We start from the raw sequence: 113,680 nt of genomic DNA on the forward strand, positions 1-113,680 counted from the left end.
AGTCCACCGGCCTGATTGGAGAATCCCTGGACAATTTTGCCGATGCGGCGGTGTACGGGCTTGCCCTTTATGCGGTTGGACATAGCGTGAAAATGCAGGTACGTGCCGCGCATCTTGCTGGTGTACTGCAACTGATCTTGGCTGTGGGCGTGCTCGTAGAGGTGGTGAGACGCTTTGTATTCGGTAGTGAGCCTGAATCGCTGGTGATGATGGCTATCGCATTCGTCGCATTGATTGCCAATACCAGTTGTCTGCTGCTCATATCCAAACATCGGGAAGGCGGGGCGCACATGAAGGCAAGCTGGATATTCTCGGCCAACGACGTGGTGATCAACCTGGGGGTCATCACCGCCGGCGCCCTGGTCGCGTGGACCGGTTCCAATTATCCGGATCTGATTATCGGCACCATCGCGGGGGGCATTGTACTTAACGGTGCCAGACGCATTTTGGCGTTGAAGGGTTAAATAATGCTCATTATTGGCAAAAAGCTCTCGCCGTATGCCCTATTGTCCATATCGGGCCTGCTGGCAGCGTCTGATCAGGCTGTAAAGTGGCTGGTGCAGCAATCAATGGCCTATGGCGAGTATGTTTCGGTGACCCCGTTCTTTAACTGGGTGCACCTATGGAACACCGGTGCCGCATTCAGTCTTTTTGCGAATGGTGGAGGCTGGCAGCGCTACTTTTTTAGGGTATACGGATTTAATGGTTGATGGGGCACCTTCACCCCATCAATCATTAAATCCGTATACCCGAAATCACGCGACTCAAGACGGAATCACCATGCTCGTCAAAATCATTCCTGAACTCGGTCTCTTCGCGCTGATCATGGCGCTGGGCCTGGCGTTTATACAGGCGCTGGCTCCGTTAGCGGGTGTCACGCTCCGCCGCCCACTCTGGATGGCCTTCGCCGAGCCCATGGCATGGGGGCAGTTCGCCTTCTTGCTGGTGGCCTATGCCAGCCTGACCGCGAGCTTCCTGCTCGATGATTTCAGTGTGTCCTATGTGGCCAACAACTCCAACTCGATGCTGCCGTGGTATTACAAGCTCACGGCGGTGTGGGGGGGACACGAAGGCTCGGTGCTGCTATGGAGCCTGATCCTCAGCGGCTGGGGCTTCGCCGTCAGCCTGTTCTCGCGCAACCTGCCGCGTGACATGCTGGCCCGTGTCTTGGGGGTCATGGGCATGGTCAGCACCGGATTCTTGCTGTTCATCCTGATCACGTCGAGCCCTTTTGAACGTCTGCTGCCGGGAGTGCCTCAGGACGGCGCCGATCTCAACCCGCTGCTACAGGACGTCGGGCTGATCCTCCATCCCCCCATGCTCTATATGGGCTATGTGGGCTTCTCGGTAGCTTTCGCCTTTGCCATCGCTGCCTTGCTGGGAGGGCGGCTCGATGCCGCCTGGACACGCTGGGTGCGGCCCTGGACCAATATTGCTTGGGCCTTCCTCACCATGGGCATCGCGCTGGGTAGTTGGTGGGCCTACTACGAGCTGGGGTGGGGCGGCTGGTGGTTTTGGGACCCGGTGGAGAACGCCTCGTTCCTGCCCTGGCTGACCGGGACGGCGCTCATCCATTCGCTGGCGGTCACGGAAAAGCGTGGCACCTTCAAGAGCTGGACCGCCCTGCTGGCGATCTTTACCTTTTCGCTGTCGCTGCTGGGCACCTTCCTGGTGCGCTCCGGGGTGCTGACGTCGGTGCATGCCTTCGCCAATGACCCGTCACGGGGCATCTTCATTCTGGCACTGCTGGGGTTCACGGTGGGCGCTTCCTTGCTGATCTTTGCCCTGCGTGCGCCGCGGATGAGCGGCAATGTGGGCTTCGGTTGGTTGTCTCGAGATGCGCTGTTGCTGATCAACAATATCCTCTTGGTCGTCATGACCGTGACCGTTTTGCTGGGCACGGTCTACCCGCTGATTCTCGATGCCCTGGGGCTGGGCAAGATCAGCGTCGGCCCACCGTACTTTAATACGCTATTCGTGCCGCTGACCGTGCTGCTGTGCGCCTTCATGGGGCTAGGCCCCGTGGCGCGCTGGAAGCAGATGGCGGGGCGCGAGTTGATGCGCCGACTACTTTGGTCCGGCATCGCCGCGCTGATCACGGCGGCGGCGGTGCCGTTCCTCTACGGCGGAGAATGGAACGCCGCCGTGGCGCTGGGGCTGGTCATGGCCCTGTGGGTCGTGCTGGCGTTGATCCGTGACCTGTTCGACAAGACCCGCCATGCCTCCTCACCCCTGGCCGGCTTGCGCAAGCTGTCGCTGGCGCATTGGGGCATGGTAGTCGGCCATCTGGGCATGGCCATCACCATCGTGGGCGTGGCCATGGTGTCGAACTATGCCATCGAGCGTAACGTACGTCTTGCCGTGGGGGAGCGTGTCGAGATAGGCGGTTACAGCTTCACCATGACCGACCTGAGCGAGCGCCGCGGTCCCAATTTCCTGGCCGATACGGCAACCCTTGAGGTGACACGTGATGGCCAGCATGTCACCACCCTACGGCCCGAGAAGCGATTGTATATTGCCCGCGGTCAGCCCATGACCGACGTCGCCCTGCGCCCTGGGCTGCTGCAGGACATTTACGTGGCGCTGGGCGAAGACTTGGGTGACGGTGCCTGGGCCATGCGAATCCAGATCAAGCCGTTCGTACGCTGGCTCTGGCTGGGGGCGTTGTTGATGGCCACTGGCGGTCTGCTGGCGGTGGCGGACCGTCGCTATCGGCGTCAGCGCTCAGTGCCAGCTGACTCCACTCTCCTCCGTGAGGTCCATACATGAAACGGCGACTGTTACTGCTTTTCCCCTTGCTGGTTTTCCTGGGACTGGGTTTCTTTCTCTACCGAGGCTTGGCCATGGATCCCAGTGCCCGCAATTCGGCACTGCTAGCCCAGCAGTTTCCTGCCTTTTCCCTCTCGACACTGAAGGATCCTGGTGCCCGGGTCGATGAGTCGCTGTTGCACGGGCAGGTCACGCTGGTCAATGTCTGGGCCGAGTGGTGCCCGACCTGCAAGGAGGAAATGCCCCAGCTGCTGACACTCGCTGAGCGCGGCGTGCGCTTGGTCGGCATCAACTACAAGGACACCCGCGTCAAGGGGCGGGAGTTTCTCGACGAGTTCGGCGACCCGTTCGAAGTCAATATCTTCGATCCGGATGGCGATCTGGGGTTCGAGCTCGGCGTCTACGGTGTGCCGGAGACCTTCCTCGTCGATGCCGAGGGCATCATTCGCTATAAGCACACGGGCTATATCACTCCCGAGGATGTCGAACGTGTCGTGCAGGAGGTGGGCAAATGGCGTTGATGACCCGGGCCGGCCTGCTGTTGCTCTTGTTGATAACGTCGGTCCCTGTGCTGGCGGATTCGGCTATCGAGGTGCGTGACTTCGAGAGGCCAGTAATGGCCGAGCGCTATCGTGATCTTACTGCCTCATTGCGCTGCCCCAAATGCGATGCCCAGGCCATCGACAGCTCGGATTCCCCGGTGGCTGCCGACATGCGCGAACGCGTTGCAGATTTGTTACGCGAAGGGCGATCCGATAAAGAAATCCTCGATTACATGGTCGCACGCTTCGGCGAATTCGTGCTTTATAACCCGCGACTCGACGAGCGTACCTGGTTGCTATGGGGATTGCCGTTCGTGCTGGTGATGATCGGGGGGGTTATCGTGGCGGTCTTCGTCCGCAAACGAAAGCATGCCCAGGTTCGAGCGCTCAGCGCCGAGGAGCGCGAGTACCTCAATGCCCTGTTTAACCGCGAGGGGAGCGAATGAATCTGCTCTGGTTGGGCATCGCCCTGTTACTGTTGCCTGCCCTGTGGCTCGTGATCCTGCCGCTGAGACGGACCCGCCCGCTGCACGATGCTCAGCAGGCCTTCGAAACCAAGCAGCGCACCGATGCCCAGAACGTGGCGGTCTATCGTCAGCGCCTGGCCTCGCTGGAAACGGCCCATGCACGCGGCGAGCTCGACACCGCGCGAGTCGAGGAGGGTCGGCTGGAGCTCGAACGCAGCCTGCTCGAGGATACCCAGGTACGCCGACGCACACCGCTCAAATCCCCCCAGGCCGGACGGTTGTTGGTGCCGCTGGTGATGGTGGCGTTGGTGGTGGCCAGTCTGCTCTGGTATCAACGGGAAGGCGCCGAGGGCGATCTGGCACTGTATGCCGTGCATCAGGAGGTGCGCAACTCGCCTGACGGCTCGCTGGCGATGCTGATCGAGCGGCTCGAGGAGCAGGCCAAGCGACAGCCGGACAATCCCAAGGTGTGGATGTCGCTGTTTCCGCTGTACCGGGACAGCAATCGGGGACGTGATGCCATCGCCGCGCTTGAGCGCCTGATTGAGCTGGAGGGTCGACAGCCTTCCCTGCTGGCGCAATTGGCACAGATCCAATTCTTCGTCGCCAATCGCTCGATGACCGAGGAGGTCCAGGCACTGGTCGACGAGACCCTAGACAAGGATCCGCGTCAGCCGACGGTGCTCGGCATGCTGGGCATCCATGCCTTCGATCGCGCCCGCTATGAAGAGGCTATCGATTACTGGCGACGCGCGATCGCCGGCTTCGACGACCCCGGCTCGGCGGAAGCGCTGCGGGAGGGCATTGCCGTGGCACAACAGCGCCTGGACGCCTCGTCCGACCAGGTCGATGCCCATCAGGCCGCGCAGGACGGCGCGTCGCTCGCGGTCAGGGTCGGCCTCGCCGAAGCGCTCCGCGAGTGGGCCGCGCCGGGCGACACGGTGTTCGTCGTCGCCCGCGACGTGGCCGGCGAACTGCCGCCGCTGGCCATCGAGCGGGCCACGGTCGCCGACCTACCGCTCGAGGTGACACTCGACGACGACGATGCCATGGCGCCCCAAGCACGGCTCTCCCAGATTGCCGAGCTGCGCCTGACGGTGCGCGTCTCCGCATCGGACGAGGCCACCCCGCAGCCAGGCGACCTGATCGGCGAGGCGGGGCCGGTGACACTCGGCGAGGCCGACTCGCCGATCGACGTCACCATCGATCGCATCGTTGACTAGCCAGGCTGATCGTAAACGCAGTCTCGGCAACGCGACTTGGCTGTCAGAGCATTAAGGAAGAACCATGCTGCAATATCCGCAGATCGATCCCGTGGCCATCTCCCTGGGGCCCGTGCAGATTCACTGGTATGGCCTGATGTATGTGGTCGGGCTGGCCGCCGCCTGGTGGCTAGGGCGTCGTCGAGCCCATCGCCTGGGTTTGAGTCACGATGATATCGGCGATCTGATTTTTTACGCTGCCGTGGGGATCATCTTGGGTGGCCGCCTGGGCTATGCGCTGTTCTACGGGCTCGAGCAACTTCTTGCCAACCCCTTGTGGCTCTTCAGGGTCTGGGACGGGGGCATGAGCTTCCATGGCGGCCTTGCCGGTGTGCTCATCGCCGCCCTGCTGTTTGCCCGCAAGCATCGCCTGGCTTTTTTCCAGCTGACCGATTTCATCGCCCCGCTGGTGCCGATCGGCCTGGGCGCCGGGCGCCTCGGCAACTTCATCAATCACGAGTTACCGGGACGTATCAGTGACGTTCCCTGGGCCATGGTCTTCCCCCCCATGATGGGGCTGGGGCCGGAGCCGCGGCACCCTTCAGCGCTTTATGAGTTCGCCCTGGAAGGCGTGGTGCTGTTTGTCATGCTGTGGTGGCTGTCGCGCCGACCGCGCCAGCGGGGCCTCATCTCCGGGCTGTTCCTGGTGCTGTATGGCGCCTTCCGCTTCACCGTGGAGTTCGTGCGCCTGCCCGATCCTCACCTAGGGTTCGTCGCCTTCGGCTGGCTGACCATGGGGCAGCTGTTGACCCTGCCGATGCTCATCGCGGGGCTGGCCCTGGTTGTCTGGTCAATGCGTCAGCCAGTGGATAGGGGGAAAACGGCGGCGGCCTCATGAACACGGCCTTCACCTTTCTGCTGGTGCTGCTGTTCGTCGCCACACCGGTAGCGGCCCGTGGAGAGTTTCCCGCGGGCAGTGGCAAGAGCTCCCCCTTCGGTACCTCGGCTCAACGGGAATTCCTGGCGGCTAAAGAAGCCTTCCGGGCCAGCGCCTGGCGAGACGATAGGAGGCTCTACGTCGGTTTCGTCATTGCCGAGGACTATTACCTCCACCGCCATCGGTTTGCGATGGCCACACCCTGCAGGTGGATATCTACCGCCTGGAAGAGGAGGTCGACTGGCTGCTGGAAGTCGTCAATGAGGAGGGCACCTCCCATGTATGGGACGACCGCTTCGCTACTGACCAGGCTGCCCTGGACGCGGTGCATGAGGCGATCGACGAGGAAGGCATCGCTGCTTTTCTGGACTGATGCTGGTACCCGTAAGGGAGCAACAGTAGTCCGCGTCGGGCATGGGCTACCCTGAAAGCCACACCATCCGCTAGGTTAGCCTCCCCATGACACAGCCCTCACACCCTCCCAAAGACCCGCTCGCCCGTATCTTTGCCTACCGGGCCATCGACCTCCGTGACCGCTTCCCACAGCCCTTGGAGAGCTTCCGAGAGGCGCTTGAATGCCTGCAAAGCGACCGTTCCTACATGGCGGCTATGAGCGGGGAGATCATCGCCTACCTGCGCGGCGGTTACGCCCTGACCATTCCGGACGAGTTCTTCATCTGCCGTAGCGGTGAGATCGACGCCACTCTCGTGCCGCCTGAAGAGAATGACGCGGTGTGCGCGAAAGTTGAGGCGTGGCTGCGAGAAATGCTCACCCGACCCGATGTCGACACCACCAAGGCTGTTCCCGCGGAGGAGCGGCCTTACTCCCTCGATCAACTACTGGCACAGTGCGATCTTCAGGCTCCACCCCCTGATGAGTTACAAGCTTGGCAGGACACACCCGATGTTGGACGCGAAATTCTGGAGGCACCTACTGAGAGAGATATCTGGCAAGCCGCCGAGCGATTGTTTGAAAGTCGAGAAGGTGCCGAACGCTGGATGACGAGCCCAGAAATTGCTCTTGGAAGTCGCACTCCGGCAGATGTGATGGTGGAAGATTCTCAGCAAATTTACGACCTTATCATGCGACTGGAGTACGGGGTCTATACATGAATGAAAGACCGCTATCGACCCAAAGCGGACTTTCCGACAAAGTAAGCATCCGCGCTCGGTTGTGTTATGAAGCATGTACTATGATTGGCGTTATAGTACAAAATGATAATTAATTTTAAGGATCTTCAGTAGGTAAGAGAGGAGTTGGCAAACGGCATAATATTGTTGAGTGCGCGTTGAAGTGGAATATCGAGCCCGCGGTCTGATACCTGTAGAAATATTAGCAATAAATTAGCAATAAGGGGTTGGAATGTTACTGCCATTGTTCGATAAAAATTGTGATCTCGTTGCTTGGATAAAACCAAACGAGCATATTTTTGGAGCCAACATGGAGTGGGTGGCCTTTATATCAAATGGTCATGCTTGGTCATCGAGGTCTGGTAATTGGCTTGGCCCTGTCTCAGGGCTTCTGTGTAAGGATACATCCGGCAAGCCCGTCCTTTGGAATCCCAATGAAAGAGTCACCGGTACGGCAAAACCGGCTAAGCCCGCTAAAGCTGCAAAGGCTGCCAAGCCTGCAAAACCAGCTAAACCGGCCAAGCCAGCAAAACCAGCTAGGCCTGCGACTCCGGCGGGCGGTTGGTCCTCCGAAAGCTATTTTGCATGGTCTGGACAATAGCTCTAACAAAAAGCTCAGTTGCGACGCGAAAAGCGGCGCGCTTTAGCTTGGCGTTATATGGCACTGCCTGTTTGTCATTTTCTATCCAAATCGCTCGAGCGGAAGCCTCAGCAGACAATAAAAAGATCTAGTAATGGAAGAAAATCATTCAATGGCTTCGTCAACACATCAGACTTGAAGATCAAGGTGGCTATAGATTTTTCTACAATCTATAGTGAAAATAGGGGTGTTGGGCTTCATATGTGGGGGAACGGATGTTTTTGAGTGCGATCAGGATAAAAAATTACCGCAGACTGTCGGATGTGACAATCGATCTGGATAACGAAATTTCGATTTTTGTGGGTTCGAATAACAGCGGCAAGACATCTGTCGCACATGCGATGCATTTCTTCACCGGTGGTTCAAAAGACCGTTTTCGCTTTCATGATATCAGCGCATGTAGTTGGGGCGATATTAACGCTTTTGAAGCAGGGCAGGAAGGTGCTTCGCTTCCCGTCTTGTCAGTTGACTTTTGGTTTGAGGTCGATCAGTCAGACCTCCATCGTGTTATTGATCTGCTTCCTAACCTTGATTGGCAGGGATCGAAAGTCGGCGTTCGTATCGCGTTCGCACCGCAAAGCGAAGATGAAACTTTGGCTCGCTTCCGCGAACGGCATGCGCAGGCACAAGAAGCTGTTGAGGGTGCGGGGGCACCTGACGACGAAGAAAACTATGTTGCCCCGCCGCGATCGCTGCGCGAGTTTCTCGAAGAAAATATTCAGAAAGAATATGAATTCAAATACTTTGTCCTCGATGAATCTAAGTTCAATAATGATTTTGAGCCTAACGTAGACTACGAACCTCAAGAGCTGCTGCGTGACCAAGGTAGAACAGGGAGGGATATAGTCAACTCTCTGATTAAGATTGACTTTCTACACGCCCAGCGTCATCTGTCAGACAGCGAGGGAGGCAGCCGCTCGGAGGAACTTTCCCGACATCTTAGTCGCTATTACCAACGAAATCTGGAGCGCCGTGGTGAGGACCACAACGCGATCAGAGCACTCGCAGAATCCGAGGCCTTGCTGAACCAGCATCTTGAACAAGTGTTTACTGGTACTCTTCAGCGTCTCGGCCAACTTGGATATCCAGGGCTGGCCAATCCACGCCTGATTATTAAGTCGGCGCTTAATCCGGCTACAGTTATGAATAGCCAAGATGGCACCCATGTTCACTATGCCCTAAACGATGACGGGCTTACGCTTCCCGATAAATACAACGGCCTTGGCTTCAAGAACCTCATCTACATGGTCGTCGAACTTCTTGATCTCCATGCGCAATGGTTTGCAACGGAAGAAAAGCGTCCACCTCTTCATCTAGTGTTTGTCGAAGAACCAGAAGCCCATTTGCATGCCCAGTTGCAGCAAGTGTTCGTCAACAAGATCTTGGAGATTCTGGCGGAAGAAGGTGACGAGCCTGATGGATTCCACACACAGCTTGTTTTGACGACCCACTCGCCTCACATTCTCTACGAGCGCGGCTTTCAGCCTATTCGTTATTTCCGTCGCGAGGGCACGGGCATTGAGCAATCGTCCAAGGTCCTTAATCTGTCGGCATTCTATCGGGCGACGGGAAACCCTAGCCGAGATTTTCTGGAGCGGTATTTAAAGCTAATGCACTGCGATATATTTTTCGCTGACGCGGCCGTTCTCGTTGAAGGCAACGTCGAGCGGCTGGTCATGCCGCAGATGATAGAGAAAGCGGCACCGGGCCTACGGTCCTGTTACCTTAGCGTACTCGAAATCGGTGGCGCTTACGCACACTTGTTCCGCACGCTCATTGAATTCCTCGGTATCACAACGCTCGTCGTTACTGATTTAGACAGTGTGAGGGGACCGGTTGATGAGGATGATGGCGTCGAGCCGGTGGAAGAGGGCGATGCCGGTGAGGGCGAGGCTACTCCAGGCAGCACTTGCACGCCGGAAACTCTAGACGCGGTGACATCTAACCAAATGCTTGCGCAGTGGCTGCCCGGTAGAAACAGGATCGACGATCTTCTGGACGCTGATGCTGCGTCCAAGACAATAGCAGCAGATGAATTCGGATTGGGCGCTATCCGCGTCACCTATCCCTGCACCGTCAATCTCGAGCGCGACGGCGAACAGATAGAGCGAGCCGGTCGTACACTCGAAGTCGCCTTTGCATTCGATAATCTGGATTGGACGCAGGATGCCGCCAATCGGGAACTGAGACTCCGGGTACAAGCACCGAAAAATCTGGAAGATCTCGCGCAGAAGCTTCACAACAAAGTACATGGCTCAAACTACAAGAAAACCGACTTCGCGCTCGCACTGCTATCCAAGCACCCGGATAGTTGGAAGGTCCCTCGTTATATAGCCGAAGGCTTAACTTGGCTCGAAACCACCTTGGGCGTGACAGCGGAAGAACATGACCAACAAAAAGGTGGCGCCGTATGACAAACCGCATCGGAAAACCCAATACAGCAACCGACATGGCACTTCACGAGCGGCTTGCGGGTGACAGCAATCGGCATTTCGTGATGGTTGCGGGGGCCGGTTCGGGAAAGACAACATCGCTGGTTAAAGCCCTTGCTCAGATCGAGTGTACTCAAGGTCCTTCCCTCCGCCGAAAAGGGCAACAAGTCGCTTGTATAACCTATACCGAAGTGGCCGTAGATGAAATTCGCGGTGACGTCGGGAACGACGAACTATTCCACATCTCCACAATCCACAGCTTTCTCTGGACACTCATCAAGCCGTTTCAAAACAATCTCCAGGAATGGGTCAGTAACCGGTTGCAGGAGAAGATTGCCGAAGAGCAAGAGAAGATCGACAAACCGCGTACGAGAGAAGCCACGAAAATTCGTGCAGCAGAACTCATCGAGCGCTATAGGCGTCAGCTTACAGAGATCAGTTCTGTAAAAAGTTTCCGGTACGGGACTGGTAGCGACTATTCAAATGGTGTTCTAGGTCACAGCGATATCCTGAAGATAGGACCCGAGTTTATTGCAGGTCATGCACTGATGCAGGCCGTTTTGGCACGGCGCTTTCCGGTCATCTTTGTCGATGAAAGTCAGGACACTGATCCGGCTTTTGTGGATTCCCTTGTCCAAGTGGCACGTGCTTTTCCGTTAGGTTTTTGCCTTGGTTTCTTCGGCGATCCCGTGCAAAAGATTTACATGCAAGGTGCTGGTTCCATTCCGGCCGAAGAGGGATGGGAAACGCTGGAGAAGCCCGAGAATTTCAGATGCCCTAAAGCAGTGCTCCGCGTCATCAACCGAATCAGGGCAGAAGATGACCGGCTTGAGCAAACGCGAGGACGCCGCATTTCGGTGGGCGATGGAGATGTTTCCGTCGAAGGATCTGCCAGAGTATTGATACTACCTGCCGATGATCTGCGACACGAGCGGCTGCAGGAAGCACGTCGCTGGCTGTCCGACCAGGATGGTGATGATGGCTGGCTGAAGGAAGATGACGAGGAAGCGCTGCGGCTCCTAGTGTTGGTCCATCGGATGGCGTCAACCCGGCTAGGTTTTCCGAACCTCTATAGTGCCCTCAATGACAAATCTCCGGAAGAGCTCAGCACCGGCTTGATTGACGGAACGGCATGGGTAGTGCGTCCCCTCCTATCTTACATCTTGCCATTGGTCCTTGCGCGGCACGAAGGGCGGGAATTCGAGATCATGCGCCTGCTTCGGAAACATTGCCCTCGCTTACAGCCCGATGCTCTGGCCGCTGTTGACACTGCGGGACTGCTGAATGGTCTGCGAGAACAGCTCGGCGGGCTGGTGGCAATGTTAGAAGCCGATAGCGGCATGCGCATCGGTGATGTCATGCGATTAATTAGAGATAGCAATTTGGCAGCGCTCGATGAGCGTTACATTGAGCTGATCAATATCTACGCTGAATCACCTGAAACGGTTCCCGATCCGGCGACAGACAATGCTGCGCTTCGTTTCATGCAATGTGACGTTTCTGAGCTGTGGGGTTACCGTAAATATATCGAGAAGATGTCTCCCTTTTCAACTCAGCAAGGCATCAAGGGAGCCGAATTCGATAAGGTTATCGTTGTAGTTGACGATCAGGAGGGGCGAACAAATACGTTCTCCTACGGCAAGTATTTCGGCGTAACGGAACTTTCAGATACAGATTACGCGAACATTGCTTCCGGTAAAGACTCTGTCATCGATCGAACCCGGCGCTTATTCTATGTTTGCTGCTCGCGGGCACTGTCCGACCTTGCCGTAGTGGTATTTACCGATGACACAGCACGGATGCGTGACGTATTGCTCAAGAGGGAATTCTTTGATCCCGAATGCGTCCAAGTCTTAGACTAATTTCTATGGCAGAAAGTCAGCTTTCTATCTACCAACAGATCAGCTTTTCGAAAGCCTTCCCGGAGCAAATGATCATAGATTCAAGGGCCGCTTTTGGCCGAAAGCGGCCCTGCCAACCACATCTTTAGATGGGCAGGGCATGATCTTTAATCCTCTGTTCTGACCAGCCATCCTTCAACGGTGTCCGAACCGTATTCGTCTTTCCAGGCTTTTAGTGTTTTCTGGTTGCCGCCGCGTGTCTCTACGACTTCACCAGTATTAGGGTTTTTATAGATCTTCAGCTTGCGTTTGGCGCGACCCGTGCTCGTGGTGCTGGAGGGTCTGGCCGCTGTCTGTTGTGGGTCAAGCAGCTTGATGACATCTGCAGCCGACTTGTCAAATTCTCGCATGAGAGCTTCCAGCTTATCCTTGAACTGGAGCTCAGCCTTGAGGCGGTCGTCGTTCTTGAGCCTATCCAGCTCTTCCTGAAGCTGTTTTAGCTGCTGTTCCTTCTGCATGTAGGAAGCTAGTATGGACATGTGACCTTCTGTTCGGGTGGATAGCTACAACTATGGGGAATAGTCAAGAATAAATCAAGCCATAATGGTGTCCCTGTCAAGATCAGAAATGATTCGCCGAGACGACCCCGCTTCATGCGGCTTCTATGCTCGATGAGCCTGAATCACTGGAGTATGACGCGTTGCGATTAATGCAGGCATTGACTTACTGTCTCACTTTTTAGGTGTGAGAAGAGAGCGTATGGCAGTAAAGCTCAGCTGTAGAGCTCTGTGGCCGCAGGAAGAAGAGTGGCTGGGTCACAGGCCAGCACTGTGGCGATACGGTAAAGCTTCTCTACAGTGATGTTGACCTCCCCTCGTTCAATTCGGCCTACGTAGCTCCTATCTATGCCACTCAGCAGTGCTAAGTCATCCTGAGATAGACCGCGCGCCTTCCTGCGGTGTCGAATCCGCTCCCCTATTGCTTTCGCCAGATGGTCCATGGCCGCCTCAAAATCTCTTGAGGCGGCACTATCATGCGTTTGCGGACCGTCAGGCCACGGATTATAATCCGCATTTTACTCTTTTCCCCCGGACCTCCCATGAAGCCCAACACGTTCACCCTCGACAAACGGCTGTATGAGCTCCTTCAGGAGGAAGGGCTTGATCGGTTCACCACGCAGGACCTCCGGGATGCCTTCGCGTCCAGGCTGGAGGAGGGTTCGTTCCAGCTGAAGGATGTGCGGAGGTATGTGTATGAGCAGATACGCCGCATGCTGCGCGTGGGCTGGCTCGTGCTAGACGATGAGCGCAAGAGCCGCGGGCAGGTCTATCATCGTCTTCCCATGCCAGAAAAATTGCGGTTAAACTTAATTAGTAATGGCTTTGAGGCAAGCTTCACGCCCAGCAAGACCAAGAAGCGGACGTCCGCCGAGGCTACGCCTACCTCAGCCCCAAACCGTCCTGAGTCAGAGGTCTACCAGCGACTAGAAACGACGCTCAAGGAGGTCCGCCTGGATCTTCTCGCCTCAATGGGGGAGGCCGAGCGTTACAAGCAGCTGCTTAGCGACATGCCATACCTGCGAGCCCATGTGGAAAGTGAGTATCAAGAAGCGAAGGACCAAAGTTCTCGCCTGCTGGGCCACCTGCGTGCGGTGGAGAAGACGATTTCTGCATTGTCCTCGCCATGAAGTTGCCGCGACTCAGGCTGTGGCAGCAGCGCTGCATTGACGCGGCGCTGCATCACTTTGCTACCACACCACACTTTTTGTGTCAGGCAACTCCAGGCGCTGGCAAGACACGATTGGCAGCAGAACTTGCACGCTGTCTCTTTGAGAATAATCAGATAGATCTAGTTCTTTGCTTTGCGCCCTCATGCCAGGTTGTAGAAGGTTTTCGCCAAACCTTTTCAGAAGTACTGGATAAGCGGCTTGATGGCTTGGTCGGTGCCGTTGGGGGTGCTTATACCTACCAGGCTATGGATTATAGGGATGAGTCCTTCTGGCAGCTTCTCAATGACTTTCGTGCTTTTGTCGTGTTTGACGAAATACACCACTGTGCTGGACATGATCCTTTGCTAAGTAATGCCTGGGGTCAGAAAATCCTTCAGAGAGTTCAGGACCGCGCCGCCTACACATTGGCACTTTCGGGGACTCCATGGCGTTCTGATGACCTACCCATCGCACTAGCACGCTATTCATCACCAGAAGGTGAGTTGATCTGCGACTTTAGATACGGCCTACGAGAGTCCGTCAATGATAATGTGTGTCGCTCGCCGCGCATTGTGCTTCTTGACCATCAAGAGGTTAAGCTAACCGAAGAGATTAGGGACGAGAGCACTGCCAGGCTCTTTCCAAGCATTGCTGCATTGCTCGGAGATTCCCCAATCACCTACGAGGACCTCCTTCGCCATGATGATGTGGTGCATCAGATACTGGGGCTGGCTTGTGAGAGGTTAGATGAGGTGCGGCAACAAAAGCCGGATGCGGCAGGCTTGGTCGTGGCAACCGATATTGAGCATGCCCATCAGGTAGCTTTATCCTTAGAGGCCAGAGGAGAGGCTTGCCATGTTGTCACTAATAGGACTCCTGGCGCGCAGCAAGTGATCAACTTCTTTCGACACAGTGATTGCCGCTGGATTGTGGCAGTTGGTATGGTTAGCGAGGGAACGGATATTCCTCGACTTCAAGTATGCTGCTACCTCAGTCGAATTCGTACGGAGCTGCATTATCGCCAAGTGTTAGGGAGAGTCTTGAGGAGGAGTGGCGCGGAGGACGAAAATGCATGGTTGTTTATGTTGGCTGAGCCGGTTCTTAGACGCTTTGCCGAGCGTGTTGCACAAGATTTGCCGAACGATAATTTGGTTTTTAAGAAGGAGGAGATGACCTTCGTTAACAATGAAGATGCAAATTGGGTTGGAGGTGAAGGTGGTCACTTGAGTGGCGTGCTTGATGGAGTTGTGGCTGCTTTCGGAGAATGCGGTGAGTTAAGTAAAGATAAAGAGTTTTATTCTTCGGTTGAGCCGGTTTATCATTTGAGTTTCTCGGGGAAGTATCGCGAAGAGTTGTTGAGATTTCTTTAGGTTTTGAGGGCTTGTTTCTTGATTTTCTTTGAATAGCTTGCTTTTCTGGTGAGCAAGCTTTTTGGTTTTAAATTAATTTTTTCGGCTGTGTTTGTTGTTTGTTTGATCATTTTGATTGTGCTCTGCTATCCTTCGGTCAATATGGCGTAAAAGTGCGGGGCTCACATGATTCATCAGCAGGTTCACCAAGCCGCTACACCAAGGTTGCCACATGGCGTGCTTGGTGGTTGGCCTGAGGGGCGAAGGGGCTGGCCTGGAGGGCGAACCGAATCCGAGGAAATCCATGAGTCCCTATTTATCTTCGGCCCGGAGTCCTCGGGCAAGACCACCCTGACGCTCTCGGTGATCGCCCAGGCCCAGAAGCAGGGCAAGACCTGCGCCTTTATCGACGCCGAGCATGCCCTTGACCCCAGCTATGCCGAAAAGCTGGGCGTCAACCTGGATGATCTGCTGGTTTCCCAGCCCGATACCGGCGAGCAGGCCCTTGAAATCTGCGACATGCTGGTGCGCTCCGGTGGTGTCGACGTGATCATCATCGACTCGGTGGCGGCGCTGACCCCCCGCGCCGAGATCGAGGGCGAGATGGGCGACTCCCATGTCGGTCTGCAGGCGCGCCTGATGTCCCAGGCGCTGCGCAAGATCACCGGCAATATCAAGAACGCCAACTGCATGGTGGTGTTCATCAACCAGATCCGCATGAAGATCGGCGTGATGTTCGGTAGCCCCGAGACCACCACCGGCGGCAATGCGCTCAAGTTCTACTCCAGTGTGCGTCTGGATATCCGGCGTACCGGCTCGGTCAAGCAGGGCGACGAGGTGACCGGCAACGAGACCCGGGTCAAGGTGGTCAAGAACAAGGTGGCGCCCCCGTTCCGCCAGGCCGAGTTCCAGATCCTCTATGGCAAGGGGATCTACCATGCCGGAGAGGTGGTCGATCTCGGCGTGCAGTGCAAGCTGGTCGACAAGGCCGGTGCCTGGTACAGCTACCAGGGCAACAAGATTGGCCAGGGCAAGGCCAATGCCGCCCAGTTCCTCGAGGATAACCCGGCGGTGATGGAGGAGATCGAGAGCCAGATTCGTGCTCAGCTGCTTGCCACGGCAGAGCCCGCCAAGGAGGAGGGCGATGAGGTCGCCTTGCCGGCCGATGGCGATCAGGGCAGCGATCGGCTGTAAGCCATGTTCGAGCGCAGCGCTGGTGACTCCACGCCCCGAGACGATGCGCTCCGCCTGCTGGCTCGCCGCGAATACTCTCGCGCCGAGCTGGCAGAGCGGTTGGCGGCCAGGGGGCATGCGCCGGCAGACATCGACGAGTGTCTCGACGAACTTGCCGCGCAGGGGTTGCAGTCGGATACCCGTTTCGCCGAGAGCTTCCTGCGCTCGCGCCTCTTCCGTGGGCAGGGGCCCGTGAAGATCCGTCTGGAGATGGCGCGTCGAGGCCTCGACCCGGAGGAGGTGCGAGAGGCCTTCGCGGCGGGTGAGGTGGACTGGCAGGCCCTGGCCTGTGAGACGCTCTCGCGGCGCTTCCCCGGTCCCGGTGACTCCCCCCGGGAGCGCGCCCGCCGCGAGCGCTTTCTGGCGGGACGCGGCTTCGACTTCGACCAGGTGCGCCACGCCCTGGCACACGCCTGGAGCGCCGACCCTGACGATGCCTAGCTCAGGCTCGCTGTGCACCCGTTCCTTCGCCGCCGACGCGGCTGCCCCTTCAGTCCCTTGACGACTGCGCTATAATGACCCCCTTTGCGAACGCCCCGGGTGGCATCCCGTGGTAGTGCGATGTGCCCCGTTCAGGCTCGTCGCGGTGCCCGTCTCGAGCCAGCGTCGCCCGCCGGGTCCTCCCGTTCATCGCCACGGATACCCCATGAAAAGCGCAGACATCAGACAGGCCTTTCTGAGTTACTTCGAGGCGCACGGCCACAGCGTCGTGCCTTCCAGCTCTCTGGTTCCCGGCAACGACCCGACCCTGCTGTTCACCAATGCGGGCATGGTGCCCTTCAAGGACGTCTTCCTGGGTCGCGATCCGCGCCCCTATGTGCGCGCGACATCCTCCCAGCGCTGTGTGCGTGCCGGGGGCAAGCACAACGATCTCGATAACGTCGGCTATACCGCTCGCCATCACACCTTCTTCGAGATGCTGGGCAACTTCAGCTTCGGCGACTACTTCAAGCGCGATGCCATCCGCTTCGCCTGGGAGTTCCTGACCGAGACTCTGGGGCTGCCGAAGGAGAAGCTGTGGGTCACGGTGCACGTCAGCGATGACGAGGCCGAGCGCATCTGGAAGGAGGAGGTCGGCATCGACCCCGAGCGCTTCTCCAGGCTCGATGAGGACAACTTCTGGCAGATGGGCGACACCGGCCCCTGTGGGCCGAGCTCCGAGATCTTCTTCGATCACGGTCCCGAGGTGTGGGGTGGCCCTCCCGGTAGCCCCGAGGAGGATGGCGATCGCTATATCGAGATCTGGAACCTGGTGTTCATGCAGTTCGACCGCGATGCCGAGGGCAACATGCACCCGCTGCCCAAGCCCTCCATCGATACCGGCATGGGGCTGGAGCGCATCGCCGCGGTGATGCAGGGAGTGCACTCCAACTACGAGATCGACCTGTTCCAGAACCTGCTGGCGGCGGCGGCGCGACATACCGGGCATGCGGATACCCGCAACCCCTCGCTGCGGGTGATCGCCGATCATATCCGCTCCTGCGCCTTCCTGATCGCCGACGGCGTGCTGCCCTCCAACGAGGGGCGGGGCTATGTGCTGCGCCGTATCATTCGGCGCGCCATCCGCCACGGCCACAAACTGGGCGCCCAGGGCAACTTCTTCCACCGGCTGGTGGGGGCGCTGGATGCCGAGATGGGCGAGGCCTATCCCGAGCTGCGCGAGGCGCGCCCCCAGATCGAGCGGGTGCTGCTCAAGGAGGAGGAGCAGTTCGCCCGCACACTGGAGCATGGCATGGGCCTGCTCGAGGAGGCGCTGGCCGGCCTCGACGGCGAGGTGCTGCCCGGCGAGACGGTATTCAAGCTGTATGACACCTATGGCTTCCCCTTCGATCTAACCGCCGATGTCTGCCGCGAGCGTGGCGTGACCCTCGATGAGGTCGGTTTCGAACGTGCGCTTGCGGCCCAGCGCGAGCGTGCCCGAGCGGCCAGTCAGTTCGGCGCCGACTATGGCGGCACCCTGGAACTGGAGGGCGAGACCGCCTTTACCGGTTACGAGCGTCTCGAGGATCACGCCACCGTCAGCGCGCTGGCCGACCGCGAGGGCAATGCCCTGGAGCGGCTCACCCCGGAGCACAAGGCGGTGGTGGTGCTGGATCGTACCCCCTTCTATGGCGAGTCCGGTGGCCAGGTGGGCGATACCGGCTATCTGCATCTCGACGGCGGTGGTCGCTTCCTGGTGGAGGATACCCAGAAGCAGGGTGATCACCATCTGCACCACGGCGTGCTGCTCGAGGGCGTGCTGGCCCTAGGGGACAGGGTGCGCCCGGTGGTGGATGCCGGCCTGCGCACCGCCACGGTGCGTAACCACTCCGCCACCCACCTGATGCACAAGGCGCTGCGCATGGTGCTGGGCGATCATGTGGCCCAGAAGGGGTCGCTGGTCACCCCGGAGCGCCTGCGCTTCGATTTCAGCCATTTCGAGCCGATGACCGCCGACCAGCTTGCCGAGGTGGAGCGCCTGGTCAACGAGCAGGTCCTGGCCAATGCCCCGACCCGCGTCGAACAGATGACCCTTGACGAGGCCAAGGCCAGGGGAGCGGCGGCACTCTTCGAGGCCAAGTACGCCGACAGCGTACGGGTGCTGACCATCGGTGCCGACGACTTCTCCATCGAGCTGTGCGGCGGCACCCATGTGGCGCGCAGCGGCGATATCGGCTGCTTCCATATCGTCAGTGAGCAGGGCATCGCCTCCGGCGTGCGCCGCATCGAGGCGATCACCGGCGAAGGGGCACTGGCCTGGTTCCATGAGCAGGAGGCCCGGCTCAACCGCATCGGCGAACGGCTCAAGGCCAAGCCCGAGCAGGTCGAGGAGCGCGTGGCGTCACTGGTGGAGCGCAATCGCGGCCTGGAGAAGGAGCTCGAGCGGCTCAAGGCCAAGCTGGCCAGCGCCGCCGGCAGCGACCTGATTGCCGAGGCGAGCGAGGTGGCCGGGGTCAAGGTCCTGGCCAGGTCCCTCGAGGGCGTCTCCGGCAAGGAGCTGCGTGGAATGCTCGACCAGCTCAAGAACAAGCTCGGTTCCGGCATCATCGTGCTGGGAGTGGGCGATGAGGCCGCCGGCAAGGTGAGCCTGATCGCCGGGGTCACCGACGACCTCACCGGTCGCATCAAGGCCGGGGAGCTGGTCAATCACGTGGCCGGCCAGGTGGGCGGCAAGGGCGGTGGGCGAGCCGATATGGCCCAGGCGGGCGGCAGCGACGTCGCTGCCCTGCCGGGGGCCCTGGAGGATGTTCCCGCCTGGGTCGAAGAGCGCCTGAAATAGGATATGACAGGGCCGGTTGCCGTGAGGCGCCGGCCCTGTTTGCAAGGAGTCACCTTTCACTCACCCGGGCGCCCGCGCCCGACGCACGAGGGAAAATTGCAGATGGCACTATACGTACAGAAATTCGGCGGTACCTCGGTGGGCTCCGTGGAGCGCATCAAGGCCGTGGCCGAGAAGGTCAAAGGCTTCCGTGACAACGGCCACCAGGTCGTGGTGGTGGTGTCGGCGATGAGTGGCGAGACCAATCGCCTGATCGGCATGGCCAACGAGATCAATGACGAGCCCACTCCGCGAGAGATGGACATGCTGGTCTCCACCGGTGAGCAGGTCACCATCTCGCTGCTGGCCATGGCCCTGCACAAGCTGGGGGTGCCGGCGACCTCCTATACCGGTTCTCAGGTGGGCATCCAGACCGATAGCGCCCACACCAAGGCGCGGATCCAGCGCATCGAGACCGATGAGCTGCAGGCCGATCTGGATGATGGTCAGGTGGTCGTGGTAGCGGGCTTCCAGGGCGTCGACGAGGAGGGCAATATCACCACCCTCGGTCGCGGCGGCTCCGACACCACCGGTGTGGCCCTGGCCGCGGCGCTGAAGGCCGATGAGTGCCAGATCTATACCGATGTCGACGGTGTCTACACCACCGACCCCCGCGTCTGCAGCAAGGCCCAGCGCCTCGAGCGCATCACCGTCGAGGAGATGCTGGAGCTGGCCAGCCTCGGCTCCAAGGTGCTGCAGATTCGCGCCGTCGAATTCGCCGGCAAGTACAATGTTCCGCTGCGCGTGCTGTCCAGTTTCCAGGACGGCCCCGGCACCCTGATCGTTGCAGACTCCGACCAAGAAGAGGACTCCATGGAAGAACCGCTGATCTCCGGTATCGCCTTCACTGCCAGCGAGGCCAAGCTGACGCTGCTCAACACCCCGGACGTGCCGGGCGTGGCATCGCGCATCCTCGGGCCCATCGCCGGCGCCAATATCGAAGTCGACATGATCGTGCAGAACGTGGCCCCGGCCGGCGACTACACCGACTTCACCTTTACCGTGGCCAAGGGGGACTACAAGCAGACCCTCAAGATCCTCAACGAGCAGGTGCTGCCCGACCTGGGCGAGGGCGAGGTCAAGAGTGACGACAATATCGCCAAGGTCTCGCTGGTGGGCGTTGGCATGCGCTCCCATGCCGGTGTGGCCTCCAAGATGTTCCGCGTGCTTGCCGAGGAGAGCATCAATATCCGCATGGTCTCGACCTCCGAGATCAAGATCTCCGTGGTGATCGACGAGAAGCAGATGGAGCTCGCCGTCCGCGCCCTGCACAAGGCCTTCGGCCTCGACAAGGCCGATATCGAGAACGAGGAATAAGCCGACCCCCTCGGGGGGTAGATTACCTTCTACGCTGGTAGGGAGCCCCGCTGCATCTCGCGGTGGGGTTCCCTTCAACGGGGGCTTGGTGTTTCATGGGCCGCCGTGTTGGTCATGGAAGGCGTTCTGCCACATACTGAGACGGTGTGATGCCGTCGGCCAGCACCCCGTTGCCAGCCAGAGAACAAGTCTGAGAAGGAGATCAGCCATGCTCATCCTGACCCGCCGTGTCGGCGAGACCCTGATGATCGGTGATGACATCACCGTGACGGTGCTGGGCGTGAAGGGTAACCAGGTCCGTATCGGTGTGAATGCACCCAAGGATGTGGCAGTCCATCGCGAGGAGATCTACCAGCGCATTCAGCGTGAGAGGAGCGACGAGGAAGGCTCTGACCACGAGGTGTAGTGCGCAGGGGGCGGTTAATAAAAAAACCGCCGGGGTGCTGGACAAACTCCTTCGGAAACGGTAAGATATGCGCCGTGTCGTTAGGGAGAGGTGGCCGAGTGGCTGAAGGCGCTCCCCTGCTAAGGGAGTAAGGGGTTTATAGCCTCTTCGAGGGTTCGAATCCCTCCCTCTCCGCCATAACGATACCGTGAAGCATCAGCGCCCGTAGCTCAGCTGGATAGAGTACCTGACTACGAATCAGGTGGTCGGAGGTTCGAATCCTCCCGGGCGCGCCAGCTTTACACGCAGCAGGTGATGGCGGTCACCGTGACAACACCGCACTAAGCGCCCGTAGCTCAGCTGGATAGAGTACCTGACTACGAATCAGGTGGTCGGAGGTTCGAATCCTCCCGGGCGCGCCAGATACCGACCCGTCCTCTCGCAGGGCGGGTCTTCTGTTTTGTTTATGATGTTTTCTCGCTAGCCGGACCGGCCGTACCCACGATGGGCGCCGGCTCCGCGATCGTTTGAGGCGCCGTCGCCATTGCGACGTGCGCCTCTTTTTTTGCCTTCCTCAGCGTCTTTCTTTCCTGCAATAGTGCCTTTGTTTCCTCGGTTAATGCCTTTCTTTCCTGAGATAGTGTCTGTCTATCCTGCAGTGGCGTCAGCTTGCCCCGCCGCCGCGCCTGCCAGGCTTGGAGCAGGGTTGGCTGGCTCCGCACTGTCTGTCCGCAGTCCCTCGAGCAGTTCGTCGAGCAGGGTGAGTCGCTTGACTCGCTGAAAACGGCGAGCCGCCTCGGCGTCTGCCCGGCGCATATGATTGAGCCACTGCTTGATCAGCGAGGCCACGATGCGTTCGGGAAGGGTCTTGCGCTTGAGGGTCGCGAACTCGTGCAGGATCTCTGCGCGTGCCGCCCAGGGCGTGACTGCCAGCCGCTCACCGGTGAGGTGCCAGTGGCGAATGCGGGCCGCCAGCCAGGGATCGGCCAGGGCACCACGGCCTAGCATGACATGTCGACAGCCGGAGAGTGTGCGAGCCTTCCAGTAGTCCTCGAGAGCCCAGATATCACCGTTGGCGATCACCGGAATGGTGAGGTCGCGTCGTATGCGGCCGATCCACTCCCAGTGGGCCGGTGGGCGATAGCCCTCTTCGCGGGTGCGGCCGTGCACCACCAGGTGCCGGGCGCCACCGGCCTGGGCGGCGCGGCCACAGGCCAGCGCCAGACGGCGGTCGGCGAACCCCAGGCGAATCTTGGCGGTCACCGGGATGCGGTGGCCCACCGCCTCGTGGACGGCGGCAACCGCGGCATGCACTCGCCGCGGGTCGCGCAGCAGCGAGGCGCCGCCATCATGACGATTGACGAGCTTGGCCGGGCAGCCGAAGTTGAGATCGATGCCGATGGCGCCGAGGCGCAATGCCTGGGCGGCGTTGGCGGCCAGGGCCGCGGGGTCGGAGCCGAGCAGCTGCAGCTGGACCGGTACGCCCGAGGGGGTCGTCCTGGGGGAGTACTGCAGTTCGGGGCAGTGCTTGTAGAAGACCCGCGGGGGCAGGCGGGCATCGACCACGCGGACAAACTCGGTGACCACCCAGTCGAAGCCCGGCTGCCGGGTCAGCAGGGCTCGGGTATCGGCGTCGATGACGCCCTCCATGGGGGCCAGGCCGAGGCGCCCGGGAGTATCTTGTAGTAAATTAACAACGCTGACTTCCACCATGACCCCATTGCAATTTGTCGACAACCTGGCAGGTTATACCATTGCAGATTCTACGCAAGCCACCCAGCATGGCGTGACAGCGCCGGTGGTGGCGGACCATTCACAAGGGAGGCGCCCAATGCAGGATATGCAGCTTCTGGAGGAGGGACTGTCCCTCATGGCCCTGGGCATGGGCTTTGTTTTTGTTTTTCTTACCTTGCTAGTCATTGTGACCACCCTGATGTCGAAGTTTATCGGTCGCTTCTTCCCCGAGCCCGTGACGCCGGCGGTGCCGTCGACACGCGGCCGCGCAGCCTCACAGGCGAGTCAGGACGAGGATGTCATGGTGGCGATTTCCGCCGCGGTGCATCGCTATCGCCGCCGCCGTCGTCGCTGACCCCTCCATCTCCGGTTTCTTTCCTACCACCATCCACAACGCCAAGGTCACCCCATGACTGACAACGCTCGCCCGCTGGGCATTACCGATGTCGTCCTGCGCGACGCCCACCAGTCGCTGTTTGCTACCCGCATGCGCCTGGATGACATGCTTCCCATCGCCGAGAAGCTCGACCGTGTCGGCTTCTGGTCGCTGGAATCCTGGGGCGGTGCCACCTTCGACGCCTGTATCCGCTACCTCGGCGAGGATCCGTGGGAGCGGATACGGGCGTTGAAGGCCGCCATGCCCAATACTCCCCAGCAGATGCTGCTGCGTGGCCAGAACCTGCTTGGCTATCGCCATTACGCCGACGATGTGGTCGATCGCTTCGTCGAGCGCGCCAGGACCAACGGCGTCGATGTCTTCCGGGTCTTCGATGCCATGAACGACCCGCGCAACCTGGAGCGTGCCATTCAGGCGGTGCGCAAGGTCGAGGGTCACGCCCAGGGCACGCTCTCCTATACAGTGAGCCCGGTACACACCCTGGATGGCTGGGTGGAGCTCGGCAGGACCATCGCCGACATGGGTGCCGACTCACTCTGCATCAAGGACATGGCGGGACTGCTCAAGCCCTACGATGCCTATGAGCTGGTCTCCAGGCTCAAGAAGGCCGTGGACCTCCCCATCCACATGCAGTGTCATGCCACCACGGGCATGTCCACCGCGACCGCCATCAAGGCCGCCGAGGCGGGCATCGACAACGTCGATACCGCCATCTCCTCGATGTCCATGACCTACGGTCACAGCCCCACCGAATCCGTGGTGGCCATTCTCCAGGGCAGCGAGCGCGACACCGGCCTGGACCTCGAGCTGCTCGAGGAGATCGCCGCCTATTTCCGCGAGGTGCGCAAGAAGTACGCCGCCTTCGAGGGCTCGCTGAAGGGCATCGATTCACGCATCCTGATCGCCCAGGTGCCGGGCGGCATGCTCACCAACATGGAGGGCCAGCTCAAGGAGCAGGGGGCCGGCGACAAGCTCGACGACGTCCTCCAGGAGATACCGCGCGTGCGCGAGGACCTGGGCTTTATCCCGCTGGTGACGCCCACCTCCCAGATCGTCGGCACCCAGGCGGTGATGAACGTGATGATGGGGGGGCGCTACAAGTCGATCTCCAAGGAGGTCCAGGCGCTGCTCAAGGGCGAGTATGGTGCCGCCCCGGCGCCGTTCGACAAGGAGCTGCAGGCACGCGTGCTGGAAGGGGGCGAGCCGATCACCTGCCGTCCGGCCGACAACCTGAGTCCCGAGATGGACAGGCTGACCGCCGAGCTCAAGGAGAAGGCCAGGGCCGACGGCATCCGCCTGGCCGAAGGCGAGCGCGAGATCGACGACGTGCTGACCTATGCGCTCTTTCCCCAGATCGGCCTGAAGTTCCTCGCCAACCGCGATAACCCCGACGCCTTCGAGCCGGCCCCCCAGGCGCCAGGCAGTGAGAGCCCCGATGCCGGCGCCAAGCTGCCGGCCGCTTCACGGAAGGGCGGGGCAGAGCCCAAGGCGCCGGCCGCCGGTCCCGAGACCTACACCGTCAAGGTCAACGGCAAGGCCTACGTGGTCGAGGTCGCCGAAGGCGGCGAGGTCGGGGCCATTCAGGAGCAGGCCGCACCGGCTGCCGCCGCCCCTGCCGCGAGCGGCGAAGCGTCGCCCGGCGAAGCGTCGCCCGGCGAGACGATCAGTGCCCCCCTGGCCGGCAATATCTTCAAGGTCAACGTGCGTGAGGGTGACAGCGTCGCCGAAGGGGATGTGGTGATCATCCTCGAGGCGATGAAGATGGAGACCGAGGTGCGTGCCTCAAGCGCCGGCACCGTTTCCGCCGTCAAGGTCGGCGAGGGCGACAGCGTCGCCGTCGGTGACGTGCTGATCGAGCTCTAAGGGTCCTGTCATGGAGAAACTACTGACACTCTGGTACGGCTCGGGGGTCTATAACCTGACCCCGGGCCAGGCCGTGATGATTCTGGTCGGCATGTTGCTGCTCTATCTGGCCATCGCCAAGAAATTCGAGCCGCTGCTGCTGGTACCGATCGGCTTCGGTGGCATTCTGGCCAATATTCCCGAGGCGGGCCTGGCGCTGTCGGCGCTGGACCAGGCCATCGAGGTGGCCAAGCCGGCGGTGCTGGAGCGGATCGCCGGGGCCCTCGGGGTGGCCCTCGACCCTCAGGCCAGCGCCGAGGCGTGGCGCGAACTCCTCAAGGGGGTGGTCGAGGAGGAGGCCACGGCGGATGCGCTGCGCGCGGGACGCGATGTGGCGGCCAGTGTCGGCTACGGTGACGGCATGCTCTACAGCTTCTACAGGGTCGCCATCGCCTCCGGTATCGCTCCGCTGATCATCTTCATGGGCGTGGGGGCGATGACCGACTTCGGGCCGCTGCTGGCCAATCCGCGTACCCTGTTCCTGGGGGCGGCCGCGCAGTTCGGCATCTTCGCCACCCTGTTCGGGGCGGTGGGGCTCTCATCGCTGGGGGTGATGGACTTCTCGCTCAACCAGGCCGCCGCCATCGGCATCATCGGTGGCGCCGACGGCCCCACCTCGATCTATGTGTCGAGCGTGCTGGCCCCGGAGCTGCTGGGGGCGATCGCCGTGGCGGCCTACGCCTACATGGCACTGGTGCCGCTGATCCAGCCACCGATCATGCGGCTGCTGACCAGCCAGAAGGAGCGCGAGATCACCATGACCCAGCTGCGGCCGGTGTCGAAGCGCGAGAAGATCGCCTTCCCCATCGCCATCCTGCTGCTGGTCGCCTTCTTCCTGCCCGATGCGGCGCCGCTGCTGGGGATGTTCTGCTTCGGTAACCTGATGCGCGAGTGCGGGGTGGTGGAGCGCCTCTCCGATACGGCACAGAATGCCCTGATCAATATCGTCACCATCATCCTGGGCCTCTCGGTGGGCTCCAAGCTGATGGCCGACAGCTTCCTGGCCGTGGAGACCCTCGGGATCCTGGCCCTGGGCATCGTGGCCTTCGGAATCGGCACCTGCGCCGGCGTGCTGATGGCCAAGCTGCTAAACGCGGTCAGTCGTGTTCCGATCAACCCGCTGATCGGCTCGGCGGGTGTCTCGGCGGTGCCGATGGCGGCCCGGGTCTCCAACAAGGTGGGGCTCGAGGCGAACCCGCACAACTTCCTGCTGATGCATGCCATGGGGCCCAATGTGGCCGGTGTCATCGGCTCGGCGGTGGCCGCGGGGGTGATGATCAAGTACCTCGGCTGATGATGGCATCGGCCATGCGAGTGAAAGGCGCCTGCGGGCGCCTTTCTTTTTTCTCGAATGCCTTCCCGAACACCTGCCCGACTGTTTTTTCGAGCTCGGGTCAATCGTCGGCGAGAATCTCGAGGTTACCTCGCAGCCGCGAGGACAGCGGGCTCAAGTCGACGTCGACATCACTCGGCCAGCCGACGGTCAGCCAGACACCGTCGGCGGCGTAATCGGCCTCTTCCACCGGAATATTGCGCTCGGCTAGCCAGCCACGCGCCTCGGCTTCGCCCGAGAAGTCGACCCGGAGCCTCAGGGGTGTACGCTCGACCACTTCGCGACGGGGCAGTGCCTCCAGTGCCTGGGAGACCGCCTGGGCGTAGGCTCGGGCCAGTCCGCCGGTGCCTAGCTTGGTGCCGCCGAAGTAGCGGATGACCACGCAGCCCACCTGGCCCAGCCCGGAGCCCTCGAGTACCTGAAACATGGGGCGCCCGGCGGTTCCGCCGGGTTCGCCATCATCGGAGAAGCCAATGGCCGCCTGCTCTCCGGGAGGTCCGGCGATAAAGGCGGTGCAGTGGTGGCTGGCGCCGGGGTGGCGCTCGCGCGCCAGTGCAAGCAGCGCCTCGAAGTCGGCGATGGTCGGGGCATGGCTGAGCCAGGTGATAAAGCGGCTCCTCTCCACCTCCAGTTCGCTCTCCTGCCATTCGCCGCGGGGCAGATCGGGTGCCGGGTAACGCATCAGGCGGCCAGCTCGCCCTGACGTACCACGCCCATCACCATCCCCAGCACCTGGATATCGCTGTTCTTCAGGAAGATGGGGGCCATCTGCCGGTTGGCGGGTTGCAGGCGCACGCCGGACTTTTCGATATAGAGCTTCTTCAGGGTGACCTCCTGATCATTGATCATTACCACCGCGGTCTCGCCATTCTCGGCACTCTCGCACTGTTCGATAATGATGACATCCCCGTCGAAGATATTGCACTCCACCATGGAGTCTCCGCGTACGCGCAGGGCGTAGGTATTGCGACGTACCATGCGACGAGGAACGCGAATATGGCTGACGCTGGGGCAGGCCTCGATGGGCATCCCCGCCGCGACGCTACCCAGCAGGGGGATGTCGACCATTGCCTGGCTCTCGTCCTGGGAGTCACCGGGAAGGGGGCAAGGCGACCACGCCTCGGCGAGGCGCCGGTTGGGGCGACGTATCATGTACCGCGTGCTGGCCTCGAACATGGTATATCTCCTGTTGAAACATACAGTGCCTAGGGAGCATAGCAGGGACGCTGAATCTGGCAAGGTGGGGGTTCGACGATGCGCTTGATGCACGTCAACTGCGACCGGCTGCCGCGGTGCCCCTCTCTGGCAGGAAATGGGCTTTACGTGTAGAGTCTCGGGCCAAACTACCCATCCACCGGAGTGTGTCTTGACCCTGCGCCTGCAAGCTAGTGACCTGGCCTGTGAACGGGATGACCGGTGGCTGTTCGAGGGTCTCGACCTCGATATTCGAGGGGGCGAGATCGTGCGCGTGGAGGGCCCCAACGGCAGCGGCAAGACCACCCTGCTCAAGATCCTCTCCGGGCAGCTCGCCGACTACCAGGGAGAGCTATTCTGGAACGAGCGTCCGATGCGCCAGGCGCGACAGGCCTTTCTCGAGAACCTGCTCTACCTGGGGCATGCCCCGGGCGTGAAGGCGGCCCTGACGCCGCTCGAGAACCTCGCCTGGTACCAGGCGCTGGCCGGTGAGCCGGTTCAGGAGGCGGCACGACTGGCGGCCCTGGAAGCGGTGGGGCTGGCCGGCTTCGAGGATCTACCCGCCGGCCAGCTCTCCGCCGGGCAACAGCGCCGGGTGGCGCTGGCCCGGCTGGAGCTGACGCCGCGGCCGCTCTGGGTACTCGATGAACCCTTTACCGCCATCGACCGAGAAGGCGTTGCGGCGCTCGAGGCTCGTCTCGTGGCACATACCCGCTCGGGCGGGTGTGTGCTGGTGACCACCCATCATGAGCTCAAGGCGTCGCAGCAGCTGCGGCATATTCGTCTCGGCCGGGGAGGACAGGATGCCGAGCATTGACACGCGTATGAGCGAGGGTCGGCAGGGCAGCGACGGGGAACCTCGCGGCGGTCTGCTGGTCGCAGTCTGGGCGACACTCAAGCGCGACCTGACCCTGCTGATGCGCCGGCGCAGCGAGGTGCTCAACCCACTGGTGTTCTTCGCCCTGGTGATCACCCTGTTCCCGATCGGCATCTCGCCGGACCCGGAGCTGCTGTCGACCATCGCCCCCGGGCTGCTGTGGGTGGCGGCGCTGCTGGCGGCACTGCTGTCTCTGGATAGCCTGTTTCGCAGCGACTATGAAGATGGCTCCCTCGAGCAGCTGCTGCTGACCCCGCAACCGCTGGCCATGCTGGGGCTCGCCAAGGTGGCGGTACACTGGCTGCTGACCGGCCTGCCCCTGGCACTGATGGCGCCGCTGCTGGGCATCATGCTGGCACTGCCGTCGGGGAGCTACCTGACCCTGGCATTTTCCCTGGCCCTGGGCACCGCCAGCCTGAGCCTGATCGGAGCCATCGGCGCGGCACTCACTGTCGGGCTGTCACGCGGTGGGGTGCTGCTGTCGTTGCTGGTGCTGCCACTCTATATCCCGGTGCTGATCTTCGGCGCCGGGGCCGTGCAGGCGGCGATCATGGGGGATGGCGCCGCGGCGCACCTGGCGATCCTCGGGGCCCTGCTGGCCCTGTCACTGATGCTGGCCCCTTGGGCGATCGCGGCCTCGCTGCGCATCAGCATCAACGGTTGAATGTTCAAGCGAGAGGCGCAATGGGCAAGATCTGGTCCTTTATTCACAAGCTTGGTTCGCCCAAATGGTTCTACGGTATCAGCGCACGCCTGATGCCGTGGTTCTGGACCGCCGCCGTGGTGCTGATCCTGGCGGGCAGCGTCTGGGGACTGGCCTTCGCTCCGCAGGACTATCAGCAGGGCAACAGCTTCCGCATCATCTACGTACACGTGCCGGCGGCCTTCCTGGCCCAGTCGATCTTCGTCAGCATGGCGGTGGCGGGGCTGATCTTCATGGTCTGGAAGATCAAGGTCGCCGACATGGCGGCGGCGATGATGGCGCCGCTGGGCGCCGCCATGACCTTTATCGCGCTGTTCTCCGGGGCGGTGTGGGGCGTGCCCACCTGGGGGACCTGGTGGATGTGGGATGCACGCCTGACCTCGATGCTGATCCTGCTGTTCCTCTACCTGGGCGTCATCGCCCTGCGTGGCGCCTTCTCCAGTCGTGACAGCGGCTCGCGGGCGGCCTCGGTGCTGGCCATGGTCGGGGTGATCAATATCCCGATCATCAAGTACTCGGTGGACTGGTGGTACACCCTGCACCAGCCGGCCACCTTCAGCGTGACCTCGCGCCCGGCGATGCCGATGGAGATGTGGGCGCCGCTGTTGATCATGGTGCTGGGTTTCTACTGTTTCTTTATCGCCGTCACCCTGATGCGCACGCGCAGCGAGATCCTGCGCCGTGAATCGAACAAGCGCTGGGTGCGCGACATCGCCGGAGAGCAGGGCTGATGGCTTTCGACTCCTTCCAGGACTTTCTCGCCATGGGGGGGCATGCCCCCTATGTATGGGCCAGCTGGGGCGTGACCGGCGCCCTGCTGATCGGCATCGTGTTGCATGCCAGGGCGGAGCGCCGTCGATTGCTGCGTATGCTCCAGCGTCGCCATCGCCGCCAGGCCGCTACAAACCAGACTTCACATCGTACGGGGGGAGAACGCCATGAGGCCTAAACGCAGGCAGAAGCTCTATCTGTCGCTGGGGTTGATCGCACTGGCGGCAATCGCCGTGGGGCTGACCCTCTATGCCCTGCGCAGCAATATCAACCTGTTCTTCAGCCCGGTCCAGATCGCCGCCGGAGACGCGCCTCTCGAGCGCCAGATCCGGGCCGGCGGGATGGTCAAGGAGGGCACCGTGGCCCGGGACCCGGAGAGTCTCGACGTCGAGTTCATGGTGACCGACTACGTCGATGATCTCGAGGTCCGTTACAGCGGCATTCTTCCCGACCTGTTCCGCGAGGGACAGGGGGTGGTGGTGGTCGGTGAACTGCAACCCGAAGGATGGTTACGCGCCGACCAGGTGCTGGCGCGCCACGACGAGAACTATATGCCCCCCGAGGTGGCCCAGGCCCTGGAAGAAGCCGGCTACGCGCCGGAGGACTACCAGGCCAAGGCCGCCGAAATGGGCGCACGAATCGACGCCAAGCAGCAAGGCGCCAGCCAGTAACGAGCGGAGACCCCATGCAGATCCTGATGATCCCCGAGATCGGCCACTATGCCCTGGTGATCGCCATGCTGATGGCCACCGTGCAGGGTGTGCTGCCATTGGCCGGAGCGGCCACCCGCCGCCCGATGTGGATGGCCTACGCTCGCCCCATGGCGGCCGGGCAGCTGTTGTTCGTGGCCATCGCCTACGCCTGCCTGACGGCCAGCTACATGCTGGACGACTTCAGCGTGGCCAACGTGGCCAACAACTCCAACTCCATGCTGCCCTGGTACTACAAGCTCAGTGCCGTATGGGGCAACCACGAGGGCTCGGTGCTACTGTGGAGCCTGCTGCTGGCGGCCTGGGGCTATTTCGCCGCACGCTTCTCCCGCGAGCTGCCTCGCGACATGGTGGCGCGGGTGCTGGGAGTGCTGGGCCTGGTCGGCATGGGCTTCCTGGCCTTCGTGCTGATCACCTCGAACCCCTTCGAGCGTCTGCTGCCCAACGTGCCGGGCGATGGTGCCGACCTCAACCCGCTGCTCCAGGATATCGGTCTGATCATGCACCCGCCGATGCTCTACATGGGCTATGTGGGTTTCTCGGTGGTCTTCGCCTTCGCCATTGCCGCCCTGCTGGGGGGGCGCCTGGATGCCGCCTGGGCACGCTGGGCCCGACCCTGGACCAACCTCGCCTGGGCCTTTCTGACCGTGGGCATCGCCCTGGGCAGCTGGTGGGCCTACTACGAGCTGGGCTGGGGGGGCTGGTGGTTCTGGGACCCGGTGGAGAACGCCTCGCTGCTGCCCTGGCTGACCGGCACGGCGCTGATGCACTCCCTGGCGGTGACCGAGAAGCGTGGCGCCTTCAAGAGCTGGACGCTGCTGCTGGCGATCTTCACCTTCTCGCTGTCGCTGCTGGGCACCTTCCTGGTGCGCTCCGGGGTGCTCACCTCGGTGCACGCCTTCGCCAATGACCCCACCCGCGGCCAGTTCATCCTGATGCTGCTGGGCATCACCGTGGGCCTGTCACTGCTGGTGTTCGCGCTGCGCGCGCCGCGAGTCGGCCACAAGGTGGGCTTCACCTGGCTCTCCCGGGATGCCCTGCTGCTGATCAACAACATCCTGCTGGTGATCATGACGATCACCGTGCTGATGGGCACCGTCTATCCGCTGCTGCTCGACGCCCTGGATCTGGGCAAGATCAGCGTCGGCCCTCCCTACTTCAACGCACTCTTCGTGCCGCTGACGCTGGTGCTGGCGCTGTTTATGGGGCTGGGGCCGGTGGCGCGCTGGAAGCAGACGCCGGTTCGCCTGCTGGTCAGTCGGCTATGGCTCGCCGCCGTGGGGGCCGTGGTGCTGGGAGGCACGCTGCCGCTGCTGTTTGCCGAGCGGTGGAGCCCGGCGGTCGCCCTGGGCCTGGTGGCGGCGCTGTGGATCGTGCTGCCGATGCTGCGTGATCTGTTCGAGAAGACCCGCAATGCAAGCTCCCTGGGGGCCGGGCTGAAGAAGCTCTCACTGGCCTATTGGGGCATGCAGTTTGGCCATCTGGGGGTCGCGGTGACTATCGTCGGTGTGGCAGTGGTCTCCAACTACAGCACCGAGCAGAACGTGCGCATGGCCCCGGGCGACAGCGTCGAAGTGGCGGGCTACACCTTCACCATGAACGAGCTCTCCCATCGTGAGGGAGCCAACTTCGTGGCCGACCGGGCGAATATCTCGGTACAGCGGGAGGGTAGCCGGCGCAGCTTCATGATGAATCCCGAGAAGCGCCTCTATCTGGCGACGCGCATGCCGATGTCCCAGGTGGCGCTGCGCCCCGGTTTCCTGCGTGACCTCTACGTGGCCATGGGCGAGGACCTGGGAGACGGCAGCTGGGCGCTGAGGGTGCAGTACAAGCCCTTTGTTCGCTGGCTGTGGCTGGGAGGGCTGCTGATGGCCTTCGGGGGTGTGCTGGCGGTGGCCGACAAGCGCTATCGCCGACTGGCCACCGCGCCCGACCCCGAGTCCCGGGCGCTCGACACGATCAGACGGGAGGCCAAGGCATGAATCGTCGACTGCTTCTGCTGCTGCCGCTCGCCGGCTTCCTGGCCCTGGCGGTGTTTCTCTATCAGGGGCTCTCCCTGAACCCCTTCCATCGCGAGTCGGCATTGATGGCGCGTGACTTTCCCGAGTTCGATCTGGCGACCCTCAAGGCGCCCGAACGCCGGGTCGACCGCGACCTGCTGACCACCGGCGAACTGACCCTGGTCAATGTCTGGGGCGAGTGGTGTCCCGAGTGCAAGCGTGAGATGCCGCAACTGCTCGACCTCGCCGAGCGCCATGGCATACGCCTGGTCGGCGTCAACTGGAAGGATACCCGAGAGAAGGCGCTGGGCTTTCTCGAGGAGTTCGGGGATCCCTTCGAGGTCAATATCTTCGATCCCGATAACGAGCTGGCCTTCGAGCTTGGAGTCTACGGTGCCCCCGAGACCTTCCTGGTGGATGGCGACGGGGTGATTCGCTATCACCACACCGGCTACATCGCGCCCAACGATGTTGCCGAGGCGGTCCTTCCGGAGGTGGAACAATGGCGTTGATGCGAGGTTCGTTGATCCTGGCGACAACCCTGGCCCTGCTGCTGGTGGCCGGGCTGGTACAGGCCGCCGCCATCGAGGTGCGCGAGTTTAATGACCCGGTGCTCGAGGAGCGCTATCGCGATATCACCGCCTCTCTGCGCTGCCCGACCTGCCAGAACCAGGCGATCAATGACTCCGATGCCCCCGTTGCCGGGGATATGCGCGACCGCGTCTATCAGCTGCTGATGGATGGGCGGGCCGATTTCGAGATTCGGAGCTATATGGTGGAGCGCTTCGGTGACTATGTGCTCTATAACCCGCGCCTCGAGGGGCGCACCTTCCTGTTATGGGGCCTGCCCGCGGTCCTGGGCCTGCTTGGCCTGGTACTGGTGGGCCTGCTGGTGCGCGCCCGTCGCAACGCCTCCAACAGGGCCCTCTCCGCCGAGGAGCGCGCCCGTCTGGATGCCCTGATCAACCGCGAGAGAATCGAATGACCCTGCTGTGGATCGCCTTCGCCCTACTGTTGCTGCCGGCCCTGTGGCTGCTGGTGGCGCCGCTCAAGCGAGCTCGCGCGCTGCACGATGCCCAGCGCGATCATGAGGTCAACGACCGCTCGGCCGAGCAGAACGTGGCCATCTACCAGCGCCGCCTCGCCTCCCTGGAGGCGGCCCTCGAACGTGGCGATATCGACGAGGCGAGCTACGAGGAGGATCGCCTGGCACTCGAGCGTGGCCTGCTCGAGGATACCGAGCGCCTCAAGCGCGCCCCGCTCAAGCCGTCGGCCGCCGGTCGCCTGGTGGTACCGCTGGTGATGCTTGGGGTCGTGGTGGCCAGTGTGCTGTGGTATCAGCAGGAGGGGGCCGAGGGCGACCTGGCGCTGCTTGCGGTGCAGAGGGAGGTCATGACCCATCCCGAGGGCTCGGCGCAGATGCTGGTCGAGCGTCTCGAGGAGCAGGCCGCCCGTCAGCCGAACAACCCCAATGTCTGGGGCATGCTGTTCCCCCTCTATCGCGACGGCGGCCAGAGCCGGCAGGCCATCGAGGCCCTGGAACGGCTGATCGAGATCGAGGGCCGGCAGCCCGCGTTGCTGGCACAGCTGGCCCAGATCGAGTTCTTCGTCGCCGGCCGCCGGCTGACCGACCGGGTCCAGTCGCTGGTCGACGAGACCCTGGAGAAGAACTCGAGCGAACCCACGGTGCTCGGCATGCTGGGCATCGAGGCCTTCGATCGCGGTGCCTACCAGGAAGCCATCGACAACTGGCGGCGCGCCATCGCCGGCATGAACGATCCCGCTACCGGCGAGGCCCTGCGCCAGGGTATTCAGATCGCCCAGCAGCGCCTCGGTCAGACGCCCGAGGGTGCCCCGCTGGCCGACGCCGAGCCCCAGGGTCCGGGCATCCTCGCCCGAGTGCGCCTGGATGATGAACTCGTCGGCCGTCTCGACGACACGACCGCGGTGTTCGTGGTGGCCCGGGACATGGCCGGCGAACTGCCGCCACTGGCCGTGGCACGCCTGACGCTGGGTGATCTGCCGGCCGAGCTGGTGCTCGATCGTCGCCATGCCATGTCGCCCCAGGCCAGTCTTGCACAGGTGGATGAAGCGCGGCTGGTGGTTCGTGTCTCGTCGAGCGGGCAGGCCACGCCTCAGGCCGGGGACATGTTCGGCGAGCGTACCGGCGTGGCCGTGGAGGAGATCGACGGCGAGCCGGTCGAGGTCGTGATCGATCGCGTCGTCGAATGAGTCGGTGGGGCAGCCGCCGATGCGTCTGACATCGATACGCCTGGTGGGCTTCAAGTCCTTCGTCGATCCGGTCACGGTCCCCTTCGACAGCAACATGACCGCCATCGTCGGGCCCAATGGCTGCGGCAAGTCCAATATCATTGACGCCGTGCGCTGGGTGATGGGCGAGTCGTCGGCCAAGACCCTGCGTGGCGAGTCCATGGCCGATGTCATCTTCAATGGCTCCACCGGCCGCAAGCCGGTGGGACAGGCCGCCATCGAGCTGCACTTCGACAACCGTGACGGGGCCATGGGAGGCCCCTATGCCCAGTATGCCGAGATCGCGGTTAGGCGCCAGGTGACCCGCGAAGGGCAGTCGAGCTACTTCTTCAACGGCCAGAAGTGCCGGCGCCGGGATATTGCCGACCTCTTCCTGGGGACCGGGCTCGGCCCACGCTCCTACGCGATCATCGGCCAGGGCATGATTTCACGGCTGATCGAGGCGCGCCCCGAGGAGCTGCGCGCCACCCTCGAGGAAGCGGCGGGCATCTCCAAGTACAAGGAGCGGCGCCGCGAGACCGAGAACCGCATGCGGCGCACCCAGGAGAACCTCGAGCGTCTCGAGGATATCCGGGAGGAGCTCGACAAGCAGCTCGAGCGCCTGAAGCGTCAGGCCGAGGCGGCGCGCCGCTACCAGCAGCTCAAGAATGACGAGCATCGCGTCAAGGGCGAGCTGGCCCTGCTGCGCGCACGGGCCCTGCGGGCCAGCCAGGGCGAGGAGGAGAGCCGCGTCGCCGAGCTCGAGACCGCCGTGGAGCGCGAGGTGCTGGGGCTGCGCCAGTGCGAGACCCGCCTGGAAGAGGCACGGGCCGACCACGATCGCCTCGCTTCCGAACTCGACGCCGAACAGTCGCGATTCTTCGAGACCACCACCGCCATTGCCCGCCTGGAGCAGGATCTGGAGCATGGCCGTACCCGTGATGCTCAGCTGGCCCGTGACCTCGAGGCGGCGCGCCGTGAGCTCGCCGACCTCGACCGCCTCGGCGAGAACGATGGCGAGCGCCTGGTCAGCCTGGATGAGCGCCTGGCGAGCCTTGCTCCCGAGCGGGAAGAGCTCGCCGAGCGTCTCGAGGAGCTCGAAGCCGCCCTGGAGGAGGCCGAGCCCGAGGCCCAGGAGGCCGACGCTGCCTGGGAGGCGTTCGGCGATCGCTGGCGCGAACAGAGTCGGGACGCCGAGCGCTGCCAGGATCGACTGCGCGAGCTGGAGTCGCGTCTGGAGGGGCTCGATGCCGACCTGGCGCGACGCCGCCAGCAGCAGCAGGAGCTGCCCGATCTCCAGGCGTTGACCGCCCAGCGCGATGAGCTCGCCGAACAGCTGGCCGAAATCGAGCTCGAGCGCGAGGCTCTCGAGGGGCGTCGCGAGGTCCTCGCCGATGCCCGAGAGGTGGCCCGTGAGGCATCGCGCGCCGCAGAAGCCGGTCGCGAGGAGGAGCGCCAGGCGCGCAGCGAGCTGACCGGTGAGCTGGCCTCGCTGGAGGCGCTGATCGAGGCGGGGCTCGCCGACCATGATGATGCCCTGGAGGCGCATCTCGCCGAACATGGCCTTGGAGAGGCGCCGCGCCTCGGCGAGTGCCTCACGGTGGCCCCCGGCTGGGAGGCGGTCGCCTCCTGGGTATTGGCCCCCTGGCTGCGCGCCCGGGTCGCCTCCCTCGAGGGGCGCCTCGAGGCCCTGGTGGCCACACCGGGGGAGCTGGGGTTGATCGACGCGAACGAGCCCCAGGTCGCACCAGAGAGCCTGGCCGCCAAGGTGGAGGGTGCTGGGGCCGCCGCCCAGTGGTTGGCGGCGGTGCGCTGTGTCGAAAGTCGCGATGAGGCCTGGAGGCGGTGTGATGAGCTGGGGCCAGGGGAGAGCCTGATCACCGCCGATGGCCTGTGGCTGGGTCGTGGCTGGGCGCGTCAGCGTGTCAGCGGCGATGGCCCGGATGCCCTGCTGGTGAGCCGGCGTCGACAGGGAGAGGTCCGCGAGGCGCTCGACCGGGTCGAGGCACGTCTGGCCGATCATGAGGCAAGCCTGACATCGGCCAATGAGCGCGCCGAGCGAACCGAGGCCGATCTCGAGGCGTGTCGCCAGGCGGAGCGCGACCTCGAACGACGCTATCAGCAGCTCGCCGTCCAGGATAGTGGCCTGAGCAGTCGGCTGGAGCATCTGCAGGGGCGCTCCGCAGAGCTGGCGGAGGAGCTCGCCGGCCTGGAGGAGTCACGCGAAGAGGCCCGCCTGGCCATCGACGAGGTGCGCGAGCAGTGGCAGGCCGCCATGGAGCGCCTGGAGGCTGGCGCCGATCACCGTGAGCGGCTGGAGAGAGAGCGCCAGGCGGCACGCGAGCGGTTGGCTAGCCTGCGCGCGCAGCAGCGCCCCCTGGCCGAACAGTTGCAGCGCCTGGCACTGGAGCAGGAACGCCTGGTGGCCGAGCGAGCCGGCCTGGCCGAGCAACGGGAGCGTGCCGGCGAGAGCCGTCAACGACTCCAGGAGCGCCTCGCGGAGCTGGAAGAGGAGCGCGAGATGCTCAGCGAGCCGGAGGAGGAGCGTCGTGAGCGCCTGGAGGAGCTGCTCGACCGCCGCGAGCGTGAGGAGCGTAGTCTCAATGCGGTGCGCGCGCGTGCCGCCGAGCTGGTCGAGAGGCTGCGCGAGGACGAGCAGGCGCGCCAGTCCCACGAGCGGGCCCTGGAGGGTATCCGCGAGCGCTTGCAGGAGTCGCGTATGCAGGTTCAGGCGCTGCATCTCAAGGCCGAGGGGCAGGATGAGCAGCTGCGGGAGCTGGGGCATGACGAGCGCCAGCTGGCCGAGACGCTGGATCCCGCCGCCACCGAGTCTGCCTGGCAGGCACGCCTGGAGCAGCTCGCCGAGCGCATTCGTCGCCTGGGTGCCATCAACCTGGCGGCCATCGAGGAGTATGACCAGCAGGCCGAGCGCCGCGACTACCTGGAGGCGCAGCACGCCGAGCTGAACGAGGCGCTGGAGACCCTCGATCGCGCCATTCGCCGCATCGATCAGGAAACCCGCAGCCGATTCCGCGACACCTTTGAGCGAGTCAATACCGGGCTGCAGTCGCTTTTTCCCAGAGTCTTCGGTGGCGGGACCGCGTGGTTGACGCTGACCGGTGAGGATTTGCTGGAGACGGGGGTGGCGATCATGGCGCGGCCCCCGGGCAAGAAGAACAGCACCATTCATCTGCTGTCGGGGGGGGAAAAGGCGTTGACGGCCCTGTCGCTGGTATTCGCCATCTTCCAGCTCAATCCGGCCCCCTTCTGCATGCTCGATGAGGTGGATGCCCCCCTGGACGATGCCAATGTGGGGCGCTATGCCCGGTTGGTGAAGGAGATGTCCGAGAGCGTGCAGTTCATCTACATCACCCACAACAAGATTGCCATGGAGGCCGGCGAGAGATTGATGGGAGTGACGATGCAGGAGCCGGGGGTTTCACGACTGGTAGCGGTGGATGTCGAGGAGGCCGCGGCGCTGGCCGAAGCTTGAGCGCTTGAAGGAAGCGCCGAAAAGGGGTAACAAGGAAGCATCACATGTTGCAGTGCATGGAAGCAGGGAAATCATCGAAAGGCGATTGCGTGGGGCCAGTCAAGCTTGTCTTGATATATCACCGATGCTTGACAAATAAAAAAAGTAGCCCCTTTTTCGGCAATCGCGCTATGCTGGTGACGAACAAACACTTGGCATGGCGCCCTAGCGAAAGGCTGACGATCCATGGAACTTAGAGAGTGGCTGATCATCCTGGGGTTGGCGCTGGTAACCCTTATCGTGGTGGATGGAGCGCGACGCCTGCAGCGTCAGCGACGAACCCCACGCCTCGATGAGGTGGCGGAGGACGCCCTCAGCACCGACCCCGACGAAGCGGCCCGCAAGGCCGAAATCAACTGGGAACTGCCCAATGGAGGGGCGCGAGTCGTCAGGCCCGCGGACTACGGTCATGTGCAGCCCAAACCCAAGCTGGTGCGCCAGGAGCATCCTGGCCCGTCGCGTGTGCTTTCCAGCTGGAAGGCTGGTGCCTCTCATGAGAGAGAGTCCGAGGCGGAGATTGCCGAGCCGAGGGCGACGGCAGCCGGCAGTATCGGCACACAGGGAGACTATCAGACGGAGGAGCGTCTTGAGCCGACGCTTTCCGCGCTGGATGAGACCTCCCAGGGTGCTTCCGCTACCGAAGAGGGGCGGGCGGATGCCGGCCCCGCTGCCCCCGCCCCGCGTTCCAGAGAGCCTCTGGCTGCCGACCCACAGGATCATGCCGGTGCCGATGATGACGAGCACTATCGCCTGGTGGATTTCGACGGCATGGGGGACTCCCTGAAGAGCGGCTCGAAGCGCATGGGGGTCTCGGTGCAGCGCTTCGGTGCCTCGCTGCAGAAGAACCTGGCCGAGCGCCGCGAGCAGAAGCGTGCGGAGAGGGCGCGACGCGAGGAGGAGCGCAAGGAAGAGCAGGCTCGCAAGGAAGAGAAGGCACGCAAGCTGGCCGATGATGCCGAGCACAGGCGTCAGGCCCAGGCAGAAGTGGAGTCTGCCCGTGATGCCGAGCGCCGTCGCCTTGAGGCCGAAGCGAACGATGCGGCGGTGGTATCCGCCGAGGAGGAGGCGTTCGAGGCATCCCGTCACAGCGACAAGGTGCGTGTCCATCCGGTGCTGGAGAAGGCGCTGCGCCACGATGTGAGTGCGGAGCATGCCCGACTGACGCTCAGCCAGGCCGAGGAGATCATCGTCATCTCGGTCATGGCCCGAGAGGAGGAGGGGTTCTCCGGTACCGCCCTGCTCGACCTGATGCTTGCCTGTGGCTTGCGCTACGATCGCGAGATGGGCATCTTCCATCGCTTCGAGACCGAGGACCCCGAGAGCCGTCTGCAGTTCTCCATGGTCAATGTGGTCAAGCCCGGAACCTTCCCCATCGAGGCGATCGATGACTTCCGCACGCCGGGCATCACGCTGCTGATGCCGCTGCCGGGAGCCGAGGACAGCGGTGCCGCCTTCGAGGCGATGGTCGAGACCGCCATGGTCATCGTGCGCCACCTGGGCGGCGAGCTGAAGGACGAGCACCAGAGCGTGATGACCGCCCAGACGGTGGAGTTCGCCCGACAGCGCGTTCAGGACTTCGTGCGTCGCAACCGCCTGCACCGTTATCAGGTGAATTAACGCCGAGAGGCGCTCGCCGCATGACCGACAACCCTCGTGAGGTAGGCCCCACGAGGGTTGTTGCTTTGGTAAGCTAGGCGATCATCTCCGCCTCGCGCGCCGAGGCCCCCGCGATAGACCCAGACACGGAATTCCATGACCCAGCTTGACTCGAAGCTACGCGAAGAGGTCGAGCGGCTGCGCGCCGAACTCGACGATGCCAACTATCGCTACTATGTCCTCGATGACCCTCGCCTGACCGATGCCGATTACGACCGTCGCCTGCGTCGCTTGCAGCAGATCGAGAGCGAGCATCCCGAGCTGGTGACGGCGGACTCGCCGACCCAGCGGGTGGGCGCCCCCCCGGAAGCAGGGTTTCCCGAGGTCGAGCATGCGGTGCCCATGCTGTCGCTGGACAACGCCTTCGACGAGCAGGAGCTGGAGGCCTTCGTCAGGCGAGTGGCCGAGCGCCTGGAGCGCGATGCCGCCTCGATCGCCTTCTGCTGTGAGCCCAAGCTGGACGGTGCGGCGGTATCCCTGGTCTATACCTCGGGGGAGCTGGTCAGCGGGGCCACCCGCGGCGACGGCCGTACCGGCGAGGGGATCACCTCCAATCTGCGCACCCTGCGCTCGGTACCGTTGCGGCTGCGGGGTGACACACCGCCAGCCCTGCTCGAGGTGCGCGGCGAGGTGATCATCTCCCATGCCGACTTCGAGGCGATGAATGAGCGCGCCCGGGTGGATGACGCCAAGGTCTTCGCCAACCCACGCAATGCCGCCGCCGGCAGCCTGCGCCAGCTCGACCCCAAGGTGACCGCCACCCGCCCGCTGACCTTCAGCGCCTATCAGGTGGCCCGCGTCGAGCCCGACCCGGGTGACGCCACCCATAGCGGCTTGATGGCCCATCTGGGCGACTTCGGCTTCCGCACCAGCAGCGAGCTCGAGGTGGTCCAGGGCGCCGCGGGGGTGGTCGACTACTGTCGCCGGCTCGGCGAGAAGCGTGACTCGCTCGGTTACGACATCGACGGCGTAGTGATCAAGGTCGATGCGTTGCGTCTGCAGCGTGAGCTGGGATTCGTGGCCCGGGCGCCACGCTGGGCGATCGCCTTCAAGTTTCCGGCCCAGGAGCAGACCACGCGGCTCAACGATGTCGAGTTTCAGGTCGGGCGCACCGGGGCCATCACCCCGGTGGCCCGCCTGGAGCCGGTCTCGGTGGCGGGAGTTACCGTCTCCAACGCCACCCTGCACAACGCCGACGAGATCGCCAGGCTCGGGGTGATGATCGGCGATACCGTCGTTATTCGGCGTGCCGGTGATGTCATCCCGCAGGTGGCACGGGTGATCGAGGAGAAGCGACCGGCGGATGCCAGGACAATTGTCTTCCCCGAGCGCTGCCCGGTGTGCGATGCGCAGATCGAGCGCCTGGAGAACGAGGCGGTAGCGCGCTGCTCCGGCGGGCTCTACTGCCCCGCCCAGCGCAAGGAGGCCCTCAAGCATTTTGCCTCACGCCGGGCGCTGGATATCGACGGTCTCGGCGAGAAGCTGATCGATGGCCTGGTCGAGCGGGACTGGGTCGCCACCCCGGCGGACCTCTTTCGCCTGCGGGCCGAGACGCTGGCCACGCTTCCGCGCATGGGCAAGAAGTCCTCCGAGAACTTGGTCGAGGCCCTGGAGAGGGCCAAGGCGACGACCCTGGCTCGCTTTATCTACGCCCTGGGCATCCGCGAGGTGGGGGAAGCCACCGCGGCCAGCCTCGCGCGGCATTTCGGCACCCTGGAGGCACTGATGGCGGCTGAACGCGAGGCCCTGGAGGGAGTCGAGGATGTCGGGCCCATCGTTGCCGCCCATGTTCATACCTTCTTTCGCCAGCCGCATAACCGCGCGACCATCGATGACCTGATCGCCTGTGACCTGCACTGGCAGGAGGAGACCGTCGTCGAACGTCCTCGGCCCCTGGTCGGGCAGACCTGGGTGCTGACCGGCACCCTGGAGAGCATGACCCGCGATCAGGGCAAGGAGCGCCTGCAGGCGCTGGGGGCCAAGGTGGCGGGCAGCGTCTCGAGGAAGACCGCCGGCCTGGTGGCCGGCGAGGCCGCCGGCAGCAAACTCGACAAGGCGCTGCAGCTCGGGGTGCCGGTACTGGATGAGGCGGCCTTCCTGGCGCAGCTGGCTGCCTGGGAAGCCGGCGATGTCGCCACGGATAAGAACGAGGAGGGCGAGGCATGAGCGGCGACCGCTTTATCGAGGTGCCCTACCGGATGCTGCCGGCGGAGACCCTGGATGCCCTGCTGGAGGCCTTCGTTACTCGCCAGGGCTACGACACCACCGACACCGGCGAGGGCATGCGTGGCTGGGTGGCCGAACTCAAGCGCCAGCTGGAGCGCAGCGAGCTGATCATCGCCCATGACCTCAGGACGGAGAGCACCGAGGTGATGACCCTGGCCCAGTGGCGGGCCTTCGGGCGTGATCTCGCCGACGATGAGGAGGGGTAGTCTCCGACATCTGGGCGATGTGTTGCCTTCCACCGGCGAGAGTCCTGTGACGCCCCGGCGTTCAAGAGGATGGGCGATCACTTTCCACGAATCAGGTCGCGTATCAGGCGCCGGCCGGGATGTAGATGGTCCGCCAGGGGCTGCTCCAGGGGCAGCGGCTCGTCGCAGATCCGCGAGGCCAGTAGCTCGGCACATAGCGGAGCGCTGGCCAGGCCGCGGGAGCCGTGGGCGGTGCTGACCCAGAGCCCCGCATGGTGCCGCCCGAGTGCCTCGGGAATGCGGGTGGCGTCCTTGGCCAGCACGGCATACTCCTCCCGCCAGGCAGCGGCGTCGGGCATGGGCCCGCAGTAGGGGGTCTTGTCGGGGCTCGCCGCACGCACCCCCACCAGGGCACGGAACCGCTCCGGGGAGAGGTCGGTGCCGGCGTCGCGCAGGGCGGCGACGAAGTGGGGCAGGCCACGCTCCAGCTCCTCCAGGTTGGCGCGATGGTCGCCCTCGCGAGGGGTCGTGTCGGTATCGCCGGGGGTGAAGGTGGCGCCGATGTTGAGCACACCCTCCGCCGCCGGTGGCACATAGCCTCCGGCGCAGACCACGCGCCCCAGCCGGGGTGCCCCTGGGGGCAGCTGGAGCTGGCTGAGTTGCCCGCGAACCGGCTGCAGGGGAAGAGAAGCGGTCTGCTCGAAGGCGGCGGTTTCCGCGGCGCCGGCGACGATGACCTGGTCGGCCTCGATGGGCTCGCCGTCGCGCATCTCCAGTCTCCAGCCGGTTTCCCGTCGTCGCAGCGCCGCGACCTCGCCGCGGCGGAAAGTAATGCCTGGCGTTTCCGCCAGGCGTATGCAGAGCTCCATGGGCCTGACCCAGGCGGCACCGGGGTAGTCCAGGGCCGGGGCATCGACCCTGATGCCGGCGGCGGCGCTGGCTCCCGCGGCGTCCACTCCTCTCACCACGCTCTCGGGGAGAGGATGGTTGGCCAGGAAGCGCGTCTGGCGCGCCTGCTCCTTGTCGTTCAGGGCCAGCTGCAGCACGCCGCTCGCCCGCCATAGCGACTGCTGCGGGTCGAGCCAGGCCAGCCAGCGGCGGCTATTCAGCAGCCCGGCCAGATAGGTACGGCTCTGTCGATTGGTGTCGGCGGCCAGCTTGACGTAGAGCGCGCCCTGCAGATGCGTGGCTTTCAGTTCGGCACGCTCGAGGCGGTCGATCAGGGTCACGGCGATGCCGCGCCTGGCCAGGGCGGCGGCGGCACTGGCGCCGGCGATGCCGGCACCGATGACCGCGACTCGGCGAGGTGGCCGGGGCGCCGGCGGGGTGAACCAGGGAGTCTGTCGCCGGCGTTCATCGCGGGGGGGCTCGGCGATCTCGCCGCACAGCATCTCTCGCTTGCGCCCGAAGCCCGGTGCCTTGTGCCAGGTGAAGCCGGCCGCCGCCAGGCCGCGCTTGACCACGCCGGCGCAGCTAAAGGTGGCGAAGGTGGCCCCCGGTCGGGAGCGAGCCGCCATCGCCTGGAACAGTGCCGGCTGCCACATCTCGGGGTTCTTCGCCGGGGCGAAGCCATCCAGGAACCAGGCGTCGACCCGGCCGTCGAGCAGTGACAGCCGCTCGGCGGCATCGCCCAGATGCAGGTCGAGGGTGACGCGCTCATCGAGCCATAGCCGGTGCACGCCGGCCACCGGCTCGGGCCACTGCGCCACCAGCCTCTCGCTGCGCTTCGCCAGATCGGGCCAGGCGGCCAGCGCCCGGGCCAGGTCGGCGCGGTCGAGCGGGAACTTCTCGGTGGACACCAGATGCAGTCGAGCCGCCGGCGCCGCGTGGGCCTCGAAGCAGGCCCAGGCACACAGCATGTTGAGCCCGGTCCCGAAGCCGGTTTCGCCAATCACGAAGGGGCGCGGCTCCAGCCACTCCCTGAAGCGCTCCGGCAAGCGGTTGCCGGCGACGAAGACATGTTCGGTCTCGGCGCGACCATCATGGCGAGAGAAGTAGACATCGTCGAAGGCGGGAGAGTGGGGGGCTGCCTCGCCGCTTGCATCGTTGCGCCAGTCGAGACGGGCGTTATCGAGGGCGGCGAGAGGCGGCAGGCCATCGGGGGCGGCAGTCACGGGAAGCTCCGGAGACGTGTTCAATATTTGATCGATTGCGCCGCGGAGCCGGTATCAGGGGGCTGGCGACAGGCATCCGCGGCGTTTCAACAGGGTTGTCCACAGTGGCTGTGCAAAAAACGGCTGTTGATAAGTTGGCTGGTTGAGTGAACCTTCTTCAGGGGAGAACCTTCTTGAAGGGCTTCACCGCCACCCGGGCGTAGACGCCGGCGATCACATACGGGTCGGCATCGGCCCAGGCCTGGGCCGCCTTGAGGCTGTCGAACTCGGCGACCACCAGGCTGCCGGAGAAGCCGGCATCGCCCGGGTCTTCGCTGTCGATCGCCGGGTGGGGACCCGCCATGACCAGGCGACCCTCGTCGCGTAGCGCCTCCAGGCGCGCCAGGTGGTCGGGGCGGGCGGCGAGACGGCGCTCCAGGCTGTTGTCCACATCTTCACTGATGATCGCGTAGAGCATTGGCTGGCTTCCTTCTATGGGGCGGCAGGATCGGGGGGAGTGGCGCCATTGACCGGCATTGGCCGGAGGCGCACCATGATAGACCATTCTGACAAAGTCGCCGATCGGCGTCATGCCAATGCCTCCACTTCCCCCGCGCTTCGAGGGCGACCCCGAGCCGCTCCGCATCGACCTGCATATGCACTCCACCGCCTCGGATGGAGCCCTGTCCCCCATGGACCTGGTGGCGCTCTGTGCCGCCCAGGGCCTGACGCATATGGCGCTGACCGACCATGACACCCTGGATGGCGTGGCCGAGGCGGCCGAGGCGGCCAGGCGCGAGGGCCTCGTGCTGGTTCCCGGTACCGAGCTCTCCACCCAGTGGCGGGGCATCGGCATCCATGTGGTGGGGCTGCTGCCCGAGGGCGTGAAGGGGGCGCTGGTCGAGGGGCTCGAGGCCCAGGCCGTGGCTCGCGTGAAGCGCGCCAGGACCATCGCCTCGCGCCTGGAAAGGATTGGCCTCGATGATGCCCTGGCCCGGGCACGGGAGCAGGCCGGCAGCGAGCGCCCCCTGGGCCGCCCCGACTTCGCCCGCGCACTGGTCGCGGCGGGAGTGGTGCCCGACGTCGCGACCGCCTTCAAGAAGTACCTGGGGGCCGGCAAGCCGGGTGACGTCAAGGCGCTGTGGCCGGATATGGCCGAGGCGGTGGGCTGGGTGCTTTCGGCGGGGGGCGTGGCGGTGCTGGCGCATCCGCTTCGCTACTCCCTGACGCGACGCAAGCGTGGCCTGCTGCTCGACGACTTCAGTGCCGCCGGCGGCCAGGCCGCCGAGCTGGTCAGTGGCTTCCAGAACCCCGATGTGACCCGCGACCTGTCGCGTCAGCTCCAGGAGCGCGGGCTCTATGCCTCGCTGGGCAGCGACTTTCACTTCACCGGCGGCCACCTGGCGCCGGGCAGCATGAGCCCGGTGCCGCGCACCGCCACGCTGCCGGTATGGACCCATCCGCGGCTGGCGCCGCGGTTCAATTCAGGAGCGTGACCATGAGCCAGTTCTTCCAGATTCACCCCGAGAACCCCCAGAAGCGTCTGATCGAACAGGCGATCGGCATCATTCGCTCCGGTGGGGTGGTGGCCTATCCCACCGACTCGGGCTACGCCTTGGGCTGCCACCTGGGCGAGAAGAAGGCCATCGACAGGATCAAGCGGCTGCGTGCCCTGGATGACAAGCACAACTTTACCCTGGTGTGTTCCGACCTCTCCGAGATCGGCACCTATGCGAAGGTGGACAACGCCGTCTTTCGACTGCTCAAGGCTCACACTCCCGGTGCCTACACCTTTATCCTCAATGCGACCACCGAGGTGCCGCGACTGCTGCTGCACCCCAAGCGTCGCTCCATCGGGGTTCGCGTACCGAACCATGCCATTACCTACGCCCTGCTCGAGGCGCTCGGCGAGCCGCTGATGAGCGTGACCCTGATCCCGGTGGGCGAGGAGCTGCCGATGACCGATGCCGAAGAGATCCGCGAGCGCTTCAGCGCCGACCTCGACCTGATCATCGACGGCGGCGCCTGCCATCTGGAGCCCACCAGCGTGGTGGATCTGCGCGAGCTTCCGCCGGTGGTCCTGCGCGAGGGCCGCGGCGACGTCGCTCCCTTCCGCGAGTAATCCCCACGCCCGTGGCGGCTAGGCGTCGTTGCCCTTGCCGCCATGCTCCTCCCACCAGGCCTCCTGCTTCTCCTCGGAGAGCTGTGGGTCGGGGGTGTCCTCGTCGAGCCAGGTACCGCACAGCAGGCAGTACTTGGCGCGCTGCTCGTGGCGGTCATGGCCGCACCCCGGACAGGCCTCGTCGGAGTAGCGATCGGCGCGGATCGAGCGGATCACCTCGGCGGAGAAGACCCCGGTGGGTACGGCGATGATCGAGTAGCCGATCAGCATCACCATCACCGAGATCGCCTGACCCAGCGGGGTCACCGGCACGATATCGCCGTAGCCCACCGTGGTCAGGGTGACGATGGCCCAGTAGATCGACGTGGGAATGCTGGTGAAGCCGGCCTCGGCGGGCTCGATCAGGTAGACGATCGAGGCGAAGATCGAAACCAGCATGAAGACGGTGAACAGGAACAGGAAGATCTGATGGCTGCTGCGCTTCAGGGCACCGATCAGCAGGCGTCCCTCGCCGACGAACTCCATCAGCCGCAGCACCCGGAAGATGCGCAGGGTGCGCAGCAGGCGCACCATCACCAGGGTCTGGACCCCGGGCACGATCAGCGCCAGCCAGGTGGGCAGGATGGCGATCAGGTCGACCACCCCGTAGAAGCTCCTCAGATACTGCAGGGGGCGCTCCAGGCAGTAGAGACGTACCGCCAGCTCGAGCGTAAAGGCGATGGTGAACCCCCACTCCAGCCACAGGAACAGGGTGCCGTAGTCGCTGCGCAGACTCTCGATGCTCTCCAGCATCACCACCAGCACGCTGGTGAGTATCGCCACGATCAGGACGATATCGAAGGCCTTGGCAGGGCGCGTGTCGGACTCGAAGATGATCTGGAAGACGCGTTTGCGCAGGCCTTCGTCGGCGGGGCTGGGTAGATGGTTCACGGGCGATTTCCTTGTGGTGAGTTCAGGCCAGGGGGAGCTGCCCCGACAGGCGGTGTGCCAGCCACAACAGCTGACGGCCGTTATGGGGCGTCAGCCAGGCATCGCTCGCCAGGGCCTTCCCGAGGGAGTCCGCCGCCGCCGCCTCTCTCGTCGTCGTGTCGCCCAGGGCCGCGAGTCGACGCAGGGCGTCGGCCGCCGCTTCCCGCCAGTCGCCATGGCCGCTGTCGGCGTGGGCATCCAGTGCCACCACGGCGCGGTGTAGCCAGCAGGCCGGCGAGCCGCCCGGGGGAAGTCGCCACTCGCCCGAGAGCAGGGCCCCGCCCCGGGCCGCCTTGCTGGTATCCGAGGGGCGTAGGGCCACATGCTCGGCCAGGGCGTCGGCCAGTGACCATAGCGCCGCCGGCTCGCCCTCCACGAGCTCCAGCTCCAGTTCGCGAATCTCGACATGACGACCCGCCGCGGAAATGTCGCCCTCATCCAGGGCCAGCTCGATACGAGCCCCGCGATGCTCGAGGTGCCAGGTTTCGCGGCGGAAGTCCGTGGTAAAGCGTGCCTCCAGTCGCCTCAGCACGTCCTCGCCCAGCTCGGCCGGTGGCAGCCCCTCGAGGCCAGCCAGGTCGAGCCCCGGCCCCGGGACCCGCCACTCCCACTCGCCGCGTCGCGACAGGCCGCCGCCGCCCTCGCCGCGGGTCTTTACCGTCTGCAGCAAACGACCGTCGACCCGGCGCAGGCGAAGCGCCATGCGCGCCGCTTCCAGCTCCCCCCCGGCGGTGTCGAAGTAGGTATTGCCGAGGCGGGTGGCGCTCGGGGAGGACTCGTTCAGCAGGGGGTGGCGACGCAGGGCGTCGGGGCCCTCGGGGCCCAGGGCGAGCTTCAGTTCGATCTCTTGACTCATGCGTCGACAGCCTCGATCAGGTGGGGATTCTCAAATCGGATGAATAGTTCATGACGATGGCGACAGGGGTCACTATACTGTCGCCGCCATTTTCAAGGTTTCGAGATGCCCCATGGTGACATCCAATCCCTTCTCCGCGATGTTCGGTCGTTCGCCATTCGAGCCGTTGCTGACCCATATCGTCAAGACGAGCGAATGTGCCGACCAGCTGCTGCCCTTCTTCGAGGCGACCCTCATGGGTGACTGGGAGTCGGCCGCGGCCCACCGCGAAACGGTGACTCGCCTCGAGCACGAGGCCGATGAGCTCAAGACCGAGCTGCGCCTCAACCTTCCCAACACGATGTTCCTGCCGGTATCGCGCTCGGATCTGCTCGACCTGATCAGCGTACAGGACAAGATCGCCAACAAGGTGCGCGATATCACCGGCATCATGCTCGGCAGGCGCATGCAGGTGCCCGAGGAGCTGGCCCAGCCGATGCGTGACTACATGCAGACGGCCGTGGCCTGTGTGGCCCAGGCGCGCCACGCCCTGGAAGAGCTCAGGGACCTGCTCGACTCCGGCTTCGGGCGCAATGTCAGCGACGTGATGCAGAAGCTGATCCGGGAGCTGGATCGCCTGGAGCATCAGGCCGATGCCCAGCAGGTCGCCATCCGCCGCCAGCTGTTCGGCCTCGAGGATCGTCTGCCGCCGGTCGATGTCATGTTCCTCTACACGATCATCGACTGGGTAGGGCAGCTCTCCGACCGCGCCGAGCGGGTGGGAAGCCGTCTGCAGATCATGACTGCCAATTGAGTGCCACGGCCCCGACAATCTCGGGGCCGTTGTAAGCACACCATCAAACGACCGCAACGAGGGGACGTATCCTCATGTCGATCATTGCGCAGCACGGCGAGATCTTCATCATCCTGGCCTGCCTGTTCGGCTTCTTCATGGCCTGGGGAGTGGGGGCCAACGATGTCGCCAACGCCATGGGCACGTCGGTGGGCTCCCGCGCCATCACCATCAAGCAGGCGATCCTGATCGCCGTCATCTTCGAGTTTCTCGGCGCCTGGCTGGCCGGCGGCGAAGTGACCAACACCATTCGCAAGGGGATCATCGACCCCGAGCTTCTCCAGGAAGACCCGCAGCTGCTGGTCTACGGCATGCTGGCCGCGCTGCTGGCGGCCGCTACCTGGCTGTTGATTGCCTCCATGAAGGGCTGGCCGGTCTCCACGACACACTCCATCGTCGGTGCCATCGTCGGCTTCTCCGTGGCTGGCCTCGGAGCCGCGGCGGTGGACTGGGCCAGTGTCGGCAAGATCGCCGCCAGCTGGATCGTCTCGCCGCTGCTCGCCGGTACCATCGCCTTTACCCTGTTCAAGTCGGTACAGCACCTGATCTTCGAGGCCCGTGACCCCTTCGCCGCCGCCAAGCGCTACGTGCCGATGTATGTCTTCCTGGTGGGCTTTGCGGTCACCATGGTGACCCTGACCAAGGGGCTCAAGCACGTTGGGCTGGACCTCGATTTCGGCACCAGCCTGCTGCTGGCGATGCTCGCCGGCCTGTTGTTCGCCGCAATGGGCGTTCTCATGGAGCGGCGTGTGCAGGCCAGTAGTCGCAAGACCGACCACTTCGGCTTCAGCGGGGTCGAGCGGGTGTTTGGCGTGTTGATGATCTTCACCGCCTGCGCCATGGCCTTCGCCCACGGCTCCAATGATGTGGCCAACGCGGTGGGGCCCCTGGCGGCGGTGATCGGCGTGGTGAATAGTGGAGGCGAGATCGATGGGGCCGCCCTGGTGCCCTGGTGGGTGCTGGTGCTCGGTGGTGGCGGTATCGTTGTCGGCCTGGTCACCTATGGCCACAGGGTGATTGCCACCGTGGGTACCGGCATCACCGAGCTTACGCCCAGTCGTGGCTTCGCGGCCACCCTGGCCGCCGCGGTCACCGTGGTGCTGGCGTCGGGCACCGGCCTGCCGATCTCCACGACCCATACCCTGGTGGGGGCCGTGCTGGGCGTGGGCCTGGCCCGCGGCATGGCGGCCCTCAACCTGCGCGTGATCGGCACCATCGCCATGTCGTGGCTGATCACTCTGCCTGCCGGTGCGGGGCTGGCCATCCTGTTCTTCTTCATGTTCAAGGGCATGTTCGGCTAACGCATACGAGGGGCCGGGGGCCACGAGCCCCAGGCCATCGCCTGCACGGAGCCCCGGGCGGCGGTACCACGTTAGTGGTGCCGCCGTTTCCGTTGCTCTGCTATAGTCGTGGACCCCCCTTTCGATCACCCGCAGCCGGAGAGCGGCTCTTGGATAAACGCTTCCCCTTCGTCGACTGGTTTCGCAACTCCTCGCCCTATATCAATGCTCATCGCGGACGAACCTTCGTCATTCTGATCGAAGGCGAGGCGATGGCGCGGGGGCGTGGCGAGCAGTTGATCCAGGATCTGGCGCTACTGCATACCCTGGGGGTACGGCTGGTGGTGGTGTTCGGCATTCGGCCTCAGGTACGCCAGGCCCTGGATGCGGCAGGGATCACGCCAGGGCAGCATCAGGGGCGCTGGGTTGCCGATGGAGAGGTGATGGCCTGCATCGAGCGAGTGGCCGCCGAGCAGCTGCTGTGGCTGGAGGCGCGCTTCTCGCTGGGCCTGCCCAATACGCCGATGCATGGTGTGGAACTCTCCGCGATCTCGGGCAACCTGGTGATGGCCAAGCCGCTCGGGGTGCGGGAGGGAGTCGACTTCGATCATAGCGGGGAGGTGCGCCGGGTGCGTACCCAGGCCATCGAGGGGCTGCTGGAGCAGGGCGCTCTGGTGGTGCTGCCACCACTGGGCTTCTCCAGCACCGGAGAGGTCTTCGACCTCGACGCCTCGGATGTGGCCCAGCATGCCGCCATGGCGCTGTCGGCCGACAAGCTGATCCTGCTCGGCGAGGCCAGCGGCCTCTGCGATGCCAGTGGCCAGCTGCAGCGTCAGCTGACGCCCGCCGAGGCCGGGCCGCTGCTGAGTCAGGCAACCCCCGGCAGCGAGCTCGCCCGTCATCTGGAGGCCGCCTGTCAGGCCGCCCGCCACGGGGTGGCGCGTACCCACCTGCTCTCTTGGCATGACCATGACGCCCTGCTTGGCGAGCTCTTCACCCGCGACGGGGTCGGCACCATGATCACCCGGCATCGTTACGAGCAGCTGCGTTCGGCGGAGCTGGCGGATATCGGTGGCCTGCTGGAGCTGCTCGAACCGCTGGAGCAGCGCCGCATGCTGGTGCCCCGCTCCCGGGAGCGGCTGGAGCACGAGATCGACGATTATCTGGTGATCGAGCGCGACGGCATGATCATCGGTTGTGCCGCCCTGCATCGGTTCGATGATGCCGAGATGGGCGAGCTGGCCTGCGTGGCGGTTCACGATGACTATCGTGGCGGTGCTCGCGGCGAGCTGCTGCTGGCCGAGCTCGAGCGGCGTGCCAGGCGGCAGGGCCTGTCGGCGCTGTTTGCCCTCAGCACCCACACCACCCACTGGTTCTTCGAGCACGGCTTTCGTCTGGCCGATCTCGAGGCGCTGCCACCGCTGCGCCGGGACACCTATAACCACGCCCGCAAGTCCAAGGTGCTGGTCAAGTCTCTCGGCTGAGCATGCCGACGTGTTATCGCAACGATCTCGCCTGCCATTCGACATGGTGTGGCAAGCCGTGCCCTGTCGCCGGGAGCTGTCATCGCCTGTGCAGCTGTCGCGACTTGGCGACTCTCTAAGCTATTGATAAGAATGGTTGTTTAGAGATCTTCTCCGCCTGTGTCTTTTTCTTGCGACATAACTCCGGTCGCAAGCCACCCCGTCACCCGGATTGGAGCACATCTTGAGCATAGGGTGATTTGTAAGTAGTTGAGTTAATGGTGTTTATTTGTTTCTGGCACGCTGTTCGCAACATGTGAAGTGAGCGACGGGAGTGGTTCATTACGGCTCGAACCATTTCGATCGTGACGGAGGCGGAACGACACTGCCCTGTGCCTCGCCTCCAAAGCGATCAGCGTCTGCTCCTAGCGATGTGTGACTTAGGTTGCGATGAGACGGGTACCGACATGCTCAGGGATGCGTACCCAAGGGCAAGGATGCCCCGGCATGGATGCCTCTCTCCCCCCTTGCGGGGGATGGAATTGCGCGGTGGCGCCATGGCACGAATGGTTTCGACCAGGCCGGGCGACACTGCCAGAAACGAGGCGGGATGGTTGGTCTTCGACGACCTGCCGTCCACATGAGGAGGGCCAGCCCCTGGTGGCAGATGGCTCGCTCATGGCTTCGAGGGCCTTCCCCGGCCCGTTTGGAAGGGTGGGCGTTGGCTGGACCAGGCTGCCATCGGTGATCCTTCCAGACCCTTCAGTTCCCTGCGTATTGGGCCGGCTCTGCCGGCCTTTTTTTTATCACTGCATGTCGCGATCGTGAGGGCACGGCGCCCAGGCAAACTCTGGTATCCTGAAGGTTCGACATGATGGCAACCCCATCCGCCACCCCGCCCCCTGGTTATCTGCGAAGAACGCTGGACATGGTCACCCGAGTCGCCCGTCGCTGGCGCCCCCGCTCCCTGCTGCAGCTCGTGCTGATCGCCTTCGTGGTGGTGATGCTGCCGTTGGGCGTGCTGATGTTCCAGGCGGGCCAGGCCCTCTCCGAGCTTACCCGGCTGGCCGACGTCAGCGCCCGCCAGGCGGTAGAGGAGACGCGGCGCGCCCGGACCCTGGGGGTGTTGGCCCTGGAGATGGAGCGTAGTGCACGGCAGTATGCCGTCCTGGAGCAGGAGAGCCTGCTGGAGATCTATGCCGCCCGGCTCGAGGAGTATCGCCAACTGCTGGGTCGGCAGCGAGAGCTGCTGCCGGAGGCTCCTGCCGTGGAGGCGCTGGAGGCGCTTCTCGAACGCCTGAGTGATCTGCCCGGCCTGGAGCTGGCGGCGTTCAAGGAGCGGCTCGACGCCTTCCCGGCACTCGCCGAGCATACCGAAGCGCTGCGCCAGGCCACCAATCAGCGCATCGATACGCGCATCGATGCCATCCGTGAGGGGGCACGAGGGGTGCAGAGGCAGTTGTGGTGGCAGACCGGGGCCCTGGTGTCGGCCAGCCTGGTGCTGATGTTGTTGTTCTCATGGCTGATCATTCGTCCGGTGCGTCAGCTGGAACGCCGTATCCTGGGTATTGGCAGTGGCTCCCGCGAGGCACCACCCCGCCCGGTACAGGGGCCCGCCGAGTTGATTCAGCTGGATGAGCGCCTCGACTGGCTCGCCTCGCGTCTCGATGAGGTGGAGGTCGAGAAGCAGCGCTTCCTGCGCCATATGTCCCACGAGCTCAAGACCCCGCTGGCCAGCGTGCGTGAAGGGTCGGCGCTGCTGGGCGACGGGGTGGCCGGCGAGCTGACCCCGCAGCAGCAGGAGATTCTCGAGCTGATCGATGGTAGCGGCCGCGAGCTGCAGCGGTTGATCGAGCAGCTGCTCGACTACAACCTGCTGCAGCAGAACCGCCGGGTGAAGGTCGAGCGGATCGACGTTGCCACCCTGCTGCACGAGGTGCTGGCCAAACACCGTCTGGCGTTGTCCAACAAGGGAATGCGGGTCGAGGGCTTCGATGGCCCGGTGGTGTGGCCACTGGATCGTGCCGCGACCGGGCATATCCTCGATAACCTGGTCTCCAATGCCATCGCCTATGGTGAGGAGGGAGGGGTGCTGGAGATCCGTGCTCGGCAGCGCCGAGATCGCCTTGAGCTGGAGGTGGCCAACAGCGGCGAACCCATTGCCGAGGCGGATCGCCCGCGGTTGTTCGAGGCCTTCTATCAGGGCAGCACGCGTCGCAAGGGGCCGCTCAAGGGTTCCGGCATCGGGCTCTCGGTAGCGGCGGACTGCGCCCGCCTGCAGCAGGGCGAGCTGGCCCTGGTGACAGATCCCCGCCTGGCGGTCTGCTTCCGCCTGACGCTGCCGCACACGGCCCCCTCGAGGGTTGAAACTACTGACATGCCTGCCGAGTTGGCAGACCCGCAAGCAAGGAGCTGATGTGATGACGCTGCGTCCCCTGTTGGCCAGTCTACTGGCCATCTGGCTGGTCGGTTGCGAGATTCTGCCGCGGGGGCTGATGGAGCACTCCACCGAGCCGGCCAGCGTCGTGGAGTCTGTTGCCCACTGCGGGGCCGAACTGCCGAGCTTCACCGATGAGGCGTGCCTGCTGCGGGAGTGGGTCGACTTCGGGCTGGCGTCGCAGCGCGGTGATCGCGCCTGGCGTGATGCCATGCTCAAGCGCCTGGAAGGGGAGGAGGCAGAGCGACGCCTGGCTCGCGCCGTGGCACTCTCATGGGGGAACCACCGGCAGTGGGGGCTCGCCTCGGAGCTTTACAAGGCCGACCTGAGTGCCGCGCCTGTGACCCTGCAGCCGCTGCTGCGCTACTGGCTCAACGAGCTGGAGCGTCGCCGCGCCATGCTCGGGCGACTGAATGCCGCGCGCTCCTCCCAGGTGGATAGCGAGGCCCGTATCACCGCCCTGGAGGGGGAGAAGGCCGCCCTGACGGAGAAGCTCGAGGCGCTGACCGCCATCGAGCGAAGTATCAACCTGCGACAGCAGAACGAAGAGTGATGGAGGCCTCGATGTGAAGACCCTGCCCCCCCTGCAAACGCGTGCTGAATCGACCCGGATGGCGGCCGCCGGGAGTGCCGGGCGTCGGCAGCCTGCCCATATCCTGCTGGTGGATGACGACGTCAGCCTGCTCAGGCTGCTGGGCATGCGACTGGAGAGTCGCGGCTACCGGCTGACCACCGCGGAGAGCGGCCGCGAGGCGCTCAGGTCGCTGGAGGTCAATCGTCCCGACCTGGTGATTACCGACCTGCGCATGGATGAGATGGACGGCCTGATGTTGTTCCGCGAGGTGCAGCGGGCGGCGCCGGGGCTGCCGGTCATCCTGCTTACCGCCCACGGCTCGATACCCGATGCGGTCGCGGCGACTCGCGAGGGCGTATTCAGTTTCCTGACCAAGCCGGTGGATCGTGACGAGCTGTTCGCTGCCATCGAGGATGCCCTGGCCCAGGCTCCGGGCGGGGTGACGGATGGCGATGAGGCCTGGCGGGCCGAGATCATCACCCATAGCCCCGAGATGGAGCGCCTGCTGGAGCAGGCGCGCATGGTCGCCGCCTCCGATGTTAGCGTGCTGGTCAGTGGCCCATCCGGCTCGGGCAAGGAGCTGATGGCCAGAGCCATTCATCGTGCAAGCCCCCGAGCCGAGAAGCCCTTCGTGGCGATCAACTGTGGTGCCCTGCCCGAACAGCTGCTGGAGAGTGAGCTGTTCGGGCACGCCAAGGGAGCCTTTACCGGGGCGATCAGCGAACATCGTGGCCTGTTTCAGGCCGCCGACGGCGGCACCCTGTTTCTCGACGAGATCGGCGACATGCCGCTGCCGCTTCAGGTCAAGCTGCTGCGTGCCCTCCAGGAGCGTCACGTTCGCCCGCTGGGTTCCACTGCTCAGGTGCCGGTGGACGTGCGAATCATCTCGGCGACCCATCGCGACCTCGATCGCGCCATGGGCGAGGGGGAGTTTCGCGAGGATCTCTACTACCGCCTCAATGTGGTCAACCTGCGTCTGCCATCGCTCAAGGAGCGCCCCGAGGATGTGCCGTTGCTGGCCAAGCATCTGGTGGTCCAGGCCGCCGAGCGTCACAAGCCCTTCGTCAAGGGCTTCTCGCCGGAGGCCCTGAAGCTGCTGGCGGCCAGTGCCTGGCCGGGTAACGTGCGTCAGCTGGTCAATGTGGTCGAGCAGTGTGTGGCCTTGACCGGGACCGCGATCATTCCCGAGGCGCTGGTGGCCCAGGCGCTGGCGGCCGAAGAGAGTGTGTTGCCGACGTTCAACGATGCCCGGGCGGCCTTCGAGCGTCGTTACCTGATCAAGGTGCTGAAGCTCACCGCCGGCAACGTGACCCAGGCGGCGCGTATCGCCGGGCGCAACCGCACCGACTTCTACAAGCTGCTGGGGCGTCACGATCTGGAGCCGGCCACCTTCAAGCCTGAGCGCTGAGGCCTCCCGAAACGACTGGCCCCCGCCATGGGGCGGGGGCCAGGGTTCGCATCGTGCTCCGCTTACTGCTGGGGAAGCTTGGTGCGACGCAGGTAGGGGAAGACGGTCTCGAACTCGCCGAACTTGGCCTTGGCATCCTCGTCGGAGACCGTCGGGGGAATGATCACGTCTTCGCCCACGGTCCAGTCCGCCGGGGTGGCCACACCCTTGCCGTTGGCGGTCTGCAGGGCATCCAGGGCACGCAGTACCTCGGCGAAGTTGCGACCGACGTTCATCGGGTAGGTCATGGAGAGCTTGAGTTGCTTGTCCGGACCGATGATGAACACCGAGCGGACCGTGGCGCTGTCGGCGGGAGTCCGGCCATCGGGCAGGTAGGCCTCGGCGGGCAGCATGTCGAACAGCTTGGCGACCTTGAGGTCCTCGTCGGCGATGATCGGGAAGCCGACATCGCTGCTGGCCAAGCTCTCGATGTCCTTGATCCAGCCCTTGTGGTCCTCCACGCCATCCACCGAGATGCCGATCACCTTGGTATCGCGCTTCTTCCACTCATCGCTGAGCTTGGCCACGGCGCTGAACTCGGTGGTGCAGACCGGGGTGAAGTCCTTGGGGTGGGAGAACAGGATGGCCCACTTGCCGTCCAGCCACTCGTGGAAGCGGATGGCACCCTGGCTGGTGTCGGCCTCGAAGTCCGGTACGAGGTCATTGATGCGCAGAGACATGTGTGACTCCTTGATACATGGTGATGGAATCCCGCCCATGGCGGGAGTGTCGCAAGAACAGTCGACGAAACGGCATCTGGCCCGGAACGTCAAGACGACTTGCGACTAAGCTTAGATAGCACAGGGGGTTGTGAGCTCCCTGCGCTATTGGTTCGACCGCTTGGCGGCCGGAATATCGGCGTCATCAGGAAGTACCTCGAGCGTCAGGCGTCCCTCCCCCAGGCGGGCGGTCAGGCGGTCGCCGGGGGCGGCGTCGTCGGCTCGTCGTACCACGCGCGCCTGCTTATCCTCGAGTATCGCATAGCCACGGCCCAGCACCGCCAGGGGGCTGACGGCATGCAGCTCCCTGGCGACCGCTGTCAGACGCTCGCGATGACGCACCAGCGCCCGCGGCGCCGCTATGCTCAGACGCTGGCTTGCCGCCTCGAGGCGACGTTCGGCCAGCGCCAGTTGGCGGCCGGGCGGGTGTGCCGTCAGGCGGCGCTTCAGCTGGGCCTGGTGTCGGCTGGCCTCGGTCAGGCGCGCCTGGAGGGCTCGTGTCAGTCGTCCGGCCAGCTGCGCCAGCGCCTGACGGCGGTGCTCCAGCTTCTCGCCGGGATGGCGCAGTCGCGCCCGCTGGTGATCCAGGCGCTGACCCTCGGCATCGAGCCGAGACTGGATCGCGCGCACCAGGCGTGCCTGGAGCACCTCCAGACGGTGGGTGAGATCATGGCGATCCGGCACCAGTCGCGCCGCTCCCGCAGAGGGGGTGGGGGCGCGTGCATCGGCGGCGAAGTCGGCAAGGGTCGCATCCACCTCGTGGCCCACCGCCGACATGATCGGCAGTCGCGAATGGAAGATCGCCCGGGCCAGATGCTCGTCGTTGAAGGCCCACAGGTCCTCCAGGCTGCCGCCGCCCCGGGTGAGGAGGATGGCGTCGCGGTCCGGGTCGAGGTTCGCCTGGCGATTGAGCAAACCCAGCGCCGAGATCATTGCCGGCACCGCCTCGCGTCCCTGGACCGCCACCGGAATCAGCGTCACGTTCACCATGGGCCAGCGGGCGGCGAGTACCGCCAGTACGTCGCGAATCGCCGCGCCGGTGGGCGAGGTGATGATAAGCAGGTGGCGTGGTGGGCAGGCCAGGGGGCGGGCATTGGCGAACACGCCTTCGCTGTCGAGGCGTGACTTGAGCCGTTCGTAGGCCGCCAGCAGTTCGCCCAGACCCGCGGCCTGCACCGCTTCCGCGATCAGCTGATAGTCGCCTCTGGGCTCGAAGACCGACAGCCGCCCGCGTACCTTGACCCGGTCCCCGTCGCGCATCGGCGCCCCCACGAAGCGTGCACGGCTCCGAAACAGGGCGCCGCGCAGCTGGGCATGCTCATCCTTGAGGGTAAAGTAGACATGGCCGGAACTGGGACGCGACACCCCGGAGAGCTCGCCCTCGACCCAGATATCGCCGAAGCGCCCCTCCAGCAGCTGTCGGGCGCTGCGGTTGAGCTCGCTGACGGAGAGGGGCATGTCGGTGGGTAAGGGCATGGCCGGTGCGCAAGTTGAAGCGATGGCGCCACTCTAGCATGGGTGGGCACCTACAGTATGGCTCGACACATGATGCGGGACAGTGGACTTTGTCCATGCTGGCATCATGCGTGCGCCGGGAGAATCCGGCACACGCATGATGGGGGGTGGTGCAATCGGGAGTGGCGATATCACTTTTCCTCGGCAGCGTTATCCTTGCTCATGCTGCCACCCGCGACACCGCCGGCATGCCAGGCGCTCCTTCCCTCACGGTTCGTGCGGCGCGCCTCGGACTCCTGATCGAACCACTCCTTCTCGTACTCGGGGAACTCTTCGAGATCTTCCGATTGGGCATCGATGGTGACGCGGTGGGTGACATAGCCATCGCCCCATGTGCCGCCATCGTCGCGCTTGCTCTCTACGCTGATCTTCTTGATGTCCGCCACTATCTCACGGCCACCCATGCCGAGAACCTCGCCGGTCTCGATCACCAGGGCGCTGATCTTCTGGTCATCGTCGAGCAGGATATCCTCGACTTCGCCGACGTTTTCCTCAGGGTCGTCGCGCAGGTAGACATCGGCATCCATCAGGTCGTCGGCCGAGTAGAGGCCCTGTGCCTGCATGGAGGCATGGCTCTGCTGCTGGCCTTCCTCCTTGTTTTCGTGTTTGTCGGCAGATGCCTGGCCACCGAGGGCCAGACTACCGGCAACGGCGGTTACGGCGATGGTGAGTAGACGCTTGTGCATGATCGTTCTCCTTTCCTGCGGTTGCTGATCGTGCTCGCTCATCTCCAGCACTCGTTACAACCCGCGAGCCCAGTCGTCGGCCTGGCGTTCTGCCTCTTCGCGCTCCAGGCCATAGCGCTGCTGCAGCTTGCCTACCAGTTGGTCACGCTTGCCGGCCACCTGATCGAGTTCATCGTCACTCAACTCTCCCCAGCTGGCACGCGCCTTGCCTTTGTACTCTTTCCACTTGCCTTCGATCTGGTCCCAGTTCATGGCATGGTTCCTTATCCGTGGGTTACGCGATCTTCAATCTAGATCAGCGTCTCGATGCCGTGAGGAGATATTTGTTTCTTGTTGTGTTAATTCGTAATGCGGTGTCGAGCGCAGGGCCCGCATTGCTCGTGCCTCGGGCCGGGCGCTATAATAGGCGATTAACCTTACTCCCTCCCCACCAGTCCATGGGTGTCGCCGCATATGCTACGTATGGCCCAAGAAGCTCTGACCTTCGATGATGTTCTCCTCGTGCCCGGCTACTCAGACGTTCTGCCCAAGGACGTCAGCCTGCGGACCCGACTGACCCGGGATCTCTACCTGAACATTCCGCTCCTCTCCGCCGCCATGGATACCGTGACCGAGGCGCGCCTGGCCATCGCCATGGCCCAGGAGGGTGGCATCGGCATCATCCACAAGAACATGACCATCGCGCAGCAGGCCGCCGAAGTGCGCAAGGTCAAGAAGCACGAGAGCGTGATCGTCAACGACCCGGTTACCGTGGGGCCCAAGGCCAAGCTGGCGGATCTGCTGGCCATGGCCGAGGAGCATGGCTTCTCGGGCTTTCCGGTGGTGGAGGGCGAGTCTCTGGTCGGCCTGGTCACCGAGCGTGACATGCGCTTCCAGCCCAACCATGGCGATAGCGTGGCGGACATCATGACGCCTCGCGAGCGCCTGGTCACCGTGCCGGAGGGCACCTCCCTGGACGTGATCAAGGGCAAGATGCAGGAGTACCGCATCGAGAAGATGCTGGTCGTGGATGATGCCTTCCGCCTGCGGGGTCTGGTCACCTTCCAGGATATCGAGAAGGCGCGCACCTTCCCCAACGCCGCCAAGGATGCGGATGGCCGTCTGCTGGTCGGTGCCGCCGTGGGGACGGGGCCCGAGACCGCCGATCGCGTGGCGGCACTCGCCGAGGCCGGTGTCGACGTGATCATCATCGATACCGCCCATGGCCACTCCAAGGGCGTGATCGATCGGGTGCGCTGGGCCAAGGAAAACTTCCCCCAGATCCAGGTCGTAGGCGGCAATATCGCCACGGCCGAAGCGGCGAAGGACCTGGCCGAGGCCGGTGCCGATGGCGTCAAGGTGGGCATCGGCCCCGGCTCCATCTGCACCACCCGCGTGGTGGCCGGCGTGGGGGTGCCCCAGATTACCGCCGTCTCCAGCGTGGCCGAGGCGCTCGAGCCCTATGACATCCCGCTGATCGCCGACGGCGGTGTACGCTTCTCCGGCGATCTGGCCAAGGCGGTCGCCGCCGGAGCCAGCGCGGTGATGGTGGGTGGCCTGCTGGCCGGCACCGAGGAGGCGCCCGGCGAGATCGAACTCTACCAGGGCCGCACCTACAAGGCCTATCGTGGCATGGGGTCGATGGGTGCCATGGCCCAGAGTCAGGGCAGCGCCGACCGCTATTTCCAGGACAAGGATGCCGGTGCCGAGAAGCTGGTGCCCGAAGGCATCGAAGGTCGCGTGCCCTACAAGGGCATGATGGGGGCCATCGTCCATCAGTTGATGGGCGGGCTGCGCGCCTCCATGGGTTACACCGGCTGCCGCGACATCCAGGAGATGCGCACCAAGCCGCAGTTCGTGAAGATCACCGGGGCCGGCTTCAACGAGTCCCATGTGCACGATGTGCAAATTACCAAGGAAGCCCCCAACTACCGGGCTGGTTAAAAAGCGCCGCTGGAATGGCGCCATGCGTTGTTTAAAACGGCCTCGGCATGCTCATTGACAGACTCGTCAACTCCGCTGCCTCGGCCGTTTTCGCCTAGCCTGACGCTCATCCAGCAACGCTCGCAGGACTTTCTACGTATTTTCAGCCTTGGCCTAGATGCCCTAGCGGATGCTTTCATGACCGATATTCACGCCCACAAGATCCTGATCCTCGACTTCGGCTCCCAGTACACCCAGCTGATCGCCCGCCGCGTGCGCGAGATCGGCGTCTACTCCGAGGTTCGCGCCTTCGATATCAGCGAGGCCGAGATTCGTGAGTACGCCCCCAACGGCATCATCCTCGCCGGCGGACCCGAGTCGGTCACCGAGCTGGATTCGCCCCGTGCCCCGCAGTGCGTGTTCGAGATGGGGCTGCCGGTGCTCGGCATCTGCTACGGCATGCAGACCATGGCCGAGCAGCTCGGTGGTGCCGTCGAGGGCTCCCATGTGCATGAGTTCGGCTATGCGCAGATTCGTCTCGACGCCGAGACGGCGCTGTTTCGCGATATCTCCGACCATATCGATGCCGAGACGGGCAAGAACCTGCTCGATGTCTGGATGAGCCACGGTGACAAGGTCTCTCGGGTGCCCGACGAGTTCACCGTGACCGCCTCGACCCCGAGCTGCCCGATCGCCGCCATGGCCTGGGAGGAGAAGCGCTTCTTCGGGGTGCAGTTCCACCCCGAGGTGACCCACACCCTGCAGGGGCAGCGCATCCTCGAGCACTTCGTGGTCGATATCTGCCAGAGCGCGCGCAACTGGACCCCGGCCCAGATCATCGAAGACCAGATCGCCCGGGTGCGCGACCAGGTGGGCGACCGCCACGTGCTGCTCGGCCTCTCCGGAGGCGTCGACTCCTCGGTGGTCGCGGCCCTGCTGCACAAGGCCATCGGCGACCAGCTGACCTGCGTGTTCGTCGACAATGGCCTGCTGCGCAAGGCCGAGGGTGACCAGGTGATGAAGACCTTCGCCCGCCATATGGGGGTCAAGGTGATTCGCGTGGACGCCGAGGATCAGTTCCTCGACAAGCTGAAGGGCGAGGCCGACCCCGAGGCCAAGCGCAAGATCATCGGCAACACCTTCATCGATGTCTTCGACGCCGAGGCCGCCAAGATCGAGGGAGTCGACTTCCTGGCCCAAGGCACCATCTACCCGGATGTGATCGAGTCCGCCGCCGCCAAGACCGGCAAGGCGCACGTGATCAAGTCGCACCACAACGTGGGTGGCCTGCCCGAGACCATGAAGCTCAAGCTGGTCGAGCCGCTGCGCGAGCTGTTCAAGGATGAGGTGCGCAAGCTCGGTGTCGAGCTCGGCCTGCCCTACGACATGGTCTACCGCCACCCCTTCCCGGGGCCGGGCCTGGGCGTGCGCATCCTCGGCGAGGTGAAGAAGGAGTACGCCGATATCCTGCGCGAGGCCGATGCCATCTTTATCGAGGAGCTGCACAAGGCCGACTGGTATCACAAGACCAGCCAGGCCTTCGCGGTCTTCCTGCCGGTGAAGTCGGTCGGCGTGGTCGGCGATGCCCGTCGCTACGAGTGGGTCATCGCCCTGCGCGCCGTGGAGACCATCGACTTCATGACCGCCCGCTGGGCGCACCTGCCTTACGAGTTGCTGGAGACCGTCTCCAATCGCATCATCAACGAGATCACCGGCGTCTCTCGCGTCACCTACGACGTGAGCAGCAAGCCGCCGGCGACGATCGAGTGGGAGTGATCCCAGCTATCTGAGCTTTTCGTAAAACTCTCTCAAGGATCCCGTCTTGTTGGCGGGATTTTTTTTGAGCTCAGAGCCTAAGTTAGCTGTCTCTACAGTAGTGGTAGCCACCCGACATGAGGCGCCAAGGGATAGGCCTTTATTGTTGCCTTCTTGTAGCATTTCGCCACGGATAAGCCTTTCCGGCCATCTGGCCACCGCACAACGTCTTGATGGAGTGGCTACACTGAGAGCTACAGTGATAGCCGGGAGGACGCCATGAGCAATCGCCTGTTACGTGGGTTGATGGCCGGATTCACGGCCACCCTCGTCATCTCGCTGATCCTGGTGCTGCGCCTGGCGGCGGGCATCATTCCTTGGTACAACCCGATCGAGGTCATGAACCTGGCCGCCCAGGACCTGCTCGGCACGCCGGACAGCCGCCTGCTGGCATGGGGCATCCACTTCGCCGTGGGCACGCTGATCTGGGGGCTGTTGTTCGCGCTGCTGGTGCCTTATCTCCCAGGCCGCACGCCTACCCGGCGCGGCCTGGAGTTTGGCGTGGCGAGCTGGCTGGTGGTGATGCTCACGGTCTTTCCCCTGGCGGGCTCCGGCCTCTTCGGTCTCGGCCTCGGGCTGGTGGCGCCGCTCTCGATGCTGATCGCCCATCTGGTCTTCGGGGCGGTGATCGGCGCCGTCTACGGCTGGGGGAGGGACGTGGTTCAGCGGTGATCCCTCGGCAGGTCGTTCATTCGGCGCCTGCCCGGGCATCGGCGCTGCGCCATTCCCGCGGCGAGCAGCCGGTATGCCGGCGGAACACCTTGGCCAGCGCCGAGGGGCTGCTGTAGCCCACCCGGCCGGCGATGGCGTCCAGCGGCGCGCCGGCCCGCAGCAGACTCTTGGCCAGGCTTAGCCGGTACTGGGCCAGATACTCGGCGGGGGGCTGGCCGAGGGTGTCGCGAAACAGGCCGGCGAAGCGGGCCCGGGACATGCCCGCCTCGCGGGCCAGCCCGTTCAGTGTCCAGTCGGCCGCCGGCCGGTCGTGCAGGGCGATCAGCGCCTTGACCAGCTGGGGATGGGCCATCCCCGCCAGCAGTCCCGATTCCACTTCGCCGGCATCCATCAGATAGCGCAGCAGCTGGATCACCAGCAGTTCACACAGCCGATCCAGGGCGGCCTGTCGGCCGCAGCGCTCCTCCCGCATCTCCGCCAGCATCAGCTCCAGCAGGCCGGCCATGCCGCTCAGCCGATCCAGCGGCGTCACCAGCATGGAGGGCAGGGCGCGATAGATCGGGCAGATATTGCCGGCGCCAAAGCGGAACGAGCCGCACAGTGTGTCCGCGCCCTCCGGCCCCGGCCCGAGGTGGTGCGCGTCGCCGGCGGCCAGCAGGATCAGCACCGGGGCCTCGAAGCGGCGTGGCTGGCCGTCCGCCAGCGTCAGGTACAGTGTGCCGCGGGTCAGGATATGGATGAAGCCGGTGCCTTCCTGGGGCGGGTAGCGGGCGCTGTAGCACAGCGGGCCGGCATTGAGCACGCTGGCGGCGAGATGAAAATGGTCGAGCAGGGTGGCGAGTCGATCCATCTTGAGACTCCTGGACGTATATCGAAGACCCTTGGAATCCAATCGTCCAGCGTGCTGCCTACACTGTCAATTGCCGGCAACCGTTCCGGCAACCGAACAGGAGGAGCGGACCATGACAACAACCAATGCCCTTGGCCTGGCGGCGCTGCTGGCGCTGACCGGCCTTCCCGCCTTCGCCGCCGATCTGGCAACGACGACCTACAGTGAACACGTGGACGGCGAGGGCAACATCTCGCTGCCGGCAGAGGTCCGCGAACACTGGGTCCACCTCGGCTCCTGGGTGGTCAATGACGACGAGGCCCCGGGGGCCGGCTTCCACGACGTCTATACCCAGCCCGAGGCCGCGCGGGCCTATCGGGAGAGCGGCGAGTTCGCCGATGGCACCGTCCTGGTCAAGGAGATCCGCGGCGTCGAGGCCGGTGAAAAGACCACTGGTCCCGCGCTGTGGGCCGGCGAGCCGCAGATCTGGTTCGTGCTGGTCAAGGACACTCAAGAGCGCTTTGATGGTCCCCACTGGGGCGAAGGCTGGGGCTGGGCGCTGTTCAAGGCCGATGCGCCGGAGCAGAACGTGTCCGAGAGCTTCGAGGGCACCTGCAAGGGCTGTCATGTGCCGGCGCAGCAGACCGACTGGGTGTTCGTCGAGGGCTACCCGACGCTGCGCTGAGCTGTCGGGGCGAAGGTGGTCGCGCAGGGAGGCACCAGCGTCCACCTGCCGGACCAGACTGGAAGCGGGGGCCGCGAGCAGCGCAGATCACCCACCCGACCCTCACGCCGGCCCGAAAGGACGGCGAGGCCGTGCCCGGGCTCCCGGAGGCTCGGCGGGACGCTGCGCCACCGTGCCGAGCCCATTGCCGATCTGTTGGCGATGACGCCGCATCTGCACCGCGATAGTCTCTAGGGGTGCAGACAAGGCGAAGAACGTTATAAGCTATTAACTTTCAAGTCTTTGCACGCCGGGGGCTGTGTGTCTATGGTCCGCGGCGTTCTTCCTTATATTGACGAGGTCCTCATGTCGACGCTCCTGACATCCCTCTGGCACGGCTATCGCGATGCCTCGCTGATCCTGCGCGTGAGCATCGCCCTGGTGCTGGGCGTGGTGGTCGGCCTGGTCGGCGGGCCTGTCGTTGCCGAATGGCTGGCCCCGCTGGGCGAGCTGCTGATGCGGCTGCTGAAGTTCATCATCCTGCCCATCGTCCTGTTCACCCTGATGTCGGGAGTCAATCAGGGCGCCGCCGGTAGCCTCGGGCGGATCGGCCGCAAGGTGTTTCTCTACTATCTGGCCACCTCGGCCCTGGCCATCGTCGTGGGGTTAACCGTGGCGACCCTGCTGTCGCCGGGAGAGGGCATGTCGCTGCAGGGGGCCGGCACCGTCTCGGTGCCTGACAATCCCGGCATCCTCTCGGTGGTGCTCGGCATCGTGCCGAACAATATCGTTGCCGCCTTCGCCGAACAGGATCTGCTGGGCATCATCTTCACCGCGCTGGTCTTTGGCCTGGCCGTGTCGAAGATGCGTCAGTCCGAATCCCAGGCGGAGCTGGGGGAGCGGCTCTATGGCCTGATCGAGGCGCTTAACACCGCCACGCTCAGGGTGATGGATGGCATTCTTCACGTCGTCCCGGTCGGGGTCTTCGCCATCGTGACCAATACCGTCGCCGATCAGGGGCTCGCGACCCTGCTGTCGCTGGGCGATATGGTGGTGGTGCTCTATCTGGCGCTGGGGGCGCAGCTTCTGGTCTACCTCGGCCTGCTCAAGGGCTTCGGTGTGTCGGCTCGCGGCTTCTTCCGCGAGGCGCGAACGCCCATGGCCACCGCCTTCGCCACCCAGAGCAGCGCCGGCACACTGCCGCTGACGCTGGGTGCCGCGAGTCGCCTGGGCCTGCCGCGTAGCCTCTACGGCTTCAGCCTGCCGCTCGGGGCGACGCTGAACATGGACGGAGCAGCGATTCGCATCGCCATCTCGGCGGTCTTCGCCGCCAACGTGATGGGCGTGCCACTTGACTGGGCAAGCATGCTGCAGATCGTGGTGGTAGGCACGCTGATCTCGGTGGGGACCGCCGGGGTGCCCGGTGCCGGTATCGTGATGATCGCGACGGTGTTCTCTCAGGTGGGCTTGCCTATCGAGGCGGTGGCGCTGCTGACGGCCATCGATGCCCTGGTGGGCATGGGCGCTACCGCGCTCAATGTGACCGGCGATCTCGTTGGCACGGCGGTCATCGACCGCAGTGAGCGTAGACGGAGCGCCTCGCAGACGTCCGGCACAGCCGAGCCCGCCCGGTATCGCTAGCTTCTGTCCGAGCCAGGGGCGGCGGTAACCGCGGCGGTGTCACGGTCTCGTTAGTGAGTTGGACAGCTTGAGGCTGGGTTGTTATACCTCCTACAGGCGCTGGAAGCTGGTGGCGCCACTCGCGTCACCATGGGCGCGCATCCAAGAGGAGGGTTGACCGTGACGACTGATAACCGCAAGCCGACGACGACCGATGCCGGAATCCCGGTCGCCAGCGACGAGCACTCGCTGTCCGTCGGCCCCGACGGCCCCATCGTGCTCCACGATCACTACCTGATCGAGCAGATGGCCAACTTCAATCGCGAGCGGATCCCCGAGCGTCAGCCCCACGCCAAGGGCAGTGGGGCATTCGGGCGTTTCGAGGTGACAGAAGACGTCAGCGCCTATACACGGGCCGCGGTATTTCAGCCGGGAACACGCACGGAGGTGCTGATTCGCTTCTCCACCGTGGCCGGCGAGCGGGGTAGCCCGGATACCTGGCGCGACCCGCGCGGGTTTTCCATCAAGTTCTATACCAGCGAAGGCAACTACGACATGGTGGGGAACAACACGCCGGTGTTCTTCCTCCGCGACCCGCTGAAGTTCCAGCATTTCATTCGTTCCCAGAAGCGCCGTGCGGATACCAATCTGCGTGACCACGATATGCAGTGGGACTTCTGGACGCTATCACCGGAAAGTGCCCACCAGGTCACCTGGCTGATGGGCGACAGGGGAATTCCCAGGACCTGGCGGCACATGAATGGCTATTCCAGCCACACCTACATGTGGGTGAACGCCCAGGGCGAGAAGTTCTGGGTCAAGTATCACTTCAAGACCGACCAGGGGGTCGAGTGCCTGACGCAGGAGGAGGCCGACCGGCTGGCGGGCGCGGATGGCGATTATCATACCCGCGATCTCTATCAGGCGATCGAGGCCGGCGAGTATCCGAGCTGGACGCTCTACATGCAGATCATGCCGTTCAAGGAGGCCGAAACCTATCGTTTCAACCCCTTCGACCTGACCAAGATATGGCCCCATGCGGACTATCCGCTGGTCAAGGTCGGCAAGCTGACGCTCGACCGCAACCCCACGGATCATCACACCGAGATCGAGCAGGCGGCCTTCGAGCCCAATAACCTGGTGCCCGGCATCGGCATCAGCCCCGACAAGATGTTGCTGGGGCGGGTGTTTGCCTACGCGGATGCGCATCGCCACCGGTTGGGCGTCAACTACAAGCAGATTCCGGTCAATGCCCCCAGGTCACCGGTCCACAGCTACAGCAAGGATGGCGCCATGCGGGTGCAGAATGTGGCGGACCCGGTCTATGCCCCCAACTCCAAGGGGGGGCCGGCGGCCGATGGCGAGCGTTATCCCGAGGACTCCAGCTGGGAGACCGGAGGGGAGATGGTGCGTGCCGCCTATACACTGCGCCAGGACGATGATGACTTCGGGCAGGCCAATACCCTGGTCAATCAGGTCATGGACGATGCCGCCCGTGAACGCCTGGTGGCCAATGTGGTGGGCCACCTCTCCGATGGTGTTTCCGCTCCGGTGCTCGAGCGGGCCTTCGACTACTGGCGAAAGGTCGACCCGGAGATCGGTGAGCGGATCGCCAAGGGGGTCCAGGCCAATACTGGCTGAGGGCTTGTCCTGAGTGCTTCGGAAGCCCGTCGGTGTGATGCCGGCGGGCTTTCTGGCACCCGGGGGCGGGTCGAGAACGGGCAGCAGGAGGTCATCAGTCTGGAAGGGGCTATATCAGCCTGGAAATACTTTGAAGCAGGCAACTGAAGCAGGCAACAACGAAACAGGGCCCGCCGAAGCGAGCCCTGTTTCACGAACCCTGAGGTTCGTGCGCGTTCATGATCCGGGGATCAGAGCGGCTTGATGTTAGAGGCCTGGAGGCCCTTCTTGCCCTGGGTCACGTCGAAGGAGACGCTCTGACCTTCCTGCAGGGACTTGAAGCCTTCAGCCTGAATCTCGGAGAAGTGGGCGAAGACGTCATCACCGCCGTCAGACGGAGAGATGAAGCCAAAACCCTTGGAGTCGTTGAACCACTTTACGGTACCAGTTGTCATAATAAATCCTTTCGCGCTTAGCGCCTTGCAAAGTTCCTGGTGTCACCCAGATGTATAGCGGGTAAAACAAGAATGATCTTACAGGCGGTCGAAAGAATTCGAATGCTGCTGAAACCATGCTGCTTGCCAACCAACTGGCGCTACGGTCTCATTGTTGTGGCTCCGGGTCAAAGACTTTCGTGATTTATTTTTGGTGGGCTCGTCGAGGGTGCCCGCCCAGCCGGCTCCGCGGCCGTTGAGGGCGCGGCGCGGATGGCGACATCACCGCGCGGGCCGTGGGCAGCGTCAAGGCGCTGTTTCCATGGGTACGCTCTTGCTAGACTGCGCCGTTGATCCTGCGTCCCCGGAGAGGCACGACGCGTGAGTGCTACCCCCGATACCCCCAGCCTCGAACAGACCGCCGCCGGCCAGGCCGAGGTGCTCGGCAGGCTGTTCGATGAGCCGATTACCGAGCTGCCGGAGGACCTCTATATCCCGCCGGAGGCGCTACGGGTCTTTCTCGAGGCCTTCGAGGGGCCGCTCGACCTGTTGCTCTACCTGATTCGCCGACAGAACCTGGATATTCTGGCCATCGATGTGGCCGCCATCACCCGCCAGTACATCGAGTACGTCGAGCTGATGAAGGCCATGGAGATCGAGCTGGCGGGCGAATACCTGCTGATGGCGGCGATGCTTGCCGAGATCAAGTCGCGCACCCTGCTGCCACGTCCACCCAGGGAGGGGGGTGACGACGAGGAGGAGGATCCGCGCGCCGAGCTGATTCGCCGCCTGCAGGAGTATGAGCGGTTAAAGAGTGCCGCCGAGTCGCTGGCCGAACTGCCTCGGCTGGGGCGCGACTGGTTTCCGGCTCGGGCGGCACTGCCGCCGCTGGAGAGTCGGGTGATCCACCCGGATGTCGGACTGGACCAGTTGCTGGGTGCCCTGGCGGGTATCCTGCGGCGTGCCGAGCTCAACCAGACCCACCAGATCAGCCGCGAGGTGCTGTCGACCCGCGAGCGCATGCTGGCGATCATGGAACGGCTCGAGGGCGGTCGCTTCGTGCCCTTCGAGGCGCTGTTCGCGCTGGAGGAGGGGCGTGCCGGTGTCGTGGTGACCTTCATGGCGATTCTCGAGTTGGCCAAGGAGTCGATGATCGAGGTCGTGCAGAACGCACCGCTGTCACCCCTTCATGTCCGCGCCCGAGTCGCCCCGGCCGAGGGTGTCGAGCAGGATGATCCCGAAGATGGGGGAGAGAGTCCCTTCGAGGAGGAAGACGGGGAGGTTGGGCCATGATGGCCGAGGAAGTGCCCGGTGTGCTGGATGAGATCCTCGAGGCGGCGCTGCTGGCCGCGGGAGAGCCATTGGCGGTGGAGCGTCTGGAGGCCCTGTTTGACGACCATGAGCGGCCACCGCGGCGCGCCCTGCGCGAGGCGCTGGAGCGCCTGCGTGGCCGCCATGAACGGGGTGCCATGGAGCTGATCGAGACGGCCTCGGGCTATCAATTGCGCATCCGCCCACGGCTCTCCCCCTGGGTGTCGCGACTCTGGGATGAGCGTCCCCAGCGCTATTCGAGGGCGCTGCTCGAGACCCTGGCGCTGATTGCCTACCGTCAGCCGGTTACCCGTGGCGATATCGAGGAGGTGCGCGGGGTCTCGGTGAGCGGCTCGATCATGCGCACCCTGCTCGAGCGTGGCTGGGTTCGCGTGGTGGGCCATCGTGACGTGCCGGGGCGACCCGCGGTCTATGCGACCACTCGCAGCTTTCTCGACGACTTCGGTCTCAAGACGCTCGATGAGCTACCCCCCATGCATGAGCTCAAGGCATTCGAGGGGGCGGAGCAGATGGACGCCTTCGATGAAGAGGGGTCGCCGCCCGACCAGACCGATATTCTCGCCCAGGCGGATATGGTGCAAGATGAGGGTGCCGGTGAGGCATCCGAGGGCGCTACACTATCCGAATCCGAGGCGTCGGCGGCGGCCGATGCCTCCAACGAGCCCGCCGAAGAGGGTGGTCTTGATCACGCCGAGAAGGCGTCCGAGCGGGCAGACCTGAGCTTCGCCGATCTCGAGGCGCGTCTGTCCGAACGTGCCCGAAGCCGCGTCGATGATGACGCTGCTCCGGGGGCGGAATACACATCCAGTGAGAACGAAGATTCATGAGCAATACCAGCGAAAAACTGCAGAAGGTCCTGGCGCGAGCCGGGCTTGGCTCGCGCCGCGAGATGGAGGCTGCCATCGCCGCCGGTCGAGTCCAGGTCAATGGTCAGGTGGCGACCCTGGGCGATCGTATCGAGACCCGCGACAGGGTGCTCTTCGATAATCGGCCGGTAACTCTGCGTGCCGCCGAGGAGGTGCCGCGGCGAGTGATCATGTACAACAAGCCCGAGGGTGAGTTGTGTACGCGCAAGGATCCCGAGGGGCGTCGCACCGTGTTCGACCGGCTGCCGCGCCTCAAGGGCGAGCGCTGGATCGCCATCGGTCGCCTGGATATCAACACCAGCGGCCTGCTGCTGTTTACCACCGATGGTGAGCTCGCCAACCGCCTGATGCACCCCTCCACTCAGGTGGAGCGGGAGTATGCGGTGCGGGTGATGGGGGAGGTGACCCAGGAGCATGTGGTGGCCATGGTCGAAGGCGTGATGCTCGATGATGGCCCGGCGCGCTTTACCGACGTTCAGGAGTTCGGCGGCGAGGGCATCAACACCTGGTTTCACGTGGTGATCATGGAGGGGCGCAATCGCGAGGTGCGTCGGCTCTGGGAGTCGCAAGGCCTGACCGTCAGTCGGCTCAAGCGGGTGCGCTACGGCAATATCTTTCTCGACAAGCGCGCCAAGGCCGGTGAGTGGGTGGAGCTCTCTCAGGAGGAGGTCGATGACCTGGCCGAGCTGGCAAGCCTGCCGGTACGCAAGGTGCCGGAGCTGACGCCGGACGAGAAGAATCGCTGGAGCCGCGACAAGCACAAGCGCAAGCCGGTACAGGCGATGCGCAAGCCGAGAGCGCGTCGCTGACCGCGGACTCAGCTAACGGAAATCAAAAAAAGGCTTGCCAGGCCCCAGGTGTATCAGTATTATCTGCCCCCGTTCGGAAGGGTCGTTAGCTCAGTTGGTAGAGCAGTTGGCTTTTAACCAATTGGTCGTAGGTTCGAATCCTACACGACCCACCACACCGGACACTGGCTTGCTTGCAAGCTCGGGTCGTTAGCTCAGTTGGTAGAGCAGTTGGCTTTTAACCAATTGGTCGTAGGTTCGAATCCTACACGACCCACCAATTCAGACGCCCCGGTCTCCTCGAGATCGGGGCGTCTTCGTATTGGTGCCGAGGGGTATTGATGCCGAGGGGCTGGCCAGAGGTTTTCGGCCGGCGCTGGTCAATACACCGGCGATATGGTCTAGAATAGAGGGCGAGCCGGCAGGCGACAGACGCAGCCGAGCTCATTGGCGCATCTCGCCACGCGGAGCGCGTGGAAGAGATGCTCCCATCCTCTGCAGGGGGAGCCCCTGCCGGTCACAGTGGTAGACACGATGACGATCATGACTTCCCGTGCCGAGGTGCGTGAGCACCTGGCCCGCACCTATTGCCCCACCCGTATCCCCGCCCAGGATCAGGCGCGCATCGAGGAGATCAAGCGGCTTCTCGAGGCCAATAACGCCGTTCTGGTGGCCCATTACTACACCGATGATGCCATTCAGCAGCTGGCCGAGGAGACCGGGGGCTGCGTGGCCGACTCCCTGGAGATGGCTCGCTTCGGCGCCCGGCATCCGGCCGATACCCTGGTGGTGGCCGGTGTACGCTTCATGGGAGAGACCGCCAAGATCCTCTCCCCGGAGAAGCGAGTGCTGATGCCGACCCTGGAGGCGACCTGCTCGCTCGATCTGGGCTGTCCGGCCGATGAGTTCAGCGCCTTCTGCGACCAGCACCCCGACCGCACCGTGGTGGTCTACGCCAACACCTCGGCGGCGGTAAAGGCGCGTGCCGACTGGGTGGTGACCTCCTCCATCGCCGTGGAGGTGATCGAGCACCTCCAGGCCCGCGGCGAAAAGATCCTGTGGGCGCCGGACAAGCACCTGGGGGGCTATATCCAGAAGCAGACCGGTGCCGACATGCTGCTGTGGGACGGTGCCTGCATCGTCCACGAAGAGTTCAAGTCCAAGGGGGTCGAGGACCTCAAGGCGCTCTATCCGGAGGCCGCGGTGCTGGTGCACCCGGAGTCGCCGGCGGCGGTGGTGGAGCTGGCCGATGTGGCGGGCTCGACGTCCCGGCTGATCCAGGCGGCCAAGGAGCTGCCCAACGACAAGCTGATCGTGGCCACCGATCGTGGCATCTTCTTCAAGATGCAGCAGGCGGTGCCGGAAAAGACGCTGTTCGAGGCGCCTACGGCTGGCGATGGTGCCACTTGCAAGAGCTGTGCTCACTGCCCCTGGATGGCGATGAACGAGCTGGATAACCTGGCCGATGCCCTGCGTCATGGGCATGGTGAGATCCAGGTCGATACAGAGCTTCGCCATGCGGCGCTGAAGCCGCTGGAGCGGATGCTCAACTTCAAGCGCTAGGCTACCGAAACTTCTCGAGCGTTTCTCGGTAGCCGAGGAACGCCTCGTAACGCTGCTCGATACGCGCGGCCGCGGTAGCGTTGCCTTCCTGCTCGGCCACTCGGCGAGCCACGCCCAGCTGGCGGATGGCGTCGGTGATGCGTCCGGTAAGCTGCTGGTATTCGGCGCGGGCCAGGTGCCCCAGGGCCTCGCGGCCGCTGCGTCCCGCCGCCTCGGCGAGCAGTGCAAACACGCGATGGTCCTCGGGGTGCCGGTCTGCCAGGTCGCGCAGAAGGCGCCATGCCGCCTCGGGATCACGCTGGAGCTGGGCTTCGGCGAGGGTGAGGCTGGTCGGGACATGTCCCGGAACCAGGCGCAGCAGGCGCCGGCTGCGCTCGATGGCGTCATCGGTGCGTCCGGCGGCGAAGGCCGTTTCGGCCGCCGTGGCGGGGATCAGGGTGAGATCGGGCTGCTCGCGCGCCAGGGCGTCGAGCCGGCGCAGCGCCTCATTCGTATCGCCCCGTTCGGCGCTGATCAAGGCCGCCAGATAACGCTCCGCCTGCCGGGGGGCATCGCCCTGAATCAGCCGGGTCCTCGCCCGGTCGGGGTCTGTCCGGTGAATCGCCAGCAGTGCACGGGCGCGCACCAGGTGGTACTGCAGGCCATCTCGTTGCCCCTGCATCGAGAGCTTGGCGGCGCGTGATGCGGTATCACTGATGCGCGACTCGGTAAGCGGGTGGGTGAGCAGGAACTCGGGAGGGGTGCCGCCCTGCAGGCTGGTCAGCCGCTGCATGGCGCGAAACATCGAGACCATGGACTCGGGGTCGTAGCCCGCCTCCGCCATGACCTGCAACCCCAGGCGATCGGCCTCCTGCTCATAGCGGCGCGAGTAGCTCAGCTGATCCTGGATAAAGGCGGCCTGGGAGCCCATGGCGACGCCGATGCCTGCATCGCCCCCTCCGGCGGCGGCGATCAGCATGCCAGCCAGCATGGCGGCCATGGCGGGGACCTGGGTCTGCTCGGCGCGAGCCTGGCCGCGCGAGTAGTGGCGTTGGGCCAGGTGGCCGAGCTCATGGGCGAGCACCGAGACCAGCTCCGCCTCCTGGTCGGCGAAGGCGAACAGCCCGGCGTTGATGCCAACCACGCCGCCGGGTACCGCGAAGGCGTTGAGGCGATGGCTGTCGACCAGGGTCACGAGCAGCTCACTGGCGTCGACCCCGGCATGGGAGGCGAGTCGAGCGAGCAGCGCCTCGACATAGGCCTGGGCGATGGGGTCCTGCCATTCGGGGGCCCGAGCGCGAAACTGGCGCAGCCAGGCACGCCCCAGACGATACTCTTCGCTGCTGGCGGCCCGATGACCCGTGGCCGACAGGCTGGGCAGGTCGGCGCTGCTCTCCCAGGCGGGTTCGGTCCACTGGCCGACGGCAGGCAGTGCCAGGCACAGCCCCAGCAGCAGGGCAGCAGCACGAGGGAGGGGGCGTGACGGCATGGACGAGCTCTCCTTGGGGCGAGGCGGGCCCACACTCTGACATTGATTCGCCTCGCAAAGTGCCTTTAAATCCTAGGGCTTCCCGCCGCTGGCCAAGCCAGGTGGCGATATTCCGCATTCTTCAGGGAGTCTACATGTCTCTGCAACCCGACCAAGTACTCGATGTCTGCGGACTGCCTTGCCCGCTTCCCCTGCTCAAGGCCAAACAGGCGCTCTCCCGGCTCGAGGTTGGTCAGCTTCTCGAGGTGAAGGCCACCGATGCCGGCTCCTGGGGGGACTTTGCCACCTATATCGAACAGAGCCCTCACGAAATGCCGGCCAGGGAGGAGCGCGACAGCATCTATCACTACTGGATCCGCAAGGGCGAGGGGCGCGCTTCATGACCTTGCGTGCCGTGCTCAGGGGGTGGGTCGATCGCTACCTGTCCGACGAGGAGGCGGTGATCCTGCTGTTGGTCCTGGTGCTCGGCATCGCGGTGGTGGTCTTTCTGGGGCGCATGCTGGCCCCCTTTCTGACGGCGCTGGTGATCGCCTTCCTGCTTCAGGGAGCGGTGAGCTGGCTCGAGCGGCGACATGTCCCCCATCTGCTGGCCGTGATCCTGGTGTTCCTCTTCTTCCTGGGGCTGTTGCTGGCGCTGGCTCTTATCCTGATGCCGCTGATCTGGAACCAGCTGGTGGCGCTGGTGCAGGAGACCCCGCGGATGTTCGCCAGTGGCCAGCAGCTGCTCGATGATCTGCAGGAACGCTATCCACAGCTGGTCACTCCGGACCAGATCCAGAACTGGATCGCCGTGGCGGGCCGTGAGATGACCCAGTTCGGACAGCGGGCGCTTACCCTCTCCCTGGCTTCGCTGGGCAATGTTCTGGCGCTGATCATCTATCTGGTGCTGGTGCCGATCCTGGTGTTCTTCCTGCTCAAGGATCGTGAGCGTCTGGTGGACTTCATCCTGTCGCTGCTCCCTCGCAAGCGCACCCTGATGACCCGTATCTGGCATGAGATGGACAGCCAGATCGCCAACTATGTGCGTGGCAAGTTTATCGAGATCATGATCGTGGGGACGGCGGCATTCCTGACCTTTGCCTTCTTCGGGCTGCCGTATACCGCGCTGCTGGCGGTGCTGGTGGGGTTCTCGGTGCTGGTACCGTATATCGGCGCCGCGGTGGCGACGCTACCGGTGGCCGCCGTGGCGGGCTTCCACTTCGGCATGAGCGATCAGTTCCTCTATGTGCTGGTCGCCTATGGGGTGATTCAGGCGCTGGATGGCAATGTGCTGGTGCCGGTGCTGTTCTCCGAAGCGGTTAACCTGCATCCGGTATCGATCATCGTGGCGGTGCTGTTCTTCGGCGGCATCTGGGGATTCTGGGGCATCTTCTTCGCCATCCCGCTGGCGACCCTGATCAAGGCGCTGGTCTACGCCTGGCCCCGAGGGGTCAAGCGCCATCGCCAGAGCGAGGGCGGCGAGATGGTGGCGGGGGAGTGAGGCCGCCTCCGGCGGCCCCGCCGGCTGTTACTCGGGGTCGCCGGAGCCCTCGTTCAGGGACTGAGCCCTCTCCAGGACTTCCTGGGCGTGGCCCTTGACCTTGACCCCGCGCCACTCGTGGGCCAGCTTGCCCTCGCTGTCGATCAGGAAGGTGCTGCGCTCGATGCCAAGGTGCTCCTTGCCGTACATCTTCTTGAGCTTGATCACGTCGAACAGCCGGCAGAGTGCCTCCTCCTTGTCGGAGATAAGGGCGAAGTTGAACGCCTGCTTTGCCTTGAAGTTCTCCTGGGCCCGAATGCCGTCCCGGGAGGCGCCAAGCACCACGGTGTTGGCAGCCTCGAACTCCGCCTTGCGATCGCGGAAGTCGCCGCCTTCGGTGGTACAGCCAGGGGTGCTGGCCCTGGGGTAGAAAAAGATCACGACCTGGCGCCCCTTGAACTCGGACAGGGTAACGCTGGTGTCGCCGGTGGCGAGGGCTGTGAAGTCGGGTACCGGCTGGCCGATGCTGACACTCATGGGAGTCTCCTGGGTGAGTGGGTCACGAGGCGTCGATTACACGCAACCCCCGCCCGGCTGTCAAAGAGGGGGGGGGAATCTGGTCGCGTCGCTGTACAGGCCTGGGCCGCCTGAGTACCATTTGAGCCTTGGGGGCAGCGACCTGCCCCGTCTGGGCGCCGCTAGGGCCGGGGCGCCGAGCGGCAATCGAGCCGGCAGCAGTCGAACCGAGAGGATAGAGAGGATGGTCACGGGAAGCATCGTCGCCCTGGCGACGCCGATGAAGGTCAATGGCGATATCGATTGGGAGGCGCTGCGTCGCCTGGTGAACTTCCATCTCGACCATGGCACCGATGGCATCGTCGCCGCCGGTACCACCGGCGAGCCCACCACCATGTCATTTGCCGAGCACTTCGATGTGATTCGGACGGTGGTGGAGGAGGTTGACGGACGGATTCCGGTGATTGCCGGTACCGGCGCCAACGCCACCTCCGAGGCCGTGGAGTTGGCTCGCTATGCCAGCGAGGTAGGCGCCGACTACTGCCTGTCGGTCTGCCCCTACTACAACAAGCCGACCCAGGAGGGGCTCTATCGCCACTTCAAGGCGGTCGCCGAGGGTAGCGAGCTGCCGGTGATCCTCTACAATGTGCCCGGCCGCACCTGCTCCGACCTCTACAACGAGACCGTGCTGCGCCTCGCCGAGGTGGACAATATCATCGGGCTCAAGGACGCCACCGGTAACCTGGAGCGTGCCGAGGACCTGATCGGTCGCCTCGCGGGCAGTGGCTTCATGCTCTACTCGGGGGATGATGGCACCGCCTGTGACTTCATGCTGATGGGCGGTCATGGGGATATCTCGGTAACGGCCAACGTGGCGCCTCAGGCCATGCACGAGCTGTGTGCCGCCGCGGTCGCCGGTGATGCCGAGCGTGCGCATCAGCTCAATACGCGCCTGATGCCGCTGCATACCAATCTCGGCATCGAGGCCAACCCGATCCCGGTCAAGTGGTCACTCAATCGCATGGGGCTGATCGAGCCGGGCATCCGCCTGCCGCTCACCTGGCTGTCGGAGAAGTACCACTCCACCATCAGCGAAGCCCTGCAACTGGCCGGCCTGATCGACGACTGATCGCCGCCGCGCCGGCCCCTGGATAACTGGAAGCAAGGTAGACCCATGAACTCAGCGCTGAAATGGCTGCCACTGGCGATGCTCGTCGCCCTGGCCGGCTGTGCCCGTGATGATGGCTATTATCACGATCGTAATATCGACTATGCCGATGCCCGCCAGGCGGCGCCCCTGGTGCTGCCCGAGGGACGTGCCGCCGAGCGCTATCGTGACGCCATGCCGGTGCCCGAGACGGCCGCCGACTTTCGCGGCTCCGCGGGTGACTTCGAGGCACCGGCACCGCAACCGCTGGGTGCCGGTCGACTTCAGCGTGAGTTCGTCGAGTCCCGCCGAGTGGGCGACGACGCCTGGCTGGTGGTGGGAGCCGCCCCGGACAGCGTCTGGCCACAGCTGGAGAGCTTCGCGCGCAGCCGCGGCCTGGAGGTGGTCGCCAGCGATTCGAGTCGCGGGGTGGTCGAGACACGCCAGGGGCGCCTGAGCGTCCGCCAGGGGCTGCGTGCCGGTGACAGCGAGGTGCGTTGCGATCAAGCCGGGCGCCCGGAGAGTGCCTGCCTCGGTGCCCTGGAGCAGTATCTCGCTGCGCGCAGCGCCACGGCGTCGAAAACCGCCTCGCTGCAGGCCCAGCGCCTGGCCGGTGGGGAGCGTCTGCACCTCGTTCAACGGGGCGATGAGTGGGCGGTCGAGGTGCCGCTGGATATTGACCGCACCTGGGCCGAGCTCGACTACCAGCTCAAGCAGGAGTTCACCGTGGAGGAGCGTCGCGAGCTGCTGGAGGGCACTCCGACGGACTACTCCCATCGCATTCGCTACCTGCCGCTTTCCGAGCGCAGTGTCGGGTTCTGGAAAGGACTGGTGACCTCCGAGTCGCCGCGAGATATTCGCCTGGAGCTGGAGCGCGAGGGCCCCGACCGCACCCTGTTGCGGGCGGTGAATCTCAGCGAGCGCGGCTTCAGTGCCGAGGACCGGCGCGAGCTGCTGGAGCGAGTGGCGAGCCTGCTGCGCTGATGACGGAGGCCGGCAACACCATCGCGCGGCAAGGCGGGCGTCTGCACTTTGCATCGCTGGGCAGCGGCAGCAAGGGTAACGCGACCCTGGTAAGCGACGGCGAGACTCATCTGCTGGTGGACTGCGGTTTCACGCTGCGCGAAGCCGAGCGTCGCCTGGCCCGTCTGGGGCTGCACCCGCGGCAGCTCGATGCCCTGCTGGTGACCCATGAGCACGGTGACCATATTCGTGGGGTAGGCCCCCTGGCTCGTCGCTACGGGGTGCCGGTGTGGCTGACTCCGGGTACCTGGGGGAGTGGTCGGCTGGGTGAGCTGCCCGAACGCCACTGGATCACCCCCCAGGCGCGCTTCGCCGTGAAGGGACTCCATATCGACCCGGTGACCGTGCCGCATGATGCCCGCGAGCCGGTGCAGTTCCGTATTCAGGGCGGTGAGCGACACCTGGGGCTGCTCACCGATCTCGGACACCCCACCGAGCACGTCGCCCAGGCCTTTGCCGGCTGCGATGCCCTGGTGCTTGAGTGCAACCATGATGTCCGGATGCTTGCCGAGGGCCCCTATCCACCACGCCTCAAGCGGCGAGTGGGAGGTGACTGGGGGCATCTGGCCAATACCCAGGCGGCGACACTGCTGACCCGGCTCGGCCTCGACCGCCTGCAGCGAATCGCCTGTTCGCATCTATCTGAACACAACAATCGCCCCGAGCTGGCGCTGGAGGCTTTGACGCCACTGCTCGACGGTGACACATCGCGGTTGATGGTAGCCTGCCAGGACGATGGTCTGGCATGGCAAGCCATCGCCTGAGCTGCAACCTTCCAACTGACCAAGCCCTCCGGAGGCTTCCATGGAAAAGCGTCAAGAACTCTACGCCGGCAAGGCCAAGTCGGTCTTCACCACCGATGACCCGGATCGCGTAATACTGCAATTCCGCGATGACACCAGCGCCTTCGACGGCGAGCGCATGGAGTCGCTGGACCGCAAGGGGATGGTCAACAACCGCTTCAACGCCTTCATCATGGAGACGTTGTCCGCAGCGGGGGTGCCCACCCACTTCGAGAAGCGCCTCTCCGACACCGAAAGCCTGGTCAAGACGCTGGAGATGATTCCGGTCGAGTGCGTGGTGCGCAATATCGCCGCGGGCAGCCTGGTCAAGCGGCTGGGCGTGACCGAGGGGGAGGCGCTCTCGCCGCCCACCTTCGAGCTGTTTCTCAAGAATGATGCCCTGCACGACCCCATGATCAACGAGTCGTTGGCCGAAACCTTCGGCTGGGCGACCGCCGACCAGCTGGCCGAGATGAAGGCGCTGACCTTCAAGGTCAATGCGGTGCTCAAGCAGCTGTTTGCCGATGGCGGCCTGCTGCTGGTGGACTACAAGCTGGAGTTCGGCCTGTTCAAGGGGCAGCTTGTCCTGGGCGACGAGTTCTCCCCGGACGGTTGCCGTCTGTGGGACGCCGAGACGCGCGAGAAGCTCGACAAGGATCGCTTCCGCCAGGGTCTCGGTGGCGTGATCGAGGCCTACGAGGAGGTCGGGCGTCGAATCGGGGTCAGCTTCGACTGAGGCCGAGGCCTCAGGTTGGCATCACCAGGGGCCCTGCGGGGCCCCTGGTCGTTTATGCAGGCACGATCTCCAGCACTTCCAGGAGGCGAGTGCCGCGGGATGCCGCCACGACACGAAAGCGTATATCCAGCTCGCGCAGGCGAACGCCATAACGACGAGTCTCATCGTCGTCACGATAGGCCGGCCTAGGGTCCTGGCTCAGCACCTCCTCGATCAGTGAGCGCAGCGAGGCGGCATCATCACGTCCGGCAAGCGTCGCTTCGGCGGCCTGGGTGAAGCATACCGGGAGTCGGGGAGGGGCCTCGGGAGCGAAGCCGGCGCTGGCCTCGGGCCTGGCTTCTGCCCAGGGCAGGTAGGGCTTGATATCGAGCACAGGGGTGCCGTTCACCAGGTCGGCACCGGCGAGCCGTAGCCTGACGCCGGCCCGAGTGTCGACCTCGATCAGCTCGACCAGCGACAGGCCCAGGCGATTGGGTCGATGGGTGCTGCGGCTGGCGAAGACCCCGACCCGGCGATTGCCGCCGAGGCGTGGCGGTCGCACCAGTGGCGTCCAGCGTTCGGGACTCTGGTGAAAGAGAAAGGTGAGCCACAGGTGGCTGAAGGACTCCAGTCCCCTGACCGTCAGCGGGTCATCGTAGGGGGGGAGTAGCCGGAGGAGGGCACGAGCCGAGGGGGCCAGGCCGGGCTGGCGGGGCACGCCGAACTTGTCGGGGAAGTCGCTCTCGATCAGGCCGATGGGCGACAGGGTGATGGCCGGGGGGGAGGAGTGAACGCTCATGGGGGCATTATGCCTGGCCCCGCTCAGGCCGGCGACCGCGGTTGGCCTGTCGGCGTGGGGTTGTGTAGTCTCTCGGCATTCATCAATGTTGCGAGACATCCCATGGATGAGAGTGCTGCAATGCCGAAGAGGGAGGCCCCGCGCTGCCCCGCACCGCGAATACGCTACCGCGAGGCCCTGGCGCGAGACGCCGGCGACCAGGCCGAGGTCTTTCATCATGCGGTGATGCAGGGGGCCTCTGCACACTACACCAGGCCCCAGCGTGACGCCTGGGTCTCGGCGCTGCCGCGAGATGCGAGTGCCTGGGCGGCGCGACAGGCTCTCTATACCACTCTAGTGGCGGAGTGTGATGGCCGCTGCGTCGGTTTTCTCGAGCTGGAGCCCCACGCCGGACGCATCGTGACGCTCTATGTATGGCCTTCGCTGGCGCGTCGCGGCATCGGTTCGACGCTCTTGATTCACGCCGAGCGACTGCTGATCGAGCGCGGGGTGTCCCGTGCCAGCATCGAGGCGAGCCTGATGCTGGCCATGGGGCTGGAGCGGCGCGGCTGGCGCGACCTTGGCCATGAGTATGTGGAGCGCAACGGCGAGCGGCTGTCTCGCCATCGGCTGGAGAAGTCGCTGGTCGCGCTGCAGACCTAGTCTTCCAGGCGCATGGAGAGGTCGATCGCCTTGACATCCTTGGTCAGGGCGCCGCTGGAGATGCAGTCGACCCCGGTGTCGGCGATGGCGCGCAGCGTGCTCCTGTCGACGTTGCCGGAGGCCTCCAGGGTCGCCTTGCCGGCGTTGCGGCGTACGGCCTCCCGCAGCTCGTCGAGGCCGAAATTGTCGAGCATGATGATGTCGGCATCGGCCGCCAGGGCCTGGTCAAGCTCGTCGAGGCTCTCCACCTCCACCTCTACCGGCAGGTCGCTCGCGATGCGGCGGGCCTCGCTCACCGCCGCCTCGATACCACCACAGGCGGCGATATGGTTCTCCTTGATCAGGAAGGCATCCCATAGCCCGATGCGATGGTTGTGCCCTCCACCGCAGGCCACCGCATACTTCTGCGCCAGACGCAGGCCCGGTAGGGTCTTGCGGGTGTCGAGCAGGCGCACGCCGGTGTCGGCGATCAGGTCGACATAGTGGCGGGTGTGAGTGGCGGTAGCCGATAGCGTCTGCAACAGGTTGAGCGCCGCGCGCTCGCCGGTCAGCAGGCTGCGCGTCGCCCCCTCCAGCTCGAGGAAGCACTGGCCGGCCGTCAGGGTGTCTCCGTCGGCGGCCAGCCAGCGCAGGGTCACCGTGGCATCTAGGCGGCGGAACAGCTCATCGACCCAGGCCACCCCGCACAGCACGCAGTCATCGCGGGTGATGACGCGAGCCCTGGCGAACTGCTCGGCAGGAATCAGTCGGGCGGTGATATCGCCCGGGCCAACGTCCTCGGCCAGCAGGCGGGCGGCGGCATCGCGAATCTCTTCGACGAGCTTGTTGTGGTAGGGCTGGGTGTCCTGAAAGTCCATGCGGGTCACTCGTGGGGTTGGTGCCGGCGTGGGGTGGCCGGAGTGGTCAAGGAGGTCCATTATAGGGAATCCCTACCGGTGACGTCAGGGGAGAGACGCATGGCGATTGAACAGGGCTGGCTTGCCGGGGCGCGGCGAGTACCGTCCCCCAACTGTGACGAGCGACCGCACGGTGAGGTGTCGCTGCTGCTGCTGCACTCCATCAGCCTGCCACCGGGTGAATATGGTGGAGCGCATATCGAGAATCTGTTCACCAACCGGCTGGACCCCGAGGCCCACCCCTTCTTCGCCTCCCTTCAGGGCCTGCGTGTCTCGGCTCACCTGCTGATCCGCCGCAATGGCGAGTGTGTGCAGTTCGTGCCTTTCCAGCGCCGGGCCTGGCACGCCGGGCGCTCCCGCTGGCGCGATGGCGAGCGTTGGCGTACCGCCCTCAACGACTTTGCCATCGGCATCGAGCTGGAGGGCAACGAGGTCTCCGCCTATACCGGCGCCCAATATGAGCGACTGGTGGAGGTGACTCTCGACCTTGTCGCCGCCTACCCCGAGCTTGAGGCATCGCGCGTGGCCGGCCATGCGCAGGTGGCTCCGGTGCGCAAGAGTGACCCCGGACCCGCCTTCGACTGGGCCTACTTTCGTCAGCGACTGGATGAGTGCACGCAGCCGGGTGAGTCATCTACCGGGTGTGATGGTCAGGGCGCTCGCTTGCTTCATACGGTAGTTTAATTACATCTCCTTGACTTTCGTCGAATTTCTGCCCTGTTGGAGTGATAACTCTTTGTGTTGCGGTGCAGTATCAAATGTTTGGAAATCAATTCCATGCAAGGTTGCTTTGGCAGGTGGCGAGGTTTACTGTATCTTTCGCGAAGAAACGGCGGTTTTTTTGCGTCGTGACGTAATAAAATTACACAAAATCCCGGGGTGTAATGCCTCTCTGGCAGCAGAACGCCCTGCTTTCCGCGCAGCAGCGGGCATGCAACATCCATCGTCATTCGGAGAGACGTCTATGAGTCTGGAGGCAAGAGAGGATCTCGACCCGGTCGAGACCGCAGAGTGGTTGGAAGCCCTCGAATCAGTCCTGGAGTACGAGGGCGAGGAGCGTGCCCGGCATCTGCTGACCCGCCTGGCCGACCGCCTGCGCCGTGACGGTACCCAGCCCCCTTTCTCGGCAACTACGCCCCATCGCAACACGATTCCCGTGCATCGCGAGGCACCGATGCCGGGGGATCTCTTCATGGAGCGCAAGATCCGCTCGATGATCCGCTGGAACATGGCGGCGATGGTTACCCGGGCGAACCGCAAGCACAAGGGCATCGGTGGCCACCTGGCCAGCTACATGTCCAGCGCGACTCTCTATGAAGTGGGGTTCAACCACTTCTTCCGCGCTGCCAACGGCGATTTCAAGGGTGACCTGGTCTTCATTCAGGGCCACAGCTCCCCGGGTATCTATGCCCGTGCCTTCCTCGAAGGCCGCCTCACCGAGGAGCAGATGGATCGCTATCGCCAGGAGGTTGACGGCAATGGCCTCTCCTCCTACCCGCACCCCTGGCTGATGCCCGACTTCTGGCAGCTGCCCACCGTTTCCATGGGCCTGGGCCCGATCATGGCCATCTATCAGGCCCACGTGATGAAATACCTGGATCAGCGTGGCCTGCAACCGATGCAGGATCGCAAGATCTGGTGCTTCCTGGGTGATGGCGAGTGCGACGAGCCGGAGTCCCTGGGGGCGATCCACCTGGCCAGCCGTGAAAAGCTCGATAACCTGATCTTCGTGGTCAACTGCAACCTGCAGCGTCTCGATGGTCCGGTACGGGGTAACTCGCGGATCATGGATGAGCTCGAGGGCGTGTTCCGGGGGGCTGGATGGAACGTGCTCAAGGTGGTCTGGGGGCGCCTGTGGGATCCGCTCTTCGAGAAGGACAAGAAGGGTGTGTTGCAGAAGGTCATGGATGAGACCGTCGACGGCGAATACCAGAACTGCAAGGCCATGGGGGGCGGCTATACCCGGGAGCACTTCTTCGGCAAGTACCCCGAGACCGCCGAGATGGTCGAGGGGATGTCCGATGACGACATCTGGAAGCTCAACCGTGGTGGCCATGACCCGTTCAAGGTCTATGCGGCCTACCATGAAGCGGTGAACAACGCCAAGGGGCGCCCCACCGTGGTGCTGGCGCATACCGTCAAGGGGTACGGCCTGGGGGCCGATGGCGGCGAGGCGGACAACGAGGCGCACCAGGTCAAGTCCATCGACGACCCCGAGGTGCTCAAGCGCTTCCGCGATCGCTTCGGCATTCCCGTCTCCGACGAAGCGATCGAGCACGAGATCCCCTATTACAAGCCGGCCGACGACACCCCGGAGATGAAGTACATGCATCTCCAGCGTGAGCGCCTCGGCGGCTACCTGCCGGCGCGCCAGTACGACTTCGAGCCACTCGATATCCCCGGCCTGGACGACAAGATCTTCGCCAGCCAGCTGGGCGGCTCGAAGGGGCGCGAGGTCTCTACCACCATGACCTTCGTGCGGATTCTCAATGGTCTGGTGAAGCACAAGTCGTTCGGCAAGCAGGTGGTGCCGATCGTGCCCGACGAGGCCCGCACCTTCGGCATGGAGGGCATGTTCCGTCAGCTGGGTATCTACAGCCCCGGCGGTCAGAAGTATGAGCCCATGGACAAGGGCCAGCTGATGTTCTATCGCGAGGACAAGGCCGGTCAGGTCCTCGAGGAGGGCATCAACGAGGCGGGCGCCATGTCCTCGTGGATCGCCGCGGCAACTTCCTACGCCAACAATGGCCTGCCGCTGTTGCCGTTCTATATCTACTACTCGATGTTCGGTTTCCAGCGTATCGGGGACCTGGCCTGGGCCGCCGGCGACATGCAGGCACGCGGCTTCATGGTGGGGGGAACCGCCGGGCGCACCACGCTCAATGGCGAGGGGCTGCAGCACCAGGATGGCCACAGCCACCTGCAGGCGGCGATGATCCCCAACTGCCGCAGCTACGACCCGACCTATGCCCATGAGCTGGCGGTCATCGTGCAGGATGGCCTGAAGCGCATGTTCGTCGACAAGGAGAACTGCTTCTACTACCTGACGGTGATGAACGAGAACTACGAGCACCCCGAAATGGAGGAGGTGCCCGCCGAGGACATCATCAAGGGCATGTACCTGCTGCGCGAGACCCAGGGGGACAAGGCCAGGGTCCAGCTGATGGGCTCCGGCACCATCATGCGCGAGGTGGAGGCCGCCGCCGAGCTGCTGCGCGACGACTGGGGCGTGGGTGCCGATATCTGGAGTGTGCCCAGCTTCAACGAACTGCGCCGCGAGGCGCTGGCACTGGACCGCCAGGCCTTCCTCGACCCCGAAGCGGAGCCGGCCAAGCCCCATGTGACGCGCTGTCTCGAGGGTCGTCAGGGGCCGGCCATCGCCTCTACCGACTACATGCGCCTGTTCGCCGATCAGGTGCGTGCCTGGGTGCCCACCGACTTCCATGTGCTGGGTACCGATGGCTTCGGGCGTTCGGACACTCGGGAGAAGCTCCGCGAGTTCTTCGAGGTTGACCGTCACTTCGTGGTGGTGGCGGCGCTCAAGGCGCTGGCCGAGCGCGGCGAGCTCGATCGCAAGGTGATCGGCGAGGCGCTGAGCAAGTACAACATCGATCCGGCCAAGCCGAATCCGCTGACCGACTGATCCGGTGGGGCGGGCGGATGCCCGCCCCTTCCAGGCACGATTTGGAAGGAGCGCGACCTTGAGTAGCGAAATCATCAAAGTACCGGACATCGGCGGCGATACCGATGTGGAGATCATCGAGATCGCGGTGTCGGAAGGCGACGTCATCGAGGCCGAAGACACCCTGATCACCCTGGAGTCCGACAAGGCCAGCATGGATGTGCCGTCGCCCAAGGGCGGCAAGGTGGCCAAGGTGCTGGTCAAGGAGGGCGATACCGTCTCCGAGGGGGACGCTATTGTCGAGCTGGAGCTCGAGGGTGGCGGCGAGACGGAGTCGGCCGCCGAGAGCGAGAAGCAGAGCGACCAAGCGCCCGACGAGAGCGACCAGGCGCCCGAGAAGGAGGCTGCCGCCGAGAAGCCGTCGGCCAGCGGCGGTGGCAAGCGCACCGTGGACATCACCGTGCCCGATCTGGGAGGTGACAGCGACGTCGAGGTGATCGATGTCGCCGTGGCCGAGGGCGACGAGATCGACCTGGAGGCACCGCTGATCACCCTGGAGTCCGATAAGGCCTCCATGGATGTGCCCAGCCCGCACCAGGGCAAGGTGGTGACCCTGACCGTCAAGGAGGGGGATACCGTCTCGGAAGGCGATGTCATCGGCACCATGGAGATCGCCGGCGAGGAGGGCGATGAGGCAGCGGACGCCCCGGGGGATGCCACCTCGACGGCCGCGGCTAGCGAGACTGACGATGAGCCGGAGGAGTCGGAAGAGCCGGAAGAGCCGGCCTCCTCGGGAGAGCCCGAACGTCAGGAGGTCCGCGTTCCGGATCTGGGCGGCGCCAGCGACGTGCCAATCATCGAGGTGGCCGTGGCCGCCGGTGATGAGGTGGAGGAAGAGACGCCACTGATCACCCTGGAGTCCGACAAGGCCTCCATGGATGTGCCGAGCCCGTTCAAGGGCAAGCTGGTGGAGCTCGTGGTCAAGGAGGGCGACAGTGTCTCCGAGGGCGACCTGATCGGCTATATCGAGACGGCTGCCGCCAAGCCCGCGGCCAGCCAGGCGTCCAAGAAGCGCCCCGAGCCCTCTCGGAGCGAGTCGCCCAAGGCCGAGAAGCCCGCGACGACGGCGCCAGGCACGCCGAGCCCGGAAGCCGAGATGGCGGCTCACCAGCCCCGCGATGGCAAGCTGGTACACGCCGGTCCCGCGGTGCGCATGCTGGCCCGCGAGCTGGGCGTCGACCTCGCCTTGGTCAAGCCCAGTGGGCCCAAGAGCCGGGTTCTCAAGGAGGATGTCCACGCCTACGTCAAGCAGGTGATGGCCAACCAGGGCAAGGCCGAGGCAGGCAGCGCCGCCCAGGCGGCTGGCTCGGGCATTCCGCCGATTCCCGATCAGGACTTCAGCCAGTTCGGCGAGGTGGAAGAGAAGCCCATGGGGCGCCTGATGAAGATGGGTGCCACCAACCTCCACCGCAGCTGGGTCAATCTGCCCCACGTCACCCAGTTCGACGAGGCGGATATCACCGAGCTGGAGGCCTTCCGCAAGTCGATGAAGGCCGAGGCGGAGGCCCAGGGGGCCAAGCTCACGCCGCTGCCCTTCCTGATCAAGGCGTGCGCCTTCGCGCTGCGCCAGTACCCCCAGTTCAACGTCAGCCTGAAGAGCGACGGCGAGACCCTGGTGCACAAGAAGTACGTGCATATCGGCATCGCCGTGGACACGCCCGATGGCCTGATGGTGCCGGTGATTCGCGATGCCGACCAGAAGTCGCTGATCGACCTGGCCAAGGAGTCGGTGGAGCTGGCGGGAAAGGCGCAGTCGAAGAAGCTCAAGCGCGAGGAGATGACCGGTGGCTGCTTCACCATCTCCAGCCTGGGTTCCATCGGCGGCACCGCCTTTACCCCCATCGTCAACGCGCCGGAGGTGGCTATCCTTGGAGTCTCCAAGGCGTCGATGAAGCCGGTATGGGATGGCGCAAGCTTCCAGCCGCGACTGATGATGCCGCTGAGCCTCTCCTATGACCACCGGGCCGTCAACGGTGCCGATGCGGCGCGCTTTACCGCACTGCTGGGGCAGCTGCTGACCGATATCCGTCGGCTACTGCTGTAGGGCGGGGCTCCCACCCGCCACACGACGGCGCCTGCGGGCGCCGTCGTCATTTCCGGCCTCTGCAGGAATGCCAAGACCAAAGTGCAATTCGAGCCGATACCCTTGAAACAAAAGGCGCTTTCCAGTCGCGGAGGGAGTTCGGCAATGTCCGACGCTTGTGCTGACCGTGGGCCGCGGTTATCGTTCCTCCCCCCACTATTTCTTCAAATCTGACAACCACTTGAACACGAGGACACTAACATGCGTTTGATCCTGTTGGGCGCCCCCGGTGCCGGCAAGGGCACCCAGGCCCAGTTCATCTGCGAACGCTTCAAGATTCCGCAGATCTCGACCGGTGACATGCTGCGTACCGCCGTCAAGGAGGGCAGCGAGCTGGGCATCAAGGTCAAGGAGATCATGAACAGCGGCGGTCTGGTATCCGACGATATCATCATCGCCCTGGTCAAGGAGCGCATCGCTCAGCCGGACTGCGCCAACGGCTTTTTGTTCGACGGCTTCCCGCGCACCATCCCCCAGGCCGACGCCATGAAGGAGGCCCGGGTGAAGCTCGATCACGTGCTCGAGATCGCCGTGGATGACGAGGAGATCGTCAGCCGCATGGCCGGTCGTCGTGTGCACCCGGGCTCGGGGCGCGTCTACCATGTCGACCATAACCCGCCCAGGGAAGAGGGCAAGGATGACGTGACCGGCGAGGCGCTCATCCAGCGTGAGGATGACCGCGAGTCTACTGTACGCAACCGTCTGGCGGTCTACCATGAGCAGACCGCGCCGCTGGTCGACTACTACCAGGCCTGGGCCGAGCAGGATCCCGAGAGCGCGCCGACCTACCATCGGGTGGAGGGCGTCGGCAGCGTCGACGAGATCAAGGCGCAGGTGATCAAGGCACTCGAGGGCTGAACCTCGAGGGGGAAAACAGAAAGCCCTTCGGTGGTAGCGGGGCGTCGGGGAAAGGTCTGGAGGGGGTCCTACGCCAGGGAAGGCGTCGGTAGCGCCCAGGGAGGGGTTCACAGCGCCCCCGAACAGACCTTTCGCCGGAACAGCCCCGCGCCCGCGTTTTCTGGCCGGACCTGGCAGCCAAGATGGCCCGCGTAAAGCGGGCCATCGTCGTCTGGGGCCCGGCCGCGTATAATGGCGGCCCGTTTACCCGAGATGGTGGTGCCATGTCGATCCTGCTGGCCCTGGATGCTTCCTCGAGCGCCTGCTCCGCTGCGCTGTTGCGGCGGCGCTCCGGTGCCGATGACGAGCTGATTTCCCGTTTCGCCCTGACCCCCCGAGAGCACACCCGGCGTCTGTTGCCCATGGTCGACGAGGTGCTGGCCGAGGCGGGGGTGCGTCCCGCCGAGCTCGACGCCGTGGCCTATGGCCACGGTCCCGGCTCCTTTACCGGCCTGCGCATTGCCGCAGGCGCCGCCCAGGGGCTCGCCTACGGCCTCGACCGCCCGCTGATCGGGGTCTCGACCCTGGCGGCCCTGGCGCTGGGCGCTCATCGTCGCTACCAGTTTCGCCGAATGGTGACCGCCCTGGATGCGCGCATGGGCGAGATCTACGTGGCCGCCTGGCAGTGCGTCGAGGGGCTGCCGGAGCCGCTTCTCGACGAGGCAGTGATGGCCCCCGAGCGGCTCTGCCTGCCGGTGATGGAAGATGACCATGGCTGGGTCGGCGTGGGATCCGGTTGGAGCCTGAGCGAACGGATGCCTGCCCGGGTGCAGGCAGGCGTCAGTCGGCAGCTGCCCGAGATGGAGGCGGACGCCGCCGATATGGCGCTGTTGGCCCTGCGGGAGCTGGAGGCGGGGAGGGGGCAGCCGGCCCACCTCGCCCAGCCGGTCTACCTGCGCAACGAGGTGGCCTGGAAGAAGATGGATGCAGGCGCGGCGAAATGAGTGAGCGCTTGCCGGTGGCGGTAAGTGACCCGGCGCTGGCAACGCTGGCCGAGCGTCTGGGCCTTCCCTTCGCCCAGGATGCCGAACTCCTGCTGGCGCGGCGAGAGGCGCGCCTGGTCCTGGAGGGCGATCCCGGGCGCTTCGGTCAGCCGCTGGCGGTCGACTTTACCGCCGGGCGCGCCGCCCATCGGCGACGCTTCGGCGGTGGGCGCGGACAGCTGATCGCCCGCGCCTGCGGGTTCACCCAGGGCGTGACGCCGGCGGTGGTGGATGCCACCGCCGGCCTGGGCCGTGATGCCTTCGTGCTGGCAAGCCTGGGCGCCCGGGTGCTGATGATGGAGCGAGTCGCGGCGATCTTCGCCCTGCTCGAGGATGGCCTGGCCAGGGCCCTGGCCGATGCTGAAACCGCCGAGATCGCCATGCGGATGCAGCTGGTGCATGGCGATGCCGGCCGTGATCTCGAGGCCCGGGTAGCCGAATCGGGCTTCGCGCCTCAGGTCATCCATCTGGATCCGATGTTTCCCCATCGCGAGAAGTCGGCGCTGGTCAAGAAGGAGATGCGCCTGTTCCGCACCCTGGCGGGCGACGATGCGGATGCGCCGCGTCTGCTGGAGGCGGCGCTGGATGTCGCTACCCACCGGGTGGTGGTCAAGCGGCCCAGGAAGGCACCGGCGATCGAGGGGCCCGCCCCGCGCCATGTGATCGAGGGCAAGACCAGTCGCTATGACCTCTATGTGCATCGCAGCCTGAAGACAGGATGATCACTCTCCACGGCGGGTGATCAGCTGCAGGCGGCGGCGCAGGGCCGGGTCGAACAGCTTGCTTGAGCGCCTGGCAGCGTCGCGCAGTCGATCATCGAAGATGAGTCGGTCTTCGGCGTCGCGCCACAGCCAGCCCTCCAGCTCCAGGCTCTCCACCAGGCTGACGAACAGCCGGGTGTCGAAGAACTCCGGTGCGTCGAGCCCCGAGAGCACCGCCAGTCGTTCGGCAAGCAGCCGGCCGTGCTCGGCCAGCGACTCGGCCGTCAGATGGCCCGAGCCCGCGTGGATCAGCACCGCCAGCAGCAGGTAGCCACGCTCCAGTGATGGCTGCATCAGTTGACCCAGCAGGTCGAGGCTTTCGCCCGCCTCCAGGCGGTCCTCGAAGCGCCGCCAGCCCCCCTCGCCATCCGGCTCCAGCAGTTCCTGTTCGACCAGCACCTCGAGCATCGCCGCCAGCGCCTCGCGCAGGTCGAGGGGCGGGGTCACCATCAGCTCGCGAGCGAGAATCGGCCAGCCGGGGGCCAGCAGGGCCGAGAGCTCATCGAGGGAGTGTCTCGGCTGGTGGCGAAAGGCGAAGGCGGTGAGCCCGGCTAGGGCGAAGAGGTGCAGCACGTTGTTGCGATACCAGCCCAGCTGGCTGGCCTGGTGGGTGTCGGCAAGCAGGATGTCGCCGAGGGACTGATCACGGCGCTGGATCATGCCCAGCGCCAGTGCCTGGGCGATCCAGGCCTCGGGGTCGCCCTCCGGCAGGCTGGCCCGTGTGGGAGCCGGCATGCGCCGCTGCAGCGCCGCCAGCAGTGAAAGCTGGCGCACCAGCAGGCGCTCCTCGATGGCATGGTGAGGAGTGGCCAGTAGCACCAGGGCCACCATATTGACCGGATTGAGGGCGGCGGCGGCATTGATGCGTCGATTGAGGGTTTCCCCCAGCCGGGGTACCAGGTCGTTGAGCCACGCCGGCTGGGAGCCGGGCTCATTCCGCCACTGCCTGCCCAGCTCATGATCCAGGTAGTCGGCCAGTCGCAGTGGCTCGCCGATGTTGAGGCTCACGCGACCGAAGGGTTGACGTAGCTTGCCAAGGACCCGAAGCAGGGAGAGCGGGGTCTCCTTGCGCTTCCTGCCGCCGCGCAGCTCGCGCTGGTAGCTGGCACTTTCGATCACCCGCTCGTAGCCGATATAGACCGGAATGAAGGCCAGCGGCTGGGCCTGGCCGGCGGCGTGGCTGCGCAGGAAGGAGCGCAGCGTCATGGCCAGCATGCCGGGACGCGCGGGCAGCATGCGACCGCTGCGGGAGCGACCGCCTTCCATGAAATACTCCAGCGGATGCCCGCGGGCGATCAGGCGATGCAGGTATTCCTTGAATACCGCGCCATAGAGCCGATTGTCGCGGAAACTGCGGCGCAGGAAGAAGGCGCCGCCACGCCGCAGCAGTGGTCCGACCAAGGGCATGTCCAGGTTGCGTCCGGCGGCGATATGCGGCGGCATCAGGCCCTCCTGATAGAGCACGTAGGAGAGCAGGAGGTAGTCGATATGGCTGCGGTGGCACGGTACATAGACGAGGGTATGGTCCTCGGCCAGCGGCTTGATCGCCTCCAGGCCGCGCACGTCGACACCGTCATAGAGGTGGTTCCACAGCCGGCGCAGCAAGCCATCCATGAACCGCAGCACCGGATAGGTCATGTTGGAGGCGATCTCGCGCCCGTAGCGGCGGGCGCGACGCTCCAGGCGAGGCCGTGACTGGCGCCCTTCGCCGGCGAGCTCATCGATCACCCGGCCCACGTGGGAGCTCGATGCCACGCCTTCGATCAGGGTGCGGCGGTGGGAGAGGTCCGGGCCCAGCACCCGGCTACGCACCCGGCGGAAGTGCACACGCAACAGCCTTGCCGCCTTGCGATTGGTGAGGGCCGGGTCGCGGCCGTCACAGAGGTCGCGCAGCATCAGCGGGGCGCCGAAGTGGATCTCCACGCTGCGGCGATTGACCAGCACCGCCAGCAGCCGGCGCAGGCGCCCGGTCAGCTGCCAGCTGTCGGCGGCGACCATGCGCCAGAATCCGAATCGCTTGCCGGGAGCACGCCCCCAGAAGATGCTGACCGGCACCAGCTGCACCGCCAGCGCCGGATCGGCCTCGAGGCGTTCGATCAGCGCCTCGAAGGGGGGCGCGTGGCCCGCGGTATGACGCTGGCGTCGGCGTGGCAGCGCCAGGCAGCCAGGGAGGCTCAGGCCCGCGAAGCGGCGGCGGCTGTCGGCGGCGGGCAGGCCATGACGGGAGGTGAGGGAGCCGAGCAGCCAGGTATCGCTCCAGGCGGTGCGAGGCAGCACATAGAGGACCGGCAGTTCGGCGGCGATCCCCAGTTCGGCGGGAGATGGCTCGATCAGGCGCGGCCGGACCCAGGCGGCGATCATGCGGGTCATCACCACGCGCAGGGGAGTGGTCAAGGTGTGCAGCAAGGCCATCCGTTTGCCTCGGACGCAGGAAAGAAGAAGGAAAGGCCAGTATAGTCGTCGCGAGGCCTCGGGTCAGTGGCGACTCGGTGCCACGGCACCCGTATCAGGGGGATGTAGTGACGCGGACAGGGATATGGTCATGCACGGGAACTGGCGAGACGGCAATCACTTCGAACTGCTGCCGGAGGCGAGCCGCTTCCTTCCGGCCATGTTCGAGGCCATCGAGCAGGCGCATGCCTCGATACTGATCGAGCTCTACTTGATGGAGTCGGGACGGCTGGCCACGGCCCTGATCGATGCGCTGGTCAGTAGCGCCCAGCGCGGTGTGACGGTACTTCTACTGCTCGACGGCTATGGCGCCATGGGCCTTTCCCGTCATGATCGCGAGCGCCTGCAGGAGGGCGGGGTTGCGCTGCGCTTCTTCAATCCGCTGGGGTTGCACTCCCTGACCCGAAACCTGACCCGCGACCACCGCAAGCTGGTGGTCGTCGATGGTCGGGTCGCCTTTACCGGCGGTTTCGGGGCCGTGGACGAGTTTCTCGACGCCTGGTACGAGGTGGCGGTGCGTATCCAGGGGCCCGTGGTGGCCGACTGGGTACGTCTGTTCTGCCGCCTGTGGGACTCCCCCCTCACACGAGGCCGGGGGCCCGCGTCGCTGGTGCGCGGACTCTCCACCGCGGCTCAGGCGGAGAGCGGTTATCGCGGCATGCGCGGTCGGGCGATCTGGGGCCAGGGCTACCGCTACCAGGCGATTCGCCACTCGTTGCATGAGCGCGTGGCATCCGCTCGTCAGCGCATCTGGATCTGCACTCCCTACTTCGCGCCCACCTTCAGCCTGCGCCTGCGTCTGGCACGGGCGGCGCGTCGGGGCGTCGAGGTGCGCCTGCTGTTGCCCGGCAAGCGCCATGACCACCCTGGGGTACGCTATGCAGGGCAGCGTTTCTACGGTCGTCTGCTCAAGGCCGGGGTGCATATCCATGAATTCCAGCCGACCTTTATCCACGCCAAGTTCTCGCTGGTCGATGACTGGGTCAGCCTGGGGTCCTGCAACTTCGACCACTGGAGCCTGCACTGGAACCTGGAGGCCAACCAGGAGGTGAGTGATCGGCGTTTCGCCGGCGAGGTGGCGCTGCTGTTCGAGCAGCACTTCGCCGATAGTCACGAGATCGAGCCCCGGATGTGGTCACGGCGCCCCCTGCTGCAGCGCCTCAAGGAGTGGCTGTTCGGCACCCTCGACGGCATGCTGACCCGGCTTAGATAACTTGGATAAGCTGCAGGAGCCTGAGTGCGTCTTCAGGGGACAGGCCCCGGCCAAGTCGCCCAGCTCGCCTTGGTGCACCTTGCTTACGGTGTCCCTTCCGCCGGGGCCTGCCCCCAGGGGCTTCCCGTTACCGCTTGCCGCCTTTTCTGCGCCCGGCGGGCTTCTTCTTGCGCGGCATCGGCTTGGGGGTTTCCGGGGGGACGCGATAGTGAAGGTAGAGGTCCAGCACCAGCTCCGGCAGCTGGCGGACGAGCCCCTCTAGCCGGGCGGTATCGGTCGTGAACTCGGCCATGTCCGGCTCATCATCGAACAGCCCTGAGAGCGCCATAAAGGGCAGCAACAGGGTGGCGGCGGCCTCCTCGTCCTCCTCGAACCAGCCAGGCTCATCGAGGAATACCCCCTCCATGAAGCCGGCACACCAGTCGCCGATGGGAGTCTCCTCCGGCGGGATATCGTCCAGAGTCAGCTCGAAGGGCAGCTCCGGCAGCAGACCCTGCTCCAGGGCGGCGATGGCGTTATGACGCAATTGCTCCAGTAGCCCGAGGATCGTCTCGCGCTCGCCGTCGTCGGTGAAGGATGGCTCCCCCTGAAACAGCTCCGCCACCCAGGTCGCCGGCGGCACTTCTCGAGGGCTGACGGCCAGGGCGACCAGAAAGCCATGGGTACCGATCAGGTCCAGGGCATCCTCGGAAACACGCTCCGAGGCCAGGAAGTCGTCGAGACGGTCGAGCTGATCATCGTCGAGCAGGGGTTCGGGCAGTGGGGTGTCGGACATCGTGGCTCTCTCACGCTGATTCACGGGCTTAGGCAGGTGCCAGGGGCTTTACGCTCCGGGGACAAGGCGCCATTCTATCACTCATGAAGCATGCCGCCTTGCCCCACCCCGACCCCGAAACCCTGGCTTCCCTGGCTGGGCCTGATCTCGCGTGCGCCCTGAGGGAGCGGGTCGAGGAGGCCTATTCGCTGTGCCGCGAGGTCCACCCCGATTTGCCCAGGCCCCGGGTGTGGCTCGATCTGCGCGGCAGGAGTGCGGGCCAGGCGCACTTCGGTCGCGGTGGGCTTCGCTTCAACCCGGTGCTGTATGCCGAGAATCGTGTCGAGTTTCTGGTCGAGGTGGTACCCCACGAGATGGCCCACTGGCTGGTTCATCACCTGAAGGATGGTCGACGGGCACGGCCTCACGGCCGGGAGTGGCAGATGGTGATGCGTCGCCTCTTCGGTCTCGAACCGCGCACCACCCATCGCTTCGATACCGGACGGTCGAGCCCCGCCCCCTATCGCTATGCCTGTGCTTGTCGCGAGCATCGCTTCACGCCTCGGCGTCACGCCCTGGTACGTGGCGGACGGGTATATCGCTGCTGCCACTGTGCTCAGACGTTGGTCTATCTTTCGAGTGATTCGCCCGAATTGTTTGCTTAAGTTAGTGTAATTAAAGGAGTTTTTATTTCTACCAAGGTCTAAATGGAAGGCCGTGCCGAGACCTATATGCTGAAAGTGGTTTTCATGGAGCCGGCACGCCCAACTCGCATTCGATTGGAAACGGTTTGCCCGACTCTCTCCCTGATCAAGAGGTCTTTTGTATGACGGAGCTGCACAAGAACACCTACCCGGTTCCCGAGGCGCTGGCGAAGAAAGCCTGGATCGACAAGGCGAAATATGAGGCGCTCTATCGCCAGTCGATCGAGGATCCCGAGGGCTACTGGGCGGAGCAGGCCAAGCGCCTCGACTGGATCAAGGCGCCGACCAAGATCAAGCACTCCTCTCTGGATCCCAAGAACGTCGATATTCGCTGGTTCGAGGACGGGACCCTCAATGCCAGCGCCAACTGTCTCGATCGCCATCTGGAAACCCGAGGGGATCAGACCGCCATCATCTGGGAGGGTGACGATCCCAACGAATCCCAGCACATCACCTATCGTGAACTGCATGCCAGAACCTGCCAGCTGGCCAATGCCCTCAAGGCGCTCGGCATCGGCAAGGGGGATGTGGTCACGCTCTACATGCCGATGATCCCCGAGGCAGCCGTGGCCATGCTGGCCTGTGCCCGCATCGGGGCGGTGCACTCGGTGGTGTTCGGCGGCTTCTCTCCGGATGCCGTGGCCCAGCGTGTGATCGGGGCGCAGTCCAAGCTGATCATCACCGCCGATGAGTCCGTGCGAGGCGGCAAGCAGGTGCCGCTCAAGGACAATGTCGATGCGGCCCTGACCCGTCAGGGCGCCGAGGTTTGCGAGAAGGTGCTGGTGGTCAAGCGCACCGGGGGCGACATCGACTGGCACGAGGGGCGCGATCTCTGGTATCACGAGCAGGTCGACGGCCAGCCCACCGAGTGTGCCGCCGAGGAGATGGGAGCCGAGGATCCGCTGTTCATCCTCTATACCTCCGGCTCCACCGGTGCCCCCAAGGGCATGAAGCACACCACCGGCGGCTACCTGACCTTTGTTTCCCTGACCCACCAGTATGTCTTCGACTATCACGACGGCGATATCTACTGGTGCACCGCCGATGTGGGCTGGGTCACCGGGCACAGTTATATCGTCTACGGGCCGCTTGCCAATGGTGGCACCACCCTGATGTTCGAGGGGGTGCCCAACTATCCGACACCCGGCCGGATGGGGGAGATCGTCGACAAGCACCAGGTCAATATCCTCTATACCGCCCCCACCGCGATTCGTGCCCTGCGCGCCCATGGCGATGATGTCATGGCCTCGAGCACTCGGGAGAGCCTGCGTCTGCTCGGCTCGGTGGGTGAGCCCATCAACCCCGAGGCATGGGAGTGGTACTACCGCGTGATCGGGAACTCCAGGTGTCCGGTCGTCGATACCTGGTGGCAGACCGAAAATGGCGGCATCCTGATCGCGCCGCTGCCCGGAGCCACCGCCCTCAAGCCCGGCTCCGCCACGCTTCCGCTATTCGGTGTACGGCCGGGGATCGTCGATAACGATGGCAACCTGATGGAGGGCGCGGCCGAGGGCAACCTGGTGATTCTCGACTCCTGGCCGGGCATCGCGCGCTCCATCTGGGGGGATCACGAGCGCTTTACCCAGACCTACTTCTCCACCTACCCGGGAATGTACTTCACCGGGGATGGCTGCCGTCGCGACGAGGATGGCTACTACTGGATCACCGGTCGTGTCGATGATGTGCTCAACGTCTCCGGTCACCGCATGGGGACCGCCGAGATCGAATCGGCGCTGGTGGCCCATGATGCCGTCGCCGAAGCGGCGGTGGTCGGCTTCCCCCACGATATCAAGGGGCAGGGGATCTATATCTACGTGACCCTCACCGAGGGGCACGAGCCCAGCGAAGCGCTGCAGAAGGAGCTCGTCAAGTGGATCCGCACCGAGATCGGCCCCATCGCGTCTCCCGACGTCATTCAGTGGGCCGCCGACCTGCCCAAGACCCGCTCAGGCAAGATCATGCGGCGTATCCTGCGCAAGATCGCGGCCAACGAGACCGATGGCCTGGGTGACACCAGCACCCTGGCGGATCCGAGTGTTGTCGATGAGCTGATCGAGCATCGCGCCAACCGCTGAGGCGGTGCGACCCGGCTGATGCCGTATGATCCACCGAGCCGGCCCCGAGGGGCCGGCTTCTTTTCGTGCCGGGGAAGAGTTGTCGACAATAATCGTATGGTGCTTGGGGAACCCCGCTACCATGGGGTAACATGCGTTGAAACGCAGATGAGCCCGAGTGGCGGTCCTTGACCCGCTGCCAGAGGAACCGGAGGAGAATCCATGGCCTTTGCCCAGAAATTCATCGTTGCCGATGACCATCCGCTGTTCCGTGCAGCCCTGACCCAGGCACTGCGGCAGCTGGCGCCCCAGGCCGAGATCGTCGAGTCCGATACCATGGAGGCAACGGCCGAGGTGGTGACCCGCCACCCCGACGCCGACCTGATCCTGCTCGACCTGCATATGCCGGGGGCCCACGGCTTCTCGGGGCTTATCCAGCTGCGTGGCCAGACCCCGGATATCCCGGTGGCGGTGGTCTCGGGCAGTGATGAGCCTCATGTGGTTCGTCGCGCTATCGACTACGGCGCCTCGGGATTCATCCCCAAGTCCTCCTCGCTTCAGCTGATTGCCGAGGCGGTAGGCGAGATTCTCGACGGAGAAGTGTGGCTGCCGGCGGAGCTGGCCGATGTCATCGGCGATGCCGACGAGGAGGAGACCCGCTTCGCCGAGGCCATCGCCTCGCTGACGCCCCAGCAGTTCCGGGTGCTCAACATGCTGACCGAGGGGCTGCTCAACAAGCAGATCGCCTATGAGCTCAACGTCTCGGAGGCGACCATCAAGGCGCACGTCACCGCCATTCTGCGCAAGCTCGGTGTGCACTCCCGCACCCAGGCGGTGATCGCCGCCCAGAAGCTCGAGGTCGAGCCGCCCAAGGTCCACTCCTGAGCCGGCTCAGGAGCTGTAAGCCTTAAGCTGTAAGCTATAAGAATAGAGCCCCACGGATCATACGATCGTGGGGCTTTGCTATTCATGTCATGACCTCATGCTGTGTTGCTTACGGCTTACGGCTTACGGCTTACGGCTTACGGCTTACGGCTTACGGCTTACGGCTTACGGCTAACCACCAGGCGCGCGGCTGGCCTGCAGGGTGCGGGTGAGCAGGGCGCGCAGGGCCGCGGGACGCACCGGCTTGAGCAGCAGCTGGTAGCCGGTGCGCCTGACCTCCTCGGCCACCTCCTCGGTGCGATCGGCGGTGATCACGATGCCGGGCACCGCCCCCTCGAGCCGCTCGCCGAGGGCCTCCAGGGCCATCAGTCCGGTGACCTCGTTGTCCAGGTGATAGTCGGCGAGAATCGCGTCCGGGTCGCCGTCGAGATGGCGGAGCACCGACTTGGCACCGCCGATGCTGGTGGCCGTGAATACCTCACAGCCCCAGCCGGTGAGCATCGCCTTCATGCCTTCGAGAATCAGGGTCTCATTGTCGATGCAGAGTATTCGCGTGCCGGCCAGCTTGTTGCCGGCACGGCGCGGTGGCGTCGGCTCCTCGCCCTGCTGGGCCGATGTCTGGGCGGCGACCAGCGGTACGCTGACCGCGAACATGGTGCCGTACCCCTCCCGGGAGCGCACCGCGATGGGGTGGTCGAGCACTCGGCTCATGCGGTCGGCGATGGATAGCCCCAGGCCGAGGCCCTTTTCGCTCTCCTTGTGACGCGAGGCCTGGTCGAGGCGGCGGAACTCCTGGAAGATCTCCGCCTGCTTGGAGGCGGGAATGCCGGGGCCGGAGTCCCACACCTGGAGGGAGAGTCGGCCGGCATGCCGTCGACAGCCCAGCAGCACCCGCCCCTCCTGGGTGTAACGAATGGCGTTGGAGAGGAAGTTCTGCACGATACGGCGCAGCATCTGAGGGTCGCTGTCGACCCAGGCGGCGGTCGGCACCACCATCAGGTCGAGGCCACGATTCTCGGCCATCACCTCGAACTCGGCACGCAGCGGCCGGATGATATCGGCCAGGGCGAAGTGGCTGCGTCTTGGGGTGAGGGCGCCGGCATCCAGCTTGGAGATATCGAGCAGGGTACCGAGCAGCTCTTCGGCGGCCTGCAGCGAGCCATCGATATGGCCGATGGTGCGCTTCATGTCCGTGGCGTCCATCTCCTGGGCGAGGGCCGAGGTGAACAGGCGAGCGGCGTTGAGTGGCTGCAGCAGGTCGTGGCTGGCGGCGGCCAGGAAGCGTGTCTTGGAGGCGTTGGCATCCTCTGCCACCTGCTTGGCCTGGCGCAGGGCCTGCTCCGCCTCGGCGCGTACCCGGTTCTCCTGGCGCAGTGCCGCGTTGGCCTCGGAGAGGGCCTGGGTGCGCTCGCGAACGCGCTCCTCCAGGGTCTCGTTGGTCTCCTTCAGGGCGACCTCCGCCAGGCGCCGCTCGGTGATGTCCTGATAGAGGGCGAAGAACCCGAGGATCGCACTGCTGTCGCCGAAGTGGGGGGTGTAGGTCACCAGCATGTAGCGCCGCCCCTCGGGTAGCCTGAACGAGACCTCGAAGCTGACCCGCTCGCCGGCCAGGGCGAGCTCGATCCACTGTTTCCGCTCCTGACTCATCTCGGGCGAGATGACCTCGTGGATTCGCTTGCCGATCACCGCGTTGCGATCGATACCGAAGGCCTGTTCGTAGGCGCGGTTGGTGAAGAGGTAGCGGCACTCCTTGTCGAAGTAGGCGATCAGCGCGGGCACGTTATCCGTATAGATGCGGATATTGTTCTCCGAGCGAATCAGCGCCTCCTCGATGCGCTTCTGCTGGGTGATGTCCTGATAGGTGTAGACGAAGCCGCCGCCCGGCATGGGGTTGCCCTGCACCTCCAGGACGCTGCCATCCTGGCGATAGCGGACGTAGCGGTGGGGTTGTCCCTGGCGGATATTGTCGAGCAGCAGCTGGACATGCTCTTCGGGATCGCCGGGGCCGTACTCACCGTTATGGGCGTTGTAGCGGAAGATCTTGTCGATCGGCGCGCCTACCCGGATCAGGTGGTCGGGGAAGCGGAACAGCTCAAGATAGCGCTGATTCCATACCACCAGGCGCAGGTTCTGGTCGACCACGCTGATGCCCTGGTTGATGTTCTCGATGGTGGCCTGGAGCAGGGCGCGGTTGAACTCCAGCACCTGGGAGGCCTCGTCGACGATGGAGATGACATCGGAGATACCGATGCCGCGCCCCTGCAGCGCCGAGTTGACCACGATGCGTGCCGAGGAGGCGCCGAGCACCGAGGCCAGGAAGCGCTCGGTGAACTGGATGACGTCGATGGAGGCGCGGGTGCCGTCCTCCAGCGGCTTGCCGCTGCGCCGGGCATAGTCGTCGAAGGCTCGGCTGACCTGGCTGGCGCCCAGGAAGCGTTCGCACAGCACCTTGAGATCGCCCACGGTGGTGGCGCCGGTCCAGGGCCGGTTCACCGAGGTCTGGCGGGTCTCGACGCTGTCGACGAACAGCGAGGCCTGGATGCGCTCCACCACCCGCTGGGAGGTGACCTGGGAGACGAAGATGTAGCAGAACAGGTTGACCCCCAGCGAGAGCATCACGCCGTGGGTGAAGCCGTCGCCGACATTGAGGCCGAACAGCGAGGTGGGGGAGAGCCAGGCGACGCCGAAGGGGCCGCCGGTCAGCCAGTCGGCGGGCAGTACGTTGGCACCGATCATGGCCGGCATCAGCAGGCTGTAGGCCCAGATGGCAAAGCCCGCGTTCATGCCGACGATCACGCCGAGACGGTTGCCCCGTTTCCAGTAGAGCCCGCCGATCAGCGCCGGGGCGAACTGGGCCGCGGCGGCGAAGGAGAGCATGCCGATGGAGGCTAGCGAGGCGAATTCGCCAATCAGATGATAGAACCCGTAGGCCATGGCCAGTACGGCAGCGATGGTGATGCGACGCGCGCGCAGCACCAGGCGACCGTAGTCGCGGGCCTTGGTATCGAACCAGCGTAGCCGGAACAGCGCCGGAATCACGATCTCGTTGGAGATCATGATCGAGACCGCCACGGCGGCCACGATCACCATGCCGGTCGCCGCCGAGAAGCCACCGATAAAGGTCAGCAGCGTCAGCCAGGCGCTGTCGGCTGCCATGGGGAGCGCCAGCACGAAGTTGTCGGGCGCCACCTGGCTGTCGGCGAACAGAGTCAGGCTGGCGGCCGCCAGTGGCACCACGAAGAAGGCGAAGGCCAGCAGGTAGAGCGGAAAAAGCCAGCGTGCCGTGCGGGCGTCATCGCGATGGGTGTTCTCCACCACCGCCACGTGGAACTGGCGTGGCAGGCAGAGGATCGCCAGCATCGCCAGCAGGGTCTGGGCCCAGAAGCTCTGGCCGAAGTCCTGCTGAGCCAGCTGCTGCTGGAGCTCCAGCTGGCTCTCGGCGCGTACCAGCAGATCCCCCAGCCCGTCGAACATCCCCCAGGTGACGTAGGCCCCCAGCACGAGGAAGGCGACCAGCTTGATCAGTGACTCGAAGGCCACGGCATGGATCATCCCCTCGTGGTGCTCGGTGGCATCGGTATGGCGGGTGCCGAAGAGGATGGCGAAGGCCGCCATCACCAGCGCCACATAGAAGGCGGTGTCGGCGAAGAGGGGCGCCCGCGTGATGTCGCTGTCGACGGTCAGCAGGCTGAAGGAGGTGGACACGGCCTTCAGCTGCAGGGCGATATAGGGCAGGGTACCGATCAGGGCCACCAGGCTGGCGAAGGCCGCCAGCGACTGGGTCTTGCCGTAGCGTGAGGCGATGAAGTCGGCGATGGAGGTGACGTTCTGGTGCTTGGCGACGCGGATCATCTTGGCCAGCACCGGCCAGAACAGCAGGAAGGTCAGGATCGGCCCGACGAAGATGCTGGCGAAGGACCAGCCGCCATTGGCGGCCTGGCCCACCGCGCCATGGAAGGTCCAGGAGGTGCAGTAGATGGCCAGCGCCAGGGAGTAGATGATCGGCCGTCGCTGGCTGGCGCCGTGGCGTCGGGCATGACGATCACCACGCCAGGCGATGCCGAACAGTATGGCGATGTAGAGCAGCGATGCGGCGACCAGCAGCCAGCCTGAGAACATGGACTTCCTCCCTCGGTGTCGCCGCCCATTCTAGGGCAATGGCGCGCCCGAGGGCAGGCTCATGGCCTGTCAGGTCTCGGTGCAGACCGCGCGGTAGAGCGGCGCCTCCGACGTCAGCCGACGCATGGCGTCCAGTCTCGGCCGGCGCTCCTCCCCCTCCAGTGGCAGGGTCTCGCGAGTGGCGCAGTTCATCAGCCAGGTCTGGTGGCTGACGCTTTCCTGAAGCTGCTTCTCGAAGCGGTAGAGCAGGAACTCGACCTGCTTCTCGCCCGCCTGCTCCCGGGTCGTCATGCCCTGCTCATCGACCACGCTGAAGGCGGTCGTCATCGGGAAGAGATAGGTCCAGGGGCGCCAGAACATGGGCTCCTCCTCTACCTGGACGATACGGGCGGTCTCCGGCAGCAGCGAGCGCTTGTGCTCGTACCAGCTGTACTCGACGTTGATCTGGTAGCCGAGCATCCCCAGGCCGCCCAGGACCGGGATGATCCAGCGCGGCAGTCGCTTGCCACTGAGCGTGCGCAGCAGAAGTCCGATGCCCGCCGCACCGAGGCCGGCAAAGATCGCCGCAATCAAGTGCCAAATCATGATTCACCCCTGTAAGACATCTTGTAAATAAATCGGTGGCAAAGCGATCGGGCTTCCCTGAGGAAGCCCGATCGGTAGGAAGTTGCCTGGCCCGGCGAACCGGGCCAGGGGGCCATTATGACCCAGAATGGCCCGGGGATCAGTGGCCGGTCGCCACGCCAGCGCCCTTGGGATAGCGGACGCTCTCCACCAGGTCCTGGATCTCCTGCGGGGGCTCCTCGGTGGCACTGGAAACCAGGTAGGCCACCGTGAAGTTGCAGATCGCCCCCAGCGCGCCGAAGGAGAGCGGCGAGATGCCCAGGATCCAGTTATCCGGCGTGTTGGGCAGCATGTTGGTGCCGGGAATGAAGAACCAGCCCAGGTAGGTGAAGATATAGAGCAGGGTAGCGACCAGACCGGTCAGCATGCCGGCGACCGCGCCCTTGTTGTTCACCCGCTTGGAGAAGATCCCCATCATCAGCGCCGGGAACAGCGAGGCACCGGCGATGCCGAAGGCCAGGGCCACCGTCTGGGCAGCGAAGCCCGGCGGATTGAGGCCCAGGTAGGTCGCCAGCAGGATGGCGCCGGCCATGGAGATCCGCGCCGCCAGCATCTCGCCCTTCTCGGTGATGTTGGGGTTGATCATGTTGCGGATCAGGTCATGGCTGATCGCCGAGGAGATGGCCAGCAACAGACCGGCGGCGGTGGAGAGTGCCGCGGCGATACCGCCGGCCGCGATCAGGCCGATGACCCAGGGTGGCAGGTTGGCGATCTCGGGATTGGCGAGTACCAGGATATCGTTGTTGACGGTCAGCTCGCTGCCTTCCCAGCCATGGGATTCGGCGACCTCGGTGTACTCGGGATTGTTGTCGTTATAGAGCTGGATGCGACCATCATCGTTCTTGTCCTCGAAGGTGATCAGACCGGTCTCTTCCCAGGTGCGGATCCAGCCCGGGCGCTCCTCGTAGAGGATCGGGTTGTTCAGCTCGTCGGTATAGTCTTCCACCTCACCGGCCATCTCGGGGTAGACGGTGGTCATCAGATTGAGCCGCGCCATGGAGCCAACGGCCGGTGCGGTGAGATAGAGCAGGGCGATGAAGACCAGGGCCCAGCCGGCAGACCAGCGGGCGTCGGCCACCTTGGGCACGGTGAAGAAGCGAATGATGACGTGGGGCAGGCCCGCGGTACCCACCATCAGCGACAGGGTGAACAGCACCATGTTGAGCTTGTTGTCCACATCGGCGGTGTAATCGCGGAAGCCCAGGGCGTTGACCACACTGTCCAGCTTGGCCAGCAGCGGCACACCGGACTCGGTGTGGGTGCTGAACATGCCGAACATGGGGATCGGGTTGCCGGTCAGCTGCAGGGCGATGAATACCGCGGGGATGGTGTAGGCGACAATCAGCACGATGTACTGGGCCACCTGGGTATAGGTAATTCCCTTCATGCCGCCGAATACCGCGTAGAGGAACACGATAAAGGCCGCGATCCAGATGCCCCAGGTGTTGGAGACCTCGAGGAAGCGCGAGAAGGCCACGCCGGCGCCGGTCATCTGGCCGATGACGTAGGTCACCGAGGCGACGATCAGGCAGACGACGGCAACCAGGCGAGCGGTATTGCTGTAGAAACGCTCACCGATGAAGTCGGGCACCGTGAACTTGCCGAACTTGCGCAAGTAAGGAGCCAGCAGCATGGCCAGGATGACATAGCCGCCGGTCCAGCCCATCAGGAAGGTCGAGTTGGCGTAGCCCCCGGAGGCCAGCAGGCCGGCCATGGAGATGAACGACGCGGCGGACATCCAGTCGGCGGCGGTGGCCATGCCGTTGGTGACCGGGTGGACGCCCCCGCCCGCCACATAGAAGTCCTTGGTCGAGCCGGCACGGGCCCAGATCGCTATGCCGATGTAGAGGGCGAATGACGCCCCTACAAATAGCAGGTTGATGGCAAATTGGCTCATTCTTGGTTACTCCCCGAGGCCGAATTTCTTGTCGAGCTTGTTCATGCGCCAGGCGTAGAAGAAGATCAGGCAAATGAAGGTCAGGATCGACCCTTGTTGGGCGAACCAGAAGCCAAGATCGGTCCCGCCGACCGGGATGCCGGCGAGCAGAGGCCGGAACAGGATGGCGCAGCCGTAGGAGACAAAGGCCCAGACGGCCAGGCAGCCCACGATCAGGCGTACGTTGGCCTTCCAGTACTCGGTAGTGTCGACTCTCTCTTCTGCCATGTCGTGTTCTCCACTTGTTGTTGAGATAGGGAACTTGTGCAGTCGTTGATGGTGAAATCACCAGGACAATCGCATGTCTCCGGGCGGGAAGACGCCATGGTGGCGTGCGATTGCCCTGCATGATGCAGATAAATAGTGGTCAATGAGTGCAAGAAATGAATCCCAGACTTTCGTATCATGAGAATAAAGCGATTCAGTGTTGATAGTAAAAAATATTTAAAATCAATGCTTTGTTATATATGGTTCTGTGGGATGCCAGGAACAAAGGCGGCTGGTTAACACCATGGTATATCTCGTTCATCTTGGACCTTTGTCTAGTGATAAGGCGTCGGATAGGACCATGGTCTAAGCGGCCCTGGATCGATACGTTCGTCTAGCTTATCGGCGAGGCATGGTCGTTGTTATGCTCCACAGGAGTACCGATGTGTCGTCGGCTTCGTCGCCTGCCGATCACGCCTGCGGAAATCAATAACAATGCCTTCGCCGAAGGCGTCCCCCTGAGACCGACGAGCCACATCGGTGCCGGGGCGCTCCTTCAGGCGGGGGGGGATCCGTGAGGTCCAGCCATGATCGATCTCGATCTTTCTCAGCCACCGTTCACGCTGCTCGACGAGCCCGGTCGCGAACGGGTGCGCCAGGGCGTCGATCTGGCCTACTTCGATCATGACGAGATCATCCTCGAGGCTGGTCAGCCCGGCGAGTATGTCTTTCTGATTCACAAGGGCGAGGTGGCGGAGATCGATGCCACCCAGCCGGCGGCCAGGGAGCGCATCGGGCATTACACCCAGGGGGACCTGTTCGGGGCGATCAGCATTCTCAACGGCAAGAGTCGCTATCGCTTTCGTGCCGAGCAGGAGAGCCTCTGCTACCTGATGCCCAGGGCACTTTTCCTGGAGCTGTGCGACGCCTATCTCCCCTTTGCCGAGTTCTTCCGCCAGAGCCTGGCCCACAAGGCCCGCCTGCTGACCGAGCAGCGCGCCGAGGGCGGAGTGACCATGGCCGGTTTCATGCTGGCGATGGTGAAGGAGTGCATGCGTGAGCCCCTGGTGGTGCCGGCTGCCACCACCATCGCCGAGGCGGTGGTCACCATCAACGAGCGGCGTGCCGACTCGCTGCTGGTGAAGCGCAGTGGTTGTCACGGCATGATCACCAAGACCGACCTGCTCAATGCCCTGGTGGTAGACGAACGTGGCCGAGACACTCCGCTCGAGGAGCTGGGGCATGCCGAGCTGATCACCGTGACACCGGAAAAGTACCTCTTCGAGGCGCTGGTGATCATGACCCGTCACAAGGTGGAGCGGGTCGTGGTGATGGACCAGCACCAACCGGTGGGGGTGGTGGAGCTGACCGATGTGCTCAGTTACTTCTCCAGTCGCAGCTACGTGGTCAGCCTGCAGGTCGAACAGGCCGACAGCCTCGAAGCCCTCGCCGCCGCCAGCCGCCGCACTCCCGAGCTGGTCAGTGCGCTGATGGCCCAGGGGGTCAAGCTGCGCTTCTCCATGGGCCTGCTGGCGGCCCTCAACGGCCGGATCATCAACAAGGCCTGGGGGTTTCTGATCGACGAGCGTTACCATGCCGATAGCTGCCTGATGGTGATGGGCAGCGAAGGGCGTGGTGAGCAGATCCTCAAGACCGATCAGGACAACGGCCTGATCCTGGCCGATGATCTCGAGTGGCCCGACTGCGCCGAGCGGATGCAGTGCCTGACCGAGACCCTGGTGGAGCTGGGTTATCCACTCTGCCCGGGCAATATCATGGTCTCCAACCCGGAGTGGGTGGGCACGGTCACCCAGTGGAAGCGGCGCATGGCGCGCTGGGTCGAGGCCCGGGATGGCGACAGCCTGATGAAGCTGGCGATCATGCTCGACTCCCACGCGGTGGCGGGCAACCCGGCGCTGCTCGACCGGGTGCGTGACGACCTCTTTGCCCAGTGCAGCGGAAACGATCTGCTGCTCTCCTACTTCGCCCGCACCATCCTGCGTTTCTCCACACCGCTGACCCTGTTTGGCTCACTCAAGCGACCTCAGCACGGCATCGATATCAAGAAGGGGGGGATCTTTCCCATCGTGCATGGCGTGCGGGTGATGGCACTGGAGCGGGGCATACGGCCTACCTCGACTCTGGAGCGTCTGGAGGCCCTGGCTGCCGATGGCCGGCTGGAGCCACGCTTCGCCGAGGACCTGGCCGAGGCGCTGGCGCTGTTCACCGAGCTGCGCCTCAAGCAGCAGCTGGAGAGGCGTGAGGACGAGGAGGGGGGCGAGCAGCACAGCCCAGATCGTGTGGTGGTACAGGAGCTCTCGTCGCTGGAGCGCGACCTGCTGCGCGAGGCGCTGCATATCGTCAAGGACTTCAAGCAGCGCCTTTCCCACCGCTTTCATCTGGAATACTCATGAATCGACGGAACGACAACGACACAAGGAGCCCGTCATGCTCAAGATGCTGAGACGCGTCGCGGATCAGCGGCGCCATGCCAACGGCGAGTACGCCTGGCTGTTTCGCCCCTATACCGGTGACGAGATGGTGGTGATCGACACCGAGACCACCGGCCTGGATACCCGCAGCGCCGAGCTGGTGTCGATCGCCGCGGTGCGGGTGCGTGGTGATCATATCCTCACCAGTGACTCTTTGGATCTGCGCCTTCGCCGCCCCGACTCGCTGACCGGTGATTCCATCCGCATCCATGGCCTGCGTGGCATGGACCTCGACAATGGCGAGAGCATCGACAGCGCCCTGGCGCGGCTGCTCGACTTCGTCGGCAATCGCCCTCTCGTGGGCTGGCATCTGGGCTTTGACCTGGCGATTCTCAACCGTGAGCTGCGTCCGCGTTTCGGCTTCGAGCTACCCAACGCCACCGTGGATGTGGCCCAGCTGTGGCGGCGCCGACTGCGGCGTCGGCACCCGGAAATCGATAACCTGCCACGCTTCGAGAGTGCCGCCGAGCGCCTGGGGGTGCCGGTCATGGGGCGCAATACCGCCCTGGGGGATGCGGTGACCACCGCGCTGATGTTCCTGCGCCTGGAGCGTACTGTCGCCGCCGGGAGTTAGCCGGCGCGAGTGGCGTCTGGCGTCGCCTGGCGCGGTCGCCGGTGGTAGGATGGGCGCCATTCCATTTTTGCCCGCACTGGCAGCGCCAAGACCTATGCAAGACGCCGTGACCTTCGACCCCCGCGAACGCGATAGCGCGCCCCTCACCCGCTCTCGGCCAGCCACGCCCCAGCCCGGTACTCAGGAGAAGCGTGAATTCAACAAGCTGCAGAAGCGGCTGCGGCGCCAGGTAGGCAATGCCATCATCGACTACGGCATGATTCATGAGGGAGACCGGGTGATGGTGTGCCTGTCCGGCGGCAAGGACAGCTACACCCTGCTCGAGATCCTGCGCAATCTGCAGCGCAACGCCCCGGTCGACTTCTCGCTGGTGGCGGTGAATCTCGACCAGAAGCAGCCCGGCTTTCCCGAGCATGTGCTGCCCGAGTACCTGCAGGGTATCGGGGTCGACTATCATATCCTCGAGCGCGACACCTACTCGGTGGTCAAGGAGAAGACCCCGGAAGGCAAGACCACCTGTGCGCTCTGCTCGCGACTGCGCCGCGGCTCCCTGTATGGATTCGCCGAGGAGATCGGTGCCAACAAGATCGCCCTGGGCCACCACCGCGAGGATATCCTCGAGACCCTGTTCCTCAACATGTTCTTCGGCGGCAGCCTCAAGTCGATGCCGCCGAAGCTGCTGTCCGACGATGGCCGAAACATGGTGATTCGACCGCTGGCCTATTGCCGGGAGGCGGACATTGCCGAGTTTGCTCGGCAGATGGCGTTTCCGATCATCCCCTGCAATCTGTGTGGCTCTCAGCCCAACCTGCAGCGTCAGGTGGTCAAGGAGATGCTGGCGGAGTGGGAGGCGAAGCACCCCGGGCGGCTGGAGAGCATGTTCAAGGCGGTGACCAACGTGGCGCCTTCACAGCTGGCCGATCGTGAGCTGTTTGACTTCGCCGGGCTGGAGGAGAAGCAGGCCAGGATGCAGGCCAGCCGGATCGATATCCAGCAAGAGCTCTAAGTTTGAAGAGCGGCGCTTCACGCCTGGAAGCTGGAAGAAAAACCTTGACCCCAGAATTATCGGGACCATGCCAGCTTCCAGCTTTAGTGCGCGCCCTCTTCCTCGGCCAGGTGGGTGAGCGCCGGCAGATCGAGGATATTCACCTCGCGCCCCGAGACGGCGACCAGGCCCTGGGTCTGGAAGCGGCCGAGGATACGGCTTACCGTCTCCACCGCCAGGCCCAGATAGTTGCCGATATCGGCCCGCGCCATGGAGAGGCGGAAGCTGTAGGGCGAATAGCCGCGGCGGCGGAAACGCTCGGAGAGGCTGGTGAAGAAGCTGGCCAGGCGCTGGTCGGCGGTCTTGCGCGAGAGCAGGCGCATCATGCGGCGGTCATCGCGCAGCTCCTTGCTCATGCTGCGGTAGAGTTGTCCGCGCAGCTCCGGCATCGACTCCGCGAGGTGGTCCAGGCGGTCGAAGGGAATCTCGCAGACGGTGGTGGTCTCCAGGGCCACCACGGTCCCCGGGTAGCATTGTTCGTCGATGCCGTCGAGGCCCACCAGCTCGCTGGGCAGGTAGAAGTTGGTCAGCTGGTCTTCGCCACTGCCCTCGGTGGTGACCTGCTTGAGGCTGCCGGAGCGAACCGCGAAGACGCTGGAGAAGGGAGTGTCCTGGCGAAATAGCGCCTCGCCCTTCTTGAGTGGTGCGCGACGCCGGATGATGGCGTCGAACTGGTCCATGTCGTCCACCTCGAGTGCCAGAGGCAGGCAGAGCGAGCTGAGACTGCATGTCTGACAGCGCGTCTCCTGTAGTACGGATCGCCGCCGACCGGTGAGAGTACCCGCCATGGCCCTTCCCTTCTTGATCGTGTTCATGGCCCCATTATGGAGCAAAGTGCAGGCGGGGCAAACTATGCGGGGCTCGGCGGTTAGGGGAGGGCGAGGGCCTCGAGGATGTAGGGCAGCCGCCAGTGTCCCTCGGCGGTCAGCGATACCCCCACAGTCGTCATCTTGATCACTCCCTCCGCGTGAAGCCTCTCGAGGTGTGGGCTCGGCGGCAGGCCTGCAGGGTCGATGCCACGGCCACACAGCAGGGTCTCGCGGTGGCGTCGTTCATCGGCCGTCAGCCGGGTGCCGCGTGCGGTTGGCAGGTGGCTGTTATCGAGTGCCGATTCGTATGCCGCCAGCGTATCGGCGTTGCGAACCCAGAGGTCGCCGATACGGCTGATGGCATTCACGCCGAGTCCCAACAGGTCACCCGCTTGCCCCCGGGTAAAGCCAAGCGGGCCATGGCCCAGGGCGCCGCTGGCCCGGGCCTGTGCCAGGAGGTCGTTGCGACGCGTGTATAGGCCCAGACCGATATGGACATAGCCGGCGGCGTCGAGCCGGGCGCGAGCCTCGGCCAGCAGTTGTTGGCGGGTCGCCGCGTCGGGTAGCCAGTCACGGTGGATGGCACGCTGGGCAGGGTGGTGCTCCGGGCGATGCCGATAGCGGTAGAGGCGGATGCGTGCCGGGACCATGCCGATGACCTGCTCGAGGGTGTCGACGAGGCCTTGGGGTGTCTGGAAGGGGAGCCCCAGCATCAGCGACATCGTCAACTCCCGAAAACCCAGGCGGTCGGCTTCGTCGACCAGCGACTCGGTCAGGGCCCTCGGCTGTACGCGGTTGATGGCCTGCTGGACGCGTGGATCCAGCTCCTGCACACCCAGGTTCAGGCGGTTGAAGCCCAGCGCCTGCAGATGACGCAGGGTCAGCATATCGGCCTCTCGTGGGTCGAGGTCGATGCTGAAGTCCCGCTCTCGGTCGCCGGAGAGGCCGAGGCGTGCGTCCAGGCGATCGAAGAGGTCGCTCATCTGCTCCAGCGTGAGAAAGGCCGGGGGGGCGCCGCCCCAGTGCAGTCGAGATACCGGCGGCAGGCCGTCGAGCCGGCGCCGGACCAGTACCATTTCGCGGTCGAGACGTGTCAGATAGGAATCGGCCTGGCGACTGCTGCGAACGGAAACGCACTGGCTGGCGCAGAAGCGGCAGGCATGACGGCAGAAGGGCAGGCGTACCTGAATCGCCAGGGGGGCCTCGGCCGGGCGCGCGGCGAGGGCCTCTTCCAGGGCCTGGACGCCGATGTCGTCGCGATAGTGGTGCGGGGCGGGGTAGGCGACCTCCGCGGCCGTTACCAGGTCGCCCGCGCCGGGCAGCGGCTCTCGAGCAGGACTCGAGGCTCCGGCGGGGATGGTGTACTTGGCGGGAACGGGCATGGGGCGACTCCGCTGATGGCTCTATCCCCATGCTAGGGGGTGGGGCCGAGAGCGGCGTTGAGCTGCGTCAACCCCGCGTGGAATAGTGCTCAGCCGGTATGGGGGGTTCCTCCCCCGGGAACCAGCAGCCATAGCTGCCAGAGCGCGAAGGCGATGATGGAGAGTGCGGCAAGGGTGCGGGTGGCCCGGTGGCGGATCAATCGGCTCAGCTGACGCGCGGCGAAGCCGGTGGCCAGCAGGGCCGGGAGTGTGCCTAGCCCGAAGGCGCCCATCAGCAAGGCGCCGCGCAGCGGGTCAGCCATGGCCAGGCTCCAGGTCAGCATGGAGTAGACCAGCCCACAGGGCAGCCAGCCCCATACCGCCCCCAGGGCCACGGCCTGGGGGAGCTTGACCACCGGCATCAGCCGGCGCCCCAGTGGCTCGAGATATCGCCACAGGCGCCTGCCCAGGGCCTCGATCCCGAGCAGCCCCTTCCACCAGTCGGCGATATAGAGCGCCATCAGGATCAGCATCAGGGCGGCGAGCCCCTGCAGGATGAAGCGCGCGGGGGCGGTCAGCGAGAGCAGGGTGCCGAGAGATGCCGCCAGGAGGCCGGCGATCATGTAGCTGGTGATGCGGCCCAGGTTGTAGCCCAGCAGCAGGCCCGAGAGGCGCGTCGGGGAACGCATGCTGGGTGGCACCGCGAAGGAGAGTGCGCTCATGATGCCGCCGCACATGCCGATGCAGTGGGCACCGCCGAGCAGGCCGAAGACGAAGGCG

Annotated in this window: 100 protein-coding genes, 5 tRNA genes and 1 pseudogene (1 of these 106 only partly in view); 78 read left to right on the top strand and 28 right to left on the bottom strand. The window is 64.5% G+C overall.

The window, feature by feature from the left end; genetic code table 11:
- From IOC61_RS11175 to IOC61_RS11225, 12 genes and pseudogenes are all read left to right on the top strand, one after another.
- On the top strand, positions 1-464 hold a 464-nt coding region (locus tag IOC61_RS11175), incomplete at its 5' end, for a cation transporter (RefSeq protein WP_140599729.1).
- Positions 465-467: 3 nt separating this feature from the next.
- Positions 468-686 (top strand): annotated as a pseudogene (locus IOC61_RS11180) (signal peptidase II); the annotation flags it as partial.
- A gap of 94 nt (positions 687-780) precedes the next feature.
- A complete protein-coding gene (locus tag IOC61_RS11185) occupies positions 781-2,769 on the top strand; it encodes a heme lyase CcmF/NrfE family subunit (RefSeq protein ID WP_023005051.1) in 1,989 nt (662 codons plus the stop codon).
- A complete protein-coding gene (locus tag IOC61_RS11190) occupies positions 2,766-3,290 on the top strand; it encodes a DsbE family thiol:disulfide interchange protein (protein ID WP_031217685.1) in 525 nt (174 codons plus the stop codon). The genes IOC61_RS11185 and IOC61_RS11190 overlap by 4 nt, the downstream gene beginning before the upstream one ends.
- On the top strand, positions 3,281-3,757 hold the full coding sequence (locus IOC61_RS11195; protein ID WP_195688905.1) for a cytochrome c-type biogenesis protein: 477 nt from the start codon (positions 3,281-3,283) through the stop codon (positions 3,755-3,757). Before IOC61_RS11190 ends, IOC61_RS11195 begins: the two co-directional genes overlap by 10 nt.
- Positions 3,754-5,001: a c-type cytochrome biogenesis protein CcmI gene (ccmI, locus tag IOC61_RS11200; protein WP_023005048.1), complete on the top strand. Its 1,248-nt coding sequence runs from the start codon at positions 3,754-3,756 to the stop codon at positions 4,999-5,001. Before IOC61_RS11195 ends, ccmI (IOC61_RS11200) begins: the two co-directional genes overlap by 4 nt.
- Positions 5,002-5,065: 64 nt before the next feature.
- Positions 5,066-5,878 (top strand): prolipoprotein diacylglyceryl transferase, encoded by an 813-nt coding sequence (gene lgt / locus IOC61_RS11205; RefSeq protein ID WP_023005047.1) that lies wholly within the window; start codon positions 5,066-5,068, stop codon positions 5,876-5,878.
- Positions 5,879-6,125: 247 nt separating this feature from the next.
- Entirely contained in the window at positions 6,126-6,290 is a 165-nt protein-coding gene (locus tag IOC61_RS11210) for a hypothetical protein (protein ID WP_229333097.1), read from the top strand.
- Positions 6,291-6,376: 86 nt separating this feature from the next.
- Positions 6,377-7,030 (top strand): antitoxin Xre/MbcA/ParS toxin-binding domain-containing protein, encoded by a 654-nt coding sequence (locus IOC61_RS11215; protein ID WP_195688906.1) that lies wholly within the window; start codon positions 6,377-6,379, stop codon positions 7,028-7,030.
- 250 nt (positions 7,031-7,280) lie between these two features.
- Entirely contained in the window at positions 7,281-7,649 is a 369-nt protein-coding gene (locus tag IOC61_RS17955) for a 4-fold beta flower protein (protein ID WP_420706339.1), read from the top strand.
- A 254-nt stretch (positions 7,650-7,903) separates the two neighbouring features.
- Positions 7,904-10,102, top strand: a complete 2,199-nt coding sequence (locus tag IOC61_RS11220) for an ATP-dependent endonuclease (protein ID WP_195688907.1) — start codon at positions 7,904-7,906, stop codon at positions 10,100-10,102.
- Positions 10,099-11,982, top strand: a complete 1,884-nt coding sequence (locus IOC61_RS11225) for a UvrD-helicase domain-containing protein (RefSeq protein WP_195688908.1) — start codon at positions 10,099-10,101, stop codon at positions 11,980-11,982. The genes IOC61_RS11220 and IOC61_RS11225 overlap by 4 nt, the downstream gene beginning before the upstream one ends.
- A gap of 146 nt (positions 11,983-12,128) precedes the next feature.
- Here IOC61_RS11225 and IOC61_RS11230 read toward each other — a convergent pair whose 3' ends face one another.
- Complete coding sequence (locus IOC61_RS11230; RefSeq protein ID WP_195688909.1) at positions 12,129-12,500, bottom strand: histone-like nucleoid-structuring protein, MvaT/MvaU family; 372 nt, start codon at positions 12,498-12,500, stop codon at positions 12,129-12,131.
- A gap of 233 nt (positions 12,501-12,733) precedes the next feature.
- Positions 12,734-12,961, bottom strand: coding sequence for a helix-turn-helix domain-containing protein (locus tag IOC61_RS11235; RefSeq protein ID WP_161431027.1), 228 nt, complete (start codon positions 12,959-12,961; stop codon positions 12,734-12,736).
- A gap of 99 nt (positions 12,962-13,060) precedes the next feature.
- Between IOC61_RS11235 and IOC61_RS11240 the strand changes: the two genes are divergently transcribed.
- The 10 genes from IOC61_RS11240 (at position 13,061) to IOC61_RS11285 (ending at position 21,673) form a co-directional block, all read left to right on the top strand.
- On the top strand, positions 13,061-13,648 hold the full coding sequence (locus tag IOC61_RS11240) for a hypothetical protein (RefSeq protein ID WP_195688910.1): 588 nt from the start codon (positions 13,061-13,063) through the stop codon (positions 13,646-13,648).
- Positions 13,645-15,039, top strand: coding sequence for a DEAD/DEAH box helicase (locus tag IOC61_RS11245; protein ID WP_195688911.1), 1,395 nt, complete (start codon positions 13,645-13,647; stop codon positions 15,037-15,039). Before IOC61_RS11240 ends, IOC61_RS11245 begins: the two co-directional genes overlap by 4 nt.
- A gap of 165 nt (positions 15,040-15,204) precedes the next feature.
- Positions 15,205-16,212, top strand: a complete 1,008-nt coding sequence (recA, locus tag IOC61_RS11250; RefSeq protein ID WP_420706340.1) for a recombinase RecA — start codon at positions 15,205-15,207, stop codon at positions 16,210-16,212.
- A gap of 3 nt (positions 16,213-16,215) precedes the next feature.
- On the top strand, positions 16,216-16,692 hold the full coding sequence (locus tag IOC61_RS11255) for a regulatory protein RecX (protein WP_195688912.1): 477 nt from the start codon (positions 16,216-16,218) through the stop codon (positions 16,690-16,692).
- A gap of 205 nt (positions 16,693-16,897) precedes the next feature.
- On the top strand, positions 16,898-19,510 hold the full coding sequence (gene alaS, locus IOC61_RS11260) for an alanine--tRNA ligase (protein WP_195688913.1): 2,613 nt from the start codon (positions 16,898-16,900) through the stop codon (positions 19,508-19,510).
- Positions 19,511-19,612: 102 nt separating this feature from the next.
- A complete protein-coding gene (locus IOC61_RS11265) occupies positions 19,613-20,866 on the top strand; it encodes an aspartate kinase (RefSeq protein WP_195688914.1) in 1,254 nt (417 codons plus the stop codon).
- 208 nt (positions 20,867-21,074) lie between these two features.
- Complete coding sequence (gene csrA / locus IOC61_RS11270) at positions 21,075-21,272, top strand: carbon storage regulator CsrA (RefSeq protein WP_195688915.1); 198 nt, start codon at positions 21,075-21,077, stop codon at positions 21,270-21,272.
- An 84-nt stretch (positions 21,273-21,356) separates the two neighbouring features.
- Positions 21,357-21,449: transfer RNA gene (locus IOC61_RS11275), tRNA-Ser, on the top strand.
- 21 nt (positions 21,450-21,470) lie between these two features.
- Positions 21,471-21,547, top strand: a tRNA-Arg gene (locus IOC61_RS11280).
- Positions 21,548-21,596: 49 nt separating this feature from the next.
- Positions 21,597-21,673, top strand: a tRNA-Arg gene (locus tag IOC61_RS11285).
- 226 nt (positions 21,674-21,899) lie between these two features.
- Here IOC61_RS11285 and IOC61_RS11290 read toward each other — a convergent pair.
- On the bottom strand, positions 21,900-22,901 hold the full coding sequence (locus IOC61_RS11290; RefSeq protein WP_195689126.1) for a tRNA dihydrouridine synthase: 1,002 nt from the start codon (positions 22,899-22,901) through the stop codon (positions 21,900-21,902).
- Positions 22,902-23,082: 181 nt separating this feature from the next.
- Here IOC61_RS11290 and IOC61_RS11295 point away from each other — a divergent pair, with 181 nt between their 5' ends.
- The 3 genes from IOC61_RS11295 to IOC61_RS11305 are packed head-to-tail and all read left to right on the top strand — an operon-like array spanning position 23,083 to position 26,578.
- Positions 23,083-23,340 (top strand): OadG family protein, encoded by a 258-nt coding sequence (locus IOC61_RS11295; protein ID WP_195688916.1) that lies wholly within the window; start codon positions 23,083-23,085, stop codon positions 23,338-23,340.
- 54 nt (positions 23,341-23,394) lie between these two features.
- Positions 23,395-25,245 carry a sodium-extruding oxaloacetate decarboxylase subunit alpha gene (gene oadA, locus IOC61_RS11300; protein ID WP_195688917.1) on the top strand — a complete coding sequence of 617 codons (1,851 nt, stop codon included), beginning with the start codon at positions 23,395-23,397 and terminating at the stop codon, positions 25,243-25,245.
- 10 nt (positions 25,246-25,255) lie between these two features.
- Positions 25,256-26,578, top strand: coding sequence for a sodium ion-translocating decarboxylase subunit beta (locus IOC61_RS11305; RefSeq protein ID WP_195688918.1), 1,323 nt, complete (start codon positions 25,256-25,258; stop codon positions 26,576-26,578).
- 100 nt (positions 26,579-26,678) lie between these two features.
- On the opposite strand, the gene IOC61_RS11310 is transcribed toward IOC61_RS11305, so the two are convergent.
- The gene (locus IOC61_RS11310; RefSeq protein ID WP_195688919.1) at positions 26,679-27,299 is read right to left on the bottom strand and encodes an IMPACT family protein; all 621 of its coding nucleotides are present in this window, start codon (positions 27,297-27,299) and stop codon (positions 26,679-26,681) included.
- The gene (lexA, locus tag IOC61_RS11315) at positions 27,299-27,793 is read right to left on the bottom strand and encodes a transcriptional repressor LexA (protein WP_195688920.1); all 495 of its coding nucleotides are present in this window, start codon (positions 27,791-27,793) and stop codon (positions 27,299-27,301) included. The genes IOC61_RS11310 and lexA overlap by 1 nt, the downstream gene beginning before the upstream one ends.
- A gap of 190 nt (positions 27,794-27,983) precedes the next feature.
- Between lexA and ccmA the strand changes: the two genes are divergently transcribed.
- The 13 genes from ccmA (at position 27,984) to IOC61_RS11380 (ending at position 42,742) form a co-directional block, all read left to right on the top strand.
- Entirely contained in the window at positions 27,984-28,628 is a 645-nt protein-coding gene (gene ccmA, locus IOC61_RS11320) for a cytochrome c biogenesis heme-transporting ATPase CcmA (RefSeq protein ID WP_195688921.1), read from the top strand.
- Positions 28,615-29,352: a heme exporter protein CcmB gene (gene ccmB / locus IOC61_RS11325; RefSeq protein ID WP_420706341.1), complete on the top strand. Its 738-nt coding sequence runs from the start codon at positions 28,615-28,617 to the stop codon at positions 29,350-29,352. Before ccmA ends, ccmB begins: the two co-directional genes overlap by 14 nt.
- Positions 29,353-29,381: 29 nt before the next feature.
- On the top strand, positions 29,382-30,122 hold the full coding sequence (locus IOC61_RS11330) for a heme ABC transporter permease (RefSeq protein ID WP_132042913.1): 741 nt from the start codon (positions 29,382-29,384) through the stop codon (positions 30,120-30,122).
- Positions 30,122-30,340, top strand: a complete 219-nt coding sequence (gene ccmD / locus IOC61_RS11335) for a heme exporter protein CcmD (RefSeq protein WP_195688922.1) — start codon at positions 30,122-30,124, stop codon at positions 30,338-30,340. The genes IOC61_RS11330 and ccmD overlap by 1 nt, the downstream gene beginning before the upstream one ends.
- Positions 30,330-30,833 (top strand): cytochrome c maturation protein CcmE, encoded by a 504-nt coding sequence (ccmE, locus tag IOC61_RS11340; RefSeq protein ID WP_195688923.1) that lies wholly within the window; start codon positions 30,330-30,332, stop codon positions 30,831-30,833. The genes ccmD and ccmE overlap by 11 nt, the downstream gene beginning before the upstream one ends.
- 26 nt (positions 30,834-30,859) lie before the next feature.
- Positions 30,860-32,854, top strand: a complete 1,995-nt coding sequence (locus IOC61_RS11345; RefSeq protein ID WP_195689128.1) for a heme lyase CcmF/NrfE family subunit — start codon at positions 30,860-30,862, stop codon at positions 32,852-32,854.
- On the top strand, positions 32,851-33,384 hold the full coding sequence (locus IOC61_RS11350) for a DsbE family thiol:disulfide interchange protein (protein ID WP_195688924.1): 534 nt from the start codon (positions 32,851-32,853) through the stop codon (positions 33,382-33,384). The genes IOC61_RS11345 and IOC61_RS11350 overlap by 4 nt, the downstream gene beginning before the upstream one ends.
- The gene (locus tag IOC61_RS11355) at positions 33,375-33,857 is read left to right on the top strand and encodes a cytochrome c-type biogenesis protein (protein ID WP_195688925.1); all 483 of its coding nucleotides are present in this window, start codon (positions 33,375-33,377) and stop codon (positions 33,855-33,857) included. The genes IOC61_RS11350 and IOC61_RS11355 overlap by 10 nt, the downstream gene beginning before the upstream one ends.
- Positions 33,854-35,104, top strand: coding sequence for a c-type cytochrome biogenesis protein CcmI (gene ccmI / locus IOC61_RS11360; protein ID WP_195688926.1), 1,251 nt, complete (start codon positions 33,854-33,856; stop codon positions 35,102-35,104). Before IOC61_RS11355 ends, ccmI (IOC61_RS11360) begins: the two co-directional genes overlap by 4 nt.
- Before the next feature lie 19 nt (positions 35,105-35,123).
- Positions 35,124-38,615 (top strand): chromosome segregation protein SMC, encoded by a 3,492-nt coding sequence (smc, locus tag IOC61_RS11365; protein ID WP_195688927.1) that lies wholly within the window; start codon positions 35,124-35,126, stop codon positions 38,613-38,615.
- 225 nt (positions 38,616-38,840) lie between these two features.
- On the top strand, positions 38,841-40,271 hold the full coding sequence (gene zipA / locus IOC61_RS11370; protein WP_195688928.1) for a cell division protein ZipA: 1,431 nt from the start codon (positions 38,841-38,843) through the stop codon (positions 40,269-40,271).
- A 135-nt stretch (positions 40,272-40,406) separates the two neighbouring features.
- Positions 40,407-42,476: an NAD-dependent DNA ligase LigA gene (ligA, locus tag IOC61_RS11375; RefSeq protein ID WP_195688929.1), complete on the top strand. Its 2,070-nt coding sequence runs from the start codon at positions 40,407-40,409 to the stop codon at positions 42,474-42,476.
- Positions 42,473-42,742, top strand: a complete 270-nt coding sequence (locus tag IOC61_RS11380; RefSeq protein ID WP_195688930.1) for a YheU family protein — start codon at positions 42,473-42,475, stop codon at positions 42,740-42,742. The genes ligA and IOC61_RS11380 overlap by 4 nt, the downstream gene beginning before the upstream one ends.
- Positions 42,743-42,819: 77 nt before the next feature.
- Here IOC61_RS11380 and mnmC read toward each other — a convergent pair whose 3' ends face one another.
- Positions 42,820-44,835: a bifunctional tRNA (5-methylaminomethyl-2-thiouridine)(34)-methyltransferase MnmD/FAD-dependent 5-carboxymethylaminomethyl-2-thiouridine(34) oxidoreductase MnmC gene (gene mnmC, locus IOC61_RS11385; protein WP_195688931.1), complete on the bottom strand. Its 2,016-nt coding sequence runs from the start codon at positions 44,833-44,835 to the stop codon at positions 42,820-42,822.
- Between the two features lie 157 nt (positions 44,836-44,992).
- Positions 44,993-45,292 (bottom strand): YciI family protein, encoded by a 300-nt coding sequence (locus IOC61_RS11390; RefSeq protein ID WP_195688932.1) that lies wholly within the window; start codon positions 45,290-45,292, stop codon positions 44,993-44,995.
- A gap of 112 nt (positions 45,293-45,404) precedes the next feature.
- On the opposite strand from IOC61_RS11390, the gene IOC61_RS11395 reads away from it, so the two are divergent.
- Positions 45,405-46,310 (top strand): PHP domain-containing protein, encoded by a 906-nt coding sequence (locus IOC61_RS11395; RefSeq protein ID WP_195688933.1) that lies wholly within the window; start codon positions 45,405-45,407, stop codon positions 46,308-46,310.
- Between the two features lie 2 nt (positions 46,311-46,312).
- Positions 46,313-46,936, top strand: coding sequence for an L-threonylcarbamoyladenylate synthase (locus tag IOC61_RS11400; RefSeq protein ID WP_195688934.1), 624 nt, complete (start codon positions 46,313-46,315; stop codon positions 46,934-46,936).
- Between the two features lie 18 nt (positions 46,937-46,954).
- Here the strand turns inward: IOC61_RS11400 and IOC61_RS11405 are convergent, their stop codons facing one another.
- Both IOC61_RS11405 and IOC61_RS11410 read right to left on the bottom strand, forming a co-directional pair.
- A complete protein-coding gene (locus IOC61_RS11405) occupies positions 46,955-47,866 on the bottom strand; it encodes an ion transporter (protein ID WP_195688935.1) in 912 nt (303 codons plus the stop codon).
- A 22-nt stretch (positions 47,867-47,888) separates the two neighbouring features.
- Positions 47,889-48,761 (bottom strand): CYTH domain-containing protein, encoded by an 873-nt coding sequence (locus IOC61_RS11410; protein WP_195688936.1) that lies wholly within the window; start codon positions 48,759-48,761, stop codon positions 47,889-47,891.
- A gap of 112 nt (positions 48,762-48,873) precedes the next feature.
- Here IOC61_RS11410 and IOC61_RS11415 point away from each other — a divergent pair, with 112 nt between their 5' ends.
- The 6 genes from IOC61_RS11415 (at position 48,874) to glrR (ending at position 56,755) form a co-directional block, all read left to right on the top strand.
- Positions 48,874-49,554, top strand: coding sequence for a TIGR00153 family protein (locus IOC61_RS11415; RefSeq protein ID WP_195688937.1), 681 nt, complete (start codon positions 48,874-48,876; stop codon positions 49,552-49,554).
- 74 nt (positions 49,555-49,628) lie between these two features.
- A complete protein-coding gene (locus tag IOC61_RS11420) occupies positions 49,629-50,894 on the top strand; it encodes an inorganic phosphate transporter (protein WP_195688938.1) in 1,266 nt (421 codons plus the stop codon).
- 149 nt (positions 50,895-51,043) lie between these two features.
- On the top strand, positions 51,044-52,357 hold the full coding sequence (argA, locus tag IOC61_RS11425) for an amino-acid N-acetyltransferase (protein WP_195688939.1): 1,314 nt from the start codon (positions 51,044-51,046) through the stop codon (positions 52,355-52,357).
- Between the two features lie 853 nt (positions 52,358-53,210).
- Complete coding sequence (locus IOC61_RS11430; RefSeq protein WP_229333099.1) at positions 53,211-54,752, top strand: sensor histidine kinase; 1,542 nt, start codon at positions 53,211-53,213, stop codon at positions 54,750-54,752.
- Between the two features lie 4 nt (positions 54,753-54,756).
- Positions 54,757-55,326 (top strand): hypothetical protein, encoded by a 570-nt coding sequence (locus tag IOC61_RS11435; RefSeq protein WP_195688940.1) that lies wholly within the window; start codon positions 54,757-54,759, stop codon positions 55,324-55,326.
- 58 nt (positions 55,327-55,384) lie between these two features.
- Positions 55,385-56,755: a two-component system response regulator GlrR gene (glrR, locus tag IOC61_RS11440; RefSeq protein WP_195689130.1), complete on the top strand. Its 1,371-nt coding sequence runs from the start codon at positions 55,385-55,387 to the stop codon at positions 56,753-56,755.
- 62 nt (positions 56,756-56,817) lie between these two features.
- On the opposite strand, the gene IOC61_RS11445 is transcribed toward glrR, so the two are convergent.
- From IOC61_RS11445 to IOC61_RS11460, 4 genes are all read right to left on the bottom strand, one after another.
- Positions 56,818-57,474 (bottom strand): peroxiredoxin, encoded by a 657-nt coding sequence (locus IOC61_RS11445; RefSeq protein WP_195688941.1) that lies wholly within the window; start codon positions 57,472-57,474, stop codon positions 56,818-56,820.
- 144 nt (positions 57,475-57,618) lie between these two features.
- Entirely contained in the window at positions 57,619-58,989 is a 1,371-nt protein-coding gene (xseA, locus tag IOC61_RS11450) for an exodeoxyribonuclease VII large subunit (RefSeq protein ID WP_195688942.1), read from the bottom strand.
- A 170-nt stretch (positions 58,990-59,159) separates the two neighbouring features.
- Complete coding sequence (locus IOC61_RS11455) at positions 59,160-59,714, bottom strand: PRC-barrel domain-containing protein (protein ID WP_195688943.1); 555 nt, start codon at positions 59,712-59,714, stop codon at positions 59,160-59,162.
- Between the two features lie 54 nt (positions 59,715-59,768).
- Positions 59,769-59,966, bottom strand: coding sequence for a CsbD family protein (locus IOC61_RS11460; protein WP_195688944.1), 198 nt, complete (start codon positions 59,964-59,966; stop codon positions 59,769-59,771).
- A gap of 201 nt (positions 59,967-60,167) precedes the next feature.
- Between IOC61_RS11460 and guaB the strand changes: the two genes are divergently transcribed.
- From guaB to IOC61_RS11475, 3 genes are all read left to right on the top strand, one after another.
- A complete protein-coding gene (guaB, locus tag IOC61_RS11465) occupies positions 60,168-61,637 on the top strand; it encodes an IMP dehydrogenase (RefSeq protein WP_195688945.1) in 1,470 nt (489 codons plus the stop codon).
- Between the two features lie 177 nt (positions 61,638-61,814).
- The gene (gene guaA / locus IOC61_RS11470) at positions 61,815-63,392 is read left to right on the top strand and encodes a glutamine-hydrolyzing GMP synthase (RefSeq protein WP_195688946.1); all 1,578 of its coding nucleotides are present in this window, start codon (positions 61,815-61,817) and stop codon (positions 63,390-63,392) included.
- A 258-nt stretch (positions 63,393-63,650) separates the two neighbouring features.
- A complete protein-coding gene (locus tag IOC61_RS11475) occupies positions 63,651-64,103 on the top strand; it encodes a DUF6789 family protein (protein ID WP_195688947.1) in 453 nt (150 codons plus the stop codon).
- Between the two features lie 16 nt (positions 64,104-64,119).
- Here IOC61_RS11475 and IOC61_RS11480 read toward each other — a convergent pair whose 3' ends face one another.
- Positions 64,120-64,953 carry an AraC family transcriptional regulator gene (locus IOC61_RS11480; RefSeq protein ID WP_195688948.1) on the bottom strand — a complete coding sequence of 278 codons (834 nt, stop codon included), beginning with the start codon at positions 64,951-64,953 and terminating at the stop codon, positions 64,120-64,122.
- A gap of 112 nt (positions 64,954-65,065) precedes the next feature.
- Here IOC61_RS11480 and IOC61_RS11485 point away from each other — a divergent pair, with 112 nt between their 5' ends.
- From IOC61_RS11485 to IOC61_RS11495, 3 genes are all read left to right on the top strand, one after another.
- A complete protein-coding gene (locus tag IOC61_RS11485; protein WP_195688949.1) occupies positions 65,066-65,617 on the top strand; it encodes a cytochrome P460 family protein in 552 nt (183 codons plus the stop codon).
- Positions 65,618-65,962: 345 nt separating this feature from the next.
- Positions 65,963-67,237, top strand: coding sequence for a dicarboxylate/amino acid:cation symporter (locus IOC61_RS11490; protein ID WP_195688950.1), 1,275 nt, complete (start codon positions 65,963-65,965; stop codon positions 67,235-67,237).
- Positions 67,238-67,396: 159 nt separating this feature from the next.
- Entirely contained in the window at positions 67,397-68,857 is a 1,461-nt protein-coding gene (locus IOC61_RS11495; protein ID WP_324254716.1) for a catalase, read from the top strand.
- A gap of 230 nt (positions 68,858-69,087) precedes the next feature.
- On the opposite strand, the gene IOC61_RS11500 is transcribed toward IOC61_RS11495, so the two are convergent.
- The gene (locus tag IOC61_RS11500) at positions 69,088-69,291 is read right to left on the bottom strand and encodes a cold-shock protein (RefSeq protein WP_027960243.1); all 204 of its coding nucleotides are present in this window, start codon (positions 69,289-69,291) and stop codon (positions 69,088-69,090) included.
- A 360-nt stretch (positions 69,292-69,651) separates the two neighbouring features.
- On the opposite strand from IOC61_RS11500, the gene IOC61_RS11505 reads away from it, so the two are divergent.
- The 6 genes from IOC61_RS11505 (at position 69,652) to nadA (ending at position 73,819) form a co-directional block, all read left to right on the top strand.
- Positions 69,652-70,563 (top strand): segregation and condensation protein A, encoded by a 912-nt coding sequence (locus IOC61_RS11505; protein WP_195688951.1) that lies wholly within the window; start codon positions 69,652-69,654, stop codon positions 70,561-70,563.
- Positions 70,560-71,429, top strand: a complete 870-nt coding sequence (gene scpB / locus IOC61_RS11510; RefSeq protein ID WP_195688952.1) for an SMC-Scp complex subunit ScpB — start codon at positions 70,560-70,562, stop codon at positions 71,427-71,429. The genes IOC61_RS11505 and scpB overlap by 4 nt, the downstream gene beginning before the upstream one ends.
- A complete protein-coding gene (gene rluB / locus IOC61_RS11515; protein ID WP_195688953.1) occupies positions 71,426-72,277 on the top strand; it encodes a 23S rRNA pseudouridine(2605) synthase RluB in 852 nt (283 codons plus the stop codon). The genes scpB and rluB overlap by 4 nt, the downstream gene beginning before the upstream one ends.
- A gap of 79 nt (positions 72,278-72,356) precedes the next feature.
- Positions 72,357-72,432, top strand: a tRNA-Lys gene (locus IOC61_RS11520).
- 28 nt (positions 72,433-72,460) lie between these two features.
- Positions 72,461-72,536, top strand: a tRNA-Lys gene (locus IOC61_RS11525).
- Between the two features lie 254 nt (positions 72,537-72,790).
- Positions 72,791-73,819 (top strand): quinolinate synthase NadA, encoded by a 1,029-nt coding sequence (gene nadA, locus IOC61_RS11530; RefSeq protein WP_195688954.1) that lies wholly within the window; start codon positions 72,791-72,793, stop codon positions 73,817-73,819.
- A gap of 1 nt (position 73,820) precedes the next feature.
- On the opposite strand, the gene IOC61_RS11535 is transcribed toward nadA, so the two are convergent.
- Positions 73,821-75,287 (bottom strand): M48 family metalloprotease, encoded by a 1,467-nt coding sequence (locus tag IOC61_RS11535; protein WP_195688955.1) that lies wholly within the window; start codon positions 75,285-75,287, stop codon positions 73,821-73,823.
- Between the two features lie 134 nt (positions 75,288-75,421).
- Here IOC61_RS11535 and IOC61_RS11540 point away from each other — a divergent pair, with 134 nt between their 5' ends.
- Together IOC61_RS11540 and IOC61_RS11545 are read left to right on the top strand one after the other, a co-directional pair.
- A complete protein-coding gene (locus tag IOC61_RS11540; RefSeq protein WP_195688956.1) occupies positions 75,422-75,670 on the top strand; it encodes a sulfurtransferase TusA family protein in 249 nt (82 codons plus the stop codon).
- Positions 75,667-76,767 carry an AI-2E family transporter gene (locus IOC61_RS11545; RefSeq protein ID WP_195688957.1) on the top strand — a complete coding sequence of 367 codons (1,101 nt, stop codon included), beginning with the start codon at positions 75,667-75,669 and terminating at the stop codon, positions 76,765-76,767. Before IOC61_RS11540 ends, IOC61_RS11545 begins: the two co-directional genes overlap by 4 nt.
- 27 nt (positions 76,768-76,794) lie before the next feature.
- Here the strand turns inward: IOC61_RS11545 and IOC61_RS11550 are convergent, their stop codons facing one another.
- Positions 76,795-77,283 carry a peroxiredoxin gene (locus tag IOC61_RS11550; protein WP_195688958.1) on the bottom strand — a complete coding sequence of 163 codons (489 nt, stop codon included), beginning with the start codon at positions 77,281-77,283 and terminating at the stop codon, positions 76,795-76,797.
- A 223-nt stretch (positions 77,284-77,506) separates the two neighbouring features.
- Between IOC61_RS11550 and dapA the strand changes: the two genes are divergently transcribed.
- The 4 genes from dapA to purC are packed head-to-tail and all read left to right on the top strand — an operon-like array spanning position 77,507 to position 80,950.
- On the top strand, positions 77,507-78,391 hold the full coding sequence (dapA, locus tag IOC61_RS11555) for a 4-hydroxy-tetrahydrodipicolinate synthase (protein ID WP_195688959.1): 885 nt from the start codon (positions 77,507-77,509) through the stop codon (positions 78,389-78,391).
- A gap of 45 nt (positions 78,392-78,436) precedes the next feature.
- On the top strand, positions 78,437-79,393 hold the full coding sequence (locus IOC61_RS11560; RefSeq protein ID WP_195688960.1) for a lipoprotein, NlpB: 957 nt from the start codon (positions 78,437-78,439) through the stop codon (positions 79,391-79,393).
- A complete protein-coding gene (locus tag IOC61_RS11565; RefSeq protein WP_195688961.1) occupies positions 79,393-80,196 on the top strand; it encodes an MBL fold metallo-hydrolase in 804 nt (267 codons plus the stop codon). Before IOC61_RS11560 ends, IOC61_RS11565 begins: the two co-directional genes overlap by 1 nt.
- Before the next feature lie 40 nt (positions 80,197-80,236).
- Positions 80,237-80,950 (top strand): phosphoribosylaminoimidazolesuccinocarboxamide synthase, encoded by a 714-nt coding sequence (purC, locus tag IOC61_RS11570; RefSeq protein ID WP_195688962.1) that lies wholly within the window; start codon positions 80,237-80,239, stop codon positions 80,948-80,950.
- Positions 80,951-81,002: 52 nt separating this feature from the next.
- On the opposite strand, the gene tsaA is transcribed toward purC, so the two are convergent.
- Complete coding sequence (gene tsaA, locus IOC61_RS11575; protein ID WP_195688963.1) at positions 81,003-81,728, bottom strand: tRNA (N6-threonylcarbamoyladenosine(37)-N6)-methyltransferase TrmO; 726 nt, start codon at positions 81,726-81,728, stop codon at positions 81,003-81,005.
- Positions 81,729-81,848: 120 nt separating this feature from the next.
- Here tsaA and IOC61_RS11580 point away from each other — a divergent pair, with 120 nt between their 5' ends.
- Positions 81,849-82,370, top strand: a complete 522-nt coding sequence (locus IOC61_RS11580) for a GNAT family N-acetyltransferase (protein ID WP_195688964.1) — start codon at positions 81,849-81,851, stop codon at positions 82,368-82,370.
- Here IOC61_RS11580 and nadC read toward each other — a convergent pair.
- The gene (gene nadC, locus IOC61_RS11585) at positions 82,367-83,227 is read right to left on the bottom strand and encodes a carboxylating nicotinate-nucleotide diphosphorylase (protein WP_195689132.1); all 861 of its coding nucleotides are present in this window, start codon (positions 83,225-83,227) and stop codon (positions 82,367-82,369) included. The genes IOC61_RS11580 and nadC overlap by 4 nt on opposite strands.
- A 99-nt stretch (positions 83,228-83,326) precedes the next feature.
- On the opposite strand from nadC, the gene ampD reads away from it, so the two are divergent.
- From ampD to IOC61_RS11615, 6 genes are all read left to right on the top strand, one after another.
- Complete coding sequence (ampD, locus tag IOC61_RS11590; protein WP_195688965.1) at positions 83,327-83,950, top strand: 1,6-anhydro-N-acetylmuramyl-L-alanine amidase AmpD; 624 nt, start codon at positions 83,327-83,329, stop codon at positions 83,948-83,950.
- 280 nt (positions 83,951-84,230) lie between these two features.
- A complete protein-coding gene (gene aceE / locus IOC61_RS11595; RefSeq protein WP_195688966.1) occupies positions 84,231-86,909 on the top strand; it encodes a pyruvate dehydrogenase (acetyl-transferring), homodimeric type in 2,679 nt (892 codons plus the stop codon).
- Between the two features lie 58 nt (positions 86,910-86,967).
- Positions 86,968-88,992: a pyruvate dehydrogenase complex dihydrolipoyllysine-residue acetyltransferase gene (aceF, locus tag IOC61_RS11600; RefSeq protein WP_195688967.1), complete on the top strand. Its 2,025-nt coding sequence runs from the start codon at positions 86,968-86,970 to the stop codon at positions 88,990-88,992.
- 240 nt (positions 88,993-89,232) lie between these two features.
- The gene (gene adk, locus IOC61_RS11605; RefSeq protein ID WP_195688968.1) at positions 89,233-89,889 is read left to right on the top strand and encodes an adenylate kinase; all 657 of its coding nucleotides are present in this window, start codon (positions 89,233-89,235) and stop codon (positions 89,887-89,889) included.
- A gap of 263 nt (positions 89,890-90,152) precedes the next feature.
- Positions 90,153-90,872, top strand: coding sequence for a tRNA (adenosine(37)-N6)-threonylcarbamoyltransferase complex dimerization subunit type 1 TsaB (gene tsaB, locus IOC61_RS11610; protein WP_195688969.1), 720 nt, complete (start codon positions 90,153-90,155; stop codon positions 90,870-90,872).
- Positions 90,869-91,633 (top strand): class I SAM-dependent methyltransferase, encoded by a 765-nt coding sequence (locus tag IOC61_RS11615; protein WP_195688970.1) that lies wholly within the window; start codon positions 90,869-90,871, stop codon positions 91,631-91,633. Before tsaB ends, IOC61_RS11615 begins: the two co-directional genes overlap by 4 nt.
- On the opposite strand, the gene plsB is transcribed toward IOC61_RS11615, so the two are convergent.
- Complete coding sequence (plsB, locus tag IOC61_RS11620) at positions 91,634-94,084, bottom strand: glycerol-3-phosphate 1-O-acyltransferase PlsB (RefSeq protein ID WP_195688971.1); 2,451 nt, start codon at positions 94,082-94,084, stop codon at positions 91,634-91,636.
- Positions 94,085-94,214: 130 nt separating this feature from the next.
- On the opposite strand from plsB, the gene IOC61_RS11625 reads away from it, so the two are divergent.
- Complete coding sequence (locus IOC61_RS11625; protein ID WP_195688972.1) at positions 94,215-95,336, top strand: phospholipase D-like domain-containing protein; 1,122 nt, start codon at positions 94,215-94,217, stop codon at positions 95,334-95,336.
- Positions 95,337-95,463: 127 nt separating this feature from the next.
- Here the strand turns inward: IOC61_RS11625 and IOC61_RS11630 are convergent, their stop codons facing one another.
- On the bottom strand, positions 95,464-96,111 hold the full coding sequence (locus IOC61_RS11630; RefSeq protein WP_195688973.1) for a YecA family protein: 648 nt from the start codon (positions 96,109-96,111) through the stop codon (positions 95,464-95,466).
- An 83-nt stretch (positions 96,112-96,194) separates the two neighbouring features.
- On the opposite strand from IOC61_RS11630, the gene IOC61_RS11635 reads away from it, so the two are divergent.
- The 3 genes from IOC61_RS11635 to IOC61_RS11645 all read left to right on the top strand — a co-directional run bounded on the left by IOC61_RS11635 (position 96,195) and on the right by IOC61_RS11645 (position 99,733).
- Positions 96,195-96,755 carry a SprT-like domain-containing protein gene (locus IOC61_RS11635; protein WP_195688974.1) on the top strand — a complete coding sequence of 187 codons (561 nt, stop codon included), beginning with the start codon at positions 96,195-96,197 and terminating at the stop codon, positions 96,753-96,755.
- A 161-nt stretch (positions 96,756-96,916) separates the two neighbouring features.
- Positions 96,917-98,869 (top strand): acetate--CoA ligase, encoded by a 1,953-nt coding sequence (acs, locus tag IOC61_RS11640; RefSeq protein WP_195688975.1) that lies wholly within the window; start codon positions 96,917-96,919, stop codon positions 98,867-98,869.
- Between the two features lie 201 nt (positions 98,870-99,070).
- Positions 99,071-99,733 carry a LuxR C-terminal-related transcriptional regulator gene (locus IOC61_RS11645; protein ID WP_132044969.1) on the top strand — a complete coding sequence of 221 codons (663 nt, stop codon included), beginning with the start codon at positions 99,071-99,073 and terminating at the stop codon, positions 99,731-99,733.
- A gap of 171 nt (positions 99,734-99,904) precedes the next feature.
- Here IOC61_RS11645 and IOC61_RS11650 read toward each other — a convergent pair whose 3' ends face one another.
- The 4 genes from IOC61_RS11650 to IOC61_RS11665 all read right to left on the bottom strand — a co-directional run bounded on the left by IOC61_RS11650 (position 99,905) and on the right by IOC61_RS11665 (position 106,640).
- A complete protein-coding gene (locus tag IOC61_RS11650; RefSeq protein ID WP_195688976.1) occupies positions 99,905-103,852 on the bottom strand; it encodes a NahK/ErcS family hybrid sensor histidine kinase/response regulator in 3,948 nt (1,315 codons plus the stop codon).
- 69 nt (positions 103,853-103,921) lie between these two features.
- On the bottom strand, positions 103,922-104,437 hold the full coding sequence (locus IOC61_RS11655) for a hypothetical protein (protein WP_195688977.1): 516 nt from the start codon (positions 104,435-104,437) through the stop codon (positions 103,922-103,924).
- A 139-nt stretch (positions 104,438-104,576) separates the two neighbouring features.
- Positions 104,577-106,373, bottom strand: a complete 1,797-nt coding sequence (locus IOC61_RS11660; RefSeq protein WP_195688978.1) for a sodium:solute symporter family protein — start codon at positions 106,371-106,373, stop codon at positions 104,577-104,579.
- A 6-nt stretch (positions 106,374-106,379) separates the two neighbouring features.
- A complete protein-coding gene (locus IOC61_RS11665) occupies positions 106,380-106,640 on the bottom strand; it encodes a DUF4212 domain-containing protein (protein ID WP_132044334.1) in 261 nt (86 codons plus the stop codon).
- Between the two features lie 566 nt (positions 106,641-107,206).
- Between IOC61_RS11665 and IOC61_RS11670 the strand changes: the two genes are divergently transcribed.
- The 3 genes from IOC61_RS11670 to ttcA all read left to right on the top strand — a co-directional run bounded on the left by IOC61_RS11670 (position 107,207) and on the right by ttcA (position 110,691).
- Positions 107,207-109,033 carry a putative nucleotidyltransferase substrate binding domain-containing protein gene (locus IOC61_RS11670; protein WP_195688979.1) on the top strand — a complete coding sequence of 609 codons (1,827 nt, stop codon included), beginning with the start codon at positions 107,207-107,209 and terminating at the stop codon, positions 109,031-109,033.
- Between the two features lie 34 nt (positions 109,034-109,067).
- Complete coding sequence (locus IOC61_RS11675) at positions 109,068-109,685, top strand: 3'-5' exonuclease (protein WP_195688980.1); 618 nt, start codon at positions 109,068-109,070, stop codon at positions 109,683-109,685.
- 94 nt (positions 109,686-109,779) lie between these two features.
- On the top strand, positions 109,780-110,691 hold the full coding sequence (gene ttcA, locus IOC61_RS11680) for a tRNA 2-thiocytidine(32) synthetase TtcA (protein ID WP_195688981.1): 912 nt from the start codon (positions 109,780-109,782) through the stop codon (positions 110,689-110,691).
- 83 nt (positions 110,692-110,774) lie between these two features.
- On the opposite strand, the gene fnr is transcribed toward ttcA, so the two are convergent.
- The 3 genes from fnr to IOC61_RS11695 all read right to left on the bottom strand — a co-directional run.
- Positions 110,775-111,518 carry a fumarate/nitrate reduction transcriptional regulator Fnr gene (gene fnr / locus IOC61_RS11685; protein WP_195688982.1) on the bottom strand — a complete coding sequence of 248 codons (744 nt, stop codon included), beginning with the start codon at positions 111,516-111,518 and terminating at the stop codon, positions 110,775-110,777.
- An 80-nt stretch (positions 111,519-111,598) separates the two neighbouring features.
- Positions 111,599-112,921: a radical SAM protein gene (locus tag IOC61_RS11690; protein WP_195688983.1), complete on the bottom strand. Its 1,323-nt coding sequence runs from the start codon at positions 112,919-112,921 to the stop codon at positions 111,599-111,601.
- A gap of 89 nt (positions 112,922-113,010) precedes the next feature.
- A protein-coding gene (locus tag IOC61_RS11695; protein WP_195688984.1) for a sulfite exporter TauE/SafE family protein crosses the window boundary here: on the bottom strand, positions 113,011-113,680 show its 3' portion. 38 nt of this gene lie beyond the right edge of the window; only the last 670 of its 708 coding nucleotides appear in the window; its start codon lies off the right edge, out of view; it ends in the stop codon at positions 113,011-113,013.

Origin of the sequence: Halomonas sp. KAO, from assembly GCF_015595025.1 — a bacterium.
In the GTDB taxonomy this organism is placed as follows: Bacteria; Pseudomonadota; Gammaproteobacteria; order Pseudomonadales; family Halomonadaceae; genus Halomonas.

Bases quoted from the DNA above. Each gene is read 5' to 3' on its own strand.
- aceE (WP_195688966.1), top strand. From the start codon at position 84,231: ATGAGTCTGGAGGCAAGAGAGGATCTCGACCCGGTCGAGACCGCAGAG.
- IOC61_RS17955 (WP_420706339.1), top strand. From the start codon at position 7,281: ATGTTACTGCCATTGTTCGATAAAAATTGTGATCTCGTTGCTTGGATA.
- IOC61_RS11435 (WP_195688940.1), top strand. From the start codon at position 54,757: ATGACGCTGCGTCCCCTGTTGGCCAGTCTACTGGCCATCTGGCTGGTC.
- recA (WP_420706340.1), top strand. From the start codon at position 15,205: ATGATTCATCAGCAGGTTCACCAAGCCGCTACACCAAGGTTGCCACAT.
- oadA (WP_195688917.1), top strand. From the start codon at position 23,395: ATGACTGACAACGCTCGCCCGCTGGGCATTACCGATGTCGTCCTGCGC.
- IOC61_RS11190 (WP_031217685.1), top strand. From the start codon at position 2,766: ATGAAACGGCGACTGTTACTGCTTTTCCCCTTGCTGGTTTTCCTGGGA.
- IOC61_RS11660 (WP_195688978.1), bottom strand. From the start codon at position 106,373: ATGAGCCAATTTGCCATCAACCTGCTATTTGTAGGGGCGTCATTCGCC.
- nadA (WP_195688954.1), top strand. From the start codon at position 72,791: ATGACGATCATGACTTCCCGTGCCGAGGTGCGTGAGCACCTGGCCCGC.
- IOC61_RS11475 (WP_195688947.1), top strand. From the start codon at position 63,651: ATGAGCAATCGCCTGTTACGTGGGTTGATGGCCGGATTCACGGCCACC.
- IOC61_RS11615 (WP_195688970.1), top strand. From the start codon at position 90,869: ATGAGTGAGCGCTTGCCGGTGGCGGTAAGTGACCCGGCGCTGGCAACG.
- guaA (WP_195688946.1), top strand. From the start codon at position 61,815: ATGACCGATATTCACGCCCACAAGATCCTGATCCTCGACTTCGGCTCC.
- IOC61_RS11225 (WP_195688908.1), top strand. From the start codon at position 10,099: ATGACAAACCGCATCGGAAAACCCAATACAGCAACCGACATGGCACTT.
- ligA (WP_195688929.1), top strand. From the start codon at position 40,407: ATGACCCAGCTTGACTCGAAGCTACGCGAAGAGGTCGAGCGGCTGCGC.
- IOC61_RS11650 (WP_195688976.1), bottom strand. From the start codon at position 103,852: ATGTTCTCAGGCTGGCTGCTGGTCGCCGCATCGCTGCTCTACATCGCC.
- IOC61_RS11265 (WP_195688914.1), top strand. From the start codon at position 19,613: ATGGCACTATACGTACAGAAATTCGGCGGTACCTCGGTGGGCTCCGTG.
- ccmI (WP_195688926.1), top strand. From the start codon at position 33,854: ATGACCCTGCTGTGGATCGCCTTCGCCCTACTGTTGCTGCCGGCCCTG.
- IOC61_RS11635 (WP_195688974.1), top strand. From the start codon at position 96,195: ATGAAGCATGCCGCCTTGCCCCACCCCGACCCCGAAACCCTGGCTTCC.
- zipA (WP_195688928.1), top strand. From the start codon at position 38,841: ATGGAACTTAGAGAGTGGCTGATCATCCTGGGGTTGGCGCTGGTAACC.
- IOC61_RS11305 (WP_195688918.1), top strand. From the start codon at position 25,256: ATGGAGAAACTACTGACACTCTGGTACGGCTCGGGGGTCTATAACCTG.
- tsaA (WP_195688963.1), bottom strand. From the start codon at position 81,728: ATGAGCGTTCACTCCTCCCCCCCGGCCATCACCCTGTCGCCCATCGGC.
- IOC61_RS11295 (WP_195688916.1), top strand. From the start codon at position 23,083: ATGCAGGATATGCAGCTTCTGGAGGAGGGACTGTCCCTCATGGCCCTG.
- fnr (WP_195688982.1), bottom strand. From the start codon at position 111,518: ATGGCGGGTACTCTCACCGGTCGGCGGCGATCCGTACTACAGGAGACG.
- IOC61_RS11675 (WP_195688980.1), top strand. From the start codon at position 109,068: ATGCTCAAGATGCTGAGACGCGTCGCGGATCAGCGGCGCCATGCCAAC.
- IOC61_RS11500 (WP_027960243.1), bottom strand. From the start codon at position 69,291: ATGACAACTGGTACCGTAAAGTGGTTCAACGACTCCAAGGGTTTTGGC.
- ccmB (WP_420706341.1), top strand. From the start codon at position 28,615: ATGCCGAGCATTGACACGCGTATGAGCGAGGGTCGGCAGGGCAGCGAC.
- IOC61_RS11565 (WP_195688961.1), top strand. From the start codon at position 79,393: ATGACGGAGGCCGGCAACACCATCGCGCGGCAAGGCGGGCGTCTGCAC.
- plsB (WP_195688971.1), bottom strand. From the start codon at position 94,084: ATGGCCTTGCTGCACACCTTGACCACTCCCCTGCGCGTGGTGATGACC.
- glrR (WP_195689130.1), top strand. From the start codon at position 55,385: ATGGCGGCCGCCGGGAGTGCCGGGCGTCGGCAGCCTGCCCATATCCTG.
- IOC61_RS11665 (WP_132044334.1), bottom strand. From the start codon at position 106,640: ATGGCAGAAGAGAGAGTCGACACTACCGAGTACTGGAAGGCCAACGTA.
- alaS (WP_195688913.1), top strand. From the start codon at position 16,898: ATGAAAAGCGCAGACATCAGACAGGCCTTTCTGAGTTACTTCGAGGCG.
- lgt (WP_023005047.1), top strand. From the start codon at position 5,066: ATGCTGCAATATCCGCAGATCGATCCCGTGGCCATCTCCCTGGGGCCC.
- IOC61_RS11445 (WP_195688941.1), bottom strand. From the start codon at position 57,474: ATGTCTCTGCGCATCAATGACCTCGTACCGGACTTCGAGGCCGACACC.
- IOC61_RS11355 (WP_195688925.1), top strand. From the start codon at position 33,375: ATGGCGTTGATGCGAGGTTCGTTGATCCTGGCGACAACCCTGGCCCTG.
- acs (WP_195688975.1), top strand. From the start codon at position 96,917: ATGACGGAGCTGCACAAGAACACCTACCCGGTTCCCGAGGCGCTGGCG.
- IOC61_RS11410 (WP_195688936.1), bottom strand. From the start codon at position 48,761: ATGAGTCAAGAGATCGAACTGAAGCTCGCCCTGGGCCCCGAGGGCCCC.
- ccmD (WP_195688922.1), top strand. From the start codon at position 30,122: ATGGCTTTCGACTCCTTCCAGGACTTTCTCGCCATGGGGGGGCATGCC.
- IOC61_RS11345 (WP_195689128.1), top strand. From the start codon at position 30,860: ATGATCCCCGAGATCGGCCACTATGCCCTGGTGATCGCCATGCTGATG.
- adk (WP_195688968.1), top strand. From the start codon at position 89,233: ATGCGTTTGATCCTGTTGGGCGCCCCCGGTGCCGGCAAGGGCACCCAG.
- ccmE (WP_195688923.1), top strand. From the start codon at position 30,330: ATGAGGCCTAAACGCAGGCAGAAGCTCTATCTGTCGCTGGGGTTGATC.
- IOC61_RS11655 (WP_195688977.1), bottom strand. From the start codon at position 104,437: ATGATTTGGCACTTGATTGCGGCGATCTTTGCCGGCCTCGGTGCGGCG.
- rluB (WP_195688953.1), top strand. From the start codon at position 71,426: ATGAGCAATACCAGCGAAAAACTGCAGAAGGTCCTGGCGCGAGCCGGG.
- IOC61_RS11625 (WP_195688972.1), top strand. From the start codon at position 94,215: ATGCACGGGAACTGGCGAGACGGCAATCACTTCGAACTGCTGCCGGAG.
- IOC61_RS11380 (WP_195688930.1), top strand. From the start codon at position 42,473: ATGAGCGGCGACCGCTTTATCGAGGTGCCCTACCGGATGCTGCCGGCG.
- IOC61_RS11310 (WP_195688919.1), bottom strand. From the start codon at position 27,299: ATGCGTTACCCGGCACCCGATCTGCCCCGCGGCGAATGGCAGGAGAGC.
- IOC61_RS11420 (WP_195688938.1), top strand. From the start codon at position 49,629: ATGTCGATCATTGCGCAGCACGGCGAGATCTTCATCATCCTGGCCTGC.
- IOC61_RS11670 (WP_195688979.1), top strand. From the start codon at position 107,207: ATGATCGATCTCGATCTTTCTCAGCCACCGTTCACGCTGCTCGACGAG.
- IOC61_RS11485 (WP_195688949.1), top strand. From the start codon at position 65,066: ATGACAACAACCAATGCCCTTGGCCTGGCGGCGCTGCTGGCGCTGACC.
- IOC61_RS11240 (WP_195688910.1), top strand. From the start codon at position 13,061: ATGAAGCCCAACACGTTCACCCTCGACAAACGGCTGTATGAGCTCCTT.
- csrA (WP_195688915.1), top strand. From the start codon at position 21,075: ATGCTCATCCTGACCCGCCGTGTCGGCGAGACCCTGATGATCGGTGAT.
- IOC61_RS11400 (WP_195688934.1), top strand. From the start codon at position 46,313: ATGAGCCAGTTCTTCCAGATTCACCCCGAGAACCCCCAGAAGCGTCTG.
- IOC61_RS11290 (WP_195689126.1), bottom strand. From the start codon at position 22,901: ATGGAGGGCGTCATCGACGCCGATACCCGAGCCCTGCTGACCCGGCAG.
- IOC61_RS11630 (WP_195688973.1), bottom strand. From the start codon at position 96,111: ATGTCCGACACCCCACTGCCCGAACCCCTGCTCGACGATGATCAGCTC.
- IOC61_RS11395 (WP_195688933.1), top strand. From the start codon at position 45,405: ATGCCAATGCCTCCACTTCCCCCGCGCTTCGAGGGCGACCCCGAGCCG.
- IOC61_RS11255 (WP_195688912.1), top strand. From the start codon at position 16,216: ATGTTCGAGCGCAGCGCTGGTGACTCCACGCCCCGAGACGATGCGCTC.
- guaB (WP_195688945.1), top strand. From the start codon at position 60,168: ATGCTACGTATGGCCCAAGAAGCTCTGACCTTCGATGATGTTCTCCTC.
- IOC61_RS11390 (WP_195688932.1), bottom strand. From the start codon at position 45,292: ATGCTCTACGCGATCATCAGTGAAGATGTGGACAACAGCCTGGAGCGC.
- scpB (WP_195688952.1), top strand. From the start codon at position 70,560: ATGATGGCCGAGGAAGTGCCCGGTGTGCTGGATGAGATCCTCGAGGCG.
- IOC61_RS11550 (WP_195688958.1), bottom strand. From the start codon at position 77,283: ATGAGTGTCAGCATCGGCCAGCCGGTACCCGACTTCACAGCCCTCGCC.
- dapA (WP_195688959.1), top strand. From the start codon at position 77,507: ATGGTCACGGGAAGCATCGTCGCCCTGGCGACGCCGATGAAGGTCAAT.
- nadC (WP_195689132.1), bottom strand. From the start codon at position 83,227: ATGGACTTTCAGGACACCCAGCCCTACCACAACAAGCTCGTCGAAGAG.
- IOC61_RS11430 (WP_229333099.1), top strand. From the start codon at position 53,211: ATGGCAACCCCATCCGCCACCCCGCCCCCTGGTTATCTGCGAAGAACG.
- IOC61_RS11690 (WP_195688983.1), bottom strand. From the start codon at position 112,921: ATGCCCGTTCCCGCCAAGTACACCATCCCCGCCGGAGCCTCGAGTCCT.
- purC (WP_195688962.1), top strand. From the start codon at position 80,237: ATGGAAAAGCGTCAAGAACTCTACGCCGGCAAGGCCAAGTCGGTCTTC.
- IOC61_RS11185 (WP_023005051.1), top strand. From the start codon at position 781: ATGCTCGTCAAAATCATTCCTGAACTCGGTCTCTTCGCGCTGATCATG.
- IOC61_RS11645 (WP_132044969.1), top strand. From the start codon at position 99,071: ATGGCCTTTGCCCAGAAATTCATCGTTGCCGATGACCATCCGCTGTTC.
- ccmI (WP_023005048.1), top strand. From the start codon at position 3,754: ATGAATCTGCTCTGGTTGGGCATCGCCCTGTTACTGTTGCCTGCCCTG.
- IOC61_RS11540 (WP_195688956.1), top strand. From the start codon at position 75,422: ATGTCTCTGCAACCCGACCAAGTACTCGATGTCTGCGGACTGCCTTGC.
- IOC61_RS11235 (WP_161431027.1), bottom strand. From the start codon at position 12,961: ATGGACCATCTGGCGAAAGCAATAGGGGAGCGGATTCGACACCGCAGG.
- IOC61_RS11350 (WP_195688924.1), top strand. From the start codon at position 32,851: ATGAATCGTCGACTGCTTCTGCTGCTGCCGCTCGCCGGCTTCCTGGCC.
- IOC61_RS11245 (WP_195688911.1), top strand. From the start codon at position 13,645: ATGAAGTTGCCGCGACTCAGGCTGTGGCAGCAGCGCTGCATTGACGCG.
- xseA (WP_195688942.1), bottom strand. From the start codon at position 58,989: ATGCCCTTACCCACCGACATGCCCCTCTCCGTCAGCGAGCTCAACCGC.
- IOC61_RS11460 (WP_195688944.1), bottom strand. From the start codon at position 59,966: ATGAACTGGGACCAGATCGAAGGCAAGTGGAAAGAGTACAAAGGCAAG.
- ttcA (WP_195688981.1), top strand. From the start codon at position 109,780: ATGCAAGACGCCGTGACCTTCGACCCCCGCGAACGCGATAGCGCGCCC.
- IOC61_RS11490 (WP_195688950.1), top strand. From the start codon at position 65,963: ATGTCGACGCTCCTGACATCCCTCTGGCACGGCTATCGCGATGCCTCG.
- ampD (WP_195688965.1), top strand. From the start codon at position 83,327: ATGGCGATTGAACAGGGCTGGCTTGCCGGGGCGCGGCGAGTACCGTCC.
- IOC61_RS11215 (WP_195688906.1), top strand. From the start codon at position 6,377: ATGACACAGCCCTCACACCCTCCCAAAGACCCGCTCGCCCGTATCTTT.
- IOC61_RS11220 (WP_195688907.1), top strand. From the start codon at position 7,904: ATGTTTTTGAGTGCGATCAGGATAAAAAATTACCGCAGACTGTCGGAT.
- IOC61_RS11545 (WP_195688957.1), top strand. From the start codon at position 75,667: ATGACCTTGCGTGCCGTGCTCAGGGGGTGGGTCGATCGCTACCTGTCC.
- IOC61_RS11455 (WP_195688943.1), bottom strand. From the start codon at position 59,714: ATGCACAAGCGTCTACTCACCATCGCCGTAACCGCCGTTGCCGGTAGT.
- IOC61_RS11580 (WP_195688964.1), top strand. From the start codon at position 81,849: ATGCCGAAGAGGGAGGCCCCGCGCTGCCCCGCACCGCGAATACGCTAC.
- tsaB (WP_195688969.1), top strand. From the start codon at position 90,153: ATGTCGATCCTGCTGGCCCTGGATGCTTCCTCGAGCGCCTGCTCCGCT.
- IOC61_RS11195 (WP_195688905.1), top strand. From the start codon at position 3,281: ATGGCGTTGATGACCCGGGCCGGCCTGCTGTTGCTCTTGTTGATAACG.
- IOC61_RS11415 (WP_195688937.1), top strand. From the start codon at position 48,874: ATGGTGACATCCAATCCCTTCTCCGCGATGTTCGGTCGTTCGCCATTC.
- IOC61_RS11230 (WP_195688909.1), bottom strand. From the start codon at position 12,500: ATGTCCATACTAGCTTCCTACATGCAGAAGGAACAGCAGCTAAAACAG.
- lexA (WP_195688920.1), bottom strand. From the start codon at position 27,793: ATGTTCGAGGCCAGCACGCGGTACATGATACGTCGCCCCAACCGGCGC.
- smc (WP_195688927.1), top strand. From the start codon at position 35,124: ATGCGTCTGACATCGATACGCCTGGTGGGCTTCAAGTCCTTCGTCGAT.
- IOC61_RS11560 (WP_195688960.1), top strand. From the start codon at position 78,437: ATGAACTCAGCGCTGAAATGGCTGCCACTGGCGATGCTCGTCGCCCTG.
- IOC61_RS11480 (WP_195688948.1), bottom strand. From the start codon at position 64,953: ATGGATCGACTCGCCACCCTGCTCGACCATTTTCATCTCGCCGCCAGC.
- IOC61_RS11535 (WP_195688955.1), bottom strand. From the start codon at position 75,287: ATGCCGTCACGCCCCCTCCCTCGTGCTGCTGCCCTGCTGCTGGGGCTG.